98 protein-coding genes (2 of these 98 running past the window's edge) are annotated in these 113,497 nt (G+C 71.8%); 51 read left to right on the top strand and 47 right to left on the bottom strand.

Annotated features, from left to right (window positions below; genetic code table 11):
* From O1Q96_RS42060 to O1Q96_RS42045, 4 genes are all read right to left on the bottom strand, one after another.
* Positions 1-471: the 5' portion of a 1,4-dihydroxy-6-naphtoate synthase gene (locus O1Q96_RS42060; protein WP_269253105.1), read on the bottom strand. Its footprint begins 405 nt before the window's first position; 471 of the gene's 876 nt are visible here — the first part of the coding sequence; its start codon is at positions 469-471; its stop codon lies off the left edge, out of view.
* On the bottom strand, positions 455-1,258 hold the full coding sequence (locus tag O1Q96_RS42055; protein ID WP_269253104.1) for a futalosine hydrolase: 804 nt from the start codon (positions 1,256-1,258) through the stop codon (positions 455-457). The genes O1Q96_RS42060 and O1Q96_RS42055 overlap by 17 nt, the downstream gene beginning before the upstream one ends.
* A 16-nt stretch (positions 1,259-1,274) precedes the next feature.
* Positions 1,275-1,763: a hypothetical protein gene (locus tag O1Q96_RS42050; RefSeq protein ID WP_269253103.1), complete on the bottom strand. Its 489-nt coding sequence runs from the start codon at positions 1,761-1,763 to the stop codon at positions 1,275-1,277.
* Between the two features lie 99 nt (positions 1,764-1,862).
* Positions 1,863-3,284: an MFS transporter gene (locus O1Q96_RS42045; RefSeq protein WP_269253102.1), complete on the bottom strand. Its 1,422-nt coding sequence runs from the start codon at positions 3,282-3,284 to the stop codon at positions 1,863-1,865.
* A 357-nt stretch (positions 3,285-3,641) separates the two neighbouring features.
* Here O1Q96_RS42045 and O1Q96_RS42040 point away from each other — a divergent pair, with 357 nt between their 5' ends.
* The 3 genes from O1Q96_RS42040 to O1Q96_RS42030 all read left to right on the top strand — a co-directional run bounded on the left by O1Q96_RS42040 (position 3,642) and on the right by O1Q96_RS42030 (position 9,135).
* Positions 3,642-4,565 (top strand): DUF3027 domain-containing protein, encoded by a 924-nt coding sequence (locus O1Q96_RS42040; RefSeq protein WP_269253101.1) that lies wholly within the window; start codon positions 3,642-3,644, stop codon positions 4,563-4,565.
* Positions 4,566-4,855: 290 nt separating this feature from the next.
* Positions 4,856-7,978: a sacsin N-terminal ATP-binding-like domain-containing protein gene (locus tag O1Q96_RS42035; RefSeq protein ID WP_269253100.1), complete on the top strand. Its 3,123-nt coding sequence runs from the start codon at positions 4,856-4,858 to the stop codon at positions 7,976-7,978.
* Positions 7,979-8,205: 227 nt separating this feature from the next.
* Entirely contained in the window at positions 8,206-9,135 is a 930-nt protein-coding gene (locus O1Q96_RS42030; RefSeq protein ID WP_269253099.1) for a hypothetical protein, read from the top strand.
* A 208-nt stretch (positions 9,136-9,343) separates the two neighbouring features.
* On the opposite strand, the gene O1Q96_RS42025 is transcribed toward O1Q96_RS42030, so the two are convergent.
* Both O1Q96_RS42025 and O1Q96_RS42020 read right to left on the bottom strand, forming a co-directional pair.
* Positions 9,344-11,752: an HAD-IC family P-type ATPase gene (locus O1Q96_RS42025; RefSeq protein WP_269253098.1), complete on the bottom strand. Its 2,409-nt coding sequence runs from the start codon at positions 11,750-11,752 to the stop codon at positions 9,344-9,346.
* A gap of 199 nt (positions 11,753-11,951) precedes the next feature.
* A complete protein-coding gene (locus O1Q96_RS42020) occupies positions 11,952-12,266 on the bottom strand; it encodes a DUF2530 domain-containing protein (protein WP_269253097.1) in 315 nt (104 codons plus the stop codon).
* Positions 12,267-12,417: 151 nt separating this feature from the next.
* On the opposite strand from O1Q96_RS42020, the gene O1Q96_RS42015 reads away from it, so the two are divergent.
* Complete coding sequence (locus tag O1Q96_RS42015) at positions 12,418-13,869, top strand: NCS2 family permease (RefSeq protein ID WP_269253096.1); 1,452 nt, start codon at positions 12,418-12,420, stop codon at positions 13,867-13,869.
* 71 nt (positions 13,870-13,940) lie between these two features.
* Here the strand turns inward: O1Q96_RS42015 and O1Q96_RS42010 are convergent, their stop codons facing one another.
* Positions 13,941-14,123, bottom strand: coding sequence for a ribbon-helix-helix protein, CopG family (locus O1Q96_RS42010; RefSeq protein WP_269253095.1), 183 nt, complete (start codon positions 14,121-14,123; stop codon positions 13,941-13,943).
* A gap of 166 nt (positions 14,124-14,289) precedes the next feature.
* Here O1Q96_RS42010 and O1Q96_RS42005 point away from each other — a divergent pair, with 166 nt between their 5' ends.
* The 3 genes from O1Q96_RS42005 (at position 14,290) to thpR (ending at position 16,759) form a co-directional block, all read left to right on the top strand.
* A complete protein-coding gene (locus O1Q96_RS42005) occupies positions 14,290-14,727 on the top strand; it encodes a MarR family winged helix-turn-helix transcriptional regulator (protein WP_217454097.1) in 438 nt (145 codons plus the stop codon).
* A 160-nt stretch (positions 14,728-14,887) separates the two neighbouring features.
* Positions 14,888-16,156: an MFS transporter gene (locus O1Q96_RS42000; RefSeq protein WP_269253946.1), complete on the top strand. Its 1,269-nt coding sequence runs from the start codon at positions 14,888-14,890 to the stop codon at positions 16,154-16,156.
* Between the two features lie 18 nt (positions 16,157-16,174).
* Complete coding sequence (gene thpR / locus O1Q96_RS41995) at positions 16,175-16,759, top strand: RNA 2',3'-cyclic phosphodiesterase (RefSeq protein ID WP_269253094.1); 585 nt, start codon at positions 16,175-16,177, stop codon at positions 16,757-16,759.
* Between the two features lie 286 nt (positions 16,760-17,045).
* Here the strand turns inward: thpR and O1Q96_RS41990 are convergent, their stop codons facing one another.
* The 3 genes from O1Q96_RS41990 to O1Q96_RS41980 all read right to left on the bottom strand — a co-directional run bounded on the left by O1Q96_RS41990 (position 17,046) and on the right by O1Q96_RS41980 (position 19,141).
* Entirely contained in the window at positions 17,046-18,035 is a 990-nt protein-coding gene (locus O1Q96_RS41990) for an aldo/keto reductase (RefSeq protein WP_269253093.1), read from the bottom strand.
* A gap of 96 nt (positions 18,036-18,131) precedes the next feature.
* Entirely contained in the window at positions 18,132-18,332 is a 201-nt protein-coding gene (locus O1Q96_RS41985; protein WP_269253092.1) for a DUF397 domain-containing protein, read from the bottom strand.
* Positions 18,329-19,141, bottom strand: coding sequence for a helix-turn-helix domain-containing protein (locus O1Q96_RS41980; RefSeq protein ID WP_269253091.1), 813 nt, complete (start codon positions 19,139-19,141; stop codon positions 18,329-18,331). The genes O1Q96_RS41985 and O1Q96_RS41980 overlap by 4 nt, the downstream gene beginning before the upstream one ends.
* 83 nt (positions 19,142-19,224) lie before the next feature.
* Here O1Q96_RS41980 and O1Q96_RS41975 point away from each other — a divergent pair, with 83 nt between their 5' ends.
* The gene (locus O1Q96_RS41975; RefSeq protein ID WP_269253090.1) at positions 19,225-19,644 is read left to right on the top strand and encodes a hypothetical protein; all 420 of its coding nucleotides are present in this window, start codon (positions 19,225-19,227) and stop codon (positions 19,642-19,644) included.
* A gap of 105 nt (positions 19,645-19,749) precedes the next feature.
* Positions 19,750-20,748: a hypothetical protein gene (locus tag O1Q96_RS41970; RefSeq protein WP_269253089.1), complete on the top strand. Its 999-nt coding sequence runs from the start codon at positions 19,750-19,752 to the stop codon at positions 20,746-20,748.
* A 64-nt stretch (positions 20,749-20,812) separates the two neighbouring features.
* Here O1Q96_RS41970 and O1Q96_RS41965 read toward each other — a convergent pair whose 3' ends face one another.
* The 3 genes from O1Q96_RS41965 to O1Q96_RS41955 all read right to left on the bottom strand — a co-directional run bounded on the left by O1Q96_RS41965 (position 20,813) and on the right by O1Q96_RS41955 (position 22,713).
* Complete coding sequence (locus tag O1Q96_RS41965; protein WP_269253088.1) at positions 20,813-21,292, bottom strand: MarR family transcriptional regulator; 480 nt, start codon at positions 21,290-21,292, stop codon at positions 20,813-20,815.
* Positions 21,293-21,353: 61 nt separating this feature from the next.
* A complete protein-coding gene (locus O1Q96_RS41960; protein WP_269253087.1) occupies positions 21,354-21,941 on the bottom strand; it encodes a Uma2 family endonuclease in 588 nt (195 codons plus the stop codon).
* Positions 21,942-22,029: 88 nt separating this feature from the next.
* Positions 22,030-22,713 (bottom strand): SGNH/GDSL hydrolase family protein, encoded by a 684-nt coding sequence (locus O1Q96_RS41955; protein ID WP_269253086.1) that lies wholly within the window; start codon positions 22,711-22,713, stop codon positions 22,030-22,032.
* An 89-nt stretch (positions 22,714-22,802) separates the two neighbouring features.
* Here O1Q96_RS41955 and O1Q96_RS41950 point away from each other — a divergent pair, with 89 nt between their 5' ends.
* The gene (locus tag O1Q96_RS41950; RefSeq protein ID WP_269253085.1) at positions 22,803-23,795 is read left to right on the top strand and encodes a WD40 repeat domain-containing protein; all 993 of its coding nucleotides are present in this window, start codon (positions 22,803-22,805) and stop codon (positions 23,793-23,795) included.
* Between the two features lie 114 nt (positions 23,796-23,909).
* Here O1Q96_RS41950 and O1Q96_RS41945 read toward each other — a convergent pair whose 3' ends face one another.
* The gene (locus tag O1Q96_RS41945) at positions 23,910-24,689 is read right to left on the bottom strand and encodes a TetR/AcrR family transcriptional regulator (protein WP_269253084.1); all 780 of its coding nucleotides are present in this window, start codon (positions 24,687-24,689) and stop codon (positions 23,910-23,912) included.
* A gap of 90 nt (positions 24,690-24,779) precedes the next feature.
* Between O1Q96_RS41945 and O1Q96_RS41940 the strand changes: the two genes are divergently transcribed.
* The 4 genes from O1Q96_RS41940 (at position 24,780) to O1Q96_RS41925 (ending at position 28,972) form a co-directional block, all read left to right on the top strand.
* Complete coding sequence (locus O1Q96_RS41940) at positions 24,780-25,820, top strand: ATP-binding cassette domain-containing protein (protein WP_269253083.1); 1,041 nt, start codon at positions 24,780-24,782, stop codon at positions 25,818-25,820.
* Positions 25,817-26,641, top strand: coding sequence for an ABC transporter permease (locus O1Q96_RS41935; protein ID WP_269253082.1), 825 nt, complete (start codon positions 25,817-25,819; stop codon positions 26,639-26,641). Before O1Q96_RS41940 ends, O1Q96_RS41935 begins: the two co-directional genes overlap by 4 nt.
* Before the next feature lie 274 nt (positions 26,642-26,915).
* Positions 26,916-28,457, top strand: a complete 1,542-nt coding sequence (locus O1Q96_RS41930; RefSeq protein WP_269253081.1) for a cellulase family glycosylhydrolase — start codon at positions 26,916-26,918, stop codon at positions 28,455-28,457.
* A gap of 287 nt (positions 28,458-28,744) precedes the next feature.
* Positions 28,745-28,972 carry a DUF397 domain-containing protein gene (locus O1Q96_RS41925; RefSeq protein ID WP_269253080.1) on the top strand — a complete coding sequence of 76 codons (228 nt, stop codon included), beginning with the start codon at positions 28,745-28,747 and terminating at the stop codon, positions 28,970-28,972.
* 971 nt (positions 28,973-29,943) lie between these two features.
* Here the strand turns inward: O1Q96_RS41925 and O1Q96_RS41920 are convergent.
* The 6 genes from O1Q96_RS41920 to O1Q96_RS44375 all read right to left on the bottom strand — a co-directional run bounded on the left by O1Q96_RS41920 (position 29,944) and on the right by O1Q96_RS44375 (position 36,863).
* Complete coding sequence (locus O1Q96_RS41920) at positions 29,944-30,840, bottom strand: helix-turn-helix domain-containing protein (RefSeq protein ID WP_269253079.1); 897 nt, start codon at positions 30,838-30,840, stop codon at positions 29,944-29,946.
* Between the two features lie 359 nt (positions 30,841-31,199).
* Complete coding sequence (gene serC / locus O1Q96_RS41915; protein ID WP_269253078.1) at positions 31,200-32,318, bottom strand: phosphoserine transaminase; 1,119 nt, start codon at positions 32,316-32,318, stop codon at positions 31,200-31,202.
* A 116-nt stretch (positions 32,319-32,434) separates the two neighbouring features.
* Entirely contained in the window at positions 32,435-33,658 is a 1,224-nt protein-coding gene (locus O1Q96_RS41910) for a cytochrome P450 (protein WP_269253077.1), read from the bottom strand.
* A 153-nt stretch (positions 33,659-33,811) separates the two neighbouring features.
* Entirely contained in the window at positions 33,812-34,168 is a 357-nt protein-coding gene (locus O1Q96_RS41905) for a DUF742 domain-containing protein (RefSeq protein ID WP_217454116.1), read from the bottom strand.
* Positions 34,165-34,608: a roadblock/LC7 domain-containing protein gene (locus tag O1Q96_RS41900; protein WP_269253076.1), complete on the bottom strand. Its 444-nt coding sequence runs from the start codon at positions 34,606-34,608 to the stop codon at positions 34,165-34,167. Before O1Q96_RS41900 ends, O1Q96_RS41905 begins: the two co-directional genes overlap by 4 nt.
* Complete coding sequence (locus O1Q96_RS44375) at positions 34,605-36,863, bottom strand: ATP-binding protein (protein WP_419587026.1); 2,259 nt, start codon at positions 36,861-36,863, stop codon at positions 34,605-34,607. The genes O1Q96_RS41900 and O1Q96_RS44375 overlap by 4 nt, the downstream gene beginning before the upstream one ends.
* 179 nt (positions 36,864-37,042) lie before the next feature.
* On the opposite strand from O1Q96_RS44375, the gene O1Q96_RS41890 reads away from it, so the two are divergent.
* A complete protein-coding gene (locus tag O1Q96_RS41890; protein ID WP_269253075.1) occupies positions 37,043-40,081 on the top strand; it encodes an FAD-binding and (Fe-S)-binding domain-containing protein in 3,039 nt (1,012 codons plus the stop codon).
* Between the two features lie 319 nt (positions 40,082-40,400).
* A complete protein-coding gene (locus tag O1Q96_RS41885; RefSeq protein ID WP_419587025.1) occupies positions 40,401-41,387 on the top strand; it encodes an EamA family transporter in 987 nt (328 codons plus the stop codon).
* A gap of 149 nt (positions 41,388-41,536) precedes the next feature.
* Here the strand turns inward: O1Q96_RS41885 and O1Q96_RS41880 are convergent, their stop codons facing one another.
* Positions 41,537-42,280: a class I SAM-dependent DNA methyltransferase gene (locus O1Q96_RS41880; RefSeq protein ID WP_269253074.1), complete on the bottom strand. Its 744-nt coding sequence runs from the start codon at positions 42,278-42,280 to the stop codon at positions 41,537-41,539.
* 217 nt (positions 42,281-42,497) lie between these two features.
* Between O1Q96_RS41880 and O1Q96_RS41875 the strand changes: the two genes are divergently transcribed.
* The 8 genes from O1Q96_RS41875 to O1Q96_RS41840 all read left to right on the top strand — a co-directional run bounded on the left by O1Q96_RS41875 (position 42,498) and on the right by O1Q96_RS41840 (position 52,850).
* Positions 42,498-43,292: a TIGR03084 family metal-binding protein gene (locus tag O1Q96_RS41875; RefSeq protein ID WP_269253073.1), complete on the top strand. Its 795-nt coding sequence runs from the start codon at positions 42,498-42,500 to the stop codon at positions 43,290-43,292.
* The gene (locus O1Q96_RS41870; protein WP_269253072.1) at positions 43,289-45,127 is read left to right on the top strand and encodes an acyclic terpene utilization AtuA family protein; all 1,839 of its coding nucleotides are present in this window, start codon (positions 43,289-43,291) and stop codon (positions 45,125-45,127) included. The genes O1Q96_RS41875 and O1Q96_RS41870 overlap by 4 nt, the downstream gene beginning before the upstream one ends.
* Positions 45,124-46,731, top strand: a complete 1,608-nt coding sequence (locus O1Q96_RS41865) for an acyl-CoA carboxylase subunit beta (RefSeq protein ID WP_269253071.1) — start codon at positions 45,124-45,126, stop codon at positions 46,729-46,731. Before O1Q96_RS41870 ends, O1Q96_RS41865 begins: the two co-directional genes overlap by 4 nt.
* Positions 46,732-46,766: 35 nt before the next feature.
* Positions 46,767-48,629: an acetyl/propionyl/methylcrotonyl-CoA carboxylase subunit alpha gene (locus O1Q96_RS41860; RefSeq protein ID WP_269253070.1), complete on the top strand. Its 1,863-nt coding sequence runs from the start codon at positions 46,767-46,769 to the stop codon at positions 48,627-48,629.
* A gap of 79 nt (positions 48,630-48,708) precedes the next feature.
* Positions 48,709-49,875 carry an acyl-CoA dehydrogenase family protein gene (locus O1Q96_RS41855; protein WP_269253069.1) on the top strand — a complete coding sequence of 389 codons (1,167 nt, stop codon included), beginning with the start codon at positions 48,709-48,711 and terminating at the stop codon, positions 49,873-49,875.
* A gap of 82 nt (positions 49,876-49,957) precedes the next feature.
* Positions 49,958-51,523 (top strand): 4-coumarate--CoA ligase family protein, encoded by a 1,566-nt coding sequence (locus tag O1Q96_RS41850; RefSeq protein ID WP_269253944.1) that lies wholly within the window; start codon positions 49,958-49,960, stop codon positions 51,521-51,523.
* Complete coding sequence (locus tag O1Q96_RS41845; RefSeq protein WP_269253068.1) at positions 51,520-52,254, top strand: enoyl-CoA hydratase family protein; 735 nt, start codon at positions 51,520-51,522, stop codon at positions 52,252-52,254. Before O1Q96_RS41850 ends, O1Q96_RS41845 begins: the two co-directional genes overlap by 4 nt.
* A complete protein-coding gene (locus tag O1Q96_RS41840; RefSeq protein WP_269253067.1) occupies positions 52,242-52,850 on the top strand; it encodes a TetR/AcrR family transcriptional regulator in 609 nt (202 codons plus the stop codon). The genes O1Q96_RS41845 and O1Q96_RS41840 overlap by 13 nt, the downstream gene beginning before the upstream one ends.
* Before the next feature lie 30 nt (positions 52,851-52,880).
* On the opposite strand, the gene pdxH is transcribed toward O1Q96_RS41840, so the two are convergent.
* Positions 52,881-53,546, bottom strand: a complete 666-nt coding sequence (gene pdxH, locus O1Q96_RS41835; RefSeq protein WP_269253066.1) for a pyridoxamine 5'-phosphate oxidase — start codon at positions 53,544-53,546, stop codon at positions 52,881-52,883.
* Positions 53,547-53,852: 306 nt separating this feature from the next.
* On the opposite strand from pdxH, the gene O1Q96_RS41830 reads away from it, so the two are divergent.
* The gene (locus tag O1Q96_RS41830) at positions 53,853-54,953 is read left to right on the top strand and encodes a citrate synthase 2 (RefSeq protein WP_269253065.1); all 1,101 of its coding nucleotides are present in this window, start codon (positions 53,853-53,855) and stop codon (positions 54,951-54,953) included.
* A 58-nt stretch (positions 54,954-55,011) separates the two neighbouring features.
* Here the strand turns inward: O1Q96_RS41830 and O1Q96_RS41825 are convergent, their stop codons facing one another.
* Together O1Q96_RS41825 and iscB are read right to left on the bottom strand one after the other, a co-directional pair.
* Complete coding sequence (locus O1Q96_RS41825) at positions 55,012-56,040, bottom strand: isopenicillin N synthase family dioxygenase (protein WP_269253064.1); 1,029 nt, start codon at positions 56,038-56,040, stop codon at positions 55,012-55,014.
* A 459-nt stretch (positions 56,041-56,499) separates the two neighbouring features.
* On the bottom strand, positions 56,500-57,873 hold the full coding sequence (iscB, locus tag O1Q96_RS41820) for an RNA-guided endonuclease IscB (protein WP_269253943.1): 1,374 nt from the start codon (positions 57,871-57,873) through the stop codon (positions 56,500-56,502).
* 852 nt (positions 57,874-58,725) lie between these two features.
* Between iscB and O1Q96_RS41815 the strand changes: the two genes are divergently transcribed.
* Positions 58,726-60,108 carry a PAS domain-containing protein gene (locus tag O1Q96_RS41815; protein ID WP_269253063.1) on the top strand — a complete coding sequence of 461 codons (1,383 nt, stop codon included), beginning with the start codon at positions 58,726-58,728 and terminating at the stop codon, positions 60,106-60,108.
* A 106-nt stretch (positions 60,109-60,214) separates the two neighbouring features.
* On the opposite strand, the gene O1Q96_RS41810 is transcribed toward O1Q96_RS41815, so the two are convergent.
* Positions 60,215-60,973 (bottom strand): SIS domain-containing protein, encoded by a 759-nt coding sequence (locus O1Q96_RS41810; protein ID WP_269253062.1) that lies wholly within the window; start codon positions 60,971-60,973, stop codon positions 60,215-60,217.
* 272 nt (positions 60,974-61,245) lie between these two features.
* Between O1Q96_RS41810 and O1Q96_RS41805 the strand changes: the two genes are divergently transcribed.
* Positions 61,246-61,938 carry an iron-dependent transcriptional repressor DtxR gene (locus O1Q96_RS41805; RefSeq protein ID WP_107015407.1) on the top strand — a complete coding sequence of 231 codons (693 nt, stop codon included), beginning with the start codon at positions 61,246-61,248 and terminating at the stop codon, positions 61,936-61,938.
* A gap of 689 nt (positions 61,939-62,627) precedes the next feature.
* A complete protein-coding gene (locus tag O1Q96_RS41800; RefSeq protein WP_269253061.1) occupies positions 62,628-63,536 on the top strand; it encodes an alpha/beta fold hydrolase in 909 nt (302 codons plus the stop codon).
* A 109-nt stretch (positions 63,537-63,645) separates the two neighbouring features.
* Here the strand turns inward: O1Q96_RS41800 and O1Q96_RS41795 are convergent, their stop codons facing one another.
* From O1Q96_RS41795 to O1Q96_RS41785, 3 genes are all read right to left on the bottom strand, one after another.
* Entirely contained in the window at positions 63,646-65,292 is a 1,647-nt protein-coding gene (locus O1Q96_RS41795; RefSeq protein ID WP_269253060.1) for a transporter, read from the bottom strand.
* Complete coding sequence (locus O1Q96_RS41790; RefSeq protein WP_217454215.1) at positions 65,289-66,080, bottom strand: ABC transporter ATP-binding protein; 792 nt, start codon at positions 66,078-66,080, stop codon at positions 65,289-65,291. The genes O1Q96_RS41795 and O1Q96_RS41790 overlap by 4 nt, the downstream gene beginning before the upstream one ends.
* 164 nt (positions 66,081-66,244) lie before the next feature.
* The gene (locus O1Q96_RS41785; RefSeq protein ID WP_217454216.1) at positions 66,245-66,904 is read right to left on the bottom strand and encodes a bifunctional DNA primase/polymerase; all 660 of its coding nucleotides are present in this window, start codon (positions 66,902-66,904) and stop codon (positions 66,245-66,247) included.
* A 389-nt stretch (positions 66,905-67,293) separates the two neighbouring features.
* On the opposite strand from O1Q96_RS41785, the gene O1Q96_RS41780 reads away from it, so the two are divergent.
* Entirely contained in the window at positions 67,294-68,679 is a 1,386-nt protein-coding gene (locus O1Q96_RS41780) for an NsdA family TPR-like regulatory protein (protein WP_269253059.1), read from the top strand.
* A 243-nt stretch (positions 68,680-68,922) separates the two neighbouring features.
* Entirely contained in the window at positions 68,923-70,917 is a 1,995-nt protein-coding gene (locus O1Q96_RS41775; RefSeq protein WP_269253058.1) for a hypothetical protein, read from the top strand.
* Positions 70,918-71,023: 106 nt separating this feature from the next.
* Here O1Q96_RS41775 and O1Q96_RS41770 read toward each other — a convergent pair whose 3' ends face one another.
* Positions 71,024-72,319: an ABC transporter substrate-binding protein gene (locus O1Q96_RS41770; RefSeq protein WP_269253942.1), complete on the bottom strand. Its 1,296-nt coding sequence runs from the start codon at positions 72,317-72,319 to the stop codon at positions 71,024-71,026.
* 117 nt (positions 72,320-72,436) lie between these two features.
* On the opposite strand from O1Q96_RS41770, the gene O1Q96_RS41765 reads away from it, so the two are divergent.
* A complete protein-coding gene (locus tag O1Q96_RS41765; RefSeq protein ID WP_217454750.1) occupies positions 72,437-72,937 on the top strand; it encodes an SCO4402 family protein in 501 nt (166 codons plus the stop codon).
* Positions 72,938-73,057: 120 nt separating this feature from the next.
* Positions 73,058-73,924, top strand: a complete 867-nt coding sequence (gene purU / locus O1Q96_RS41760) for a formyltetrahydrofolate deformylase (protein WP_269253057.1) — start codon at positions 73,058-73,060, stop codon at positions 73,922-73,924.
* A gap of 360 nt (positions 73,925-74,284) precedes the next feature.
* Here purU and O1Q96_RS41755 read toward each other — a convergent pair whose 3' ends face one another.
* Together O1Q96_RS41755 and O1Q96_RS41750 are read right to left on the bottom strand one after the other, a co-directional pair.
* On the bottom strand, positions 74,285-75,685 hold the full coding sequence (locus O1Q96_RS41755; RefSeq protein WP_269253056.1) for a zf-HC2 domain-containing protein: 1,401 nt from the start codon (positions 75,683-75,685) through the stop codon (positions 74,285-74,287).
* A complete protein-coding gene (locus O1Q96_RS41750) occupies positions 75,682-76,299 on the bottom strand; it encodes a sigma-70 family RNA polymerase sigma factor (RefSeq protein WP_269253055.1) in 618 nt (205 codons plus the stop codon). The genes O1Q96_RS41755 and O1Q96_RS41750 overlap by 4 nt, the downstream gene beginning before the upstream one ends.
* A 413-nt stretch (positions 76,300-76,712) precedes the next feature.
* On the opposite strand from O1Q96_RS41750, the gene O1Q96_RS41745 reads away from it, so the two are divergent.
* Positions 76,713-77,087 (top strand): STAS domain-containing protein, encoded by a 375-nt coding sequence (locus tag O1Q96_RS41745; RefSeq protein ID WP_269253054.1) that lies wholly within the window; start codon positions 76,713-76,715, stop codon positions 77,085-77,087.
* 164 nt (positions 77,088-77,251) lie between these two features.
* The gene (locus O1Q96_RS41740; protein ID WP_269253053.1) at positions 77,252-77,764 is read left to right on the top strand and encodes an EF-hand domain-containing protein; all 513 of its coding nucleotides are present in this window, start codon (positions 77,252-77,254) and stop codon (positions 77,762-77,764) included.
* On the opposite strand, the gene O1Q96_RS41735 is transcribed toward O1Q96_RS41740, so the two are convergent.
* Entirely contained in the window at positions 77,743-79,254 is a 1,512-nt protein-coding gene (locus tag O1Q96_RS41735) for a class I adenylate-forming enzyme family protein (RefSeq protein ID WP_269253052.1), read from the bottom strand. The two genes, O1Q96_RS41740 and O1Q96_RS41735, sit on opposite strands and share 22 nt — an antisense overlap.
* A 135-nt stretch (positions 79,255-79,389) precedes the next feature.
* Here O1Q96_RS41735 and O1Q96_RS41730 point away from each other — a divergent pair, with 135 nt between their 5' ends.
* The 4 genes from O1Q96_RS41730 (at position 79,390) to O1Q96_RS41715 (ending at position 83,664) form a co-directional block, all read left to right on the top strand.
* Positions 79,390-80,595 carry an amidohydrolase family protein gene (locus O1Q96_RS41730; protein WP_269253051.1) on the top strand — a complete coding sequence of 402 codons (1,206 nt, stop codon included), beginning with the start codon at positions 79,390-79,392 and terminating at the stop codon, positions 80,593-80,595.
* The gene (locus O1Q96_RS41725) at positions 80,595-81,749 is read left to right on the top strand and encodes an acyl-CoA dehydrogenase (protein ID WP_269253050.1); all 1,155 of its coding nucleotides are present in this window, start codon (positions 80,595-80,597) and stop codon (positions 81,747-81,749) included. The genes O1Q96_RS41730 and O1Q96_RS41725 overlap by 1 nt, the downstream gene beginning before the upstream one ends.
* 4 nt (positions 81,750-81,753) lie before the next feature.
* On the top strand, positions 81,754-82,674 hold the full coding sequence (locus O1Q96_RS41720) for an acyl-CoA dehydrogenase family protein (protein WP_269253049.1): 921 nt from the start codon (positions 81,754-81,756) through the stop codon (positions 82,672-82,674).
* A gap of 495 nt (positions 82,675-83,169) precedes the next feature.
* Positions 83,170-83,664 carry an ATP-binding protein gene (locus O1Q96_RS41715; protein ID WP_269253941.1) on the top strand — a complete coding sequence of 165 codons (495 nt, stop codon included), beginning with the start codon at positions 83,170-83,172 and terminating at the stop codon, positions 83,662-83,664.
* Positions 83,665-84,078: 414 nt separating this feature from the next.
* Here the strand turns inward: O1Q96_RS41715 and O1Q96_RS41710 are convergent, their stop codons facing one another.
* A complete protein-coding gene (locus tag O1Q96_RS41710) occupies positions 84,079-85,005 on the bottom strand; it encodes a cyclase family protein (RefSeq protein WP_269253048.1) in 927 nt (308 codons plus the stop codon).
* A gap of 96 nt (positions 85,006-85,101) precedes the next feature.
* On the opposite strand from O1Q96_RS41710, the gene O1Q96_RS41705 reads away from it, so the two are divergent.
* From O1Q96_RS41705 to O1Q96_RS41695, 3 genes are all read left to right on the top strand, one after another.
* Positions 85,102-86,019 carry an SDR family NAD(P)-dependent oxidoreductase gene (locus tag O1Q96_RS41705; protein WP_269253047.1) on the top strand — a complete coding sequence of 306 codons (918 nt, stop codon included), beginning with the start codon at positions 85,102-85,104 and terminating at the stop codon, positions 86,017-86,019.
* Between the two features lie 102 nt (positions 86,020-86,121).
* Entirely contained in the window at positions 86,122-87,270 is a 1,149-nt protein-coding gene (locus tag O1Q96_RS41700; RefSeq protein ID WP_269253046.1) for an acyl-CoA dehydrogenase family protein, read from the top strand.
* A 24-nt stretch (positions 87,271-87,294) separates the two neighbouring features.
* Complete coding sequence (locus O1Q96_RS41695) at positions 87,295-88,344, top strand: Zn-dependent alcohol dehydrogenase (RefSeq protein ID WP_269253045.1); 1,050 nt, start codon at positions 87,295-87,297, stop codon at positions 88,342-88,344.
* 33 nt (positions 88,345-88,377) lie between these two features.
* Here O1Q96_RS41695 and O1Q96_RS41690 read toward each other — a convergent pair whose 3' ends face one another.
* Entirely contained in the window at positions 88,378-89,394 is a 1,017-nt protein-coding gene (locus O1Q96_RS41690; RefSeq protein ID WP_269253044.1) for a GlxA family transcriptional regulator, read from the bottom strand.
* 70 nt (positions 89,395-89,464) lie between these two features.
* On the opposite strand from O1Q96_RS41690, the gene O1Q96_RS41685 reads away from it, so the two are divergent.
* On the top strand, positions 89,465-90,793 hold the full coding sequence (locus O1Q96_RS41685; RefSeq protein WP_269253043.1) for an MFS transporter: 1,329 nt from the start codon (positions 89,465-89,467) through the stop codon (positions 90,791-90,793).
* Here the strand turns inward: O1Q96_RS41685 and O1Q96_RS41680 are convergent.
* The 4 genes from O1Q96_RS41680 to O1Q96_RS41665 all read right to left on the bottom strand — a co-directional run bounded on the left by O1Q96_RS41680 (position 90,783) and on the right by O1Q96_RS41665 (position 96,484).
* Positions 90,783-91,409, bottom strand: a complete 627-nt coding sequence (locus O1Q96_RS41680; RefSeq protein WP_269253042.1) for a flavin reductase family protein — start codon at positions 91,407-91,409, stop codon at positions 90,783-90,785. The two genes, O1Q96_RS41685 and O1Q96_RS41680, sit on opposite strands and share 11 nt — an antisense overlap.
* A gap of 56 nt (positions 91,410-91,465) precedes the next feature.
* A complete protein-coding gene (locus O1Q96_RS41675) occupies positions 91,466-92,185 on the bottom strand; it encodes an enoyl-CoA hydratase/isomerase family protein (protein WP_269253940.1) in 720 nt (239 codons plus the stop codon).
* A 389-nt stretch (positions 92,186-92,574) separates the two neighbouring features.
* A complete protein-coding gene (locus tag O1Q96_RS41670) occupies positions 92,575-94,800 on the bottom strand; it encodes an acetate--CoA ligase family protein (RefSeq protein ID WP_269253041.1) in 2,226 nt (741 codons plus the stop codon).
* A 466-nt stretch (positions 94,801-95,266) separates the two neighbouring features.
* On the bottom strand, positions 95,267-96,484 hold the full coding sequence (locus O1Q96_RS41665) for a flavin-containing monooxygenase (RefSeq protein WP_269253040.1): 1,218 nt from the start codon (positions 96,482-96,484) through the stop codon (positions 95,267-95,269).
* Between the two features lie 273 nt (positions 96,485-96,757).
* On the opposite strand from O1Q96_RS41665, the gene O1Q96_RS41660 reads away from it, so the two are divergent.
* From O1Q96_RS41660 to O1Q96_RS41650, 3 genes are all read left to right on the top strand, one after another.
* The gene (locus O1Q96_RS41660) at positions 96,758-97,207 is read left to right on the top strand and encodes a DoxX family protein (protein ID WP_269253039.1); all 450 of its coding nucleotides are present in this window, start codon (positions 96,758-96,760) and stop codon (positions 97,205-97,207) included.
* Positions 97,207-97,674 carry a Zn-ribbon domain-containing OB-fold protein gene (locus O1Q96_RS41655; RefSeq protein ID WP_269253038.1) on the top strand — a complete coding sequence of 156 codons (468 nt, stop codon included), beginning with the start codon at positions 97,207-97,209 and terminating at the stop codon, positions 97,672-97,674. The genes O1Q96_RS41660 and O1Q96_RS41655 overlap by 1 nt, the downstream gene beginning before the upstream one ends.
* 76 nt (positions 97,675-97,750) lie before the next feature.
* Positions 97,751-98,359 carry a GNAT family N-acetyltransferase gene (locus tag O1Q96_RS41650; RefSeq protein WP_269253037.1) on the top strand — a complete coding sequence of 203 codons (609 nt, stop codon included), beginning with the start codon at positions 97,751-97,753 and terminating at the stop codon, positions 98,357-98,359.
* Between the two features lie 22 nt (positions 98,360-98,381).
* Here O1Q96_RS41650 and O1Q96_RS41645 read toward each other — a convergent pair whose 3' ends face one another.
* On the bottom strand, positions 98,382-99,062 hold the full coding sequence (locus O1Q96_RS41645; RefSeq protein WP_269253036.1) for a pyridoxine/pyridoxamine 5'-phosphate oxidase: 681 nt from the start codon (positions 99,060-99,062) through the stop codon (positions 98,382-98,384).
* 27 nt (positions 99,063-99,089) lie between these two features.
* Entirely contained in the window at positions 99,090-99,515 is a 426-nt protein-coding gene (locus O1Q96_RS41640) for a pyridoxamine 5'-phosphate oxidase family protein (RefSeq protein WP_269253035.1), read from the bottom strand.
* Between the two features lie 327 nt (positions 99,516-99,842).
* On the opposite strand from O1Q96_RS41640, the gene O1Q96_RS41635 reads away from it, so the two are divergent.
* Complete coding sequence (locus tag O1Q96_RS41635) at positions 99,843-100,391, top strand: GtrA domain-containing protein (RefSeq protein ID WP_269253034.1); 549 nt, start codon at positions 99,843-99,845, stop codon at positions 100,389-100,391.
* Positions 100,392-100,709: 318 nt separating this feature from the next.
* Here O1Q96_RS41635 and O1Q96_RS41630 read toward each other — a convergent pair whose 3' ends face one another.
* The gene (locus O1Q96_RS41630; protein ID WP_269253033.1) at positions 100,710-101,897 is read right to left on the bottom strand and encodes a thiolase C-terminal domain-containing protein; all 1,188 of its coding nucleotides are present in this window, start codon (positions 101,895-101,897) and stop codon (positions 100,710-100,712) included.
* 140 nt (positions 101,898-102,037) lie between these two features.
* Between O1Q96_RS41630 and O1Q96_RS41625 the strand changes: the two genes are divergently transcribed.
* Both O1Q96_RS41625 and O1Q96_RS41620 read left to right on the top strand, forming a co-directional pair.
* Positions 102,038-103,318: an acyl-CoA dehydrogenase family protein gene (locus O1Q96_RS41625; protein WP_269253032.1), complete on the top strand. Its 1,281-nt coding sequence runs from the start codon at positions 102,038-102,040 to the stop codon at positions 103,316-103,318.
* Positions 103,318-103,815, top strand: coding sequence for a nitroreductase family deazaflavin-dependent oxidoreductase (locus O1Q96_RS41620; RefSeq protein WP_269253031.1), 498 nt, complete (start codon positions 103,318-103,320; stop codon positions 103,813-103,815). The genes O1Q96_RS41625 and O1Q96_RS41620 overlap by 1 nt, the downstream gene beginning before the upstream one ends.
* 247 nt (positions 103,816-104,062) lie before the next feature.
* Here O1Q96_RS41620 and O1Q96_RS41615 read toward each other — a convergent pair whose 3' ends face one another.
* Positions 104,063-104,710, bottom strand: coding sequence for a TetR family transcriptional regulator (locus tag O1Q96_RS41615; RefSeq protein ID WP_269253030.1), 648 nt, complete (start codon positions 104,708-104,710; stop codon positions 104,063-104,065).
* 123 nt (positions 104,711-104,833) lie between these two features.
* Here O1Q96_RS41615 and kbpA point away from each other — a divergent pair, with 123 nt between their 5' ends.
* Positions 104,834-105,586: an AfsK-binding protein KbpA gene (kbpA, locus tag O1Q96_RS41610; RefSeq protein WP_269253029.1), complete on the top strand. Its 753-nt coding sequence runs from the start codon at positions 104,834-104,836 to the stop codon at positions 105,584-105,586.
* 332 nt (positions 105,587-105,918) lie between these two features.
* On the top strand, positions 105,919-108,282 hold the full coding sequence (afsK, locus tag O1Q96_RS41605; protein WP_269253028.1) for a protein serine/threonine kinase AfsK: 2,364 nt from the start codon (positions 105,919-105,921) through the stop codon (positions 108,280-108,282).
* Between the two features lie 163 nt (positions 108,283-108,445).
* On the opposite strand, the gene O1Q96_RS41600 is transcribed toward afsK, so the two are convergent.
* The 4 genes from O1Q96_RS41600 to O1Q96_RS41585 form a co-directional block, all read right to left on the bottom strand.
* Positions 108,446-108,952, bottom strand: coding sequence for a hypothetical protein (locus tag O1Q96_RS41600; RefSeq protein WP_331276096.1), 507 nt, complete (start codon positions 108,950-108,952; stop codon positions 108,446-108,448).
* Between the two features lie 103 nt (positions 108,953-109,055).
* Positions 109,056-109,826, bottom strand: a complete 771-nt coding sequence (locus tag O1Q96_RS41595) for an enoyl-CoA hydratase/isomerase family protein (protein WP_269253027.1) — start codon at positions 109,824-109,826, stop codon at positions 109,056-109,058.
* Entirely contained in the window at positions 109,823-110,257 is a 435-nt protein-coding gene (locus O1Q96_RS41590; protein ID WP_269253026.1) for a Zn-ribbon domain-containing OB-fold protein, read from the bottom strand. Before O1Q96_RS41590 ends, O1Q96_RS41595 begins: the two co-directional genes overlap by 4 nt.
* Positions 110,258-110,300: 43 nt before the next feature.
* Positions 110,301-111,476: a lipid-transfer protein gene (locus tag O1Q96_RS41585; RefSeq protein WP_269253025.1), complete on the bottom strand. Its 1,176-nt coding sequence runs from the start codon at positions 111,474-111,476 to the stop codon at positions 110,301-110,303.
* Between the two features lie 92 nt (positions 111,477-111,568).
* Here O1Q96_RS41585 and O1Q96_RS41580 point away from each other — a divergent pair, with 92 nt between their 5' ends.
* Positions 111,569-113,170: a FadD3 family acyl-CoA ligase gene (locus O1Q96_RS41580; RefSeq protein ID WP_269253024.1), complete on the top strand. Its 1,602-nt coding sequence runs from the start codon at positions 111,569-111,571 to the stop codon at positions 113,168-113,170.
* Positions 113,171-113,270: 100 nt separating this feature from the next.
* Here O1Q96_RS41580 and O1Q96_RS41575 read toward each other — a convergent pair whose 3' ends face one another.
* Positions 113,271-113,497, bottom strand: the end of a protein-coding gene (locus tag O1Q96_RS41575) for an ABC transporter permease (protein WP_269253023.1). It continues 2,359 nt past the right edge of the window; only the last 227 of its 2,586 coding nucleotides appear in the window; its start codon lies beyond the right edge, outside the window — the gene reads right to left on this strand; the stop codon is at positions 113,271-113,273.

The raw sequence follows: 113,497 nt of genomic DNA, 5'->3' as shown, positions 1-113,497 counted from the left end.
CCCGGCGTCCACCTTGCCGTCCCGCACGGCGGGCATGATCTCGTGGAACGGCAGCACCACGATCTCGCCGACCCCGCCGGGCACGACGTCCGCGGCCCACAGACAAAACAGCAGGTACGCCGTCGACCGCTCGCTCGGTACCGCGACCGTGCGGCCGGTGAGGTCCGCACCGGGCTCCCGGGTGAGGACCAGCGGCCCGCAGCCCCGCCCGAGCGCGCCCCCGCAGGGCAGCAGCGCCCACTCGTCCAGGACGTACGGCAGGACGGCGTACGACACCTTCAGGACGTCGAGCTCGCCGCGTTCGGCCATGCCGTTGGTGAGGTCGATGTCCGCGAAGGTCACGTCCAGCGCGGGTGCTCCCGGGATCCGGCCGTGGGCCCAGGCGTCGAACACGAAGGTGTCGTTCGGGCAGGGCGAGTAGGCGATCCGCAGCGGCTCGGCGCCGCTGTCGGTCTCATTGAGTGCGCTCATGTCCGTTCCAACTCTCCAATACGGGCGGGAGCTTCCCGAACGCCGCGGTCAGTGCCGCGAGGGCCTCGCCGATCCGCCAGGCGGTGCGGTCCCGGGGGCCGACGGGATTGGACACGGCACGGATCTCCAGGACGGGCACGCCGTGCGCGGCGGCCGCCTCCGCGACACCGAAGCCCTCCATGGCCTCGGCGAGCGCCCCCGGGTGGCGCCGGCGCAGCTCCGCGGCCCGCTCCGCGCTTCCGGTGACGGTGTTGACCGTCAGAACTGCCCCGGAACGCGCCCCGGTGACGGCAGCGACCTCTCGTACGAGTGATTCCGGCGGCCGGTGGGTGACTGCTCCGAACCCCAGTTCGGTGACCGGGACGAATCCGTCGGCGGTCTCGGCGCCCAGGTCCGCGGCGGTGATCTCGTCGGCCAGGACGAGCGATCCGACGGGCGCGTCGGGCGGGAACCCGCCGCCGATGCCTGCCGAGACGACCAGGTCGTACGGCTCACCGGCCAGCGCGGCGGCGGTGAGCGCGGCGGCGGTCGACGCGGCGGCGGCCGCCGGACCCACGCCCGCGGCGAGGAGATCGAAGACGGCGGAACCGGCGTGGGGATCAGCGGCGGGCGGGGAACCGGCGAGAGCGGGATCGCCCACCGGGGAGCGGTCCGCCGGGACGGTCACCCTGCTCAGGGTCGCCCCCGGAAGCGTGTGCTCCCGCGCCGGGGGTGCGAACGCCGCGGCCACCGCGTCCCGTTCGACGGCGACCGCGGTGGCTACGAGGACACGCGTGAGCGGCGGCACGGGCGGACCGGGCGGCTCAGGCGTCCGCGTTCTTGAGCTTGAAGTTCCAGACACCCTTGACCTGCGTACCGGCCTTGTTCTGCTGGACGACGCTGATGTAGATCGTCTTCGGGGCTTCCTGGCCCTGCTGCTCGGCGAAGAGGTCGACGCCCTCGAAGGCGTAGTACGTCTTCTTGAACGGGGAGGTGACCTGCTGCCCGTTGAGCCACAGGGCCCAGCCCTCGTCGGCGATCTCGGGGTCGACACCGATCCGCAGCGTCTCGCCCTGCGGGACGCTGATCGTGTCGGAGGCCTTCTTGAGGACGCACTTGGTGGCTTCCGCCTTGCCGATGTCCTTGCCGTCCTTGTAGCACTCGGCCTCGGTGCTGACCGAGTGGCCGCCGACCGTGACGGTGGCCATCGGCGTCGGCTTGTCACAGGCGGACAGGACGAGAAGTCCGGCGGAAACGGCGCCGGCGGCGGCGACGGCGCGGCGACGGCGCGCAAGGGGACGCTGGGAGCTCATGGGCGAAGGTTATCGGGCGGGTCCGGTGGCCCGGCTATGTGGGTGGGGTACGCGGCGTGCCGCGGTCCGGCACATCGGCCCCGGCGGCCCCCGGACGGTTCACGCCACGCGCGCGTGCTGCCGTCCGCCGTGCCGGGCCGCGCTCAGCAGCCCGTGGACCGTGGTGAGCCAGCCGGCCGCGACGATCGCGGAGGCCACGGCCATGCCGAGCGTGCCGTTGAGCGGCAGCGCGATGCCGATCGCCCCGCCGACCACCCAGGCCATCTGCAGCAGCGTCTCCGAGCGCGCGAACGCCGACGTCCGCACCAGCTCCGGCACGTCCCGCTGGATCAGCGCGTCGAGCGACAGCTTGGACAGCGCCTGGGCGAACCCGGCGAACGCGGCGAGGACCGCCACCAGGATCACTCCGAAGAACACCGCGGCCGTGATCGCCACCGCGAGCACCACCGCGACGACCGTGACGATGATCAGCTCCGGCGCCCGGGATCTCAGCGCCGCCCCGACCGCCGTGCCCAGCGCGTTGCCCGCGCCCGCCGAGACGCCCACGATGGTCAGCGAGACGGCCGCGCTCGCGCCCGCCAGTGGGTGCTCCCGCAGCAGGAACGCCAGGAAGAAGATCAGGAACCCGGAGAGACCGCGCAGCGCGGCGTTCGCGGCGAGCGCGTGCGTGACCCCCGTACCGACCGTCCGCAGGCCCGGGCGCTTGGGCTGCTTCAGGTGCGGCCCGTGCAGGTGCTGCTCGTCCGCGGCGAGCAGGGCCTTGTCCTCGCCCTTCGCCGAGTCGACCTTGCGCGGCAGCGAGAACGACAGGAACGTACCCGCCACGAAGAGCAGGAAGGCGCCGTAGAGCGGATAGCGCGGGCCGAGGGCCTGGAGCCCCGCTCCGATCGGGGCCGCCACGCCCGTCGCCAGCAGGCCGCCCAGCGTGACCCGTGAGTTCGCCTTGACCAGGGAGAACGACGGTGGCAGCAGCCGGGGCACCACGGCGCTTCTGACCACGCCGTACGCCTTCGACGCCACCAGGACGCCGAGGGCCGCCGGATAGAGCTCGATGCTGCCCGTGACGACCGCGCCCGACAGCAGCAGGGCCATGAACGCGCGGGCCATGAACGCGCCCGCCATCGCGGCGCGGCGGCCGTGCGGGAGGCGGTCCAGGAGGGGGCCGATGACCGGGGCGAGCAGCGTGAACGGAGCCATGGTGATCGCCAGGTAGAGCGCCACGCGGCCGCGTGCCTCGTCCGTCGGGACCGAGAAGAACACCGTCGAGGCGAGCGCGACGGTGATCATCATGTCGCCGGCGCCGTTCACCCCGTGCAGTTCGATCAGCTTTCCGAGGCCCGACTCGCCCGCGCCGTGCGCGTGTGTCGCTTTTCTGATGCCCTTCGCCGTACCGGTGAACGGCAGGTGCAGGGCACGCCCGACGGAACGGAGGGCCCCGCGCACCGGGCCCGCTCCGCCTGTACTTCCCGCCCCGGCCCCACCGATCCCGGTGGCGCCTTGGGGCGACCTTGCTGCTGCCACTCCGCAATAGTGCCCCGAGAACGGCGGATGTAGCGTGGTTACCGCGCGTATAGAGGCTGAGTGGACGCTGTGGAACGGACGCCGGGCGGGCCCGGAGGACGCCCGGCCGGGGTCGCCGCGAAGCGGCGAAGGCAACGCCGGTGTAGGCCCAGGGCCGACAAGGCGGTAGCGTGCGTAGCGCGCCCGCGGCGGTTGTTCTCGGCCGCGCGCCTCTCGGTCATCCCGCAGAATGGATGGCGTAGGCGCGCCCGAGTGCGATCGGGCGCGGACGTCGACGCGGCCCACTGGTCCGCTCCGTCCGCACCCCCGTCGAGGGACGGCGCACTCGTGAGACGGCGTAGGAGAGAAGCGATACCTGTGAGCGCGACAACGCGAAGCCGAACCCCCGACCGTCTGTGTGCCGAGGCCGTGGACCTCGCCCGGGCAGCCGCCGAGGAGGCCGCCGCTCCCGGCGTCGTCGGGGAGCACGCGGGAATGGTCAGCGAAGGGGACCGCGTCGTCACGCACTTCTTCGAATGCAAGGAGATGGGCTACCGCGGGTGGCGCTGGGCCGTGACCGTGGCCCGGGCCTCACGGGCGAAGACCGTCACCCTGGACGAGACCGTGCTGCTGCCCGGCTCCGACGCCCTCCTCGCGCCCGAGTGGGTGCCGTGGAGCGAGCGGCTCCGGCCCGGCGACATGGGCCCGGGTGACCTGCTGCCCACGGACGCGGAGGATCTGCGCCTGGAGCCCGGGTACTCCGGCGAGGACGAGCCCGCTCCGAACGCGCCGATCTCCGAGGAGATGGCCGAGCTGGCCGAGGCGGAGGACGCCGAGGTCGTGCCCGGGACACCGGCCGCGCTGCCGCTGGTGCCCTCCCGCGGGTCGATCGCCTCCGTCGCCGAGGAACTCGGCATGCGGCGGGCGCGGGTGCTGTCGCGGTACGGGCTGCACGTCGCGGCCGACCGGTGGGAGGAGTCGTACGGGGCCAAGACGGCGATGGCGCAGGCGGCGCCCGCCACCTGTGTCAGCTGCGGCTTCCTGAACCCCGTCGGCGGATCCCTCGGGCAGGCGTTCGGTTTGTGTGCGAATGAGTTCTCGCCCGCGGACGGCCGCGTGGTCTCGCTGTCGTACGGCTGCGGCGGTCACTCCGAGGCCGCGGTGATGCCGAAGCCGCTGCGGCCCGCGCCGCCGGTCGTCGACGAGACCCGGGTCGACCCGTTCCCCCTGCGGCCGGCGGCCGACTCGGGGTCGGTCCCGGTGGGGCCGGACGAGTCCACGGCGGAATTCGGCCACAGTTAGGCTGCCGCTTGGCTGCCGCCGGCTGGGCTGGGATCGGCTGGGTCAGGCTGTGATGTGCGGGTTGTGTGTGGCTTGTCGCGCAGTTCCCCGCGCCCCTAGAAGAAGCCGGGGCCGCAGCGGCCGTCTTTTCAGGGGCGCGGGGAACTGCGCGCTCAGCCACCGCCGGCCCGCGCCCGTATCTCGGTGGGGCACCCCGAACCCTGGCCCCCTGCCAAGGGACACGCGCGGTACCTTCTTGCGGCGACCGGGCCACCGTGCGCGGCCGTACGACGTGAGATGGAGAGTGAACCGTGAGCAACTTCGTGGGGCCGGCTGCCGAGGGCGCGGATCCGTTCGGGACGGCACGGCTGCGACGCGGGGTGCTGGACGCCTGGGCGACGAGCCCGGCGCGGTTCCGTGAGGACGCCAACTCCGAAGAGGACCTCGTCCTCGGCGGATACCGGGACCGGCTGGTCGTCGAGCTCGCGCAGAACGCCGCCGACGCCGCGTCCCGCGCGGGCGTCCCGGGACGCCTGCGGCTCACCCTCCGCGACGGCGTCCTCGCCGCCGCCAACACCGGCGCCCCCCTGGACGCGACCGGCGTCGAGTCCCTCTCCACCCTGCGTGCCTCCGCCAAGCGGGACGACAGCGACAGCGCGGTCGGCCGCTTCGGCGTCGGCTTCGCGGCCGTCCTCGCCGTGACCGACGAACCCGCCCTGCTGGGCCGGCACGGCGGTGTCCGCTGGTCCCTCGCCGAGGCCCGCGACCTCGCCGTCGGCACCGCCCGCAACAGCCCCGGGCTCGGGGACGAGCTGCGCCGCCGCGACGGTCATGTGCCGCTGCTGCGGCTGCCGTTCGCGGCCGAGGGCGCCGCGCCGGCCCCGTACGACAGCGTCGTGGTCCTGCCGCTGAGGGACCAGGCCGCCCAGGCTCTCGCGGAGCGGCTGCTCGACGGGATCGACGACGCCCTGCTGCTCGCCCTGCCCGGCCTCGAAGAGGTCGTCGTCGAGACCGGCGACGGCGGCGTACGGACGATCAGGCGCCGCGCCGACGACGAGGGCGGCGTGGCCGTCGAGGACTCACGGGACGGCACGACGCACTGGCGCACCGTCTCCGCCCACGGCTCCCTGGAACCCGCGCTGCTCGCCGACCGGCCCGTCGAGGAGCGGCTGCGCCCCCACTGGTCGGTCACCTGGGCCGTCCCCGTCGACGACGACGGCACCCCCGGGCGCCCCCGCACCGGCCCCGTCGTGCACGCGCCCACCCCCAGCGACGAACCCCTCGGCGTGCCCGCGCTGCTGATCGCCTCGCTGCCACTCGACACCACCCGCCGCCATGCCGCTCCCGGACCGCTCACCGACTTCCTCGTGCAGCGCGCGGCGGACGCGTACGTCGAACTGCTGACCGCCTGGCGGCCCGTGACCACCGGAATCATCGGCCTGGTGCCGGGCCCGCTCGGCAAGGGCGAGCTGGACGGGGCCCTGCGCCTGGCGATCCTCGACCGGCTGCCGCGGGCCGCGTTCCTGCCGCCGGCGGTCGAGCCGGGCGACGACCCCGACCTCCCCGAGGCCCTGCGCCCCCGCGACGCCGAGGTGGTGGAGGGCGCCGGAGCCGAGACCGTACGGGTCCTCGCCGAGGTGCTGCCCAGCCTGCTGCCCGCCGGGCTCGAACGGCGTGCGGAGCTGCGCACGCTGGGCGTGGCGCGCGTGCCGCTGACCGAGGCCGTCGACCGGCTCGCGGGCCTGGAGAAGGCCCCCGAGTGGTGGCGGCGCCTGTACGACAGCCTCGCCGGCGTCGACCCGGACCGGCTGTCCGGACTGCCTGTTCCTCTCGCCGACGGACGTACGACGATCGGGCCCCGGCAGGTCCTGCTGCCCACCGCGGAGGGGGCCCAGGCCGCGCCTGACGCCCTCGCCCGGCTCGGCCTCAAGGTCGCCCACCCGGACGCCGTCCATCCGCTCCTGGAGAAGCTGGGCGCCCTGCCCGCCACCCCCCGGGCCGTCCTGACCACACCGCAGGTCCGCGCGGCCGTCGCCGCCTCCCTCGACGACGACCGCGGCGGCTGGGACGACGACATCCCCGACGCCGAGGAACTGGCCGACACCGTCCTCGCCCTGGTCCGCGACGCCGCTCTCGAACCCGGCGACGAATCCTGGCTCGGCGCCCTCGCACTCCCCGACGAGGAGGGCGAACTCGTCCCGGCCGGCGAACTCGTCCTGCCCGGCAGCCCCTTCGCCCGCGTGATGCGGGAGGACGAACTCGCTTCGGTGGACGGCGAGTTGGCCGAACGCTGGGGAGAGCAGCCGCTCGCGGCCTGTGGCGTCCTGGCGAACTTCACCCTCGTACGCGCCACGGACGTCGTCCTGGATCCCGACGAACTGGAGCCGCGGGAAGGGGACTTCGCCGAACCCGACGACGCGGGACTCCTCGACGCCGTGGACGTCTGGTGCGAGGACGTCCTCGACCGGCTGCCGGACTCACCCGTGCCGCCGGTCGCCACGGAACTCGTCGCCGTACGGGATCTCGACCTCGTGGACGACGACCGCTGGCCCGAGGCCCTGGCCCTGCTCTCCCGCCCCCCGCTGCGGGACGCCATCACCCAGCCGGTCCGGGTCCTGCTGCCGGACGGGACGCACGAGATCGTCCGGCCGTACACCGCCTGGTGGCTGCGCGGGCACCCGGTCCTCGACGGCCGCCGCCCGGCCGGTCTGCGCGCCGAGGGCGGCGACCCGCTCCTGCACGGCCTGTACGACGCCGTCGACGCCACCGGATTCGACGACGAGCAGGTCCTGCGGGCGCTGGGCGTCCGCACGTCCGTGAGCGCCCTGCTCGCCGAGCCCGGCGGCGGTGCCGAACTCCTCGACCGGCTCGCCGACCCCGACCGGGAGGTCTCGGCGACCCAGTTGCACGCCCTGTACTGCGCGTTGGCCGACCTCGACCCCGACCAGGTCACCCTGCCCGACGAGCTGCGGGCCGTCGTGGACGGGCAGGTGCGGGTCGTGGACGCGGCCGACGCCGTGGTCGTGGACTCGCCCGACCTGCTGCCCTTCACCGGCGGCACGCCCCTGCTGCCCGTACGGCCGTCGCGGGCCGCCGACCTGGCCGAGCTGTTCCAGGTCCGGCGGCTGAGCGAGTCCGTCACCGGCGAGGTGACGAGCGAGGGCTCCGAGCACGAAGTACCGGAATCCGTACGGGTCCTGCTGGGCCCGTCGACCCCCGCGACCTACGTCGAGCACGAGGAACTCTTCGTCGACGGCACCGAACTCGACTGGCGCCGCACCCGCGACGGCGTACTGCACGCCGCCACCCTGGAGGGCGTCGCCGCCGGTCTGGCCTGGGCGGCCGGCCAGTGGCCCCGCCGCTTCGAGGTCGCCGCCCTGCTGGAGGACTCGTCCAGGACGGACGAACTGGCGCGGGACCGCTGGTTCGACTGAGCTCGGCGCGATCCGGTTCGGCCGGGCCCGGTTCACCCGGGCCCGGTTCGTCCGGGTCCGGGGGTGAATGCCGATGACCTTGGTCACGCGTGTGCAAAAGATTCACCACACGTACAACCATTCACCCCTGACACGCATCTGATCATCCGAGTCAACAGACTCCCCGATCACTCGGGCCCCAACGTGAAGAACTGCCGTCGGGGTCCCTTTCTCCATCAGGGGAATGCATGCGTATACGTGCCACCGTGGCTGCCGTCTCCGGCGCCCTGGCTCTCTCCGCCTTCGCCGTTCCGGCCGCGCAGGCCGACGGTTCGGCGTCCTACCGCTCGGACGCCGCGAAGTTCCACGCCGCCGCGTCCGCGGACGCTTCCGGCAAGGCCGCGTTCCGCGCCTCCGCCGCGGCCGACGACCCGTACGCGCTGGACGTCACCTTCTCCGACGTGAAGGTGAACAACGGCAAGGCCATCCCCGTCGGCACCAGCAAGCACGTCGCCGTCCCGACGACGTTCACGCTCACGCACGGCGCGGACGTCGACATCACGGCCGACGACTTCGTCACCGGTGCCTACATCTACAAGGGCTCGTTCGACACGCCGGACAACATCCTCTTCGGTATCCTGCCGGCCACCTGCACCCCCGTCTCGGCGACGACCGCCACCTGCGCGGGTGACATCGACATCTACCCCGGTGAGGGCGAGCTGTCGAACACCGACGCCGGCGCCTGGAAGGCAGGCGCACTGGCCATCGCCTACAACGGCGAGGACCCGGCCAGCAGCGACTTCGACATCACCAAGGTGGGTCTGGCCGACCAGGGCGGCTTCGCCAGCCCCAATGTCCAGCGCTACTCCAAGCTGACGGTCAACGCCTCCCCGGAGCCCGTGAAGAAGGGCAAGACCATCACGGTCACCGGTGCCCTGACCCGCGCCAACTGGGACACGAACAAGTACGCCGGCTACACCGCCCAGTCGGTGAAGCTGCAGTTCAAGAAGAAGGGCACGACGACCTACGTGGACGTCAAGTCCGTCACCTCGGGCTCCGCCGGTGCGCTGAAGACGACCGTCAAGGCTGCCACCGACGGCTACTTCCGCTACAACTTCGCGGGTACGACGACGACTCCGGCGGTCAAGGCCGCGGGTGACTTCGTCGACGTGAACTAGTTTCTCGGTCTTCTCGGACTTCTCCGACTTCTCCGTCGACCGACGGCCCCATGCCCGGGTGGGTGTGGGGCCGTCGGCGTGTGCGGGTCGTGTGTGGCTTGTCGCGCAGTTCCCCGCGCCCCTGAAAACGGGCGCGGGGAACTGCGCGACAAGCCCCCACCGGGCCGCACCTGGCACACGGCCGTCGGCGCCCCTCCCCGGCGAAGCCCTACGCGGGGAACCTCCGGTCGACCAGCCTCCACGCGAGCTCCAGGACGGCCGCCCCGGCCACCGCGATGCCGACGGCGGTCCACGGCATCGTCGTCCCCACCAGCTTCAGCGCGAAGAACTCCTGCAGCCACGGCACCACGAGCACGATCAGGAACCCGAGCCCCATCGCGGCCACCAGACCCACCCGCCACCACGTGTACGGCCGGGCGACGATCGCCAGCACCCACATGGACACCAGGAACAGCGTCAGCGTCGCGGCACTCGTCTCCGCGTCCAACGCCCCCTCACCGGTGTAGTGGTGACGGGCGATCAGATACGTGCTGAAGGTGGCGACGGCCGCGACGACCCCGCCCGGAATCGAGTACCGCATCACCCGCCGTACGAAGTGCGGCCGTGCCCGCTCCTTGTTGGGCGCGAGCGCCAGGAAGAACGCCGGCACGCCGATCGTCAGCGTCGACAGCAGTGTCAGGTGCCGCGGCAGGAACGGGTACTCCACCTGCCAGCACACCACCAGCACGGCCAGCAGCACCGAGTACACCGTCTTCACCAGGAACAGCGTCGCGACGCGCGTGATGTTCCCGATGACCCGGCGCCCCTCCGCGACCACCGAGGGCAGCGTCGCGAAGCTGTTGTTGAGCAGCACGATCTGGGCGACCGCCCGGGTGGCCTCCGACCCCGAGCCCATCGCCACGCCGATGTCGGCGTCCTTCAGGGCGAGCACGTCGTTCACACCGTCGCCGGTCATCGCCACCGTGTGACCGTTCGACTGGAGCGCTCCCACCATGTCGCGCTTCTGCTGCGGGGTGACCCGCCCGAACACCGCGCCCTCGTCCAGGGCCTTGGCCATCTCCTCCTGCCCGGCGGGGAGCCGGCGCGCGTCGACCGTGGCGGAGGCGCCGGGCAGCCCGAGCTTGGCGGCGACGGCGCCGACCGAGACGGCGTTGTCGCCGGAGATCACCTTGGCCCGTACGTCCTGCTCCGCGAAGTACCGCAGCGTGTCCGCCGCGTCGGGACGCAGCCGCTGCTCCAGTACGACGAGCGCGGTCGGCAGCGCGCCCTCCTGCACCTGTGGGTCGTCGAGGTCCCGGTCGGCCCGGGCGAGCAACAGGACCCGCAGCCCCTGCTCGTTGAGGTGCTCGGTCTCGGCCAGCGCGGGATCCTCGGCGGGCAGCAGCACGTCCGGGGCGCCCAGCAGCCACGTACTCGATCCGTCGTCGCCCTCGTCGAAGGACGCCCCGCTGTACTTGCGCGCGGAGGAGAAGGGCAGCGCCCCGACGCAGCGCCAGCCCTCGCTGTCCGGGTAGGCGTCGATGATCGCCTGGAGCGAGGCGTTCGGCCGGGGGTCGGACGCGCCGAAGGCGCCCAGCACCTTCCGCAGGTACGACTCGTCGCCGCCGTCCAGGGGCCGCAGCGCGGTGACGTCCATGCCGCCCTCGGTGAGCGTGCCCGTCTTGTCGAGGCAGACCGTGTCGACGCGGGCGAGGCCCTCGATGGCCGGAAGTTCCTGCACGAGGCACTGTTTCCGGCCGAGTCTGATGACGCCGATCGCGAAGGCCACCGAGGTGAGCAGGACCAGGCCCTCCGGGACCATGGGCACGATGCCGCCGACGGCACGCGCGATCGAGTCCTTGAAGTCGTTGTCCTTGCTGACGAGTTGGGTGATGGCCAGGCCGACGGCGGCCGGGACCAGCATCCACGTCACGTACTTGAGGATGGTGGAGATACCGCTCCGCAGCTCGGAGTGGACGAGAGTGAAGCGGCTCGCCTCCTCGGCGAGCTGCGCCGCGTACGCCTCGCGCCCCACCTTCGTCGCGGTGAACGCACCGCCGCCCGCCACCACGAAGCTGCCCGACATGACCTGGTCGCCGGGCTGCTTGACGACCGGGTCGGCCTCACCGGTCAGCAGTGACTCGTCGATCTCCAGGCCGTCGGTCTCGGCGCACTCGCCGTCCACGACGATCTTGTCGCCCGGACCGATCTCGATCAGGTCCCCGAGCACGATCTCGGAGGTGCCGACCTCGGCGGCGGCCCCGTCCCGCCGGACGGTCGGCCGCGCCTCGCCGATCACCGCGAGCGAGTCCAGGGTCTTCTTCGCGCGCAGCTCCTGGATGATGCCGATCCCGGTGTTCGCGAGGATCACATAGCCGAACAGGCTGTCCTGGAACGGCGCGACGAACATCATGACCAGCCAGAGCACGCCGATGATCGCGTTGAACCGGGTGAAGACGTTCGCCCGGACGATGTCGGCCGTGGAACGACTGCTGCGCACGGGTACGTCGTTGACCTCGCCTCGCGCCACCCGCTCGGCGACCTCGGCCGAGCTGAGGCCCGCCGCCCTCGGCGCGGGGCCGGGTATGGGCCGGGGATGCACAGGGTCGAGTTCGGTGCCCGCGTCGATGTGCGTCATGCATCCGACGGTACGGGGGGATATACGGCTTCACCCGCCGAGTGCGGCAAAGATCCGACCAGGGGAGGACCCGGATGGTGCCGTGGTAGTACGGGGCGCTCCCGGGGCGGCATGCCTCGTCCGCGATGGGCGGTGGCGGGCACGGCCGGTCGCGCGGGTTCCCGGGCCCGGGAGGGCGTGGGCGTCCGGCGTTCCGGATCTACTGCGGGTCGGTCCGGGCCGGGTGCGTGGTCCCCTGCGCCTCTTGCGGGGTGTCCGGGGTGTCCGGGCCGGCGGCGTCCCGCTTGATCGCCGCGTCGCGTCCGCGCACGTACCAGATGCCGATCAGGCCGAGGCCGGATCCGGCCAGGCAGGTCCACAGCCACCACAGGTGTCCGTCGTCGTCGAGGCGGCCGTAGAACGGCAGCTGCGCCAGGAAGAGGACGAACCAGAGGATCGTGCCACCCGTGATGGTGGCGACCACGGGACCCTCCAGGGGTTCCGGTGCCTCATGTGTCGGTGTCCACTTCTCCATGGGGCACAGCTTACGAGGTGATCAGGTCTACGCGCGGAGATAGCGTTCTCCGTGACGTATGTTCATACTGAAACTGTTTACTTCTGGCCACTTACATTCGTATGAAACGCCAAATGGGCATCGGGATGTCCGCTGGTGATGAGGTCTTCACATGCCCACCTCGGCCCCCGCCAAGGCTCCCGCGCCCAAGGAGCCGGACCCCCGGTCCGCCCACGGCGCCCTCGACCGCTACTTCCGGATCTCCGAGCGCGGCAGCACCCTGCCGCGTGAGATCCGGGGCGGGTTCGCCACCTTCTTCGCGATGGCCTACATCATCGTGCTGAACCCGATCATCCTGGGCAGCGCGAAGGACATGTACGGGCACCAGCTCGACAACGGACAGCTGGTCACCGCGACCGCGCTGACCGCCGCCTTCACCACCCTCCTGATGGGTGTCATCGGCAACGTACCGATCGCGCTCGCCGCCGGGCTCGGTGTGAACACGGTCGTCGCGCTGCAGCTGGCGCCCCGGATGTCCTGGCCGGACGCCATGGGGATGGTCGTGCTGGCCGGCTTCGTGGTCATGCTGCTGGTCGCCACGGGTCTGCGGGAGCGCGTGATGAACGCCGTGCCGCTCGGCCTGCGCAAGGGCATCGCGATCGGCATCGGCCTGTTCATCATGCTGATCGGCCTGGTCGACTCGGGCTTCGTCTCCCGCATCCCGGACGCCGCACAGACGACCGTGCCGCTGCAGCTCGGCGGGACCGGGCACCTCGACGGCTGGCCCGTCCTGGTCTTCGTCCTCGGCACGCTCCTGACGCTGGCGCTGATCGTGCGCAAGGTGCCGGGCGCCATCCTCATCTCGATCGTCGCGATGACGGTGGTCGCCGTGGTGATCAACGCGGTCGCCAAGGTGCCCTCCTGGGGCCTGACCACGCCGAAGTGGCCCGGCAACCCGGTCGCCAGCCCCGACTTCGGGCTGGTCGGCGAGGTCAGTCTCTTCGGTGGCTTCGGCAAGGTCGGCGTACTGACCGGCGTGCTGTTCGTCTTCACGGTCCTGCTGTCGTGCTTCTTCGACGCGATGGGCACGATCATGGGCATCGGCGACGAGGCGGAGCTGACCGACAAGAACGGCAACATGCCGGGCATCAACAAGGTGCTCTTCGTCGACGGCATCGCGGTCGCCGCGGGCGGTGCGACCTCCTCGTCCGCGACCACCTGCTTCGTGGAGTCCACGGCGGGCGTCGGCGAGGGCGCCCGCACCGGCTTCGCGAACGTCGTCACCGGCGGTCTCTTCGGTGTCGCGCTCTTCCTCACCCCGGTCGCCACGATGGTCCCGTCCCAGGCCGCCACCCCGGCGCTGCTCGCGGTCGGCTTCCTGATCCTGTCCGGCTCGATCCGGCAGATCGACTGGAGCGACCACACCATCGCGATCCCGGCGTTCGTGACGATGATGATGATGCCGTTCACGTACTCGATCACGAACGGCATCGGCATGGGCTTCATCACGTTCGTCGTGCTGCGGCTGGCGGCCGGGCGCGGGCGTGACGTGCCGGTCGCGATGTACGTGGTCTCGGCGGTCTTCGCCTTCTACTACCTGATGCCGGCGCTGGGCCTGACCTGAGCCCCGGCCCGCCGCGGGCTCACGTGACCCCGCGGACCGTCCGGGTCACGTGGCCCGCGGAACGTCCTGGTTCACGTGACCCCGTAGAACTTTTCCGTCTCCTCGACCGCGGTCCGGAACCGCTCGTCGAAGTCGTCCCGGATGAGCGTCCCGGCGACGTAGTCCTGGACGCTCATTCCCCTTCTGGCCGCATGGTGCCGGAGCCGCTCGAGCAGCTCCCCGTCTATCCGCAGGCTGAGCACGCTGGTCCCCATGGAGTCGAGGGTCGCCGCACCCGGCGGGACATCGGGTCACTTTCTGGAACAGTCTCACTCGTATGAGTGATGTATGGGCGAGAGGAAGCGTCCGTGGCCCGTTTCACGCGCGCCACGCGCGCGTTGCGGTGGTCTTTAGTTAGGGTAATGAGTTACTCTAAAGAACATGCCTGACCTCACCCATGGCGACGACGTAGCCGCCGTGAACTCCCTGCGATCCGCCGTGATGCGCCTGTCACGTCGACTCAAGCACCAGCGGGTCGACGAGTCGCTGAGCCCGACAGAGATGTCGGTCCTCGGCACCCTCGCCCGCTGTGGCACCGCCACACCCGGCGAGCTCGCCCGCAAGGAGCATGTGCAGCCGCCCTCGATGACCCGCATCGTGGCGCTGCTCGAAGCCAAGGGCCTGGTCAAGCTGGAGCCGCACCCCGAGGACCGGCGTCAGAAGGTCGTCACGCAGACCGAGCGGGCCGAGGCCATGCTCGACGAGAGCCGCCGCAAGCGGAACGCGTGGCTGGCCGGACTGGTCGACAGCCTCGACGAGGACGAGTGGGCGAAGCTCCGCGAAGCCGCCCCCGTCCTGGAGAAGCTGGCCCACCTGTAGCCGAACACACGGAAGCCACCGAGCTCACCCACGCGCCCACCGGCCGAGCTCGCCGAAACACGCAAGGAGGCGAACGCCGTTGAGTACGGGATCCGGAGCCCACTCCGCCCCCGCACCAGCCGCCCACAACTCCCCGTCCGCACCCAAGACCCGTTCCACGATGTTCAGCTCGCTGAAGATCAGGAACTACCGCCTGTTCTTCACCGGCCAGGTCGTCTCCAACACCGGCACCTGGATGCAGCGCATCGCCCAGGACTGGCTGGTGCTGAGCCTCACCGGCTCCTCCGCCGCCGTCGGATTCACCACGGCCCTGCAGTTCCTGCCGATGCTGCTCTTCGGCCTCTACGGCGGCGTCCTCGTCGACCGGCTGCCGAAGCGCCCGACCCTGCTGGCCACCCAGTCAGCGATGGGCCTCACCGGCATCGCGCTCGCCTTCCTGACCCTCTCCGGCCACGTCCAGGTCTGGCACGTCTACGTCGCCGCCTTCGCCGTCGGCCTCGCCACGGTCATCGACAACCCGGCCCGGCAGTCGTTCGTCTCGGAGATGGTCGGCCCCGACCAGTTGCAGAACGCGGTCAGCCTCAACTCCGCCAACTTCCAGTCCGCCCGCCTGGTGGGCCCCGCCGTCGCGGGTCTGCTCATCACCGGCGTGGGCACGGGCTGGGCGTTCCTTCTCAACGGACTGTCGTTCGTCGCGCCCATCGCCGGGCTCCTCCTGATGCGCTCCCGCGAGCTGAACCAGGTCCAGCGCACCCCGCGCGGCAAGGGACAGCTCCGCGAGGGACTGCACTACGTCGCGGGCCGCCCCGACCTGATGTGGCCGATCATCCTCGTCGGCTTCATCGGCACCTTCGGCTTCAACTTCCCCGTCTGGCTCTCCGCCTACGCGGACGACGTCTTCCACGCCGGCGCGGGCGCGTACAGCCTCTTCAACACGCTGATGGCCGTCGGTTCGCTCGCGGGCGCGCTGCTCGCCGCCCGGCGCGGTACGGCCCGGCTGCGGGTGCTGATCGCCGCCGCCGTCGCCTTCGGTGTCCTGGAGATCGTGGCCGCACTGGCCCCCTCCTACTGGCTGTTCGCCCTGCTCATGGTCCCGATAGGAATCGCCGGCCTGACGGTCAACGTCACGGCGAACACCGCGGTCCAGATGGGCACCGACCCGGCCATGCGCGGCCGCGTCATGGCCCTGTTCATGATGGTCTTCATGGGCGGTACTCCGCTGGGGGCGCCCGTCGTCGGCTGGATCACCGACGCCTACGGCCCCCGGGTGGGCTTCGCGGCCGGCGGAGTCGTCTCGCTCCTGGCCGCCGTCACCGTCGGCCTGGTCCTGGCCCGAGTGGGCGGACTGCGTCTGTCGGTGGGCTGGCACCACGGCCACCCACAGGTCCGCTTCGTCCCGCGGGAGCGGGAACTGGCAACCGCGGCGTAGGCCGCGACCCCGGCTGCCATGAGACTCTTCGCCGCGGTGCTGCCCCCGAAGGAAGTGACCGACGAACTCGCCTCGGTGGTCGCCGGGTTGCGCAAGCTGCCTGGCGCGGACCGCGGGCTGCGCTGGACGGCCCGACCCGGCTGGCACTTCACGCTCGCGTTCTACGGAGAGGTCGACGAGGAGGCCGTGCCGGAGCTGTCGGTCCGGCTGGAGCGGGCGGCGCGGCGGACCGACCCGTTCCCCCTGTCCCTTCGGGGCGGCGGCCGTTTCGGGGGCCGCGCGCTGTGGGCGGGCGCCGCGGGAGACGTACGGACCCTGCGGCTGCTCGCCGAACGGACGGCGGCGGCCGGGCGCAAGGCGGGCGTGGACCGGGAGGAGCACCGCCGGTACCGGCCGCACCTCACGCTGGCCCGCAGCCGCGAGGAGGCGGACTTCGCTCCGTACGTGTCCGCGCTGGACGGCTTCGAGGGGCGGACCTGGACCGTCGGCGAGCTGTCCCTGATGCGGAGCCGGCTGCCCGCCTCGGGCGTGCCGGGGGAGCAGCCGCGGTACGAGTCGCTGGCCCGGTGGCCCCTGGGCGGGCCCCTCGGCGGGGATGCCTGAAGGAGCCGGTTACGCTCGACGCGTGGACCCGAAGACGCGGAACCGGATCATGGCCGGTGTGCTTGTGCTGATGTTCGTTGTGGTGGCGATGGCGGCGGCCGTCGGTAGATGACCGGCCGCCACCCCGCCGTCGTGCCCTCCGCGGTGCGCGTCCGCGGGCCCGTCGCGGCTGGTCGCGCCCTGCGGCGGAGCCGCACGATGTGACAGTCCCGCGCCCCCGGAGTGGCGTGGTCGCCGGGCCCCGCCACCGAGCGAGAACCGTCGGACACCCGGCGTAGGAACCCCGCTACCAGGCGAAGGCCTCCGGGGAGGGGCCCGGGCCCGGGAAGATCTCGTCCAGGCCGGTCAGGAGCTCCTCGCTCAGTTCGAGTTCGACGGCTCGCAGCGCCGACTCCAGCTGACCGGCGGTGCGCGGACCGACGATCGGACCGGTCACGCCGGGCCGGGTGAGGAGCCAGGCCAGGGCGGCCTCACCGGGCTCGATCCCGTGCTTGTCGAGCAGGTCCTCGTACGACTGGACCTGGGCGCGGATCGAGGTGTTCGCGAGGGAGTCGGCGGCCCGGCCGCTCGCCCTGCGCCCGCCCTCGACCTCCTTCTTGATGACGCCACCGAGCAGCCCGCCGTGCAGCGGCGACCAGGGGATCACCCCGAGCCCGTACTCCCGCGCGGCGGGAATCACCTCCATCTCGGCGCGTCGCTCGGCGAGGTTGTAGAGGCACTGCTCGCTGACGAGGCCGATCGTGCCGCCCCGGCGGGCGGCGATCTCGTTGGCCTGGGCGATCTTGTAGCCGGGGAAGTTGGAGGACCCGGCGTACAGGATCTTTCCCTGCTGGACGAGTACGTCGATGGCCTGCCAGATCTCCTCGAAGGGAGTGCGGCGGTCGACGTGGTGGAACTGGTAGACGTCGATGTAGTCGGTCCCCAGCCGCTTCAGGCTGGCGTCCACCGCCCGCCGGATGTTCAGCGCGGAGAGCTTGTCGTGGTTGGGCCAGGCGTCGCCGTCGGCCATGTTCCCGTACACCTTGGTGGCGAGGACCACCTTGTCGCGCCGCTCACCGCCCTTGGCGAACCAGCTGCCGATGATCTCCTCGGTACGGCCCTTGTTCTCGCCCCAGCCGTACACGTTGGCGGTGTCGAAGTAGTTGATGCCCGCGTCCAGCGCCGCGTCCATGATGGCGTGGCTGTCGGCCTCGTCCGTCTGCGGCCCGAAGTTCATGGTCCCGAGCACGAGTCGGCTGACCTTGAGTCCTGTGCGTCCCAGCTGCGTGTACTTCATGACTCATAGCCAACGGCGTGGAGTGCGCTCTAGGCAACACCACATGGTCGTACGGGTACGCCCCTGCCGGATCTCCGCCGCCTCGGCCAGCTTCGCTCATGCTCCAGCGGTGAGGTTGAGAAAGGCGGACCAGGTGTCCGCTGTGACCTTGAGGGTGGGAGCGGTGGGGGTTTTGGAGTCGCGGATGTGGATGGAGGTGGCGGCGGTGAGGGGGGGGTCGGCGATCGCTATCTCGACGCATTCGCCGCCCTGACCGCTGCTGTAGCTGCTCTTGAACCACTTCAGGTCTGCGCTCATAGTTCACCCGCCACTTCGTCGATCAGCTTCGCCGACTCCTCGGGGTTGAGGGCCTGCGCCCGCAGAATGCCATATCGCGCGAACGTGTTTCCCAGGTCGGGCTGTTCGCTGATGAAGTAGCCGTTGCTCGGTCCCTCGACGTAAGTGATCTGTTTGTGCGCATGCGTCTCCAGCAGGATCATCGGGCCGTCGAGTCCCGCGTGGATCTGCCGGTTGGTGGGCATCACCTGGATTGCGATGTTGCGCCGTTTCCCCACGTCGAGGATGTGGCCCAACTGCTCCTTGAGAGCCTGCTCACCTCCGAGGGGCCGTCTTAGGACGTGTTCCTCCAGCACAAAGCCGATGACCGGGGCGGGTTTGCGGTCCAAGACCCGCTGCCGGTCAAGGCGGGCAGCGAGTCGGGCCTCGATCTCGTCGTCCTCCAAGGGTGGGCAGTGGACGTCGAAGGTCGCCCGTCCATACACCTCGGTCTGGAGAAGGCCGGGGATCAGGTGGTTCGCGTACATGTAGATGGCGGTTGCCTTGGCCTCCAACCCGGCGTAGTCCTCGAACCACGAGGGGAAGCGGCTGGCCCTCAGGTGCTTGCCTGCCGCAAGAAGTGCACCTTGTGCACTCAGCGCCTCGTCCGCGATCTCGACGAGCTTCCCCTTGGGTGGACGCTCGCCCCTCTCCACCATCGCCACTTGGGACTTGGAATACCCGACCTGTCCGCCCAGCCCCTCCTGCGTCATCCCGGCCCGTTCGCGGAAGAACCGCAGCAACGAGCCGAACATCTCCAGGTTGCTCGAACCCTGATCACCGGAGTGCACAACGACCTCCCCAAGTGCACAGAGGTGCACGGACCTTGCGTAACCCTGGTCACAGTATGTGACCGCCCGTAAGCATTTGCTCCATGAACTCGGAAACCGCACCGGCCAAGGTGCACTCCTGGATCCCCGCCTCCGGACACGGCCTCCGCCATGCCGGCATCCACTTCGACGCCGTACGCATCGCGGGCGTACTCGCAGAACAAGTGGCGTACGAGCTGATGCAGTTCACGGACTTTCAGGCGGGACCGATCGTCCGTGAGGCGACCGGGTGCCGGTACATGTACTTCCTGTTGCCCCCGCAAAGCGTGGCGGGCCACCGCTGGCCCGCCGGGGTGCGTGCCCTGGGGCGGGACGCGCAGGGATGGGCGTACGTGGGGGTGCCCGCGTTGGGTGGGCTGACCTGGCCGTTGGAGTGGCGGTCGGAGCCGACGGCCGAAGTGCCGTTCGTGGAGGCGGGGTTGTTGTACGAGGTGGTGAGTCGCTTGATCGGTGCTGTACGGTGACCGCGACATCACACTCCGTGCACGTCTGTGTGCGGAGCGGTCCCCGGAGGTGCTACCAACACCCGCCGAGGACCTTCATCACTAGTGGATGGACGTCCACCAGAAATGCTTCGGCATGCTATCGCGCCGGTTCGGCGCTACACGAAAGCCTCGCACGACGTCGTACGGCACTCGCGGCTCAACAGCGACGCGAAGGTTCTGCTGCTGTACGTACAGGGGCTCCCCGAGTCCGAGGCCGCTGCCCCCAAGCCGCTCAGCGAACACGCGGCCAGGCTGGGCCTGAAGGGCCGGGCGTACCAGAAGGCCAAGCAACTCCTCACCGACTGCCGCTACTTGCACGAGTGGCGGGAGCAGGGTGCGCGGGGCCGCTGGGTCACGGAACAACTCCTCGCCAATGTCACCCTCACGCGTGACGAGGCGTCCCGGGTCCGAGAGGGAGGGGCGGACATGGGTGTGGGCGACGACGTACCGAGTGAGCGGCCACCGACGGTCGGCGGACCGAGGGAGCGGACGGTCGGTGACTCTCCCCAGAGAGAAGACCTGGGAGAGAAGAACCTTCCCCACCCACCACCCCAAGACCCGACTCCGGATGCGGATGAAGCTGCTGTCGGCGAGGAGCCCGAGCCCGGGACCGACTCCGGGACCGACTCCGAACTCGTCCAGGCAGAAGGCGTGTTGCTGTCCCTGCGCCACGCGCACCGGGATCTGCTCCTGGGCGTACGTGAGGCCCGTCTCCTGGCCGACGCGGCGGCGGAGTGGCTGCGACGGGGTGTCTCGGCGCCGGATCTCCGCCGGGCCCTGACGAGCGGCCTTCCCGCGGGCGGTGTCCGTTCGGCGGTCGGGTTCCTGCGGCACCGCCTGATCGAGAAGCTCCCGGCGGCGAGGTGCCAGGTGACTCCCACTCCACCGCCCGAGCGGGCCGTGGCCCCGGCCCGGCGGGGCCTGGTGACCTGCCCAGGGCCGGGTACCGAACACGTCTTCCGCCCCCGGAGCGAGGAGACCCACTGCCTCCGCTGTCGTACGGCCGCCGCGTTCGAGGTGACACTCCAGCCGCTATCTGACGGTTGGCGGACGCGCGTACAGGAGTGTGCCTCCGGTGCGTAGGGCGTCATACGCTGCTGCCGCAGCCCGGAAGGCGGCCTCGGGGCGCAAGGCGAGGCCGTCGCGCCTATTCCGGCAGGTCGCTGTCCCCGCCCAGGTTCGTGATCACCCGGCGCAGGACGTCGAGCGTGGCCACGTACTCCTCCTCGGTGATTCCGGCGTGCATCTGTTCGTGGGCCCGGAGGTTGCGTTCCCTGGCTCGGAGTCGGCCTGCTTCTCCCGCCTCCGTGAGGGTGAGGGTGCCGGAGGCCGTCTCGGTCAGCCAGTCGCGGCTCGCCAGGTCGTCGAAGACGTCACCGAAGTCGATGCCCTGGTCGTCGTAGCGGGTGAGCTTGGCGGTGAGTTCGGTCCGGGTCCAGTGGGCCGGGGCGGCCGCGACGTGGTTGAGGACCCACCAGTGGGGCTGGGTCAGCGACTCGGTCGCCAACTCCGTACGGATGCGGCCGACCACCTCGCGGTAGGCGGCGCCGGTCCAGTAGCCGATGGGCTGAGCGGCGAGGCGGGCCTGCGGGTACGGGGTGGGCTGGGCGGGGCTCTGTGTGGTCATGAACCGACCGTAGGAGCTCAAGTTTGGTTGAGGTCAAGAGGGCCGAGGGCGAGGTGGGGCGTCAGTCCCGGGGGAACTCGTCCGTCCTGAGCTTGAGGCCGAGGGGCGTGTTCGTCATGTCGACGTCCGCGCCGAAGGTGACGGAGAGTTCGCTGATGTACTCCCCGTCCTTGGGCTGGGTGAAGAGGTGGCACTTGCCCTGGTACGGGTCGGCGATGAGGTAGACGGGGACCTCGGCGAGGGCGTACGCGGTCTTCTTGGGGCCGTAGTCGTTGGGGGCGGTGCCCCTGGAGATCACTTCGGCGACGAACTGGACGTCCTGGCAGCGCCAGTACCCGTTGTCCGCCTTGGTGGCATCCTCGGCCACCAACGTGACATCACTCGCAAAGCCGTTGAGCTGACCCGGGTAGTCGACACGGACGTCGGACTTCACGCGCTTCCGCGGGTACTTGGTCCGGAGTTGCTCGAAGAGATCCGCGATGATCTCCCAGTGAGTGTCCCGCTGCGGCGACATGAAGATGGCCCCCTCGACGATCTCAACCTTGTATCCCTCGGGGACGGGCATCCGCTCCAGGTGCTCGAACAGCACGTCGAGCGTGAGCCCCTTGCTCTCGTCGGCCATCTCGATCCTGTCGTCAAGGACGGTCATCGTGGCGTTCCTCCCCGGCCGCTCCTCGGACGAGTGCAGCCGCGCAGTGCAACGATACGCACGGTGACCAGGGCACGTCGTGATCCGGTCAGGTGGTTTCGGCCCGGTACGGCTCGCCCACGCCCCACGCCTGATGCATCGCGTCGGTGAAGGCCGCCGCCAGTTTGTGTTCGCCGGAGGCATTGGGGTGCGTGCCGTCGTACGTGTCCAGGCTGATGTCGTACGACTCCGGGACCGAGGCCAGGAGGAGAGGGGACGCGGGCTCGTCCAGGTCCGCCACCGTCTTCGCGAGGAGCTCGTTGAAACGGGCGACCTCGGCGGCGAAGGGCGCGTCGGTCTCGGCGCGGACGTTCGGGATCACCGGCAGGAGCACCATCGACACGCGGGGATTCGCCGTGCGGGCCCGCGCCACGAACGTGCGGGCGTTCTCCGTCGTCTGTTCCGCGTTCGTGTAGAAGCCCAGGTCGATCAGGCCCAGCGACACGAGGAGCACGTCGGCGCGGGTCGTGCGGACCGCGTCGCCGATCAGCGGGGCCAGGTGCTGCCAGCCCTCGCCCCAGCCGGCGAGGTGGCCGCGGGGGAAGCCGGGGTCGGCGTACTCGTACGAGTCGGCGGCGGCCGTGGCCTTGTCGTAGAGCGTCTCCCGGGGGCCGACGATCTCGAACGGCCTCCCGTACGTCCCGCACAGGTGCTGCCACAGCCGGTAACGCCATGTGTGTTCGCCGGCGCTTCCGATGGTCATGGAGTCGCCGACCGGCATGAACCTGAGCATCCGCTCATGATGGACGATCACCGGTGGGGGCGGGGTGTGAAGCTGGACACGCCCCGCTGAACCGGCCGCGGGGATGGCAGTCTTGGGGCATGCGTCGCTCGCTCGTGCTCCTTGCCGGGGCCCTTCTCGCCGGGGTGCTCGCCGCGCCCGCCGTTGCCGCCGATGACGACGGGGCGGAGGGCGCGGACGGGTTCACTCTCAAGGACCCCCGGATCACCGAGTCCAGCGGGCTCGCCGCCTCCCGGGCCCACCCGGGCGTCTACTGGACCCACAACGACAGCGACGACGGCGCCTTCCTCTACGCCGTCGACAGCAGGACCGGCGAGACCGTCGCGACCGTCACCATGACGGGCGTCGGCCGGCCCCGCGACGTGGAGGCCATCTCCGTCGGGGCGAACGGCCATCTCTACGTCGGCGACATCGGCGACAACCTCGGCGGCAAGTGGGACCACGTGTGGATCTACGAGCTGCCCGAACCGAAGCAGCTGAAGGACCAGACCGTCCGGGCCACGCAGTACGACGTGAAGTACGCGGACGGGGCACGGGACGCGGAGGCGCTGATGGTGCATCCGAAGACCGGCCGGGCCTACATCGTCTCGAAGAACGAGAACGGGGGCGGCCTGTACGAGGGGCCCGCCAAGCTCTCCGCCTCCGGCACCAACATCTTCAAGCGCACCGCCGACATCGACCTCTGGGTCACCGACGGGGCCTTCTCGCCCGACGGCAAGCAGCTCTCCGTACGCGGCTACTTCAACGGCATCGCGTACAAGTGGAACAACGGAAAGCCCAAGCGGCAGGGGGGACTGAGCGTGCCGCTCATGGGGCAGGGCGAGTCGATGACGTACACCCGGGACGGCTCCGCCCTGCTGTACGGGAGCGAGGGCGCCGGGAGTTCCGTGGAGCCGGGGAACTTCCCCGGCGGCGGCGGAGACGGCAAGTCACCGTCGGGCGAGGGCGGTTCGGCCGGCGGAGCCGATGGCGACGACGGGTCGGGCATCGGCCTCAAGACGGGCGCGATCGCTCTGGCGGCCGCGCTCGCCGTCATCTACGGACTCAAGCGGCTGTTCCGCCGTCGCGGGTGAGCGGCTCCGCCGGAGGTTCGGCGCGCCGGCTGCGGGCCCCGTCGTGGCTGGTCGCGCGGTTTCCCGCGGCCCTTCGGGGGCGCTGACCCTGCGGCCCGCCGTACCCCGGTCCGCTCAGTCGCCGTCGCCGCCCGCGCCCCGGCGGTGGGTGACGAGGGTGTCGAGGCCGTCCAGGATGCGCTGGAGGCCGAAGCCGAAGTGGTCGAAGTCCGAGCTGAAGGAGTCCTCGGAGAGTGAGGCCATCACGGGGTAGCGGTCGCTCGTCATGATCTTCTCCAGGACCGGGGCCTGGGCGGCCCAGAACTCCGCGTCCGTCAGGCCGGTCCTGCGCTCCGCCTCCTGGGTGTAGAGCTGGGAACGGGCGGCCCCGATGACGTACGAGTCGATCATGATGACCACCGAGATCAGCTCCGGGTCGCTCAGACCCATGGGCCTGATGCAGGAGATCACCTTCTCCAGGCCGTCGATGGCGCTGGGGCCGAGGACCGGGCGGGACTGGTTGACCTTCAGCAGCCAGGGGTGGCGCCGGTAGAGGGCGAGGCTCTCGCGGCCCAGCGCCTCCAGGGCCGAACGCCAGTCGTCGCCGAAGACGGACATGTCACCCTCGGTGCGCTGGACGCGGTCCAGCATCAGGTCGAGCAGCTCGCCCTTGCCGGGCACGTACCGGTACAGGGACATCGTGCCGGTGCCGAGCTCCGTCGCGACCCGGCGCATCGAGACTGCCTCGAGGCCCTCCGTGTCCGCGACCCCGACCGCCGCTTCCACGATCCGGTCGAGCGTGAGCCCCGGCTTGGGGCCGCGGCTGGGCCGTGGGCCCATGTCCCACAGCAGGTGGAGGGTGCGGACGATGTCGCCGCTGCCGCTGGTGTCCGTGCCACCCGAACTGCTTGTCATGAGCCTCAGAGTAATCCCTTGGACCGAAACTGAGTACGGTGTACTCTCATTAGAGTACGATGTACTCAGTTTCCGGGATGGGGGAGTTCTGTGAGTGGATACGCGGTGCGGGCCGAGGGGCTCGAGAAGAGGTACGGCGAGAAGCGCGCCCTCGACGGTTTCGACCTGACCGTGCGGGAGGGCACGGTGCACGGCCTGCTCGGTCCGAACGGCGCGGGCAAGACCACCGCCGTTCGCATCCTCTCCACCCTGGTCAAGCTGGACGGGGGAAGCGCGTGGGTGGCCGGCCTGGACGTGGCCGCGCGGCCACGGGAGGTACGGGCGCGGATCGGTCTCACCGGTCAGTACGCGGCGGTGGACGAGGTGCTCACCGGCCGGCAGAACCTGGAGATGTTCGGGCGGCTCTTCCACCTGGGCGGGCGCCGCGCGCGGCTGCGGGCGACGGAGCTGCTGGAGCAGTTCGACCTGACCGACGCCGCCGGTAAGGGCGTCGGCAAGTACAGCGGCGGCATGCGGCGGCGCCTCGACCTCGCCGCGTCGATGATCCTCACCCCGAGCGTGCTGTTCCTGGACGAGCCCACGACAGGGCTCGACCCGCGCGGCCGGGGCGAGGTGTGGGACGCCGTACGGGCGTTGGTGACCGGCGGCACCACCGTGCTGCTGACCACGCAGTACCTGGAGGAGGCCGACAAGCTCGCCTCGCACATCACGGTCATCGACCAGGGGCGGGCCATCGCCGACGACACCCCGGACGGGCTGAAGAGCGCGGTGGGTGGCGACCGGATCGAGGTCGTCGTCGCCGAGCGCGCCGACGTCGCGCGGGCGGTGAAGGTCGTCGCCCGGGTCTCGGACGGCGAACCGGATTCGGACGAGACCGAGCTGCGGGTGCACGCGCCCGTGACCGACCGGGTCGCGGCGCTCACCGAGGTGGCGCGGACGCTTCAGGACGAGGGGGTGCGCGTGGAGGACATCGGGCTGCGCAGGCCCAGCCTCGACGACGTGTTCCTGCACCTGACCGGCCACCGCACGGACGTGCCCGGACAGGACGCGCAGGGTCCGGAAAGCGGCAAGGGCGCCAAGGGTACGGGGAGTCACGAGGGCGCCGAGCAGGCCAAGGAGGTCGCGGTATGAGCGGGACGCTTGAGGTGACCGCCCCGAGCGGGCGCGGCCGTACGTACTGGGTGCTGGCCGACTGCTGGAACATCGTCCGGCGCGGACTCACCCACTACCAGCGCCAACCGATCAACATCGCCTGGCAGTTGGGCTTCCCGATCCTGTCCGTGCTGCTGTACGGATACGTCTTCGGCAGCGCCATGCAGGTGCCGGGCGGCGGCGACTACCGGGACTTCCTCATGCCCGGCATGTTCGTGATGACGATGGCCTTCGGGTTCATCAACACGGCGACGCTCGTGGTGTACGACTCCACGAAGGGGGTCATCGACCGGTTCCGCTCCATGCCGATGTCGCCGTCCGCCGTCGTCGCCGGACGCGGGGTCACCGATCTCATCGTCGCCTGCGCGGAGTTGACGATCCTGATGCTCACCGCGCTGGCCATGGGCTGGCGCCCCGACGGCGGCTTCGCCTTCCTGGGGGCGTTCGGGCTGCTGCTGTGGCTGCGGTTCGCGCTGATCTGGCTCGGTGTGTGGCTCGGCCTGCTCGTGCCCAACCCGGAGGCGGCGGGCGGTCTGTTCGCGGTCGCGTTCCCGCTGACGATGATCTCCAGCATCTTCGTCGCGCCGCAGCTGATGCCCGACTGGCTCGGCCACGTGGCGGCCTGGAACCCGATCTCGTCCACGGCGGCGGCCACGCGTGAGCTCTTCGGTACGCCGGTGGGCAGTGGCGACTCGTGGGTCGAGCAGCACGCCCTGCTGATGGCGGGGGTGTGGCCGCTGGTCCTCACGCTGATCTTCGTGCCGCTGGCGGTCCGCAGGTTCCAGAAGCTCAGCAGGTGAGCAGTCGCGGCAGGCGAAGGGCTCGACGGGGGAGCGATCGCAGCGGCTGAGCAGGCTCGGCGGATGGTCCCGTCGGGATCGGGATCGGGTCGGATTCGAGGTCGGTTTCGGGGCTGGCTTCAGGGTCGTGCGGTGTCCGGGGCGTGTTCGTGTGTCCCGGATGTCGCACGACTTCTTGACGTGTTCACGCTGGCTTACTTCCATGGGGGTGCGTGGTGCGGTGGGAGCGCTCCCACCCGTTCCGGGTCCGCGCCTCCCGAGAGGAAGCAGCGACATGTTCCGCAGCTTGCGAAGAGCGCTGGGTGCTGCCGCCGCGGCGCTCCTGTTACCGCTTGCCGGTGTCCAGGCCGCACAGGCGGAGACGGCGGGCACGGCAGTCACCGCTGAGGCCGCCGTCCCCGGAGCCGGGTACTGGCACACCAACGGCCGTCAGATCCTGGATGCCGCGGGTCAGTCCGTACGGATCGCCGGCATCAACTGGTTCGGGTTCGAGACCGCCAACCACGCCGTCCACGGACTCTGGGCGCGCGACTACAAGAGCATGATCGACCAGATGAAGTCGCTCGGGTACAACACCATCCGGCTGCCGTACAGCGACGACATCCTCAAAAGCGGCTCCGTGCCCAACAGCATCGACTTCTCCGGCGGCAAGAACGCCGACCTCCAGGGCCTCTCACCCCTCCAGATCATGGACAGGATCGTGTCGTACGCCGGTCAGGACGGCCTGAAGGTCGTACTGGACCGGCACCGGCCGGACGCGGGCGGCCAGTCCGCGCTCTGGTACACGTCCGCGGTTCCCGAGTCGACGTGGATCACCAACCTCAAGGCGCTCGCCACCCGTTACAAGGGTGATCCGACGGTGATCGGCATCGACCTGCACAACGAACCGCACGATCCGGCCTGTTGGGGCTGCGGCGACACGGCGAGGGACTGGCGTCTCGCAGCCCAGCGCGCCGGGAACGCGGTCCTGTCCGTCAACCCGGAACTGCTGGTCTTCGTCGAGGGTGTGCAGACGTTCGACGGAGTGTCCGGCTGGTGGGGCGGCAACCTGATGGGGGTCGCGCGGTACCCGGTGCAACTGGACGTGCCCAACCGGGTGGTGTACTCGGCCCACGACTACGCCACGAGCGTGGCCCAGCAGAGCTGGTTCAGCGATCCGTCGTTCCCCGACAACATGCCCGGCATCTGGGACAAGTACTGGGGCTACATCTTCAAGCAGAACATCGCGCCGGTGTGGGTGGGCGAGTTCGGCACGACGCTCCAGTCGACCGTCGACCAGAAGTGGCTCGCGGCGCTGGTGAAGTACCTCCGCCCCACGAGTACGAACGGCGCCGACAGCTTCTCCTGGACCTTCTGGTCCTGGAACCCCAACTCCGGTGACACGGGCGGGATCCTGAAGGACGACTGGCAGACCGTGGACACGGTGAAGGACGGGTACCTCGCGAGCGTCAAGGCGCCCGGATTCCCGCCCGGGGGAAGCGACCCCGGCGATCCCGGGGACCCCGGTGGGGGCACGGCCGCCTGCACCGCCGCTTACACCGTCGGCAGCGACTGGGGCGGTGGGTTCAACGCCGAGGTGAAGGTGACCAACTCCGGTACGACCGCGCTCAAGTCCTGGAAGGTGACGTGGACCTGGCCCGGCGCACAGAAGGTCACGAACATGTGGAACGCGTCGTACACACAGAGCGGGGCGACCGTGACGGCCGTGAACGCCGGTCACAACGGGGCCGTCGCGGCGGGCGGTTCGGCGACGTTCGGGTTCGGGGGAGCGCCGGGGGGTGGGGGTGTGCCTTCGGTGAGCTGCACGGCTACGTGAGCTGAAGCGCACGTCCGGACGGGCTGCTGCCGACTGGCCGTGCGCACCGGCCTGCCCCCTGGGCCGGTTTCAGCCTAGGCTCCGCGAGTTTGGAGACCCTAACCTGAAGAGTGACGGAACAAGAGCGAGATTGCGTGATCGACGGCTCGGTTATGACGTGCTCTGCCCGCTCCAGCTGTCCTCCTGCGGAGACTCCCATTGATGCAATAGCGTGCGGGAGGCGGTGATAGCAGGAGATACTGGACTATCTCAAACATGCTTGCTCGACGTGTGCAGTCAACTGCCTGATGGCGGAGGAGTCGAGGGTGGCCGATGGGGACCTTCCCGAGCTCATCTGGCGCAAAAGCAGCGTCTCTGATCCGGGTGACTGTGTCGAGGTCGCCTTAGGGAGGGGGAGGGTCCGAGTCCGCGACTCCAAGCGGCCGGCCGGACCCAACTTGGCTTTCTGCGAAGCGAGTTGGAGTGGCTTCCTGTGCGATCTCCTCGGGAGGCGTCCGGACCGGACGACGGGATAAGCGATTTTCGGCCTTCGGGGTAGGGGGCCAGCGGGGCGGAAGGTGCATGTGGTTCGATTGGGGCTCTCGGCGACGCAGCATCCCGAACACCACCAGAGGCGCAAAGGAAGACTGGCTGGGGACATGATGGGGGATTCCACCGGACCATCGCATGTGACGCGGAATGGTGAAACGGACGGACCGAGGCCCTTATTGCCGCTGGCTGTCGTAGCGGTGGTTCTCTGTGTTCTGGCTGGCGGTACAGCGACCACGGCAGGGGTGCTTCTGTCGTTCACCGTTACAGCTGAGGCTCGGCCCTGGGTCTGGGCGGCTGTCGGCACGCTCACCGCCGGGGGCGCGGGGCTGCTCCTTGAACGTGGGACTACGGCTGCGGCTCGCCACTTCCCGAACCTGGTGGGCCGGGCTCCGGATGGCCGGTACCGGTCACCGGATCGGTAGGGGCGGGATCGGCAGGAGTCGGCGCGGCGGGCGGCGGGCCGGGGGGTGGTTCCTGGCGCAGTGCTCGTAGGCGCCGCCATGCGACAAAGCCGCTGAGTCCGCCCAAGCCGAGGATGCTCCCTGTCAGGTGGAGCGTGGAGGGGGCCGCGGCCGGGTCGATGGCCCTGGTGATGGCGGAAAGAACCACGGCCATCAGGTACGCGACAGCGGATCCCACTGATATGAGGCACACCAACCAGAGGCTCGCCCGCCGAAAGTTGATCTGGGCCGAGTCCTCGTACAGGACGTCACGTATCAGGTCGCGCCACGTCGGGGGGCGGCCCACCAGCGGTGGCGGACCGCGGAGAGCGGTAGGAGGAATATCGACATCATCCGTCTCCGTGTCGTCGCCATGTTGCTGAGCCGGTCCCTGCTCGGGCACGGCGAGAAGCTCGCTGAGCCGTATCCGTTGGTCCCGTATCCATGTGAAGAACCCCGTCACGGGCCTCTCCCGGTCTCTGCCCGACTGTTGCCAGTGGGGATGTCGCTTCCTACTAGGACGGACTGTCCGGCAGGCCTGCCGAGGGCTCGGCGAGGCCGTTCGGGTATTGCGTGATGATCTCGTCGACGAAGGCGGTCATCCGGTCCCCGTGGAGGGCGCGGGCGCGGGAGTTCTGGAAATCAGTCAGGTAGTCGTCGACGGCCGACTGATCGTTGCGGGTGGTCAACCCTCCGCTCGCCGTCTCCGTGAACAGCACGTCGTCGTCATCCGTGAAGGTCAGTGCGATCGATCCACTGCGCAGCACCGCGTGGGCGCCGACGCTGAACGGCACGACATCCAAGGTGACATGCGGGTGTTCCGCCGCGGACTTCAGATGCTGCAGCTGGGCGCGCATCACGGCTGGTCCGCCGATCCAGCGGCGCAGCGCGGCCTCGTCCACCAGGAAGTTCAGATCCGGCTTCTCGTCCCCGCGCAGCAGTCGGTCCTGGCGCTCGCCGCGCAGGCCGACGATGGCGTCCAGGCGCTCGGGCGAGTTGCGCTTCTCCAGCAGGGCGCGGGTGTAGTCCTCTGTCTGCAGCAGCCCCGGAATGAAAGTCGGGTGATAGGCGTACAGCGCGTCCGCGGTGCCTTCGAGTCCTAGATAGATCGCGAACTGCGGATCCACGATGTCCCGATAAGGGCTCCACCACGGGGGCCTGCGGCTGCCCCGGGTGGACTCCTCCAAGTCCTCACGGATCTTGGCGTCGTCGATGCCGTAGAGATCCAACAGGGCGCGCAGGTCGGTCACCGAGACTCCGACCGAGCCGCCTTCGATACGGATGACCTTCGACGGAGACCAGGACAGGGCTTCAGCGACATAGGGCTGGTTGAGGCCGGCCTTCTTCCGGAACGTGCGCAGGGCCAGGCGGACCTTGCGTCGTTCCAGTGCCGGGTCCTTGGGGGTGGCCATGGCCCTGTGCTCCTACCTCTCCGGGTCCTGCTCAGCTGGCGCGGCGCCGCGTCGACGAATGGGTGATGCGGAACCTGCCAGGTAGCAGATCGACCGTAGTAGATTGTCGGTGGCGATTGGGTACACGCATTCGTAACCTCGCCGACAGCTGTATGGCGCCAGCCTACCTTCGAGTGACGGCAAACGCGTAATGGCTCTTCCGGGGCCCGGTGATGACGGTGCGTCACGGTGTACGCAACCGGGGTCGTCGTTCGGCCGACTGACGGGGCGGAACCTTCCGGGGCACGGAAAAAGCCTGGTCCACCAGCCGGAACGGCTGGTGGACCAGGCCTTGAGGAGAAGTCGGCGGGCTGCGCCGACTACAGCTTCTCGATCACGTAGTCGATGCACTTGGTGAGTGCCTCGACGTCCGCCGGGTCGACCGCCGGGAACATCGCGACCCGCAGCTGGTTGCGGCCGAGCTTGCGGTAGGGCTCGGTGTCGACGATGCCGTTGGCGCGCAGGACCTTGGCGACCGCGGCCGCGTCGACGTCGTCCGTGAAGTCGATCGTGCCGATGACCTGCGAGCGCTTGGCCGGGTCGGTGACGAACGGGTTCGCGTACTTGACGTCCTCGGCCCAGCCGTAGAGCGTGCGCGAGGAGGCCGCCGTGCGGCGGACCGACCAGTCCAGGCCGCCCTGGCCGTTGATCCACTCCAGCTGGTCGTTCAGGAGGAACAGCGTGGCGAGGGCCGGGGTGTTGTACGTCTGGTTCTTGCGGGAGTTGTCGATCGCCGTCGGGAGCGAGAAGAACTCCGGGACGTGCCGCCCGCTCGCGTGGACGCGCTCGGCGCGCTCGATCGCGGCCGGGGAGAAGATCCCGATCCACAGGCCGCCGTCCGCGGCGAAGGACTTCTGCGGGGCGAAGTAGTAGACGTCCGTCTCCGCGATGTCGACCGGGAGGCCGCCCGCGCCGCTCGTCGCGTCCACGAGGACGAGGGAGCCGTCGTCGGCGCCCGCGACCCGCTTGACCGGGGCCGCCACACCGGTGGAGGTCTCGTTGTGGGTGAGGGCGTAGACGTCCACACCCGACTGGGCGACCGACTCCGGGTGGGTGCCCGGCTCGGAGGTGATGACGTCCGGGTCGGCCAGCCACGGCGCCAGCTTGGCCGCCTTCGCGAACTTCGACGAGAACTCGCCGAACGTGAGGTGCTGCGACTTGTTCTCGATCAGTCCGTGGGTCGCCACGTCCCAGAACGCGGTGGAGCCGCCATTGCCGAGGACGACCTCGTAGCCCTCCGGGAGCCGGAAGAGGTCGCTCACACCCTGGCGGACCCTGCCCACGAGGTTCTTGACCGGGGCCTGACGGTGGGACGTGCCCATCAGGGACGTGCCGGTGGCGGCGAGCGCGGTGAGCGACTCCGTACGCACCTTGGAGGGGCCCGCGCCGAAACGTCCGTCGGCGGGCTTGAGGTCTGCGGGGATCTGGATATCAGCCACGACGGGAGCGTATCCGTTTCCGGAAACCTGGGTGAAACGTCGTCCGTCGGATGAGACGCGTCGCGGGTGGCAACCGGTCCATGCGGGTGGCCCCCGGCCCGGGCGGCGCGGGACGGTCATCCGCGTGGCGCCGTCGGCGTGAAGCGGACCGGCAGGTTCGTCAGGCTGCCCAGCCACGGGGACGGGCGGCGCGTCAGGGCGGCGGCGGGCACCGCGAGATCGACGTCGGGCAGCCGGTCCAGCACCACCTCGACGGCCGTACGCGCGACGACCTCGGCGATCTCCTGCGCCGGGAACGGACACCGGTGCTCCCCGTGGCCGAAGGAGAAGTGCGCGCTGTTGCCACCGGTCAGGGCGGTCCCGTGAGTACGGACCTGCGGGTCGTGGTTGGCGGCCTGGAGGCCGAGCAGCAGCAGGTCACCGGCGCGGACGGGGCGGCCGCCGAGCCGGGTGTCGCGGGACGCCCACCGGCCGGCCACGTTCTGTGTCGGGGTGTCCTCCCACAGAACCTCGTTCATGGCCTCGGCGACACTGCGCCGGCCGCCGAACAGCGAGGCCGCGAAACGGTCGTCCGTCAGCATCAGCCGCAGCGAGTTGCCGATCCAGCCGGCGGTCGGCTGGTGGCCCGCGGCCATCATGACGATCAGGTCCTGGGTGACCTCCTCGTGGGAGAGGGCCGGACCCCGTGACGTACGTCCCGAGGCGAGCAGACGGCTGACCACGTCGTCTGCGGGCCGCGCCGCCCGGTCCGCCACCAGGTGTGCCATGGCGGCGGCCACGTGCCGCTGCCCGGCGACGGCCTCCTCACCCCCGTCGACCATGTCGTTCAGGGCGGCGACGAGGCCCGGCCCCTGCTCGTCGGCGAAGCCGTAGAGGGTGGCGAGGACGCGTACGGGGAGCAGGGCCGCGTAGTGGCCGACGAGATCCGCCTCCCCCTCGGCGCACACCGCGTCGATCAGCTCGTCGGCGAACCGCTCGGCGTGGGTGCGCAGTTCGTGGGAGCCGACCGCTTCGAGCGCGTCGCCGATCAGCGCCACGCGCTCGCGGTGGCGCTCGCCGACGGTGTGCAGGACGGAGGAGTGCCCGCCGCCGATCATCGGCAGCATCGGCCAGCCGTCGGGAACACGGGCCCACTGGTTCCAGAGCCCGGAGTCGCGGCTGAACAGCACGGGGTCACCGGTGACCTGGCGCAGCTCGCGGTAGCCGAGCACGAGCCACGCCGGGATGTCCGCGTCGAGCAGCACCGGAGCCACGGCGCCGTACTCGCGGCGCAACTCCCGGTACAGCGCGTCGGGTTCCGTCCGGAAGCGGGGCCCGCCGAGGGACACGGGGACGCTCACCGGGACAACTCCCCTGCGGGTGGGCCGGCTTGTACCGAGGCGGGACGGGCGGTGAGGCACCGGGCGGTGCCGGAACCGCCGGCGTCCACGATCCGCGGGCCGTCACCGGCCGTCGCCCGCGGCGGAGTACGGGTGCCAGGGGGGTCAGAGGCTTCAGAGGTTGCGGAGTCCAACGAGCACCTGCTCCAGGATATGAGGATCGGGACGGCCCGCGAGCATGACCCTGCGGGGATGACGGGCGCTGACGCGGCCCTCGGCGAGCAGGTCGGAGAGCATGATCTTCGTGATGCTGACCGGCAGCCGCAGCTCGGCGGCCAGCTCCGCGACGGCGGTCGGCCGTCCGGCGAGGCGCAGGATCGCCGCGTGCTCCGACTGCATGCCCGGCACCGGATCGCACTCGGCGACGATCAGTGTCACCAGGTCGAAGGGGGCTCCGGGAGTGGAACGGGTGCGCCCCTGGGTGAGGGTGTAGAGCCGGTCGGGGGCGTCGTCCCTGCCCGGCCGGCTCATGGCGTACGTGGCTGCGCGCTCAGTGACGTACGCGGCTGTGCGTTCAGGTGCCCGCCGAGCTGCTCCACGAGCTCGCCCATGTTGTGGCCGACGAGCCCGGGGTCCGCCTCCTCGGCCGTGACCACCGCCAGGTGCGCGCCCGCGCCCGCCTCGACGATGAACAGGACCCCGCCGTGGAACTCGGTCATCGTCGACCGCACGCCCCCGGTGCCGTCCCCGAACTGCAGGGAGGCCCCGTGGGACAGCGACTGGATCCCGGCGGCGATGGCGGCGAGCTGGTCGGCCTGGTCGGCGGAGAGTTCCGGCGTGCGGCACAGCTGCAGGCCGTCCCGGGAGAGCACGAGCGCGTGCCGGGCGCCCGGGGTGCGCGCCAGCAGGCCCTCGATGAGCCAGGTCAGCTTCTCGTCGGCGGTCGAGGTGGTGCCGATGGGGCCGGTCATGACGTGGGATCGCTTTCCGGGTGGGGGGTGGCAGGGCTCGTACGGGCCTGTACGGGCTCGTCCGCCGGAGTGCGGCGCACGGCTTGGCGGAAGCTGTTGAAGCGGGCGGCGCGGGTCATCACGTCATCGGGGGTGGTGGTGGGGGAGTCGGGGCTGCCGGGAGTGACGGGACTGGCGGGCATCCGGGTGCGGACGGGGTCGGACTCGACTTCGCCCGCCGCCCCGACGGAGAGCCCGGCTCCTCTCGCCGCTTCCGCCTCCGCCTCCGCCTCTGCTTCGGCCTCTGCTTCCGCGAGGGTGCCGCCGCGGTGGCGCCTGGGGAGGTTGTCGGCGGGGCCGGCCGGCCGGGACGGAAAGCCGTGCGACGGAAATCCGTGGGGCGGCACCGGCTCCGGATCCAGGTCGGAGACGGAGCGGGAGGCGCCGTACGACTCCCGGGGGCCGGACCAGGGGAAGGCCTTCGGGCTGAGCTGGACGGCGCTCTCCGGGGCGGACCCGGTCGGCTCGCTCGGGCCGGGCCGGGCGGAACCCTCCGGGGCGGGCCTGGAGGAATCGTCAGAGCTGGACCGGGCGGAGTCCTCGGGTACCGCCCAGGAGGGATGCTGCGAGCTGTACCAGGAGGTCTGTTCCGGAGCCGGCCGGGCGGGCTCCTCCGGGGCGGACCAGGGGGATTCCTGCGGGCCGGGCCGGGCGGATTTCTTCGGGCTGAGACTGAGTGGCTCTTTCGGGCCGGGCCAGGGGGTCTGTTCCGGGGCGGGCCGGGTGGACTGGTCCGGGGCGAGCCAGGTCGGTTCCTTCGGGTTCGGGCCGGACCGGGCCGTCTCCTCCGCGGCCGGCCAGGAGGGCTCCCTCCGACCGGGCCGGGCGGGCTCCTCCGGGGCGGACCAGGGGTGGTTCTCCGGGCCGGACCACGGGCCGGGCCGCGGGCCCGGGAAGGGCGACGCGGTCTCCCGCGCCGCCGCGTCCGGCTCCGGAGCCGGACGCGGAGCCTGTACCGGGTGCTCGGCGCGGGCCGAGGGAGAGGGCGGGGGCACGGGCGGGGCCTGGACCGGCGCCGGGTGGGGCGTCGGATGCGATGCCGGGTTCGCGAGGACGTCCTGGGGGACGAGGACCAGGACGCCCGTACCGCCGCGCGCGGAGGGGCGGAAGGAGATCCTCAGGCCGTACTTGCGGGCGAGGCGGCCGACGACCACGAGGCCGAGCCGGGTGCCGGCGAGGCCACCGGCCTCCACCTCCTCGCCGGAGACGGCCTGTTCGGCGCGGCGCAGCTGTGTCTCGCCCATCACCAGGCCACTGTCCTCCACGGAGACGATGACCCCCGCCGGGACCTCCTCCACGTAGACGTGGACCTCGGCCGTCGGGGGCGAGAAGTTCGCGGCGTTGTCGAGGACTTCGGCGAGCGCGTGCATCACGCCCTCGGCCGCGTGCCCGGCGACCGCCGCGCCGCTCGCCGAGTGGACGCGTACGCGCTGGTATCCGTCGATGCGGCCCATCGCGCCGCGCAGGATCGACTCCATGGGGATGGGCCGCGCCCAGCGGCGGCCCGAGCGCGCGCCCGAGAGGACGGCGACGGAGTCGGCGAGGCGACCCGCCTGCGCGGTGCGGTGGTCGAGGTGCAGGAGGTCGGCGAGCACGTCCTCGTCGGAGTACCGCTCCTCCATGGCGCGCAGGTCGGCGAGCATGCTCGTGGACAGGGCCTGCAACCGGGCGGCGGTGGCGGCGGCCGCCGAGACCACGGCGGCACGATCGGCCCTGGCCTGCCGCAACTCGTCGGCCACGCGCGCGTGCTCCGCGCCGAGCCGGGTGCGTTCCCGGTCGATCTCGGCGGCGAGGCGGACCTTCTGGTGGGCGTTCTGCTCGGTGAGCCGGGCGCGCTCCCGGGTGAACTCGTCGGTGAGTCGGGCGCGTTCCCGCGCGGACTCCTCCGTGAGGGCGTCCTTTTCCTCGAGCAGCCGGCCGGCGTCCTTGGAGACCGCTTCGAGGCGGCGGAGCAGTAATCGGGACGTCTGCACGGCACGGCCGGCCACGGCAACCACCGCGCACAGCAGAAGGACGGCCGCGCCAAGGCCCCAGGTGAGGGGCATGCGCACCGATTCGGGAGCCAGGGCGACCGCGGCGCCTGCGGCGAGCGCGGCCGGTACGGCCGTGAGGAGCGGGGCGATCGCCACAGCACGCAGGCGGGGGCGTGCGCCTACGGAGTGCGCGAGGGACGGCCGATCTTTCGTGGGACGCGCTTGCGGGGTGGGCGCGGTCATGAATCGTGTCCTCGGTCGTGTCCTGGGCGGGATGCGACACCTGGTGCTCAACTGGCGGTCACTATATGGGACTTCGTGATCGGAACGAGCAGGTTCCGGCCCACTCTCACAATTCGTCCGCGAATCGGCGGGTGCGCTTCCTCCCGTCACTGTCAGTGAGGGGAGGCATTCTTGGAGGCATGACGGAAACGGATCTCGGGGAGCTGCGGGCGGCGCTGGAGAAGACGGTGCGCGGGGAGGTCGCCCTCGACGCGACCGCGCGGGCGCTGACCACCATGGACGCGTCGAACTACCGGCGGGTACCACTGGCTGTGGTCGCCCCGAGAGACGCCGACGACGTGGCGGCGGCACTGTCCGTGTGCTCCCGGCTCGGGGTGCCGGTCGTCGCGCGTGGTGGTGGTACGTCGATCGCGGGGCAGGCGACCGGCACGGGAGTGGTACTCGACTTCACCCGGCACCTGAACCGGATCGTGTCGCTCGACCCCGAAGCGCGCACGGCGGTGGTCCAGCCGGGAGTGGTCCTGGACCGTCTCCAGGAGGCGGCAGCGCCGCACGGACTGCGCTTCGGACCCGACCCCTCGACGCACAGCCGGTGCACGCTCGGCGGCATGATCGGCAACAACTCCTGCGGATCGCACTCGGTGGCCTGGGGCACGACGGCGGACAGCGTGCGCGAGCTGTCGGTGATCACCGCGCGGGGAGCAACCGCCCGCCTGGGCGCCGACTGGTCGGGCGCCCCCGAAGGGCTGCGGGCCCTGGTGGACGGCGAGTCGGCGCTCCTGCGCACTGGCTTCCCCGACCTGCCGCGCCGCATCTCCGGGTACGCGCTGGACGCGCTGCTGCCCGAGCGCGGCGCTGACGTGGCGCGTTCCTTCTGCGGCTCGGAGGGCACGCTCGGCATCCTCACGGAGGCGGTCGTACGGCTGGTCGAGGCACCCCGCGCGCGTGCGCTCGCCGTCCTGGCGTACGCGGACGAGAGCGCGGCGGCGGAAGCGGCGGCCGGCCTGCTGCCGCACGGGCCCCTGACGGTGGAGGGGATGGCGGCGGACCTCGTGCCGGCGGACGCGGGGCTGCCGCGGGGAGGGGCCTGGCTGTTCGTGGAGACGGGCGGCGACACGGAGGCGGAAGCACACGCGCGTGCGCAGGCGATCACCCGTGTGGCGGACGTGACGGCCTCACTGGTGGTCACCGACCCGGCCGGCCGGCGCGCCCTGTGGCGCATCCGCGAGGACGCCAGCGGCACGGCGACCAGGATGCCGGACGGCACCGAGGCGTGGCCCGGCTGGGAGGACTGCGCGGTGCCGCCGGCCCGGCTCGGCGCGTATCTCCGGGACTTCAGGGGCCTGTTGGCGGCCCACGGGCTGCGCGGTTCGCCGTACGGCCACTTCGGGGACGGCTGCATCCACGTGCGCATCGACTTCGACCTGCTGACGCGGGCGGGCGTCGGCCGCTTCCGGACCTTCTCGCAGGAGCTGGCGGAGCTGGTCGTCTCGCACGGCGGTTCGCTGTCGGGGGAGCACGGGGACGGACAGGCGCGGGCCGAGCTCCTGCCGAAGATGTACGGCCCCCGGGTGGTCGCTCTGTTCGAGCGGGTGAAGGACCTCTGGGACCCGGACGGCCTGCTCAACCCGGGAATGCTCGTCAGGCCGCACGGGCTCGACGAGAACCTTCGGTTCGCGGTGCTCCCGCGCGAGCCGGTGGCCGTCGAGTTCGGCTATCCGGCGGACGGCGGGGACTTCTCGTCGGCGGTGCGCAGGTGCGTCGGAGTGGCCAAGTGCCGTACCACGCAAGCCTCCGGCTCCTCCGTGATGTGCCCGTCCTTCCGGGCCACCGGCGAGGAGGAGCACTCCACGCGAGGGCGCGCGCGGCTGCTGCACGAGATGCTGGCCGGCGAGGTCATCACGGACGGCTGGCGCTCGACGGAGGTCCGCGACGCGCTGGACCTCTGCCTGTCCTGCAAGGGCTGCCGGTCGGACTGCCCGGTGGGCGTCGACATGGCCACGTACAAGGCGGAGTTCCTGCACCACCACTACGAGGGCCGCCGCCGGCCGGCCGCGCACTACGCGATGGGGTGGCTGCCGGTGTGGCTGCGCCTGGTGGACCGCACGCGTACGGCGTGGCTGGTCAACCTCCTCGCCTCGGTACGGCCGTTGGCGACGCTCGCCAAGCGGCTGGGCGGGATCGCGCCCGAGCGGGAGATTCCGCGGGTGGCGCGGGAGACGTTCAGCCGGTGGCGGAGCCGCCGGGCCGCGGAACGGGCGGGATCGGCGGGGGAGGGTCCTGGGCGCGCGGGCCGCTCCGGCGACGGGGGTCCGCCCAAGGCGGTCGTCCTGTGGCCGGACACCTTCACGGAGTACCTCTCGCCGTCGGTCGGCAAGGCGGCTGTACGGGTGTTGGAGGCGGCGGGGCTGCGAGTGCTGCCGTTCCCTTCGGACCCGGGGCCGCTCGATGCCGGGCCGTCCGGTCCCGGCCGGCCCGAAGCCCGGTCCGGCCTCCGGCCCGGCGATCGGCCCCGCGGCCGGGTCTGCTGTGGCCTGACCTATGTCTCGACGGGCCAACTGGACCGCGCCCGCACGGTGATGCGCCGCACCCTGGATCTCACGGACCAGCTCCGGGACGGCGATGGCCCTCTCCCGGACCCGCTTCGGGGCCCGTCCCGGGACCCGGCCCCCGCCGCCCCGGAACTCCCACCCGTCGTCGTACTCGAACCGAGCTGTGCGGCTGCCCTCCGTACCGATCTGCCGGAGCTGTTGCCCGACGATCCGCGCGCGCGGCGCCTGGCCTCGGCGGTGGTGACGTTCGCGGAAGTGCTGGAGCGTCACGCGCCGCACTGGACGCCGCCTCGCCTGGACCGCCCGGTCGTGGGCCAGACCCACTGCCATCAGCACGCCGTCCTGGGCGACGCGCCGGACCGCCGTCTGCGCGAGGCGGCGGGTCTGACCGGCGCCCTGGCGGGCGGCTGCTGCGGCCTCGCGGGAAACTTCGGCTTCGAGAAGGGCCACTTCGAGGTGTCGACGGCATGCGCCGAGGAGCAGCTGCTCCCGGCGGTCCGGGCGGCGGGGGAGGACGCGGTGGTCCTGGCGGACGGCTTCTCGTGCCGCACCCAACTGCAACAGACGGCGAACGTGAAGGGGCGCCATCTGGCAGAGGTACTGGCGGAGGCGCTGCCGGAGCCCGAACCGGCTCCAGAGGTCCCCACGGACCTGCCCCACTCCTGAACCCCCGGCCTCGCGCACCCGCCGGCCTCGCGCACCCGCCGGCCTCGCGGGGCGAGATGCCCCCGGCCGCCAGGGCCGACCCGTCTCCTGACATCCGGCCCCCGCGTCCGCCCCCAGGGGCGCGGGGAACTGCGCGCTCAGTCCTCACGAACCCGCACACGGCAGAGACTCCGACCTCGAACCCCTCGGTAAGCTGCAAAATGGCTTCTCAGCCCTGACCGAGTCCATTACCATGGACCGAGAAGTCCATCATGATGTACGAAACGTGCATGCCGCGCGACCAACACCGCCCCTCGACCCGAACTTCCTGGACGGCCCCGTGAACATCCCCAGCGCTGACCGGTCCCCGACGGTCACCGACCCCACGGCCGCCGCCGCCGGTCCGGCCGCCGTGGCCGACGGCACGGCATCCGACCAGGCACCGGGCGCGGCCCCCCGCGGCCTGCGAGCCCTCGGCCCCGTAGGCCTCGTACTCGCCGGCGGGATCTCCGTCCAGTTCGGTGGCGCCCTCGCCGTGAGTCTCATGCCGCGGGCCGGGGCGCTCGGCGTGGTGACCCTCCGCCTGGCCGTCGCCGCGATCGTGCTGATGGTCATCTGCCGGCCCAGCCTGCGCGGACACTCGCGAGCGGACTGGGGCACCGTCGTCGTCTTCGGCGTCACGATGGCCGCGATGAACGGCCTCTTCTACCAGTCGGTCGCCCGTATCCCGCTCGGCCCCGCCGTCACACTCGAAGTGCTCGGCCCGCTGGCCCTCTCGGTCCTCGCCTCCCGTCGCGCCCTCAACCTCGTCTGGGCCGGTCTCGCCCTCGGCGGTGTCTTCCTGCTGGGTGGTGGCGGCGGCTTCGACGGTCTCGACCCGGTCGGCGTCGCCTTCGCCCTGTCGGCCGGTGTCATGTGGGCCGCGTACATCGTCTTCAGCGCACGTACGGGCCGTCGCTTCCCGCAGGCCGACGGCCTGGCGCTGGCGATGGTGGTCGCGGCGGTGGTCTTCTTCCCGCTGGGCATCATCGAGTCCGGCGACAAGCTTCTGAACCCGACCACGATCGCCCTGGGCGCCGCCGTGGCCGTCCTCTCCTCCGTCCTCCCGTACACGCTCGAACTCCTCGCCCTGCGTCGCCTCCCCGCCTCCACCTTCGCCGTCCTCATGAGCCTCGAACCGGCCATCGCCTCGGTCGCCGGCTTCCTGGTGCTGAGCCAGGCGCTGTCCATGACGGAGGCCATGGCGATCGCACTCGTCATCGGGGCGAGCATGGGAGCGGTACGGACGCAGATCGGACGCGGAAAGGCCAAGGGCCTGGACACCTAGCGGCGAGCGGGCGGCCGGAGACGCGATCCGGCCGCACCCACGAGCGGGCGGCCGGAGATGCGATCCGGCCCCGCCCGCGCGCGAATCCCCGCCGGGGCAGGCAGCCTCCCGAAGCAGGCGATCAGGCGATCAGGCGTTTGATCGATCGATCAAACGGCAGACTTCTCCCAGACCGAGACATGCTGCCCGCTCTCGCTCGTGAAGGGCTCCCGCGTCCAGTTGTCCCACCGGTCGCGCAGCCGCAGCCCGGCCAGGCGGGCCATCAGGTCCAGCTCCGCCGGCCACACGTACCGGAAGGGGATCGACCGGTAGGAGCCGCGGCCGTCCACGACCTCGACGTAGTTCGAGCTCATCGCCTGCGTCGCCACGTCGTACACGTCGAACGACCAGCGCGTCGGGCTCCGGTGGAACGGCACGACGGTCTGCCCGTGCGGAAGCCTGCGCAGTTCGGGCACCCCGACCTCGACGACGAACGTGCCGCCGGGCTCCAGATGCTCGGCGACATTGCGGAAGCAGGCCACCTGGGCGTCCTGCGTCGTCAGGTTGTTGATCGTGTTGAAGACCAGATACGCGACGGAGAAGGCGCCGTCCACCTTCGTCGTCGCGAAGTCGCCGATCGACACACCGACCGCGTCACCGCCCGGCTTGGCCCGCAGACGGGCGACCATCGCCCGCGACATGTCGATGCCGTGCACCGCGACACCGCGTCGCGACAGCGGCAGGGCGATGCGTCCGGTGCCGATGCCCAGTTCCAGGGCCCGGCCGTCCCCGGCCAGCTCGGCCAGGAGCCCGACCGCCGGATCCACGGCACCGGGCGCGAACATCTCCGCCGACGACTCGTCGTACCTCGCCGCGACGGGCTCTCCGAAATAGCCGTCCTCGTCATCCACCATCGGCCGACCGTACGTCGGCGACCGCGCGCGGCGCGTGCCAATTTCCGGGGCGCGTGACGGGGTGGCGCGTGACGGGGCGGCGTGACCGATCGGCCCGACGGGTCGGCGTGGCGGGTCGCTGTCACAAGCCGGAAATTCAAATGCAAGCACGCTTGCTTGTTTTCGTGCGGGCTGCCATGCTCCGGGGCACACCGTCGTGCCCCGAGGGGAGCGCATTGTGGCCGAGCCTTCATCGGTGATCGATGACCTGCGTCAGGAGAGTCAGCAACTCGACCTGATACTAGGGGAGTTGGGGGAGGAGCGCTGGGCGCTCGCCACTCCCGCCCCGGGATGGAGCATCGCGCACCAGATCGCGCATCTGGCCTGGACGGACCGGTCCGCCCTGCTTGCCCTGACCGACGCGGAGGCCTTCGCGAAGGAGGTCGAGAAGGCACTGGCCTCGCCCGACCGTTTCGTGGACGAGGCGGCCGAGGAGGGTGCCGCGCTGCCGTCGGCACGGCTGCTCGCCGAGTGGCGGGCTGGGCGCGAGGCCCTGGAGGACGCCATGCGAGCGGCACCCACAGGAGTGCGCTTCCCCTGGTACGGGCCGCCCATGTCGGTCGCCTCCATGGCCACGGGCCGGCTCATGGAGACCTGGGCCCACGGAGAGGACGTGGCCGACGCGTTGGGTGTGACGAGACCACCCACGGACCGGTTGCGGCATGTGGTGCGCATCGGGGTACGGGCCCGGAACTTCGCCTTCGGGGTGCATGGGCTCGCCGCGCCCGAGGAGGAGTTCCGCATCGAACTCACCGGGCCCTCCGGCGACCTGTGGGCGTACGGCCCCGAGGACGCCGACCAGCGCGTCACCGGACCCGCCCTCGACTTCTGCGTCCTCGTCACCCGGCGGGCCCACCGCGCCGACCTCGCCGTACGGGCGGAGGGCCCCGACGCCGACCGCTGGCTGGACGTCGCGCAGGCCTTCGCGGGCCCGCCCGGCACGGGCCGCCCGCCGAAGGGGACCACGGGATGACCACCGGCCGGACCTCCGCCGCGACCACGAGTGGCCCCACCGGAGTGCCCCCCGGCGAGACCCCCGGTGTGCCCCTCGGCGCGCCCGCCGACCGCAGCACCCGCACAGCCACCGGCACGCCGGGCCGGGCCCCCGGCCCGGCGGTCCGGCCCCTGCGGATCGGCAACGCCTCCGGCTTCTACGGCGACCGCTTCGACGCGATGCGCGAGATGCTCACCGGCGGCCCGCTGGACGTCCTGACCGGCGACTACCTCGCCGAGTTGACCATGCTCATCCTCGGCCGTGACCGGCTCAAGGACCCGGCCGGCGGCTACGCCCGCACCTTCCTGCGGCAGCTGGAGGAGTGCCTCGGTCTCGCCCACGAGCGGGGCGTGCGGATCGTGGCGAACGCGGGTGGCCTCAACCCGGCCGGACTCGCCGCCGCCGTACGGGAACTGGCCGGCCGCCTGGGCATCCCGGCCCGGGTCGCGCACGTCGAGGGCGACGACCTCAGCAGCCGCCACCCGAAGAGCCTCGCCGCGCACGCCTACCTCGGCGGCGGCGGGATCGCGGCCTGCCTGCGCGAGGGCGCCGACGTGGTCGTCACCGGGCGGGTGACCGACGCCGCGCTCGTCACAGGGCCCGCGGTCGCCCACTTCGGCTGGGCGCCGGACGCGTACGACCGCCTCGCGGGCGCCGTCGTCGCCGGGCACGTCCTGGAGTGCGGCACCCAGGCCACCGGCGGCAACTACGCCTTCTTCGCCGAGCACGACCCGGCCCGGCTGCGCCACCCGGGCTTCCCGGTCGCCGAACTCCACGAGGACGGCACGAGCGTCATCACCAAGCACGACGGCACCGGCGGTGTCGTGGACACCGGCACGGTCACCGCCCAGCTCCTGTACGAGACGTCCGGCGCCCGGTACGCCGGACCCGACGTCACCGCCCGCCTCGACTCGGTCCGGCTCACCCGGGAGGGCCCCGACCGGGTACGGATCGACGGGGTGCGCGGCGAGGCGCCGCCGCCCACGCTCAAGGTCGGGCTCAACCGGCTCGGCGGCTTCCGCAACGAGGTCGTGTTCGTGCTGACCGGGCTCGACATCGAGGCGAAGGCCGCGTTCGTCCGGGCCCAGCTGGAAAGCGTCCTCGTGGCCGCCGAGTCCCGGCCGGCTCAGGCCCGCTGGGACCTCGCGCGCACCGACCACCCCGACGCGCCCACCGAGGAGACCGCGAGCGCCCTGCTCCGGCTCGTCGTGCGCGACCCCGACCAGGACGCCGTGGGCCGCACCCTCAGCGGAGCCGCCATCGAACTGGCCCTCGGCAGCTACCCCGGGTTCCATGTGCTGGCGCCACCCGGAAAGGGTGCTCCCTATGGGGTCTTCGAGGACGAGTACGTCCCCCATGGGGACGTGGACCATGTGGCGGTCCTCCACGACGGGCGCCGGATCCCTGTGATGCCGGCCCAGGACACCCTACTCCGGCCCGTCGAGGAACCCCCGCTGCCCGCACCCCTGCCGGCCGGTGCGCCGGTGCGCCGCGCACCCCTCGGGCTCGTCGTCGGCGCCCGCAGCGGCGACAAGGGCGGGAACGCGAACGTCGGCGTCTGGGCCCGTACCGACGACGCCTGGCGCTGGCTCGCGCACACCCTCACGGCCGACCGGTTCCGCGAACTCCTCCCGGAGACGGCCGGCCTGGCTGTCGTGCGCCATGCCCTGCCCAACCTCCGCGCCCTGAACTTCGTCGTCGAGGGCATCCTCGGCGAGGGCGTCGCCGCGCAGCACCGCTTCGACCCGCAGGCCAAGGCCCTCGGCGAATGGCTGCGCTCCCGCCACCTCGACATCCCGGAGGAATTGCTGTGACGGTTCTGGCGTCCGCCCTTGACACCTCCTCCGCCGACTACGCGGCCCACCGCGAGGCGATGCTCGCCAAACTCACCGACCTCGACGCCGAGCACGCCAAAGCGCTCGCGGGCGGCGGCGAGAAGTACGTCGCCCGGCACAGGAAACGCGGCAAGCTCCTCGCCCGCGAACGCATCGAGCTGCTCCTCGATCCCGACACACCGTTCCTGGAACTCAGCCCCCTGGCGGCCTGGGGGAGCACCTCCCCCGAGTACACGGTCGGCGCCTCGCTCGTCACCGGCATCGGTGTCGTCGAGGGCGTCGAGTGCCTGATCACGGCGAACGACCCGACCGTGCGCGGCGGAGCCAGCAACCCCTGGAGTCTGAAGAAGGCCCTGCGGGCCAACGACATCGCGTACGCCAACCGGCTGCCGTGCATCAGTCTCGTCGAGTCGGGCGGCGCCGACCTCCCCTCCCAGAAGGAGATCTTCATCCCGGGCGGGGCCGTCTTCCGTGACCTGACCCGGCTCTCCGCGGCCGGAATCCCGACCGTCGCCGTCGTCTTCGGCAACTCCACCGCCGGCGGCGCGTACGTCCCCGGCATGTCCGACCACGTGATCATGGTCAAGGAGCGTGCGAAGGTCTTCCTCGGCGGTCCGCCGCTGGTCAAGATGGCCACCGGCGAGGAGAGCGACGACGAGTCCCTCGGCGGCGCCGAGATGCACGCGCGCGTGTCGGGTCTCGCGGACCACTTCGCCGTCGACGAGCGGGACGCCCTCAGGCAGGCCCGGCGCGTGGTCGCCCGCCTCAACCACCGCAAGGCGTACCCCGATCCGGCCCCGGCCGCCCCGCCCAAGTACGACGAGGACGAACTCCTCGGCATCGTCCCCGGGGACCTGCGCACCCCCTTCGACCCCCGTGAGGTCGTCGCGCGGATCGTCGACGCCTCCGACTTCGACGAGTTCAAGCCGCTCTACGGGACGAGCCTCACCACCGGCTGGGCGACCCTCCACGGCTATCCGGTGGGCATCCTCGCCAACGCGCGCGGCGTGCTCTTCAGCGAGGAGTCGCAGAAGGCCGCCCAGTTCATCCAGCTGGCCAACCAGCGCGACATCCCCCTGCTCTTCCTCCACAACACCACCGGCTACATGGTCGGCAAGGAGTACGAGCAGGGCGGCATCATCAAGCACGGCGCGATGATGATCAACGCGGTGAGCAACTCGAAGGTCCCGCACCTGTCCCTGCTCATGGGCGCCTCCTACGGAGCCGGTCACTACGGCATGTGCGGGCGCGCCTACGACCCGCGCTTCCTGTTCGCCTGGCCCAGCGCCAAGTCCGCCGTCATGGGCCCGCAGCAGCTCGCCGGCGTCCTGTCGATCGTCGCCCGGCAGTCCGCGACCGCGAAGGGGCAGCCGTACGACGAGGACGCCGACGCCGCCCTGCGCGCCATGGTCGAGCAGCAGATCGAGTCCGAGTCCCTGCCGATGTTCCTGTCCGGGCGGCTGTACGACGACGGCGTCATCGACCCGCGCGACACCCGAACCGTCCTCGGCCTGTGCCTGTCCGCCCTCCACACGGCGCCCTACGAGGGCGCGCGCGGCGGCTTCGGCGTCTTCCGGATGTGAGAGGCGGGACGGGAGTGACTGATGTGAGAGGTCCCATGATTGCGAGTCTGCTGGTCGCGGGCCGCGGCGAGATCGCCTGCCGTGTTTTCCGCACCTGCCACGAACTGGGCATCCGTACCGTCGCCGTGTACTCGGACGCCGACGAGAACGCCCTCCACGCGCGTGTGGCCGACACCGCCGTACGCCTCCCGGGCGCGTCGCCCGCCGAGACGTATCTGCGCGGCGAGCTGATCGTGAAGGCCGCCGTCGCGGCCGGTGCCGACGCCGTCCATCCCGGGTACGGCTTCCTCTCCGAGAACGCCGACTTCGCGCGGGCCGTCATCGACGCGGGCCTCGTCTGGATCGGACCGCCCCCCGAGGCGATCGAGGCGATGGCCTCCAAGACCCGCGCCAAGGACCTGATGTCGGCCGCCGGTGTACCGCTGCTCGCGCCCCTGGACCCGGACGCGGTGACCGCAGCCGACCTGCCGGTCCTGGTGAAAGCGGCGGCGGGCGGCGGCGGCCGCGGCATGCGGATCGTCCGCGAACTCACCGACCTGCCGAGCGAGTTGAGGGCGGCGTCGGCCGAGGCCGAGAGTGCCTTCGGGGACGGCTCGGTCTTCGTGGAGCCGTACGTCGAGCGGGCGCGGCACGTCGAGGTGCAGATCGTCGCCGACGGCCACGGCACCGTCTGGGCCCTCGGCACCCGCGACTGCTCCCTCCAGCGCCGCCACCAGAAGGTGATCGAGGAGGCCCCCGCGCCGGGCCTCGGCCCCGACACGGAACAGCGGCTGCGCTCCGCGGCGACGGCCGCCGCCCGCACGATCGCCTACACGGGCGCCGGCACCGTCGAGTTCCTGGTCTCCGGGGACCGCGTCCACTTCCTGGAGATGAACACCCGCCTCCAGGTCGAACACCCCGTGACCGAGGCCGTGTTCGGCATCGACCTGGTCGCCCTGCAACTGCGCGTCGCCGAGGGCGCCGCCCTGGAAGGAGACCCGCCGTCGCCGTCCGGGCACGCGGTCGAGGCCCGCCTCTACGCCGAGGACCCCGCCGAGGACTGGGCCCCGCAGACCGGCACCCTCCACCGCCTGTCCGTGCCCGGCGTCCGCCTCGACACGGGCTACGGGGACGGCGACACGATCGGCGTCCACTACGACGCCATGCTCGCCAAGGCCGTCGCCCACGCCCCCACCCGCGCCGAGGCCCTCCGCAAACTCGCCGGAGCCCTGGAGAGGGCGACCGTCCACGGCCCCACCACCAACCGCGACCTGCTCGTACGCTCCCTGCGCCACGAGGAGTTCACGACGGCCCGCATGGACACCGCCTTCTACGAACGCCACCTGGGCGAGCTCACCACACCCACCCCGGACCCGTACGCACCCCTGGCCGCCGCACTCGCCGACGCCCACGGCCGCTCCCGGTTCGGCGGCTGGCGCAACCTGCCCTCCCAGCCGCAGAGCAGGCGCTACCTCGTGGCGGGCGAGGAGCACGAGGTCCACTACCGGCACACCCGCCGGGGCCCGGCCGCCGACGGGGTCCACGTGGTGCAGGTCGGGCCCGGCCTCGTCGTCCTCGAAATCGGCGGCGTACGGCGGAAGTTCGAGGTGGCCCGGCACGGCGACCGCGTCCACGTGAACGGCACCACGCTCACGGCCCTGCCCCGCTTCCCCGCCCCGGAGGCCGACCACGCCCCCGGCTCCCTCCTGGCCCCCATGCCCGGCACGGTCGTCCGCCTCGCGGAAGGCCTGACCACCGGATCCGCGGTGGAGGCCGGCACCCCCCTCATCTGGCTGGAGGCGATGAAGATGGAACACCGGATCACCGCCCCGGCCGCCGGCACCCTCACGGCCCTGCACGCGGCCCCGGGCCAACAGGTGGAGATGGGCGCGCTGCTGGCGGTCGTCGAGCCCCTTTAGGGGCGTGAGGAACTGCGCGACAAGCCGCAACGAACCCGCACCCCCAGACGGACTTTCGCCCCTCCCCCTTAGGAGCCTCATGACACCCGTCCTGGAATCAGACGAGCACAAGGCCCTCCGCGCAGCGGTGTCGGCCCTCGGCAAGCGGTACGGACGCGCATACCTCGCCAAGGTCATCGCGGAGAAGGGCCACCCCGACGAACTCTGGGCGGAAGCCGCCAAGCTCGGCTACCTGGGCGTCAACCTGCCGGAGGCACACGGCGGCGGAGGCGGCGGAATCGCCGAACTGTCCATCGTCCTGGAGGAGTTGGGCGCCGCCGGCTGTCCCCTTCTCATGATGGTCGTCTCCCCGGCGATCTGCGGCACGGTGATCGCCCGCTTCGGCACGGAACAGCAGAAACAGGAGTGGCTCCCGGCCCTGGCCGACGGCACCCGCACCATGGCCTTCGGCATCACCGAACCCGACGCGGGCTCCAACAGCCACCGCATCACCACCACCGCCCGCCGCGCGGACGACGGCACCGACTGGATCCTCACCGGCCGCAAGGTCTTCATCTCGGGTGTCGACATCGCCGACGCCACGCTCGTCGTGGGCCGCACGGCCGACGCCCGCACCGGCAAGCTCAAGCCCTGCCTGTTCATCGTCCCCCGTGACGCACCCGGCTTCGGACGACGGCAGATCGACATGGAACTGCACGGCGCGGAGAAGCAGTTCGAGCTGACCCTGGACGACGTACGCCTGCCCGCCGACGCCCTCGTCGGGGACGAGGACGCGGGCCTGCTCCAGCTCTTCGCGGGCCTCAACCCCGAACGCATCATGACCGCCGCCTTCGCGATCGGCATGGGCCGTTACGCACTGTCCAGGGCCGTCGCCTACGCACGCGAGCGCACTGTCTGGCGGGAACCCATCGGCGCCCACCAGGCCATCGCGCACCCCCTGGCGCAGGCGCACATCGAACTCGAACTCGCCCGGCTGATGATGCAGAAAGCGGCCCTCCTGTACGACGCGGGGGACGACGCCGGCGCCGGAGAGGCCGCGAACATGGCCAAGTACGCGGCCGCCGAAGCCTGCGTGAAAGCGGTCGACCAGTCCGTGCACACCCTCGGCGGCAACGGCCTGACCGGCGAGTTCGGTCTCGCCTCGCTCATCACCGCGTCCCGCGTGGCCCGTATCGCACCCGTCAGCCGGGAAATGATCCTCAACTACGTGTCGCACCAGACCCTGGGCCTGCCGAAGTCCTACTAGCACTATCTCCCGTACGGCCACCGGCTTTCGTACAGCCACCGGCCTCCGTGCAACTCCCGGCTCCTGGAAAGGGCCCGCCATGGTGTTCCGCAGCGAGTACGAAGACGTTCCCGCCGTAGAAGAACCCATCCACGAAGCAGTACTGGGCCGTGCCGCCTCCCGGGGCGACACCCCCGCCCTGATCGACGGCGTGAACGGGATGACCCTCACCTACGCCCAACTCGACACGTTCCACCGGCGGATCGCCGCCGCGCTCGCCGAACTCGGCGTCCGCAAGGGTGACGTGCTGGCCCTGCACAGCCCCAACACGGTCGCCTTCCCCACGGCGTTCTTCGCCGCCACACGCGCGGGAGCCGCGGTCACCACCGTGCACCCGCTCGCCACGGCCGAGGAGTTCGCGAAACAACTGAGGGACTGCGCCGCCGAGTGGATCGTCACCGTGTCCCCGCTCCTGGACACGGCCCGGGCGGCGGCCGAACTCGCGGGCGGGGTACGGGAGATCCTCGTCTGCGACCAGGCCCCCGGGCACCGCTCGCTGCTCGACATGCTGGGCTCCACCGCCCCCGAACCCCAGGTCGACATCGACCCCGTGACGGACGTGGCGGCCCTCCCGTACTCCTCCGGGACGACCGGCAGCCCCAAGGGGGTGATGCTCACCCACCGGAACATCGCCACCAACCTGGCACAGCTGTCGCCCACCATGCCGATGGGCCCCGGCGACCGCATTCTCGCCGTCCTGCCGTTCTTCCACATCTACGGCCTGACGGCCCTCATGAACGCACCCCTCAGGCAGGGCGCCACCGTGGTCGTGCTGCCGCGCTTCGACCTCGAATCGTTCCTCGCGGCCATCGAGAAACACCGCATCACCGGCCTGTACGTGGCCCCGCCGATCGTGCTCGCCCTCGCCAAGCACCCGGCCGTCGAGGGCTACGACCTGTCGTCCCTGCAGTACGTCATCAGCGCGGCCGCACCCCTGGACGCCGAACTGGCGGAGGCCTGTTCACGCAGGCTGTCCCTGCCACCCGTCGGCCAGGCCTACGGCATGACCGAACTGTCACCCGGCACCCACGTCGTCCCCCTGAACGCCGAGAACCCGCCCCCCGGAAGCGTCGGCAAGCTCATCCCGGGCACCGAGATGCGCATCGTGTCCCTGGACGACCCCGCGAAGGACGTCGGCGCCGACGAGCGCGGCGAGATCGTCATCCGCGGCCCCCAGGTCATGAAGGGCTACCTGGGGCGCCCCGAGGAGACCGCCGCCATGATCGACCACGACGGCTGGCTGCACACCGGCGACGTCGGACACGTCGACGCGGACGGCTGGCTGTACGTCGTCGACCGCGTCAAGGAACTCATCAAGTACAAGGGCTTCCAGGTGGCCCCCGCCGAACTCGAAGCACTCCTGCTCACCCATCCCGGCATCGCCGACGCCGCCGTCATCGGGGTCTACGACACCGACCACAACGAGAGGCCCCACGCCTACGTGGTGCGCCAGCCGGCCGCGCCCGGCCTCACCGCGAGCGACGTCATGGAGTACGTCGCCGCACGCGTCGCCCCGTACAAGAAGATCCGGCACGTCGACTTCATCGCCGGAGTGCCCAGGGCGGCCTCCGGGAAGATCCTGCGGCGGGAACTGAGGGAGCACGCATGACCGAGGTGCGGCGGTCGTACGAGCGCGGGATCACCACCCTCGCGCTCGACGCGCCCGAGCGGCGCAACGCCCTCTCCGCCCGACTGGTGGGGGAACTGGCGGACGCGCTCACGGAGTGCGGCAAGGACGGCGACGTACGAGCCGTCGTTCTCACCCACACCGGCAACACCTTCAGCGCGGGCGCGGACCTGCGCGACCCGCCGCACCCCGACACGCTCGTCGCCCTGCTGCGGCAGATCGTCGAACTGCCCAAACCCGTCGTCGCCCGCGTCACCGGCCATGTGCGCGCGGGCGGCCTCGGGCTCCTCGGCGCCTGCGACATCGCGGGCGCCTCGGCCGCGGCCACGTTCGCCTTCACCGAGGTACGCATCGGGGTCGCGCCCGCCGTGATCTCACTGCCCCTCCTGCCGCGCCTCGACCCGCGCGCGGTGGCCCGCTACTACCTCACCGGAGAGAGGTTCGACGCGGCCGAGGCCGCCAGGATCGGCCTCGTCACGATGGCCGGCGACGACGTCGACGACGTACTCGCACCGGTGCTCGACGGGCTGCGCCGATCCTCACCCCAGGGGCTGGCCGAGACGAAACGGCTGCTCACGGCTAAGGTGCTGGACACCTTCGACCGGGACGCGGCCGACCTGACCGCGCTCTCGGCCCGGCTGTTCTCCTCCGAGCAGGCCCGCGAGGGAATGACGGCCTTCCTCGAACGACGGGACCCCTCATGGATGTGGTGAACGGCACGCCGCCGGCGGAGCGCGTCCCCAAACAGGACCGCAGCCGTGCCACCCGGCAGCGCCTCCTCGAAGCCGCCGTCGCCTGCCTCGCCGAACGCGGCTGGGCAGGCTCCACGGTCTCCGTCGTCGCCGAACGCGCCGGGGTGTCGCGGGGCGCCGCACAGCACCACTTCCCGACCCGCGAGGACCTCTTCACGGCAGCCGTCGAGTACGTCGCCGAGGAACGCTCCACGGCCCTGCGCGCCCTCTTCCCCGAGGGCGCCACGGACCGCCGAGCCGTCGTCGCCGCCCTCGTCGACCTCTACACGGGCCCCCTGTTCCGCGCCGCCCTCCACCTGTGGGTCGCCGCCTCGAACGAGGACCAGCTGCGCTCCCGCGTGACCGAGCTGGAGGGCCGGGTCGGCCGCGAGACCCACCACATAGCCGTGGAACTGCTCAGGGCCGACGAGTCCCGCCCCGGCGTCCGCGAGACCGTCCAGGGACTGCTCGACATGTCCCGGGGCCTGGGCCTGGCCAACCTCCTCACGGACGACAAGGCCCGCCGGGACAGGGTGGTCGCCCAGTGGGCACGGATCCTGGACGGGGCCCTGGACTGAGTCGCAGGCGCCCGGCGGCGGCGAAGACCGTCAGGGGCTGAGCCGCTCCACCCGCCACGACCCGTCCTCCCGCACCACGTACCGCAGCCGGTCGTGCAGCCGGTTCTCCCGGCCCTGCCAGAACTCGACCGCCTGCGGAGCGATTCGGAAACCGCCCCAGTTCGGCGGCACCGGCACCTGCTCGCCCTCCGGATACCGGCCGGCCAGCTCGGCGTACGAGGCGTCGAGCTCGGCCCGCGAGAAGACCACCGCGGACTGGGTACTGGCCCACGCCCCGAGCTGGGACCCGTGCGGCCGCGTACGGAAGTACGCGGCCGTCTCGTCACGCCCCGTGCGCCGCGCGATGCCGGTGACGACGACCTGCCGGGCCACCGGATGCCACGGGAAGAGCAGCGAGACGTACGGGTTCTCGGACAGGTCGCGCGCCTTGCGGGACCCGTAGTTCGTGTAGAAGACGAACCCCTGGTCGTCGTACTGCTTGAGCAGCACCGTGCGGGAACTGGGCCGCCCCTCGGCGTCCGCCGTGGAGACGACCATGGCGTTCGGCTCGTACATCACGCCCTGCGCCGCGGCCTGCGTGAACCAGCGCCCGAACTGCTCCATGGGATGGTCGGCCAGCTCGGTCTCGTCGATCCCCTCGGCCCGGTACTGCTTGCGCATCAACGCCGGGTCGAGGGCGGGGTCACGGTCGGTCACGCCGTCATCCTGCCGTATCCCGACGGGAAGCAGAGGGCGTCGGGCGGCACTCGGCGGGCGTGGGCTTCATCACTGCGTGGCACTGAGTGCCGCGTACTCTCCACAAAGGTGGCACCAACGGATATCGTCCTGGTTTCCGAAACGGTTGGGTGACCGCCGACCGCACGGGGCATCACCGGGACGACGCACGGACCGCGAGTCCACGAGGCGACCGCGGAACCGGACGATCGCAACCCATCACAGACACAAGGTCACGAGAACCCCGGCACCAAGCCGTCTGTCGCACACATCATGAGGAGCCGCCTGATGTCCGACTTCGTACCCGGACTCGAGGGAGTCGTCGCTTTCGAGACGGAGATCGCCGAACCGGACAAGGAGGGCGGCGCCCTGCGGTACCGGGGCGTCGACATCGAGGACCTGGTCGGCCATGTCTCCTTCGGCAACGTCTGGGGGCTGCTCGTCGACGGAGCCTTCAACCCCGGCCTGCCGCCCGCCGAGCCGTTCCCGATCCCCGTCCACTCCGGCGACATCCGCGTGGACGTCCAGTCCGCGCTCGCCATGCTCGCCCCCGTCTGGGGCCTCAAACCGCTCCTCGACATCGACGAGCAGGAGGCCCGCGCGGACCTCGCCCGCGCCGCGGTCATGGCCCTCTCGTACGTCGCCCAGTCCGCCCGCGGCCAGGGCCTGCCCATGGTCCCGCAGCGCGAGATCGACAAGGCGCAGTCCGTCGTCGAACGCTTCATGATCCGCTGGCGCGGCGAGCCCGACCCCAAGCACGTCGCGGCCGTCGACGCCTACTGGACCTCTGCCGCCGAGCACGGCATGAACGCGTCCACGTTCACCGCCCGCGTCATCGCCTCCACCGGCGCCGACGTGGCGGCGGCCCTCTCCGGAGCCGTCGGCGCCATGTCCGGCCCGCTGCACGGCGGCGCCCCCTCCCGCGTCCTCGGCATGATCGAGGAGATCGAGCGCACCGGCGACGCCGACGCCTACGTCCGGCAGGCCCTCGACAAGGGCGAGCGGCTGATGGGCTTCGGCCACCGGGTGTACCGCGCCGAGGACCCCCGCGCACGCGTGCTCCGCCGCACCGCCCGTGAACTGGGTGCCCCCCGCTTCGAGGTTGCCGAAGCCCTGGAGAAGGCGGCCCTCGCCGAACTCCACGCCCGGCGCCCCGACCGCGTCCTCGCGACGAACGTCGAGTTCTGGGCCGCCATCGTCCTCGACTTCGCCGAGGTCCCGGCCCACATGTTCACCTCGATGTTCACGTGCGCCCGCACCGCCGGCTGGTCCGCGCACATCCTGGAGCAGAAGCGCACCGGACGCCTCGTACGTCCCTCCGCGCGCTACGTCGGCCCCGGCACGCGGAACCCACGCGACATCGAGGGCTACGGAGACATCTCCCACTGAGATCGAGTGTGTGTACGGCACGTGTGGCGGCACTCCACGGAGTGCCGCCACACGTGTGTCACGCGGGGGTCAGCAGCTCCGCGTGATGACGGGCCGCGACCAGCGGATGCGCGCGCACCTTGCCCTTCAGCTCGTTGCGCCCGTACTCCGCGAAGAGCGGGTTGGCCGGATCGCTCGTCACCCCGGGTGCCGTCGAGGCGTACGGGAAGGGCAGCGGCTCGATCCGGGCGTCCAGCCGCGGGTTGTAGAAGAACGGCACGGAGAACCGCTCGGTGGCACCGGGCGGACTGACCACCCGGTGGTTGGTGGCCAGGAGGTACCCGTCGGTCGCCACTTCGAGCAGCTCACCGAGGTTGACGACGAACGCACCCGGGATCGGCGGCACGTCGTGGAACAGCCCGTCCTCCCGCTGCACCTGAAGCCCGCCCACCTGGTCCTGCATCAGCAGCGTCAGGAACCCGTAGTCCTTGTGCGCCCCGACCCCCTGGGCGGCCCCGTCCCCGGAGCTCCCCGGATACCGGACCAGCTTCAGATGCGGATGGGCCCGCTCCCCGAAGACCGGGTCGTAGAAACCAGCGGGCGCGCCGATGGCGACGAGCAGCTCGCGCAGGAGTCGCGCCGCGACCGAGCTGAGCCGGTCGATCCACGCCAGGGCGGCGCTCCGCAGCTCCGGCAGTGCGGCCGGCCACTGGTTGGGGCCCTCCAGCCACCAGTACGGGGGCTCACCGGGAGCGGGCGCGCGTGCGGGCCGCTCGGCGCCTATGTCGAGCTGGTCGCGCCAGTCGCGGCTGCCGCCCGTGCGCTCGTCGCCGGTCCGCGTGTAGCCGCGGAAGTGGGGCGAGTGGACGTTGTCGATCGCGAGCCGGTCGGCCTCGGGAAGCGCGAAGAAGCGGTGCATGGCGTCGAGCAGGGCGGAGGTCTCGGCCGCACCCACCCCGTGCCCGACGAGCTGGAAGAACCCCACGTCGTGGGCGGCGCTGTGCAACTGCGCGTGCAGCAGGGCACGCGCCTGAGGGCCGCGGTCGGCCGCGGCGAGATCGATGATGGGGAGCTGCTGGTACGACGGGTTCGTCGACAGGTTCGTCATGGTGTGCGTCCGCAGGGGTTACGGGCCCGGGCCGGCCGCCGGTAACGGGGTGGCGGGGCCGCAGGTGCCAGGTGAAGTGCAAAGGGGGCCGAGGTCAGGCGGAAGGCCGACAGCCCATGCTCGTGACGCGCACGTAGTCCACGTGACGGCGTCGGACGAGCATCGGAAGCATGGCGCAAGCGTACTGCGAACCGGCCGAAACGCCAGTGCCCCACCTCACACACCTGCGAAACGCAGACGACCCGCGCGCTCGGGTCCCCTCCGAGGAGGGAGCCGGCCGGACTTACCGGCGAGCACGCGGGTCGGGTGACTGCTTGAGATTGGGCCGGCTGCACGCTCGTCTCACGCGCTGGTCCGGCACCGCACTGAACGTGGTGACGGGCCGCTAGCCCGCAGCCACCTCTCCTGTCCGGTTTTCATACATATGCCGAACCACCTCCCTTCCGGATTAGCCACACTTTAGGAACTGCTCGCACTTCGCTCAACCGGTTTTCGAGATGGGGACGGCACGAGCTCATGCCTGGTGGAGTACCCGTATCCATCGCCACGCTGTACAAGCCGGAGGTTCCGGTGACGGACGTTGAAACGGCCTGTAGGTGTTGTGAGGCTGTGCTGTCCCATTGCTCGCACTGAGATACGCCCTGTCCATGTGCCCGCCCACTTGCCGGTCGGCACGACGGCTCGTACGAGATCCCCGGTGACGTATCCGAAGTGCTGCTTCGCCCGGGCCCGCCGGAGGCGAGGAAACCCGAACCGGTCCGGAGTAGTGCGGGAGTACGAGCCGCGTCCGGTGGCCTTGACGACGAGGACCTGCTTCGGCAATCGGACGATCGCGTCGCCGTCTTCGTGATCCAGACGCCCGACGCACAGGGCGTCCAAGGTGTGGGTCTTGCTGAGCCCCATGGCTGTGCGGTTCCACATGGTACGGCCGCCCGACTGCGCGTGGACCGGTCTCCCGAGGGGTTCCAAGGCCTCCGTGAGTCGCCAGCGGGTCGCGTTCATGGTGGCGGCGTCACGGAGTGGAGTCCTGACCTGTCGAAGGATCTTCGCCAGACGGTCTGGTCGGTTGGCAAGGAAGACGTCGACGGACGTGCTGCCTTTGGCCTGGTTGCACGGGGCGCAGGCGAGGACGAGGTTGGAGATGCGGTCGGAGCCTCCACGGCTTCGGGCCCGGAGATGGTCGATGTTCAGGGGTGGCCCGGTGGCGTCGCAGTAGGCGCAGGCGCGGTCCCACTTGACGTGAAGGTAGGCGCGGGCTTCGGTTCCGGCGAGCGTGCCCTGCTGGTACTCGGTTTCCGTGAGGGACCGGCCTGCGCTCATGGAGTGCGTGTCGAAGGCGACGCGTTCTACGTGGATCTCGGTGATGGGCGCGTATCGACACATGCGTCTTGCCAGGGAGACGGTGGTGTCGACGCGGTGGCGTAGTGAGGGAGGCAGCCAGCCTTCAGGTCGGGTGCGATTGTCCGAACGGGGTGCCCGATAGCGGCGATTGGCCGATCGGCGTCTGTGGCGGTAACCGGCGCGCTGTTGCATGCACCTGTGGATCTGGTCGCCACGGTGCTGGAGTTCGACGGAGACCAGGCCGCGCCTGACGGTGACAGCGGCCCCGTCTTCGCCAGTCTCCTTCTTCGCGTCGGTGAGGGTGAGGCCTGTGCCCTTGGAGCCGGGGTCGATGCGTAGCTGTACACCGTCCACCTCTGATTCGGCGAGCGTGCGGTCCTTCAAGCGGATGGTGAAGGGAACAAGCCGGGCGACCACGGCCCGTCCTTTGCCGAGGAGTTCGCGGGCGCGGGCAGGGTGGCAGGGCATGAGGGGCTGTCCGGCCTTGGCCAGGACGAAGACCCTGCTGGCGCCAATGCCACCCGCGTACTCCTGGTTGTGCGTGGGAGCGTCACCGCTCCCGTTCTCTGCCGTTTTCGTCGCCGAAGCGCCGGTTCCGGCGTGACGCCGACGGGGCCCGGTGCCGCGCCCGTCGGTCTCCCCTCGCCCATGTTCCCTGCCGGTGCCCCACGCGGTGGCGGGGTGTCCGTGAGCCGTTTCGTCCCTGCTCCCAGGGGTGTCTGCTCCCACGGATTCCAGAGCAGGCTGCTGAGGAAGCACAGCCTGGTGGGTCGGCTCGCCCACGGGAAACGTAGTCATCGAGGGCACCTCCCTGATGTTGCGGATCGCGATGACTTGGGCTGGTCACTCGGCCTGTCCGACACGCGGAACAGGATCCGACCTACTGCCGAGGAGCGAGTGACCTCCCTTCGGCGTGTGCAGCCGACGCTAGCGATCAAGCGCCGCAGGGGAGGGCGGTCTCCCTCAAAAGAGCCCATCTGTGCGAATAATCGCCATTGCCCGAACGCGCAACCGATCTTGCTGCTAGCGCCGCATAGCGCAAGCTGGGCAGAGGGGCCGTGGTAGGCGGCTCAGAGATCCGTACGTTCCCGCCAGGGGTGTCCGGCCATCCGATCGCGCCGTCGTGGTCGCGGACCTGGCCACCGCCACAGGTGAGGACGTATCCGATGATCGATCCGGAGGATGAAGCGACCGCGCACAACGATTTCCTCAATCTTGTGGGAACCAGATGTGGGCTGCGTCACGTTCGAGTTGAATGATTGCTAGTGAGTGATGCGTAGTGAGTGAACGGACGCGCGGGCGCACCGCGCAGGACACGCCGACACGGCCTGCAGGGGGTGCCAGGTGAGTGCTTCGCGGCGTAGCGGGACCACGGACGAGCTCGGGCCGCACGAGCCTGAGCGCGACGGGGCCGATCTGCTCGCCGCTCTGCTCGACGGGATGGACGCGGCGCTGTGCGCGTTCGACGCCGACGGAGTGGTGACGCACTGGAACCGGGAGGCGGAGCGGATCCTCGGCTGGACCGCGGCCGAGGCGGTCGGACGGCACGGGTTCGCCGGCTGGGCCGTACGGACCGCGGACGCCGAGGAGGTCGAGGGCCGGCTCCTGTCCGCGATGCGGGCCCCCGGACGCCAGGTCAACGAGTTCGCGCTGCTCACCAAGGAGGGCGGCCGGGTGCTCGTACGGACCCAGTCGGCCGCCGTGCCGGGTCCCGACGGCAAGCCGGCCGGGGTGTACTGCGCCTTCAGCGAGGTGCACGCGCAGATCGATCTGGAGCGGTCGATCGCCCTGAGCGAGGCACTCTTCGACGACGCCTCCTGGGGTGTCGTGCTCGTCGACGCCGATCTGCGGCCCGCCGTGGTCAACGCGCACGCGGCGCGGGCGCTCGGTACGGGACGGACGGCCGTCCTGGGGCGCCCGCTGGGTGAGCTGCTCGCCCAGGGCGTGGAGGAGCTGGAGAGCGCGCTGACGCACGTCCTGTCGGAGGGTGCACCGCCGGCGCCCGCCGAGATGTGGGTGACCGTGCGGACCGCGGACGGCGAGCAGCGCCGCTGCTGGCGCAGCGGTTTCCTGCGGCTCGCCTCGCCGCTCACGGAAGAACCGGTTCCGCTCGGTGTGGGCTGGCTCTTCCAGGACGTGACCGAGAGCAAGCAGACCGAGCAGGAAGCGGCGCTGCTGCGGTTCAGGACCAACCAGCTGCACCGGGCCGCGCGGGCCGCCGCCGAGTGCGAGGACCCTGCCGAGGCGGCGTCGGTCCACCTCGACTTCGCGCTGGCCGGATTCGCGGACCACGCGTTGATCGACCGGGTGGCGGGAGGCTCCGTGCCGGACGGTGAGGGGCCGGTGCGGCTCGTCCGGGCCGCCGCCACGCCTTCCGGCGCGCCGGGCCCGAGTCTGCCCGCGGGCCGCGCCGGTCTGCCAGTCCGGTACCGGGAGGGGCATCCGGCCCTCCAGTGCGTCGAGCGGATCGGTTCCGTACGAGCCAGTGCGGCGGCGGCCGAGCCCGACCGCGTCCGGGAGTGGGCCGTCGCCCGTCAGTGGCCCGCGGACTCGGTGCACGCCCTGTGCGTGGTCCTGCGCAGCCGCGGCCGGACCCTGGGCGTCGTCACGTTCCTGCGCGGCGCCAGTCGTACGCAGTTCGAGAAGTTCGACGCGACCTACGCGGAGGACGTCGCCGTCCGGATCGCGGCGGCCCTGGACCTGGCGGCGGTGCTGGAGCGCCCGTGATCCTGCCTGCCCTCGGCCCCGGCCACGGCCCCGTCGGTCCCGGCCGCGTCCCCTGCACTGACGGCACTGCCGGCGGGAAGCGGCGGCGGGACGAAGCCGGGACGAGTCAGCGCTGCCAGTAGAAGATCCTGTCCGAGTACTCCTCGAACACCCGGTCGTTCCACTCCAGGCCGCCGTCCACGTTCCCGGAGCGCAGCAGCGGGGGCTCGATCCCGCGGTCCGCGAGGGTGCCCGCCGCCGTGGCCATGACGGCCTGGAGGAGGGCCGACGTGACGACCGTGGAGGCGGAGGCGAAGGGGGCCGGGATGGTGTCCAGGGTGAGTTCCGCGTCGCCGATCGCGATCTTCGAGTCGAGGACGACGTCGCAGTGGTCCTTCAGGTAAGTGCCCGAGGTGTGCCGGGACCGCGTCTCGGAGGCGTACGCGACCGACGTGACCCCGACGACCTTGAGGCCGAGGGCGCGGGCGCTCATCGCCATCTCGACGGGGAGGGCGTTGCGCCCGGAGAGGGAGATGACCACCAGGAGGTCGCCGGAGCGGGCCGGACTGGCGTCGAGGACGGCGGTCGCGAGGCCGTCGACCCGTTCCAGCGCGGAGCCCAGCGTCGCGGGCATGACGTCGACGCCGACCGCGCCGGGCACGGCGAGCAGGTTCATCAGCGCGAGGCTGCCCGCACGGTAGACGAGGTCCTGCGCGGCCAGCGACGAGTGTCCGGCGCCGAAGGCGAACAGCCGCCCCCCGTCGGCGACCGTGTCGGCGATCATGGTGCCGGCGGCCTCGACGGTCCCGGCCTCCTCGTCGCGCACCCGCTGCAGCAGGCCGATCGCGGCGTCGAAGAACTGCCCGGCCAGCTTGCTGTCGCTCATCGGCGAAGCCCCTTCTCCCCGTCGTGTCGCGGATCACGTTGCGGTCTGGACCACTGCCGTGTCAATACGGTCCGCAGGGGCGACACTGGGTTCCGAGGGCGCCCTTGTCGCCCGGCCGGGAGCCGGGCCCGGCCGTTCGCGCAGGCACTCGTCACCACGTGGTTCCGACGGCGCGGCACGGTTGTCAGTGGGATGAGTCAGAATTGGTGCCAGGGCCAGCGCACACGCCGGTGAGCCACCCAGCCTCCGGCAGAGCTAATCGAGGGGCACGTATGTCCGGACTGATCGACACCACGGAGATGTATCTCCGCACCATCCTCGAGCTGGAGGAGGAAGGTGTGGTCCCCATGCGCGCCCGGATCGCCGAGCGGCTCGACCAGAGCGGACCGACCGTCAGCCAGACCGTGGCGCGCATGGAGCGCGACGGTCTCGTGGCGGTCGCCAGCGACCGGCACCTCGAGCTCACGGAGGAGGGCCGCCGGCTGGCCACGCGCGTGATGCGCAAGCACCGCCTCGCCGAGTGTCTGCTCGTCGACGTGATCGGTCTCGAGTGGGAGCAGGTGCACGCGGAGGCGTGCCGCTGGGAGCACGTGATGAGCGAGGCGGTCGAGCGGCGGGTGCTGGAGCTGCTGCGCCACCCGACCGAGTCGCCGTACGGGAACCCGATCCCGGGCCTGGAGGAGCTGGGCGAGAAGGACGGGGCGGATCCGTTCCTGGACGCGGGCATGGTCTCGCTGGCCGACCTCGACCCCGGGCTCGACGGCAAGACGGTCGTCGTCCGCCGCATCGGCGAGCCGATCCAGACGGACGCGCAGTTGATGTACACGCTGCGGCGGGCGGGCGTGCAGCCCGGGTCCGTGGTCAGTGTGACGGAGTCCGCGGGTGGGGTGCTGGTCGGCAGTGGCGGCGAGGCCGCGGAGCTGGAGTCGGACGTCGCGTCGCACGTCTTCGTCGCGAAGCGGTAGCGCGCCGCGCGGGAGCAGTCGCCTGGTCCGCGGGCGGTGGGGGCGATCGTGCCCACGCGGCGAAGCCGCGCACGTACACGCGCCGCGGCCCTGTCGGGGCCGCTCCCGTGTGCCCTGTTCGCAGAGGGCCTCTGGGGTCAACTCCCGTAACGCAAGACCCAGTTGCCCCACCTCGGTGTTCCCTCGGTAACGAAGATTCAGTGCGCGGAATCGCAGCGGTGGGGCCGTTCGCATGCGAGGCTGTCGCGAGAGGCATATGACCTGAGGGCTCTTGACCGTGCCGGCAGCGGCGCCGACGCGCGGTCGGGGAGGGGGCGCAAGGATGTGCCGCAGACATGAGGAGGGCCCCGGCGCCCTGAGGCGCCGGGGCCTGTCCTCCCCTGTGCTGACCCGGAGCCCCGAGCTCTCAGGGTCATCCCCTTCGGACCGTTTTCCCCGAGCGGCCCGCCCCCCGTTGAAGATCTCCCCTCGGCTGCGGCGGCCAACCCTTGAGCGGTGTCACTCGAAGGAGGGGTGTTACCGCCAAGGACCCCATTCTCGAATGTGCATTCGATAGCGTGTGGGTGACGGAACGACCACGGATCACGCAGTAACAAACAGCAGGAGTATCGGTACGACCAGCGGTACGAGTGGGCCGGCCGGCTCGTGCGGGACGACCCGGCCGCGCGGATCAAGGGGGGTGCCAACGTATGGTGCGGCGCATCGACGTGACCGGGGCGGGCGGGGTACGCCTGGCCGCCTGGGAGTTCGCCGATCCTCCCAAGTCCGATCCGGGCAGGGCCGGCCCGGCCGCGACGAGGGCGGGCGGGGCGAGGGCGGGCGGCATCGAGCGCACCCCCGGCGTGCTGTTACTGCACGGGCTCATGGGCCGTGCCTCGCACTGGGCGCCCACCGCCCGCTGGCTCTCCGAGCGGCACCGGGCCGTCGCGCTCGACCAGCGGGGCCACGGACAGAGCGAGAAGCCGCCGGAGACGGAGTACACCCGCGGGGCGTACGTCGAGGACGCGGAGGCCGCCCTCGAAGAGCTGGGCCTCGCCCCGGCCGTCCTCATCGGCCACGCCATGGGCGCCCTGACGGCCTGGCAGCTCGCGGCCCGGCGCCCCGACCTCGTGTGCGGTCTGGTCATCTGCGACATGCGGGCCTCGGCGCTCGGGGCCGCCTCGCAGCGCGAGTGGGAGGAATGGTTCAAGTCCTGGCCGGTTCCGTTCGCCACGCTCGCGGACGTACGGAAGTGGTTCGGCGAGGACGACCCCTGGGTGGAGCGGCCGAACCCGTCGCGCGGGGAGTTCTACGCGGAGGTCATGGCCGAGTCCGAGGACGGCTGGCGTCCCGTCTTCGAGGCCGAGCAGATGCTCAAGTCCCGCGAGACCTGGGTGTACGACGCGCACTGGGAGGAGCTGACACAGGTCCAGTGCCCCGCCCTCGTCGTCCGCGGTCTCGACGGCGAGCTGGGCCGGGCCGAGTCCCAGGAGATGGTCCGCGTCCTGCCCAACGGCCAGTACGCGGAGGTGGCCGAGGCCGGTCATCTCGTCCACTACGACCAGCCGGACGCGTGGCGGGCGGCGGTGGAGCCGTTCCTGGACGAGACGCTCCGCTAGGGCGCGCGGTCGGCGCCGTCGAGCCGCGGGTCGTTCTCGCCCGCGGCGGGGGCTGGTCGCGCGGTTCCCCGCGCCCCTTTCGGGGCGCGGGTCTTCGCGTTTCCGGTCCTCAGCCCTTGCTGACCGCCGCGAGGATCTCCGGTAGCCGCTTCGCCGTCCGCGGGGCGGCGAGACGCAGGCCCACCAGGGTGATCAGCGCGCCGTAACCGGTGCCCAGCGGCAGCAGCAGCCACGTCCAGTTCTCCCCGCCCGCCGAGACGTTCAGCCAGATGGTGAGGGCGATGACGGGTGCGCACAGCAGTGCGGCCGCGACCATGCCGCCGAAGATGGAGATCCAGGCCAGCCCCGCCTGCCCGGGAGCCACGCTCTTGTAGCCCTCCTGCGGGATCGAGTACGGGAAGCGGGCGGAGGACCAGGCCCCGGTCGCCAGCATCGCGCCGAGCAGCGCGAAGGAGAGACCGAGCACCTCGGGCAGGGCGGGCCAGTCGCCGAGCAGCGCCGTCGTCAGGACCGTCACGAGCGCCGCGTACGGAAGCGTGATCACCAGGAGGGCCAGGGCCCGCCCGCGCAGCTCGACGTACGCGTCCCGGGGCGAGGAGATCGTCATCGCGACCATCCAGAACGCGGACGTGTCCTGCCCGAACTGGTTGTACATCTGGATGCCGAGCATTCCCGCCGCGAAGCACGCGAAGTAGATCGAGCCGGTGCCCTGCAACGCGTTGAACAGCGGCACGATCAGGCCGATCGCCAGTGACGTCACCCACGCGGCCTTCGTCTTCGGGTCCCGCCACACGTACCGCAGGCTGCGCTCCATGACCGTGCCCGTGCGCCCCGCGGGCAGCAGCCGGCCGAGCCCGGAGGAGCGCCCCGCCCTGTCCCGTACCGGCTCGGCGGCCTGCAGTGTCGAGCCGTCGGGCGAGGTCATCAGTTGGGTGAGACTCCGCTGCCAGTAGCCGAGCAACGCCGCCAGCAGCACACCGCTCAGCGCGAGCTGGGCGACACCGACGGCGTACGAGCCCTCGCTGACGGAGTCCACCGCGCCGAGCGCGGACGCCGGAGGCAGCCACCGCAGGACGTCCGCCGCCGGATCCAGCGTGGACAGGCCCGACGCGCCGAGCTTCTGCGCCCCGAAGTTGACGACCTGGGCGCCCACGGCGATCACCAGACCGCTCAGCACAGCCAGGTCGCGCCCCTTGCGGCTGGTCAGCAGCCGGAGGTTGGCGGTCGCGACGGCCCGCGCGAGGGCCACGCAGACGAGGAGCGCCAGGGGGACGGCCACGACGCCGGTGACGTACGCCGCCACTCCGTGCGCCGTCGCGACGACCGAGCCGACGAGCATGCACAGCGTGAACAGCGGCCCTATACCGACCAGCGAGGCGACCAGCAGCGCCCGGACGAGAGGGCGTGGACGCAGTGGCAGCATCACCAGGCGCGTGGGGTCGAGGGTCTCGTCGCCGCCGGGGAAGAACAGCGGCATCACGGCCCAGCCGAGCGCCAGCACGGCCGTGAGCAGCACCGTGACGTTCATCGCGTGCGCGTTGCCGCGCAGGATGATCAGGCCGATCAGCTGGAGAGCGGCGAAGAGCAGGACGAGGACGAGCGACGCCACGTACGCCGCCCGCCGACCGGCCGACTGCCGCAGGCCGTTGCGCAGCAGGGACACCTTCAGCCGCACGACGACGGAGGTGACGGAGGCAGCGGAAGCCGTGGAAACGGTGGAAGCCGCGGAGGTCACGGACGGGGCACCGGTGGTCATCGTGCCCCGCCGCCCAGCCAGTCGAGGTCGGACCCGGTGTCGCGGCCGTTCGCGCCGACGAGTTCGAGGAAGGCCTGCTGGAGGGAGGGCGCCTCGCCCCGCACCTCGGCGAGCGGGCCGTGGGCGCGGATGCGGCCCGCGACCATCACGGCGACCCAGTCGCAGAGCGACTCGACGAGCTCCATCACGTGGGAGGAGAAGACGACGGTCGCCCCGGACGCGGTGTAGCGCTCCAGCACTCCGCGGATCGTCTGCGCGGAGACCGGGTCGACGCCCTCGAAAGGCTCGTCGAGGAACAGCACTTCGGGGTTGTGGAGCAGTGCGGCGGCCAGGCCGATCTTCTTGCGCATGCCCGTCGAGTAGTCGACGACCAGCTTGTGCTGGGCCCCGGCGAGGTCGAGCACGTCGAGCAGCTGCGTGGCCCGCTTGTCGACCTCCGTGCCGGGCAGCCCGCGCAGGCGGCCCGTGTACGCGAGCAGTTCACGCCCCGAGAGCCGCTCGAAGAGCCGCAGCCCCTCGGGCAGCACCCCGATGCGGGCCTTGACCTCGGTGGGGTCGCGCCACACGTCGTGCCCGACGACCTCCACGGTCCCCTGGTCGGGCCGCAGCAGCCCGGTCACCATCGACAGCGTGGTGGTCTTCCCGGCACCGTTCGGCCCGACGAGACCGATGAACTGCCCCGCGGGCAACTCCAGATCGATCCCGGCGACGGCCACCTGCTCCCCGAACCGCTTCCAGAGCCCCTGCACCCGCACGGCAACCGCACCCACCCGCACTCCCTCGGTCATGCGAGGCACGATACGGGGGACAGGGCCCGTTCAGGGGCGCGGGGCCGCGCGATCAGCCGTCGCGGACCCGCGGCCGAGGAACCGCGGTCGCCGGCCCGCAGCAGCTGACGCGCGGTCGAGGAACCGCAGTCGAGGAACCGCCCCCTCGGCGGAGCGCCGTCGCGCTACCGGCGGGCGTCCCGCCCGCAGGCGTAGGCGAGGGGCGAGATCAGCTCCTCCGCGTCCGGCAGCCACCGGTTCGCGGGGGTCGGCCGGCAGGCCCACTGCACGGCACCCCGTGCCCCGAACCGGGTGGGCGGCGCGGCCACGTACGTGCCCTCCCCGAAGACCTCCAGATCGAGGGAGGCGAGCGGCCACCCGAGCTTGCGCACGAGATCCGGCACCTTCGCGGCGGCACCCGGCAGCACGAAGAACTGCATCCGCCGGTCCGGAGTACAGGTGACGGGCCCGAGCGTCAGCTCCATCCGCCGCATCCGCGCGAGCGCCAGAAAACCCGAGGTCTCGGGGACGTCGATCGCGTCGAACGTGCGACCCGTCGGCAGGAGGATCGACGCCACGGGCTGCTTCGCCCACAGCCGCCGGGCGACGGTCGCACTGCCGGTGGCCAGGGTCGCCCAGTCCTCACGCGCCGGGTGCGCGCCGGGTACGGCGCACGAGGGCTCACCGCACGAGCAGCGCTGTACCCCGTCGACGGCTTCCAGCCACGTGCCGGGGAACACGTCCCAATGGCGCTCCTCGGCATAGCGCACGGCTGTGTCCTGCAGCGACTCGCCGCGCTGCTGGGGGATCTGGGCGGTCTCGGTGCCTGCGATCGTCTCTTCCACGCTGAACTCAACTCCCGCACCCACCAGGGGTTACGCCCACCCGTCTCCCACCGCGGCCCTTCTTGGGAAAGCGCTGCGGGCTCGCACCCCTTTTCCCTGCTTTTCCTGCGCGCGCGGGGGAGGAGCACCGAATCCACACGTGGGGCGCATGGATGCATGTGTGGGGGCGCGCACGGGAGGCGGCAGCGGGTGGTGGGTAGCCATGTGAGGGGCGGGCAACAGCCTTTACCCCGGCAATCCTCGCATGTCTCGCATCTTCGGTATGTCCGCGGGGCATTGATCTTCGAGGCCGGATCTTCTCGCCGCTCTCACGGGCGTGGAAGAGCCCGGCCACTGAGGACTCGTCAACTCGGTGCGTGGGCAGGCACCGCAGCCACAGGGGGTACGCCATGGCCGCAAGGCCTCTCGTCGCGCGACAGCCGAACGAACGACTGCAGGCGCTCATCCAGGAAGCGGGCTGCTCCAACGCCGGTCTGGCCCGCCGGGTCAACATGTGCGGCGCGGAGCACGGGCTCGATCTGCGGTACGACAAGACGTCCGTGGCGCGCTGGCTGCGCGGTCAGCAGCCGCGTGGGCGGGCGCCCGCGATCATCGCCGAGGCGCTCGGCCGCAAGCTGGGCCGGACCGTCACGATCGACGAGATCGGCATGGCGAACGGCAAGAACCTCGCCTCCGGCGTGGGCCTGCAGTTCTCGCCGACCGTTCTCGGGGCGATCGAGCAGGTCTGCGAGCTGTGGCGCAGCGACGTGGGGCGCCGGGACTTCCTGTCCGGCTCGTCCGTCGCGGCCTCCGCGCTCGTCGAGCCGAGCCGGGACTGGCTGATCTCCTCGCCGGACGCGCAGGTGTCGCGCTCGGCCGGACCGCGGGTCGGGCAGTCCGACGTGGCGGCCGTGAGCGCGATGACCCAGGCGCTGGTCGACCTCGACCACCAGTACGGCAGCGGACATGTGCGTCCGGTCGTCGTGCACTACCTGAACAGTGTCGTGTCGGGCCTGCTGGCGGGTTCGTACCGGGAAGCGGTCGGGCGTGAACTCTTCGCGGCGGTCGCGCGGTTGACGGAGCTCGCGGGCTACATGGCCGTCGACACCGGGCAGCCGGGGCTCGCGCAGCGGTACTACATCCAGGCGCTGCGGCTCGCGCAGGCGGCCGGTGACCGCGGATACGGCGGGTACGTGCTCGCCGCGTCCATGAGCCACCTGGCCGCGCAGCTCGGGAACCCGCGGGAGATCGCGCAGTTGGCGCGTGCGGCGCAGGAGGGGGCGCGCGGGCGGGTCACACCGCGCGCGGAGTCGATGTTCCACGCCGCGGAGGCCCGGGGCCACGCGTTGATGGGCGACGCGCGCTCCGCGCAGGCGGCGTCCGGGCGGGCCGTGTCGGCGCTGGAGCAGGCCGATCCGGAGGCCGGGGACGACCCGCGGTGGATCGCGCACTTCGACGAGGCCTACCTGGCCGACGAGTTGGCGCACTGCCACCGGGACCTGGGGCAGGCGGAGGCCGCCGCGCGGTGCGCGGAGGAGTCCCTCGCCGGGCACCCCGAGTCGCGCGCGAGGCGCCGCGCCATCGGGTACGTGCTGCTGGCGACCGCGCAGGTACAGAAGCGCGAGGTCGAGCAGGCCTGCCACACGGGCCTGCGCGCGGTCGAACTGCTCGGCACGCTGCGGTCGAACCGCGGCGCGGAGTACCTGGACGACCTCCAGCAGCGGCTGGATCCGTACCGGGACGAGCCCGTGGTGCGGGAGTTCGGGGCGCGCATGGACCTGCAGGCGGCGGCTTAGGGCGAGCCTGTCGCGGCACCGGCTCCGACGCGGCACCTGTCCGGGGAGTGAACGTTCGGGAAACGGGGCGTTCGTTGCGGAAGAAGGCGTGAAAAAGAAGGCACCGAGCGGCGTTCCGGGGGCGGTTTGTCACCGGCTGTCCCCGGCCGTGGGGGTCGCGTCCTGTGCTGCGTGGCACCGGCTCGTGAGGACCCGGTAGCGTGAACCGACGATTCCGAAGGTCCCCCATTCGTAGGAGTCCCGGTGACGCACAACGGACAGGGCGACGAGCCCTCGGCGCGACCTGCGCGCGAAGGCATCGTGCTGCCGTCCGACGGCGGCGAGCCCCTCCTGCCGGGCCAGACGGGCGACCGCGCGACTCCGGCGGACGGGCAGGCCTGGGACCAGCCGTGGGGCCCCCGGCCCGCTCCGCAGGCTCCTCAGGAGCCCGGACAGGACTGGACGCCCGAGGGCGAACGGTATGGAGCGGATCAGAGCCAGGGCGCACAGGGCCCCGGCCGGTCCCAGGGGCAGGAACCACAGATCTCGAGCTGGAGCGCCCCGCCCGCGGGCCCCGGCACGCCCGGGCCGGGAGCGCAGGCTCCGGGCTGGGACGGCTCCGCGCAGAGCCAGGGCGGACAGGCGCCGGACTCCGGGGCGCCGGCCTCGGGCTGGGGTGCGCCCAGCGGGCAGCCCTCGCCGTACGCCGAGCCCACGGCCCAGTACGGCCCGCAGGACCCGGGCGCCCAGTGGGACACCCCGCAGACACCCGGCGGCATGCCCCTCCCGCAGGAGAACGGGCCCGGCAACGGATACGGCGCCCCGCAGCCACCGGCCGCGTACGGCACCCCGCAGCCGCCCACCGGCCACACCGCGCAGCCACAGGGTCCCGCCGGTTCACAGGGCCAGGGCGCCTACGGCTATCCGCAGGGCCCGGGCGGTCAGGGGGCCCCTTCGCCCTCCGCGGGCCAGGGTGTGCCGCAGTCGCAGGGCGGCTACGGCTACCCGCAGGCCTCCGCAGCCGGGGCGGGTGGGCTGCCGCCCGCCGCTCCCGTGCACGAGGACGCGACCCAGTTCCTGCCGCCCGTCCCCGCGGCCGCGCCCATGGACGAGGGCGCCACGCAGTTCCTCCCGCCCGTGGCTCCGGGAGCGCTGCCGCCGGAGATGCCCGCCCCGGGCACGGCACCCGACCCGACGTCCGCCGAGTCGACGCGCTTCCTCGGCCGCGTACGGCAGGACGGCCCCGGGCCGATGCCCGGCGCGAGCGGCGCCGGACCGCTGCCCCCGGCCGCGGACCCCGACGCCCAGCCCACGCAGTTCATCGCCCCGGTGCCCGCGGAGCCCGCAGGCGCGTACGGGGTGCGGCCGGGCGCGCCGCAGGACCGGCAGCAGCAGCCGCCCGCCGAGTTCGACAACCTCTTCCGGGCGGACGCCGCAGGCTCCACCCAGCAGTTGCCCAGGTTCGAGCAGTCGCGGGCGAGACAGGCGGCCGCCTCACCCGCGTTCGGCTCCCCGGCCGGATTCGGTGTCCCGGGCGGTTCCGGCGTGCCGGCGGCCGGCCCCGAGGCCCCGGCCGGGCGCGGCGCGCGCCGCGCCGCGGCGGACGACGACCACGGCCGCGGCGGCCGGACCCGGTCCCGCGTTCCCGTCATCGCCGCCGTCGGTGTGGGCATAGCCGTGCTCGGCATCGGCGCCGGAGCCCTGCTCAGCGGCGGTGGCGGAGGCGACGGCAAGGGCGACGAGAACACGACGGTGGCGGCGACCGCGCCCGCCACGGACAGCTCCGCCTCCGCGTCGGCCGGCCCGGCCGAGAAGCAGGCCGCGGCCCTGGACAAGCTCCTGGCGGACAGCGGCAACAGCCGCGACTCCGTGGTCAAGGCCGTCGACAACGTACGCAGGTGCACCAACCTCGGCCAGGCGGCCACCGACCTGCGCAACGCCGCCGAGCAGCGCAACGGCCTGGTCACGCGTCTCGCGGGCCTCTCCGTCGACAAGCTCAAGAACCACACGCAGCTCACCGCCGCGCTCAACAGCGCCTGGAAGGCCTCCGCGTCGGCCGACACCCACTACGCGGCGTGGGCCGACCAGGTCGCGGGCAAGAAGGGCTGCCGCAAGGGCCAGGCCCGCTCCACGGCCCAGACCGCCGCGGGCAACCGCGAGAGCGGCACCGCGACCACCCAGAAGGCCAAGGCCGCCCAGCTGTGGAACTCCATCGCCCAGACGTACGGACTGACGGAGCGCCAGCCCGGCCAGCTGTGATCACGGGACGACCGTGATCGCGGGCCGACTGTGACAGGGACCCCCGCCCGTGATCGCGGGCGGGTTCCGCACACCGGTCGGCCGTGATCGCCAGGGGCGTCCGCGATCAGGACGCCTCGGTGTTCTCCAGTACCTTCGACACGTTCACGAAGCCCTTGCGCTCCGTGACCAGCTGGCCTTCGCGCACCACCTGGAACGTCACGTCCGAGTTCACCAGCCGCGGGAAGCCGCTCGCCCCGATCAGGTCCTGGAAGCTCCAGCTCAGGGTCGGCGTCAGACCGCCCGTGTCGATCCTCAGCCCCTCGTCGAGCGTGCGCCGCAGCGTCCGTGAGGACACCTCGCCGTCGCCGAGCGACTCGACGGCCTTCCGCAGCGCGGTGTACGCGACCCACGTCGTCTGCACGCCGGGGTCGGCCACGTCGATCCGGTTGTCGCCGAAGGCCTCCTCCCGGATGACCTCGCGCATCGGCTTCCACCGCTTGTCGCTCGACGCCGGATACCAGCCGGTGACGTACGAGCCCTCGTACATACGGCCTGTCGCGTCGATCATCGACTGGTCGACGCTGCCCAGCACCGAAGCGGTGTGCACCGTCGGATAGTCCTCGCGGGCCCGCCGGAACGAGTCCATGAAGGTGTCGGTGCGGTCGCCGAGCGCGGGCACCACACACCCCTCCTCCAGCGGATTCGCCGACACCCGCCGCAGGGCCCGCTGGGCGTGCCCCGCGTACTCGGAGGCGTCCTCGGCGGCCCGCTGGTCGACGGAGGCCGCGTGACCGCCCGAGGTCAGCCCGGAGTCGAGCAGCACGGGCAGCTCGTCGCCGGCGACGGTGTCGGGGCGTACGAGCGTGACCGGGCCGCAGGTCCTCGCGAGCTGCTGGCCGAGGCCGGCCAGCAGGGAGGGCTGGCCGCCGTTGACGGGGTAGGAGAGCGGGCTGGTGAACTCGTCGTCCGTGACGCCGTACCCACCCAGATACGGGATGCCGGCCGCCTCCAGCGGGGAGAAGAAGGAGCGGGCGTGCTGGCTGTAGGAACCGACGACCGCGACGACGTCCTCCTCGACCGCGCGGCGGGCACAGCTCGCGGCGGCCACCGTGTCGTTGTGGTCGTTGCAGGTGAGGACCTCGAGCCGGCGGCCGTTGATGCCGCCGTGGGAGTTGACCCAGCGCGCGTAGGCACGTGCCATGGCGGGCATTCCGGGCTTGTTGGTCGTCTTGGTCTTCTCCGGCGCCCACGTCATGACGGTCAGGGTGTCGCCCCCGGAGCCCCCCGTGGTTCCGGGGACGACACCGCACCCGACGGCTATCGACGCACACGCCGCCAGCGCGACCGCGGACAGCACTCTGGCCTTCGCGGGACGTGGGCGGGCGGGGAGGAAGGTGCGGGTGCGTCGCCGACCGGTCATGGACACGCACGATTCCGTCACACCGCGACGGCCGGTGTGACCCTTGGTCAACGCCCGGTGACAGGCAGGTGAACAGCGGGGTGCCGGGCAGGCTGTCCGGGCAGGAACGTACGATCGGTGACCGTGCAAGGTTCGGAGAACTCTTCCCGTCGCGGGCGTCGCTCATCCACCATGGGCGGCATGCCACTGAACGACATGCCGTGGTGGCGCTGGCGCAGCAATGTGCGCTCCGCGCTGCACATGCTCTCCGACACCGACTTCCAGCGGGGTATATGGCTCGCGGGGGCCGACGGGTACGGGGATGTGACCGACGCCGTCTACCGCCTCGTCGAGGACACCTGGCTGGACAACTGGTCCGCCGAGAAATACGTCGGGACGATCTTCCGGGACTCGCAGGAGGCGGCGCTCGTCGACTCCGCCGTGCTGCGGGTGCTGCGGATCATGCACCAGGTCGGTCCCGACGCCGCCGTCTCCGTCTATCTCGATCACCAGGGCTGGCCGGAGGCCGTGCGGGCCGCCCGGGACGCGCACGTGCGGATGGCCGTGAGCGACGGGGAGGACCCCGACGCCCCGCCGCGCACTCTCGAGGTGCTGCGGATCATGACGCGGTCGGCCTGAGGCCGTTCGGCGGGTGAGGTGCCGCGGGGCCGGGCGCGCGGCACGCGCGCCTGATGGGCGGCCGTCCGGCACGCGGGACGCGTGCTCGCCGGCGTTCCCGGATATGGGACCCTGGCGGGCATGAACGAGCAGTCCGCGCCCGAGCAGTACGTCCTCACGCTTTCCTGCCCCGACAAGCAGGGCATCGTGCACGCCGTGTCGAGTTATCTCTTCATGACCGGGTGCAACATCGAGGACAGTCAGCAGTTCGGTGACCACGACACGGGCCTGTTCTTCATGCGGGTCCACTTCTCGGCGGAGCCGCCGGTGACGGTGGACAAGCTGCGCGCGAGCTTCGCGGCGATCGGTGACTCCTTCCAGATGGACTGGCAGATCAACCGGGCCGAGGACAAGATGCGGGTCGTGCTGATGGTCAGCAGGTTCGGGCACTGCCTGAACGATCTGCTGTTCCGGGCGCGCAGCGGGGCGTTGCCGGTCGAGATCGCGGCCGTGGTGTCCAATCACACGGACTTCGCCGAACTCGTGGCTTCGTACCACGTGCCGTTCCACCACATTCCGGTCACCAAGGACAACAAGCCGCAGGCCGAGGCGCGGGTGCTGGAGCTGGTGCGGGAGCTGGACGTCGAACTGGTGGTGCTGGCGCGGTACATGCAGGTGCTCTCCGACGACCTCTGCAAGCAGCTGAGCGGACGGATCATCAACATCCACCACTCGTTCCTGCCCAGCTTCAAGGGCGCGAAGCCGTACCACCAGGCACACGCGCGTGGCGTGAAGCTGATCGGTGCCACCGCGCACTACGTGACGGCCGACCTCGACGAGGGGCCGATCATCGAGCAGGAGGTCGAGCGGGTGAAGCACCAGGTCACCCCGGAGCAGCTGGTCGCCGTGGGGCGTGACGTGGAGTGCCAGGCGCTGGCCCGGGCCGTGAAGTGGCACGCGGAGCGGCGGATCATGCTCAACGGCCGGCGGACCGTCGTCTTCGACTGAGGTCGCGCGTCGCGCCGTTTCGCGGGTGGTGCCGTTTCGTGTGCGGCGCCGTTTCGCGTGTGGTGACGCGCGGTCCTGTGGGGCGGGGCCGTGCCGGTACGCCGGGTCCGCCGCCGCCGGGTGTACGGCCGCAGACCTACACGGAACCGTTTCCTGGAGGAGCCCTACGCGGCGGACCTTCGGCGTACCGGCACGGCCCCTCCCGTTGTTTCGCGGGTGCGGGTCGTGTACCGGCTCGGGTGCTCCCGCCGTTTCGCGGGTGCGGGTCGTGTGGGGGCTCGGGTGCTCCCGTTGTTCGGTGGCCGGTGGCCGGTGGCCGGTGGCCGGTGGCTGCGGGGCTGGGGTGGGTTTCGGTCGTGGCTACATGCGGCTCAGTGACGCCGCGGCGAAGAGGACGTCGCTGATCGCGTCCCGGTCCCCCACCTGGCCCGCCGCCGCCTCCCGAGGAGATACGTGGCCCGCTGCCAGCTGGCAGAACTCGACGCCGTCCAGGGCCACGTGGGCCACCTCGTGGTCGGGGGAGGCCGACGCGCCGGGCGAGTCGAGGGGGATGAACCACTCGCCGCCGCCCAGTCCCTCGATCTCCAGGCGCAGACAGCGGCCGGGGGTGCCGGCCGGGACGAGGTGACGGGCCGGGCCGGGGGCCGCGAGACCTGCCTGGCGGCGGGCGGCCAGGGTCATGGGGAGCATCCGGGCACCCAGGTCGATCATCGCGTGCAGATTGCGGGGCGAGGGCGGCTCGTAGGGGTAGTCGACCGCGTCCGCGATGTCTCCCGCGTGGACCCAGGTCTCGAAGGCGCGGTCCAGCATCGAGTCCCGCAGGGGGAGTTCGAAGTCGCCGTACGGGACGGGCAGCCCGCCGGAGCCGCCCCGCCCGTCCTCGCCCGGGCGGGAGGCACCCCCGGCCGTGAAGGCCACCGTACGGACGAGGTTGTGGGCCTGCTCGCGCCACGGGCCGCGTACGGAACGGGTGGGCGGGAAGTGGGCGGCACGCCAGAAGGCCTCGGTGCGGGCCGAGGGCGTGGGCGTGTCCGCGGTGGTTTCCAGGGGGTCGTCCAGGCCGAGGGCGAGGGCGACGAGGCCGTCCACGGTCAGCAGGTGGGCGATCACTCCGGCGACGGTGGTGCGCCGGCTCGTCGGTTCGTCGCCCTCGAACCAGCGCAGCCGCACCGGGGCGTGCCACTCCGCGTCGCCGATGTCCTGGAGCAGGGCGTCCAGCCGGGCCGTTTCCGCGTCGTACGGAGTCGCCCAGGAGGGGACCGGAATCCGGGGCGGGCGGCGGCCCAGGCAGCCCTCCAGCACCCGGGTGCGCAGGGTCGGGTCGAGGTCGAGGCTCTCCGGCGGGTGCAGGAGGCCCACCGCCTCGCGCAGGCGCAGGGCCTCGTCCGCGCAGGCACCGCAGTCGCCGAGGTGTTCCTCGACGGCGGCCGTCTCCTCCGGGGAGCAGGCCGCCAGTGCCCAGGCGCCGAGCAGGGCCTTCAGGACCCGGTGTTCGAGGACGAGGGGCGTGGGGGAGTGGGCCGGCAGGGGCAGGCCCGTGTCCTCGACGGAGGCGCGCGGCATGGGTATGCGCGGCGGTTCGTCGGGGTTGCCGTCGCTCCCGCCCCGCGGGTTCGCGGGGTCTCGCGGGCCGCCGGGGGTGCGGTCCGGCCCCGGCGGTGTGTCGTCGCGGGGGCCCGCCCGGCCGTCGTCCTCCCGCGGGTCCGGCCGGTCGCCGAAGCCGTCCCGGTCGTACGCCCCGAAGGGGTCGGCGCTGTTCACCGGGCACCCCCGTGACCGGCGGGTGTCCCCGGGGGACCGGTGTCGTGGGCCGTGGACAGCAGTTGGAGGCCCAGGCGCAGGCGGCGGCGGGCCTCGTCCTCGGTGACACCCAGGTCGGCGGCGGTCTGGCGGTAGTCGCGGCGCTGGAAGTAGGCGAGGTCCAGGGCGGCCCGCAGCGGCGTGGGCATGGACGTGACGATGTAGTCGGCGCGGGCGGCCACCGAGGCGCGGCGGACCTTGCGCTCCAGCTCCTCCGTGCCGTCCGTGCCGTCCGTGCCGTCCGTGCTGCCCGGGCCGTCCGTTCCGCCGCGGGCGAGTGCGGCCGTCTCGGTGGTGCGCAGGAGTTGCACGGCGAGGCGGTGGGTCAGCGTGGCGACCCAGGAACGCAGGGGGCCCTGCTTGGGGTCGTACGACTCGGGGTTCTCCCAGACGTGGGCGAAGACCTCGCGCGTGATGCCGTCGGCCGCGCGCTCGTCCCCGAGCACGCGATGGGCGAGACCGTGCACGAGCGAAGCGAAACGGTCGTAGAGCTCGCCGAGCGCGGCGGCCTCCCCACGTGCGAGCCGCTGCTGCATCTTGCGGTCCCAGCGGGGCGGCGCGTCCTTCCTGGCCATGCGGCCCCCTCACCCCTTGCTCGTCCCCTGCGCCTGTCCCTGTGCCCACCGGATTCTCCTCTCCGGCCTCCTCCCGAATGTAGTCGGCACCTCGGGCGACGCACGCCCCTTTGTGGCAATGCGCGCCCCTGGAGAGGGCATGGATGGTAGTGCCCTGATCACACTGTGCGCGCACGTCCTCACGCTGTGCGTACGTCTATCCGGACTTGTCCTGATCAGGCCCGATCGGGCGGGAGCGGTCCCGACCGAAACTGGCCTTCCGGAGGACGCTTCGGTTCGGCATTCCGTGTTTCATGGAGTGAGGGTGGGGCAGCCACGCTCCAGGGAAGCGAAGGAAGGCCCTCCGCTTCCGTCTCCGGGTCCGGCCGTGTCGGGCCGTCCGGGTCCGACATCGTCGAGCGAGGGACAGACGCGTGACGCTCAGGGTGACCGAAGGCGACGAGCGCGGCTGGGCCGTGGTGCGGGTCTCGGGCGAGATGGATCTCGTGACGTCGCCGGTGCTGCGGCAACGGATGCACGAGGCGGTGGCCGACGGACGGCGGGACGTCGTCCTCGATCTGTCCGAGGTCCTGTTCTGCGACTCCAGCGGCGTCGGGGTTTTGATCGCCACCCGCCGCCTGATCCGCTCCTGTCAGGGACGCCTGCGTCTGATCCTGCCCGCGCAGGGCGCGGTGGACGGCTCCCACGTCAACCGGGTTCTCGGCGCCCTCGGTGTGCGCCGCCTCTTCGACGTGTACCCCGACGTCGATGCCGCCGTCGGGGACGAGTCGAGCTCGCTGTCCGCGTGATTCCCGCCGCACAGGGGGAAGATCATCCTGTGACGCCGCGACGCCGTTGTCGCGGATTTCCCCCGGTCTTGGCACAAGCGTCGTTTTCCCGCTCCCCGAGGGGGCCGGGCGTCGTACGCTCCCTGCCAGACGTACCCACGTGATGTAAGGCGGCCCGAAAAGACATGGTCAGCACCGAGTACGAGCGAAAGATCGCCGCCCGGTTCGCCACCTTCGACCAGGACGGCAACGGCTATATCGACCGTGAGGACTTCAACGCGGCGACGAAGGCGCTGCTCGCCGAGTTCGGCACGACGGCCCGGTCCGACAAGGGCCAGGCCCTCTACATCGGCGCGGAGGCCTTCTGGCAGGGCATGGCGGGCATAGCGGACCGTGACGGCGACCAGCGGATCACCCGCGAGGAGTTCGTGGGCGGCGCGGTGAAGCGGCTGCGGGACAACCCCGACCGGTTCGCCGAGATCGCCCGCCCCTTCCTGGACGCGACGCTCGCCGTGGCGGACGGCGACGGGGACGGTGCCGTGACGGTCGACGAGACCGCGCGGATCCTCAAGGCGCTGGGTGTGCCCGGGGAGACGGCCGCCGACGCGGCCGGCGCGCTCGACGCCGACACTGACGGCCTCGTCACGGAGCCGGAGATCGTGAGCGCCTTCGCCCGCTACTTCACGGTGCCCGAGTAGCGCTCCCTGAGCCGGTACTTGAGCACTTTGCGCAGGGTCTCGTTGCGCGGAAGGGCTTCCACCACCTCCAGTTGCTCCGGCAGCTTGTGCACGGACAGCCCTTCCGCGCGCAGATAGGACGACAGGTCCTCCAGGGTCGGCGCCGGGACTCCGGCGGGCTGTTCGACCACCGCGCACACCCGCTCCCCGCGCTCGGGGTCCGGCAGGCCGATCACCGCGACGTCACCGACGGCGGGGTGACGGTGCAGCAGGTCCTCGATCTCCTTGGCGGAGATGTTCTCGCCCTTGCGGATGATGACGTCCTTCAGGCGGCCCGTCAGGACGAGATGCCCGCTCCCGGTGAGATGCCCGAGGTCTCCCGTGATCAGGAACCCGTCGTCGTCGAAGGCCTCCGCGGTCTGCGCCGGGTCCAGGTATCCCCGGCAGACGGCCTCCCCGCGCAGCCGGACCTCCCCCTCCACGATCCGGATCTCCATGCCCTCCGGGGGCTTCCCCTCGGTCGTCGCGAGGTTCTCCTCGGAGTCGTCCGGAGACCCCATGGTGATCATCGGCACCTCGGTCATGCCGTACCCGTGGGTCAGCCGCACCCCCATCTCGCGTACGACGGCGTGGTGGACCTCGGGAGGCTTGGGCGCCCCGCCGCCCGCCAGCAGCCGCAGTGTCGGTACGAGCCTGGTGCCCGGCTGCTTGCGCTGCTCGGCGAGGAACATCGAGTAGAACGCCGTGGAACCGCCCGCCACCGTCACCCCGTGCTTGCGGAAGCCCTCCAGGGACTCCGGCAGCGCGAACTTCTCGAAGAGGACGGCCGGGAACCCGTACAGCAGCAGCATCACCAGGTAGTCGGGCCCGCCGATGTGCGCGAAGGGGAACGCGATCGAGCCGACGTCGTCGGACCTCAGGTGCAGGGCGTGGGCGAGGCAGGAGCCCCCGGCGATCAGTGAGCGGTCCGTGTGCAGCACGCCCTTGGGGTCGGACGTCGTCCCGGAGGTCCAGTAGATCCAGCGCACGTCGGTGCCGCTCGCCGGGGGCGGCGGCAGCACGGACGGGTCCCCCTCGGGCAGGGAGTCGTACGCCTCGAAGACGCCCCGTGCGCCGACGCGTTCCGCCATCGCGATGTGGTCGAAGCCGCGCCACCGGCCCGGTACGGCGAAGTGGGCGGCCCCGGACTCCCGCACCGCGAAGGCGACCTCGCGGTCGCGGTAGAAGGGGATCACCGGTGACTGGACGGCTCCGAGCCGGGCCAGGGCCATCGCGAGCACGACCGTCTCGATGCGTGTGGGCAACTGCCAGGCGACCACGCTTTTGGGGCGCACGCCCCTGTCGTGGAGGCCCGCCGCGGTCCGCTCCGCGCCGGAGCGCAGCTCGCCGAAGGTGAGGGTGCGGTCGTCCTGGAGGAGGACGGGGCGGTCGGGGGTGAGCGCGGCGCGGCGCTCGACGAGTTCCCAGAACGTGCGGGAGGCGCCCAGCGTGTGTGCGGTGTCCGTAGGCATGCCCGTACTCCTCATGGCTGACGGGTAGTCAGATTGGCTGGAGAGCGTAGGCCTCGGCGCCTTGTCGGTCCAGGGGTGCGGAGCTAGCCTGCCTTCTGACGGGTCATCAGATTTGCCGCGGAGAGGGCTGGACTCATGACCGAACTGCCTCGGATCATCAGCGTCGACGACCACGTGATCGAGCCCGCGCACCTCTTCGAGACCTGGCTGCCGAAGAAGTACCGGGACCGTGGCCCCAAGCCGCTGACGGCCGGCATCGGCGAGCTGGCCTACGTGGCCGGCAAGTACCGGATCACGATGGACCCGGACGGCCCGCCGACCGACTGGTGGATCTACGAGGACCTGAAGTTCCCGTACAAGCGCAACATCGCCGCCGTCGGCTTCGACCGGGACGAGATGACCCTGGAGGGCATCACCCGCGAGGAGATGCGGCCAGGATGCTGGGACCCGGCCGAGCGGCTGAAGGACATGGACGCGAACCACGTCGAGGGCTCGCTCTGCTTCCCGACCTTCCCGCGGTTCTGCGGACAGACCTTCGCCGAGGCGCACGACAAAGAGGTCGCCCTCGCCTGCGTGCGCGCCTACAACGACTGGATGGTCGAGGAATGGTGCGGCGACAGCGGCGGCCGGCTCATCCCGCTGTGCATCATCCCGCTCTGGGACATCGACCTCGCGGTCGCCGAGATCAGGCACAACGCCGCCCGGGGCGTGCGGGCCGTCACCTTCTCGGAGATCCCCACCCACCTCGGGCTGCCGTCCATCCACTCCGGCTACTGGGATCCGTTCTTCGCCGTCTGCCAGGAGACCGGCACGGTCGTGAACATGCACATCGGGTCGTCCTCACAGATGCCCGCCGCGTCCCCCGACGCGCCGCCCGCCGTCCAGGCGTCCCTGAGCTTCAACAACGCCATGGCCTCGATGATGGACTTCCTCTTCTCCGGCGTCCTGGTCAAGTTCCCCCGGCTCAAACTGGCGTACTCCGAAGGGCAGATGGGCTGGATCCCGTACGCCCTGGAGCGAGCCGACGACGTGTGGGAGGAGCACCGGGCCTGGGGCGGCGTCAAGGACCTCGTCCCCGAGCCGCCGTCCACCTACTACTACCGGCAGATCTTCTGCTGCTTCTTCCGCGACAAGCACGGCATCGCCTCACTGGACGTCGTGGGCCGGGACAACGCCACCTTCGAGACCGACTACCCGCACGTCGACTCGACCTTCCCGCACACCAAGGAGGTCGCCCTCGACCACGTGAAGGGCCTCGACGACGAGACGGTCTACAAGCTGATGCGCGGCAACGCCATCCGCATGCTCGGCCTCGACCTCGACCTCGACCGCGCCCGGTAATGGACCTCTCGTACACGGCCGAGGAGGAGGAGTTCCGCGCACGGCTGCGGCAGTGGCTGGCGAAGACACTCCCCGGCCTGCCGCCGAAGCCCTCACCCGACGACTGGCCCGGCAGACGCGCCTACGACCTCGGATGGCAGCGGACGCTGTACGACGCCGGGTACGCGGGACTCCACTGGCCCGCCGACGCCGGGGGGCGGGGTGCCACGCCGACGCAGCACCTGATCTTCCTGGAGGAGACGGAGAAGGCGGGTGCGCCCTACGTCGGGGCCAACTTCGTCGGGCTGCTGCACGCCGGGCCCACCATCGCGGCCGAGGGAAGCGCCGAACAACGGGCGCGCTGGCTGCCGCCCGTGCTGCGCGGCCAGGAGGTGTGGTGCCAGGGGTTCAGCGAGCCGGACGCCGGCTCCGACCTCGCGGCGCTGCGCACGCGCGCCCGCCGGGACGGCGACGACTACGTGGTGAACGGCTCCAAGATCTGGACCTCGCACGCCGAAGTCGCCGACTGGTGCGAGCTGTTGGTGCGCACCGATCCCGAGGCGCCCAAGCACCGTGGGATCTCGTGGCTCGCGATGCCGATGGACGCCCCGGGCATCACGGTCCGCCCGCTGCGGACCCTCGCGGGCTCCACCGAGTTCGCGGAGGTCTTCCTCGACGACGTGCGGGTGCCCGTCGCCAACCGGGTCGGCCAGGAGAACGACGGCTGGCGCGTGACCATGGTGACCCTGTCGTTCGAGCGCGGCACCGCCTTCGTCGGCGAGGTGGTGGCCTGCCGGCGCGTCCTGGACGAACTCGCCCGTGAGGCACGGAAGAACGGCCGCTGGGACGACACACCGCTGCGCCGCCGGCTCGGCAGGCTCAACGCCGAGTTCCGGGCGCTGTGGCGGCTCACCCAGTGGAACGTGAGCGAGTCGCAGCGGACCGGCGGCGTGCCGGGCGTCGGCGGCTCGGTCTTCAAGCTGCGGTACTCGCAGGCGCGTCAGGAGCTGTACGACGCGGCGGCGGAGGTGCTCGGACCCGAGGCGCTCGATCTCGGCAGGGAGTGGACGACGGACCGGCTGTCGTCGCTCTCGTACACCATCGCGGCCGGCACCTCGCAGATCCAGCGGAACATCGTGGCCGAACGGATTCTGGGCCTCCCGAAGGGACGGTGACCGGGTGGACTTCCAACTCACGGACGACCAGCGGGCCTTGCGGGCGGGCGTGCGCGAGCTGCTGGAGCGGCGGTTCGGACGGGAGCGGCTCCGGGCCGCCGTGGACCCTCCCCGGGACGCGGGTGCCGAGAGCGGGGAGGGCTCCTGCGTCCTCGACCGCGCGCTGTGGCGCGAGTTGGGCGAGGCGGGCTTCTTCGCGCTGCGGCTGCCCGAGGCGCGGGGAGGGGTCGGGCTGGGACTCCCCGAGGCGGTGCTGGCCTTCGAGGAGGCGGGCCGGGTGCTGCTGCCCGGACCGCTGGTGGCCACCCACCTCGCGGCCGGCGAAGTACCGGGAGCGGCCACCGGGGAATGCGTCGTCGCGGCCGTCGACGGCGCACTCGTCGAATGGCTGGACACGGCGGACGTCGTACGCGGAGACGTGACGGGCGCGGTCGCCCTGCGCTCGGCCGACCCGCTGACGCCACTGCACCGGGTGCCCCGGGCCGCGCCCCCCGATCCGGTGGCCGCACTGCTGACCGCCGCCGAGCAACTCGGCTCGGCCGCGCGCACCTGCGAGCTGGCCGTGCAACACGCCCGGACCCGTGAGCAGTTCGGGCAGCCGATCGGGGCCTTCCAGGCGGTGAAGCACCTGTGCTCGGAGATGCTGGTGCGCGTGGAGTTGACGCGCGCGGCGGTCTACGGGGCGTCCGTGACGGGCGATCCGCTCGACATCGCGGCGGCCGGGCTGCTGGCGGACGAGGCCGCCGAGCGCGGCGCCCGCGACTGCCTCCAGGTGCACGGCGGCATGGGATTCACCTGGGAGTCCGACGTGCACCTTCACCTCAAACGGGCCTGGTCGCGGGCCCGTCGGGGGCAGGGGGCCGCAGCGGCCGAGGAAGCGCTCGCGGAGGAGCTGGCGGCTGCCGCGGCGGAGCCCGGTAGATGAACTCCCGGAGGTGATTGCCGCCGATCGTGGCACACCGGAACGGGGCCGAAGGGGCGGATGGCGCGGAACGTGGCATACCGGAATTACCGAGCGTTGATATCGGGTTGTGTCCTATGCGTGACTCGTCACGGCCTGGAGTCGGCGCCCTGCTCCGGTACCTTGTGTGGGATGCGAGTGGTTCTGAGGCCGGGCCATCACGGTGTTGCCCCTGAGGCAGCCCCGGATCCGGCGATGCGCGCCACTCGCGAGGCAGGGAGCAGGACCGTTCCTGCCTGTTCGACTCCCCGTGGCGAGCGTCGCACAGTATGCCGCACGCGTACTCCTTCGCGCTGGAATATGCCCGAAGCGCTTGTTGGGGTGACTGTACGTCAACCATGCTGTCTCCTGAGGGAATCACGTTCCGTGAACCCTTTTCTGACCACGATCGTGGCCCTTGCGAGGCGCGAGGCGATGTGTCCGCCGGTTCGGATGGTGTGAGCGGTGCAGGTGCTTCAAGTGCAGCTGGAGATCCGGCCCGACCCCGCGGAGGTGGGGCGAGCCCGGAGGTGGGCCCGTTCGCGGCTCACGAGGTCCGGGATAGAGGTCGATGAGCCGCTGGCCGAGACGTTGATCCTGCTCGTCTCGGAACTCGTCACCAACGCCGTGGTGCACACCGGCCGTCCCGCGGTCCTGCGGCTGTCGCTGCAGGGTGCGGCGACGGTGCCGGCGGTCGGCGAGCGGGTGGTGGGCGAGGCGGTCGCGACCGTGCGGCTGGAAGTGGTCGACGGCAGTGCCCGGCCGCCGCGCCCGCGATGCGCGGACGGCGACGAGACCAACGGCCGCGGCCTCGCGCTGGTCGACGGCCTCGCCGACCGCTGGGGCTGGACCACCGAGGGCGCGGGCAAGCGCATCTGGTGCGAGGTGGACCGCTGTTCGTCGGTGGCAGCGGTCGCCACGACCTGTGACGCGGCTCCGGCGGCGTACGGCGATCTGGCCTTCGAGGCCGTGTAGCGCGCGGGAGCGGGCGCTCGGGCACGGGTGCGCCCGCTGGCGCAGGGGTCGCACGGACCCCGGGCCGGACGTCCGGGGCTGTCGAGTGCGCCGGGCCGTGCTTCCTCCCGTGGCGGCACAAAGGGTGCGTAAGGCGTGAATCCCCGAGCAGGTGTTGACGAGGCGTGTCCGTTTGATCACGCTTGTGTTCAGCGATTCGCCGCGAGGGGACGCCGAGGACTTCGGTGACGGGAGCCCTCGGCGAGTGCGGGTCGCGATTCGGCGTCGGCTCCTGCGGGGCCAGGGGCAGGGCGGGCGCGCCGGAGAGTCGGATGGCGGCGCGCGGTGCCGCGCCCGGGGCGAGGTGGGGGGATCCTCCCGTCCGGGCGGGGCGGAACATGGGGGAGACGCGCCGCCAACCGGCCCCCGGACCTCTCAGAGGATCGCCACCGGTGCCACGGGGGTTCCCGTGCCGCCGACGAACGGTTCGGGCATCGCCGACAGCAGGAACGCATGGCGTCCGACTTCTCCACAGGCTGTGGACAACTCTTCGAGATTCCAGTTCTGGCCCTGGAGCATGCCCATCTCGACCAGGTCGAGCGCGTGGACAGGCAGCCAAAGGTCCTCTATTTCGGGCGGAAATATCTCAAAGGTGAGGGTGTCGTTCGCGACCGCCGCGACATCGCGGGCGTGGAACCACTCCGGGGTGCGGACGGACAGGCCGGGGGAGGGGAAGGCGTACCCGTGGTTGTCCCCCGCGAGACAGAGCTGCATCTGGCCGGTGCGCACGAGGACGATGTCGCCCGGGCGGACCTTCGTCCCGCTCAGCTCCTCGGCCGCCTCCAGGTCCTCCGGGGTCACCGCGTGCCCGCCGTCGAGGCGCTCCTTGCCGAGCGCGCGGGCCACGTCCAGCAGGACGCCGCGCGAGACGATGTGCCGGGGCTTGTCGATGCCGCTGAACCGGGCACCCTCGTGGGCCGTGATGGTGGCGGCCGGGCGGCCGTTGTAGATCTTCCCCGAGTGCGAGACGTGGGTGATCGCGTCCCAGTGGGTGGCCGCCTGAAGGCCCATCGTCACGGCGTCGTCGCTGCACGCGACCGTGCCGGGGCCGAACAGCTCCTGGTTGATCTGCACCATCGTGTGCAGCGGATTGACCCGGCCAGGGATCATCCCGGTCTGCACGCCGTCCTGCCGCAGCGGGAGCGCGAGCGGCACACGGCGGCCCGAGCGGACGGTCGCGGCGGCCTCGCGGACCACCTCGTCGGTGATCAGGTTCAGGGTGCCGATCTCGTCTTCGGCGCCCCAACGCCCCCAGTTGTTCACGCGCTTGGCGATCTCGTGGAACTCGTCCGGCAGTGACATGAGTCCTCCCCGGGGCTTGTCTCCAGGTATCTGACGGGTCGTAGAATCCAGGGAGAATCTAACGGACCGTCAGAAACTGCGGGAAGGGGCCGGGGCGTGGGGAACTTCTTGGCAGGCAAGGTCGTCGCCGTGACCGGGGCGGGCCGGGGCATCGGACGCGCGGTGGCGCTGATGGCCGCGGCCGAGGGCGCGAAGGTCGTCGTCAACGACTACGGGGTGTCGATCGAGGGTGCGGAGCCGACGAGTTCGGTCGCCGACGCCGTGGTCAAGGAGATCGAGGCGGCCGGCGGCGACGCGATCGCGGTGGGCGACGACATCTCCACCATGGCGGGCGGACAGCGGATCGTCGACACGGCCGTGGAGGCGTACGGGCGGCTCGACGGAGTCGTCTGCGTCGCCGGGATCCTGCGCGAGCGGATGCTGTTCAACATGTCCGAGGAGGAGTGGGACCCCGTGGTCGCCACGCACCTGAAGGGCACGTTCACCGTGTTCCGCGCCGCCTCGGCGCTGATGCGCAGGCAGGGGTCGGGCACGCTGATCGGGTTCACCAGCGGCAACCACCAGGGGTCCGTCTCGCAGGCCAACTACAGCGCGGCGAAGGGCGGGATCATCTCACTCGTCCGCAGCGCCGCGCTCGGGCTCCACAAGTACGGGGTCACCGCGAACGCGGTCGCGCCGGTCGCCCGTACGCGCATGTCGGCGAACGTGCCCATGGAGCTGAAGGAGATCGGCGAGCCCGAGGACGTGGCCGCGCTCGTCGTCTACCTGCTGTCCGAACGGGCCCGCGAGGAGGGGATCACCGGGCAGGTCTACACGATCGCCGGACCGAAGATCGCGGTGTGGGCACAGCCGAGGGAACTCCGTGCCGGATACGCCGAGGGCGGCTGGACGCCGGAGCGGATCGCGGACTTCCTGCCGGGGACGGTCGGGGTGGATCCCATGCCGCTGCTCGCGCAGGTGGAGGAGATGGCGCGGGCCGCCAAGCGAGCGGCGCGCGCAGCGGAGGGCGGGTGAGGACGCGGCAGGGGCTGGGCCGGTCGGTGGGCGCGTACCGGCTGAAGCCGGTCGCGCAGTTCCCCGCGCCCCTGTGGGGGCGCTGTTGTGGGCGGAGGGGACATGGAGTTCGGGGTCACCGCGGAGGACGTGGCGTTTCGGGGCGAGGTGCGGTCGTGGCTCGCGGAGAACGTCTCGGACGGCCTGGACCGCCGGGCGTGGGAACGTACGCTCGGTGCGGCCGGGTGGATCGGGATCGGCTGGTCCGAGGAGGGGTACGGGAACCGGCGGGCCGGCCTCGGACAACAGGTCGCCTGGGCCGAGGAGTACGCCCGCTCCCGGGCCCCCGCCCGGACCGGGCACATCGGTGAGAACCTCCTCGCGCCCACCCTCCTGGCGCACGGCAGCGAGGAGCAGAAGTCCCGCTTCCTGCCGCCGATCGCCGCAGGTGACGAACTCTGGTGCCAGGGCTACAGCGAACCCGGCGCCGGCTCGGACCTCGCGGGGATCCGTACGGCGGCCGTGCGGGACGACGAGGCGGGCATGTACCGCATCACCGGGCAGAAGATCTGGACCTCCCTCGCCCACGAGGCCGACTGGTGCTTCGTGCTGGCGCGGACGGAGGCCGGCTCCCGACGGCATCACGGGCTGAGCTTCCTGCTCGTGCCGATGGACCAGCCGGGACGGATCGACGTCCGCCCGATCCGGCAGATGACCAGCACCAGCGAGTTCAACGAGGTCTTCTTCGACGGGGCCCACGCACGCGTGGAACACGTCGTCGGCGGAGAGGGGAACGGCTGGCAGGTCGCCATGAGCCTGCTCGGCTTCGAGCGGGGCGTCTCCACGCTCGCCCAGCAGATCGGCTTCGCCCAGGAGTTGGGTCAGGTGCTGGAAGCGGCCGTCGCCACCGGCGCGGCGGACGACCCGGTCGTCCGTGACCTGCTCGTGCGCCAGTGGGCCGAACTGCGCACCATGCGGTGGAACGCCCTGCGGACACTGGGGAGTTCGGCGGACCGGGGCGCCCCCAGTGTGGCCAAGCTGCTGTGGGGCCGGTGGCACCAGCGGCTCGGCGAACTGGCCGTGCGGGTGCGGGGCGCGGGGGCGGCGGTGGGACCGGCGGACTGGACGGCCGCGGCGCCGTACGAACTGGACCCGCTCCAGCACCTGTTCCTCTTCAGCCGTGCCGACACCGTCTACGGCGGCTCGGACGAGATCCAGCGCACGATCATCGCCGAGCGCGTGCTCGGCCTTCCCAGGGAACCGAAAGGCTGAGGTGGGCGCGATGCGGGGTGTGACATGCGGGGCGTGATCTTCGACGGCAGGCAGACCCAGGTGGTGGACGACCTGGAGGTACGGGACCCGGGGCCGGGGGAGGTGCTGGTCGCGGTCTCGGCGGCGGGGCTGTGCCACAGCGACCTCTCCGTGGTGGACGGGACCATCCCCTTCCCCGTACCCGTGGTGCTCGGCCACGAGGGCGCGGGAGTCGTGGAGGCGGTCGGCGCGGGCGTCACCCACGTCCGGCCCGGCGACCACGTCTCCCTGTCCACGCTCGCCAACTGCGGTACGTGCGCGGAGTGCGACCGGGGGCGGCCCACCATGTGCCGCAAGGCGATCGGGATGCCGCAGCGGCCGTTCGTACGGGCCGGGCAGCCGCTGTACCAGTTCGCGTCCAACTCCGCCTTCGCGGAACGGACGTTGGTGAAGGCCGTGCAGGCGGTGCGGATCCCGCAGGACATCCCGATGGCGTCGGCGGCCCTGATCGGGTGCGGGGTGCTGACGGGGGTCGGGGCCGTGCTGAACCGGGCGCGGGTGGACCGCGGGGACAGCGTGGTCGTCATCGGCACGGGCGGCATCGGGCTCAACGTCATCCAGGGCGCGCGGATCGCCGGGGCCCTCACCGTCGTGGCGGTGGACTCGAACCCGGCGAAGGAGGAGGTGGCCCGGCGGTTCGGCGCGACGCACTTCCTGACCTCGACGGAAGGAGTGAGGGACGTCCTTCCCACCGGCGCGGACCACGCCTTCGAATGCGTCGGCCGGGTCGAACTCGTCCGCCAGGCCGTCGACCTGCTGGACCGCCACGGACAGGCGGTCCTCCTCGGCGTGCCGCCCGCCACGGCCGAGGCGTCCTTCCTCGTCTCGTCGATGTACCTGGACAAGTCGATCCTCGGCTGCCGGTACGGGTCCTCGCGGCCGCAGCGGGACATCGCGCTGTACGCGGAGATGTACCGGGAAGGCCGGTTGCTGCTGGACGAGTTGGTGACCGGCACGTATCCCGTGGAGGACTTCGAGAAGGCGGCCGCCGACGCGCGGGCCGGACGGGTCGCCAGGGCCGTTCTCACCTTCTGAGCAGCGCCGCGCAGGGGCCCGTCCTCCTGGCCCCTACCCTTCCCGCCGCTGCGCGCCGGAGGGGCCGGAGGCGCGGAACGTGCGGCGGTACGCGGTCGGGGTCACGCCGAGCGCCGACTGCAGGTGCTGGCGCATCGACTGGGCCGTGCCGAAGCCGGAGTCCCGGGCGATCCGGTCGACGGAGAGGCCGGTGGACTCGAGGAGGTGACGGGCGCGCTCGACGCGCTGCTGGGTGAGCCACTGGCCTGGGCTGACACCGGCCTCCTCGCGGAACCGGCGCGTGAACGTGCGGACCGACATGGCCTCCTGCCCGGCCATGTCACGCAGCTGGATCGGCTCGTGCAGCCGGCCCAGCGCCCAGGCCCGGGCGGCGGTCGTGCTCGCCGACCGGGCCTCGGGGACGGGCCGTTGCACGTACTGGGCCTGGCCGCCGTCACGGTGCGGGGGCACGACCGTGCGGCGGGCCACGTCGTTGGCGACCGCCGTGCCGTGGTCGCGGCGCACGATGTGGACGCACAGGTCGATGCCGGCCGCGACACCGGCTGACGTCAGCACGTCACCGTCGTCGATGAACAGCACGTCCGCGTCCACCCGCACCTTCGGGAACACCCGCTGGAAGTGCTCGGCGGACGCCCAGTGCGTGGTGGCCGGGCGGCCGTCGAGATGTCCGGCGGCGGCGAGCACGTACCCGCCCGTGCAGATGGACACGAGCCGGGTGCCCGGCCGGATGTACGCGAGGGCCGCGGCCAGCTCGTCCGTGAGCACGCCCTCGTCGTACACCGGACCCAGCTCGTACGAGGCCGGGACGACGACGGTGTCGGCGGTGGCGAGGGCCTCCGGGCCGTTCTCGACGAGGATGGAGAAGTCCGCCTCCGCCTCGACCGGGCCGGGCGGCCGGATCGAGCAGGTCACCACCTCGTACAGACTGCGGCCCTTCGTGTCCTTGGCGCGGCCGAAGATCCGCTGGGGGATGCCCAGCTCGAAGGGAAGGACGCCGTCCAGGGCGAGGACGACCACCCGGTGGCGGCGTACGGAGGCGTGTGAACCCATGGCCCGATTCTAGCGAACACTGACCTTCCGGCCACTCGCTCGGAGAGAGCGCAGGCCGGAAGCTCGTGACGTGACACAGACAACCGATGCCGCGGCCGAGACGGCATCCGAGCAGAGCGCCCGAACCGGCCGGCGGCGCACCCGCGTGCACCGGGCGTGGTTCGTCGCCGCCGTGACGTTCGTGACGATCATCGGGGCCGCGGCCTTCCGCTCCCTGCCCGGCCTGCTGATCGATCCGTTGCACCAGGAGTTCCACTGGTCCCGAGGGACGATCGGGCTCGCGGTCTCCGTGAACCTCGCGCTGTACGGGCTGACGGCGCCCTTCGCGGCCGCGCTCATGGACCGGTTCGGCATCAGGCGGGTCGTCGCGCTCGCCCTGATCGTCATCGCGGTCGGCTCCGGCGCCACGGTGTGGATGACCGAGGCCTGGCAGCTGCTGCTCTGCTGGGGGCTGCTCGTGGGCCTGGGGTCCGGCTCGATGGCCCTCGCCTTCGCCGCGACCGTCACGAACCGCTGGTTCACCGAGCGGCGCGGCCTGGTCACCGGCATCCTCACCGCCGCCTCGGCCTCCGGCCAGCTGATCTTCCTGCCGCTCCTGTCCTGGATCATCTCGGAGCACGACTGGCGCCCGGCCGCCGTGACCGTGGCCCTGGCGGCCCTCGCGGTCGTCCCCTTCGTCTGGCTGCTGCTGCGCGACCACCCGGCGGACGTGGGCCTCAAGCCGTACGGGGCGACGGAGTTCGTCGAGAAGCCCCAACCCGTACCGGGAGCGGCCCGCCGGGCGGTGAGCGTCCTGCTCTCCGCCGCGCGCACCGGCCCCTTCTGGCTCCTGGCCGGTACCTTCGCGATCTGCGGTGCCTCGACCAACGGCCTGATCCAGACCCACTTCGTGCCCGCCGCCCACGACCACGGCATGCCCATCACGGCGGCCGCCTCGCTCCTCGCCGTCATCGGCGTCTTCGACGTCGTCGGCACGATCGCCTCGGGCTGGTTCACGGACCGCTTCGAACCGCGCCGGCTGCTGGCCGTCTACTACGCCCTGCGCGGCATCTCCCTGCTCTTCCTCCCCCTCCTGCTGGCCCCCTCGGTCCACCCGCCGATGCTCTTCTTCATCGTCTTCTACGGCCTCGACTGGGTCGCCACCGTCCCGCCGACCCTCGCCCTGTGCCGCGAGCAGTACGGCGACGACAGCGCCATCGTCTTCGGCTGGGTCCTCGCCTCGCACCAGGTCGGAGCCGCCCTCGTCGCCTTCCTCGGCGGTGTCGCCCGCGACACCTTCGGCTCGTACGACGTGATGTGGTACGCCTCCGGGGCGCTGTGCGCGGTGGCGGCGCTGATGGCGCTGGTGATCCGGCGCCGGCCGGTGCGGGCCGCCCTCGCCCGAGGGGTCAGCCCGTGAAGCGGCCGAACCGCCCCCGGTGGAACAGCAGGGGCTCCTGATCGCCGTCCGAGGCACCCAGGGCACTCACCCGGCCCACCACGATCAGGTGGTCGCCACCCGTGTGCACGGCGTGGATCGCGCAGTCGATCCACGCCGTGGCTCCCGCCAGGCGTGGTGAACCGGACACCGGGGCCGGGTCGTGCGCGACTCCGGCGAACTTGTCCGAGCCGCTCACCGCGAAGCCGCGGCACAGGTCCCCCTGGTGCGCGCCCAGGACGTTCACACAGAAGACGCCCGCGCGGGCGATGCGCGGCCAGGTCGTGGACGTACGCGCGACCATGAACGCGATCAGGGGCGGGTCGAGGGAGAGAGCGGCGAACGACTGACAGGCGAAGCCGGCGGGCCGGGAAGGCTCGCCCCCCACCCCGACGGCCGGAGCGGTGACGACGGTGACACCGGTCGCGAAGTTCCCCAGTACACGGCGGAATTCGGCCGGGTCGAGCGGCACGCGCTCGTCGTCGCCGACCGCGCGCAGGTCCGGGCGCGGGAGTGGTTCGACCGGTCCCGCGGCCTGCGGGTCCCCGGCCGACCTCAGGTAGCGGACTGCCGCCGCGGCCATTCCTGCGTGTCCCATCACACCGCCCATTGAAGCTGACGGGGTGTCAGATTGGAAGGGGTCCGGCGACCGGTTCAACGGCCCTTGAACTCCGCTCCGCGCCGCTCCACGAACGCCGTCACCCCTTCACCGGCGTCCGCCGTCGTCATGTTGATCTCCTGGGCGGTGGCCTCGGCGGAGAACGCGGTGGCGCGGTCGGAGTCCAGGGAGGCGTTCACCAGCTGCTTCGTGAGGGCGAGGGAGCGGGTGGGGCCGGCGGCCAGGCGCTCGGCCCAGGCGCGGACCGTCTTCTCCAACTCGCCGTCCGGTACGACCCGGTTGACGAGCCCGAGCCGGTGCGCGTCCGCGGCGCTCAGGGCGTCGCCGAAGAACATCAGCTCCTTCGCCCGTTGCGGGCCGACGAGCCGGGCCAGGAGGTAGGCGCCACCGCCGTCGGGGACCAGCCCCCGGCGCGCGAACACCTCGATGAACCTGGCCGACTCCGCGGCGATGACGAGGTCGCAGGCATAGGCGAGGTGGGCGCCGAGGCCGGCCGCCGTGCCGTTCACGGCGGCGATCACCGGCTTCTCGCAGTCGAGGACCGCGGCGATGAGGCGTTGGGCGCCGTGGCGGATGACGCGGGCCACGTCGCCGGGGACGCGGTCGCCCGGGGGCGGGCCGCCGCGCAGGTCCGCGCCCGCGCAGAAGCCGCGGCCCGTGGCGGTGAGGACGACCGCGCGGGTGCCGGGGTCGGCCGACGCGGCCTCGAACAGGCCGATGAGCCGGTCCCGTTGGTCGGGGGTGACGGCGTTCATGGCTTCGGGCCGGTTCAGGGTGATCCAGGAGACCTGGTTGTCGAGGGTGTGAAGCAGCACGGGGGACTCCGTTCCGCCCGGAGGCGAGGGGGCGTTCACGGTCGAAGGGGCCGCCTTGCGGCCGGTAGGTACGGGGGCAGGTGCGCCCGACGGGGGCGCCCCTTTCCAGGAGGTCGTCATCGTCCTGCGGCAGTCGCCGTGCGGCGTGAGGGGGCGGGGCGGGGCGTCCGATCGCAGCACGACCTCCCCTGGGCAACCGATCGGCCCGGGACGACACAGCTGCGATCGGATGTCCCGACGCGCCCCCGACCCGACGCCCACCGGCAGGCGCGTCCTTCAGGGGCGCGGGGAACTGCGCGACCAGCCACACACACCCCGCACCCGGCCACTCAGCGGCACACCGCCAGCGCGTCCAACGCCACAGCCCCCTGCCCCCGGGGCAGCACCATCAACGGGTTGATGTCCAGCTCGGACAGCTCACCGTCCAGTTCGAGCGCCATCCGCTGCACCCGCAGCACCACCTCGACCAGTGCGTCCAGATCGGCCGGAGGCCGCCCGCGGACGCCGTCCAGCAGCGCCCGCCCCCGAAGCTCGTCGAGCATCGTCCGGGCCTGGTCCTCACCGAACGGCGGCACCCGCACGGCGGTGTCCCGCAGGACCTCCACGAGCACTCCGCCCAGCCCGACCGTCACCGTGGGACCGAACAGCTCGTCGTGCGTCACACCGACGACCATCTCGACACCGGGCTCGACCATCTGGCACACCAGCACCCCGTCCAGCGACACGTCCTCGTAGCGGGCGATGTCGGTCAACTCCCGGTAGGCGTCCCTGACCTGACTCGCCGAGGTCAGGCCGATCTTCACCAGACCCAGCTCGGTCTTGTGGGCGAGCCGCGCACCGGACGCCTTCATCACCACGGGATACCCCACGAGCCCGGCCGCCCGCACCGCCGCGGCCGCGCTGGTCACCAACTGCTCCCGCGGCACACGGATCCCGTACGCGCGCAGCAACTGCTTCGCCGCGTGCTCACTGAGCCTGCTGCCCGGCCGCATCAGCGCCTGGGCCTTGCGGTAGGAGGGGGACGGACTGCGCGGCGCCTCGTCGAAGGGCGAGCGGTACGAGGCGACGAACCGGGCGTGGTCCAGGTGGGCACGGACCGCGGTGATGCAGTTCGCGAACGTACGGAAGGTGGCCACCCGCGACGACCCGAGCAGCGTCTCCCGGTACGCGGCCTCCGTACCCACGGGTGAGCCCCACACCACGCACACCAGTTTGTCCGTCTGCTCCGCCGCGTCCACCAGGTCCTGCGCGAGCTTGTCGCTCATGGGCGGGAAGGGGCCGGTGATCGGGCAGACCAGCACTCCGACGGCCGGATCGGCGAGGATCGCGTCGATGATCCTGCGTCCGCGCCAGTCGCCGACCGGATGGCCGCCGTTGTCGATCGGGTTGGAGACGTCCAGGTACTCGGGTATCCACTGGTGCAGTTCGGCCTGCTTGGTGTCCGAGAGCCGGGGCAGTGTCAGCCCGGCCTCCGTCGCCAGGTCCGAGAAGTGCGCGCCCGTACCGCCGGAGATGGAGTAGACGACGACCCCGTCGGAGGACGGCGGGCGGGCGCGCGCCAACAGGGCGGCGGTGTCCTGGAGTTCGTCGAGCCCGTCGACTCGCACGACGCCGTACTGGCGCATCGCGGCGTCCACGACCGCGTCGGCGCCGGTCAGTTTGCCGGTGTGGGAGGCGGCCGTCCGGGCGCCCGTCTCGGTGCGGCCGACCTTGACCGCGACGACGGGGACACCGCGCCGGGCGGCCCGGTCGGCGGCCAGGAGGAAGGAACGGCCGTCCTTGAGGCCCTCGACGTAGCAGGCGATGGCGCCCACCTCGGGCTGCTCGGCGAAGTACGAGATGAAGTCGGCGCTCTCCAGGTCGGCCTCGTTGCCGGTGGGCGCCCAGTGCGAGAGCCGTACGCCGAGCTCCTGCATCGTGAAGACGGGACGCCCCTGGTGCCCGGACTGGGTGATCAGCGCGATCGCCGGCCCGTCCAGGTCCTCGCGGAACCTCTCGAAGGCGTTGAGGTTGGTGTTCGGGCCGAGCAGCCGCAGCCCGGAGCGCTGCACGGCGGCGGCAAGGCGGGCCTGCGCGGCGGCGCCCTCCGCTCCGGTCTCGGCGAATCCGGAGGCGAAGGCGACCGCGAACCGCACCTTCGTCTCGCCGAGTTGCTCGATCACGGGCAGGGGGTCGGCGACCAGGAGCACGGCCAGGTCGACCTGTTCGGGCAGGTCCGTGACAGCGGCGACGCACGGGATCCCGAAGACGGACTCGCGCGTCGGATGCACCGGGTGCAGCCGGGCGCCGACCCGTTCGGCCCAGGCGAGCAGTTGGCGGGTGATGCCGGTGTTCGGGCGCCCCTCGGTGTCCGAGGCGCCGACCACGGCCACCGACTCGGGGCGGAAGAAGCGGTCCAGATCGGGTACGCCGGCGTACAGCGGCCGGCCGCTGACGTCCAGGTCGTCGGTGGCGGCGGGCCTGCCGTGCACGGCAGGGGCCGGTTGCTCGCCGCAGGCGATGACCCTGGCCCGGCGGGAGTCGGTGGTGAGGGTGCCGTGGGTTGATCCAAGCATCGGTCCGCCCGCTCCTGAGTGGCTGCCAATAACTGACGCAGTGTCAGATTACTGAACTGACGCCACGTCAGGAACGGGTCTGCATGCAAAGAACTTGTGGCCGCCACAGGGTTCGTACCCTCCGGGACCCGCTCAGGAACGTGCCTGGCCCGGCGCTCCGGGGTGTGAACCGGCGGTCGCTGCCGGACGCGGGACCGGCCAGGAGCCGCGGGGCCACGGCGCCGGACCCCAGGGGCGGGCAGGTCCATGACGCCGACGGACCCCGGCCCGGACAGGTCGAGGCACCTCCGAAGACAACGCAACAAGACCACGCCGCAAGGCCGCACCCCAAGGCCGCATCCCCAGGTCACGGGCGTGGCAGGACCTCAGCGCCGGGACGCCGTGCCCCAGGGGCCGGGCGGACGAGCCCCCGGGGCTGGACCGGCACCCCCGCCCCCGCCCGGTCCCGGCTGGATCGCCGGACGCGTCAGCGGGTGATGCGGGACGGGTGCCTGCGCTCCGCGTCCCGCGCGATCGACTTCGCGATCTTCTCGGCGTCGAGGGCCAGCTCGCGGAGCATCCCGCTGATCGGGTTGGTGAAACCGGTGAAGTAGAGGCCTGGCGCGTTCTTCGGCGCACGGGCGCCGTGGACGACCGGGCGTCCACGCGCGTCGAGTACGTCGAGATGGCCGACGACATCCTCCAGGGCGCGCCGGTAGCCGGTCGCGGCGATCACGGCGTCCGGACCGACGCGGTCGCCGTTCGCGAGGACGACCTTGCCGTCCTCGAAGGCCTCGACCGCGGCCACGATCTCGACCCGGCCCTTGCGGACGGCGTCGATGAGGCCGACGTCCTGTACGGGGATGGACCCCTCGTTGACCCGCGAGTACAGCCCGGTGTCGGGCCGCGGCAGCCCCTTCGAGGAGAGGTCCGGAACACTGATCCTGGCCAGCGGCCCGGCCATCCGGTCCACCAGGGCGACCGGCAGCCGCCGGCAGAGCACTCCGGTGTACTGGGCCGCCCAGCCGGCCGTCGACCGGCGCACGATGTGCGGCGCGGTCCGCACCGACAGGCGTACGCGCGAGGCGCCGCCCTCGACGAGGTCGACGGCGATCTCGGCGCCGGTGTTGCCCACGCCGACCACGAGGACGTCCCGGCCGGCGTAGGGGGCCGGGTTGCGGTACTCGCCGGCGTGCAGGAGCTCGCCCGTGTACGCGTCGCGGCCCGGCCAGTCGGGCACGTGCGGCGTGTGGTTGTAGCCGGTGGCGACGACCACGGCGCTGCCGGTCAGCTCACGCCCGCCCGTGGCGCGCAGCAGCCAGCCGGTGCCGTCGGCGGTGGGCTCCACGCGGGAGACCTCGACACCCGTGACGATCTCCAGCTCGTGGTGCTCGGCGTACTTCTCCAGGTAGCGCACCACGTTGTCGCGCGACACCCAGCGGCCGAACGAGCGCGGCATCGCGAGGCCGGGCAGCCCGGAGAGACGGCGGGTGGTGTGCAGCCGCAGCCGGTCGTAGTGCCGCCGCCAGGACGCTCCGACGTGGTCGGACTTTTCGAGCACGACGGCCCGGACTCCCTGTGCGCGCAGCGCGTGCGCCGCCGCGAGGCCGCCCGGGCCGCCCCCGATGACGTACACGGGTCGGTCCTGCTGCGGCGCGGGTTGCGGCGCGGACGCCTGGGATGTCGGGTCGGGAGAGTCGGCCATGTGCCAGAGCGTATTCAAGTCATCACTTGATGGGTCTCGGTCAAGCCCGGAATCGGTTGCGAATTGATCACGGCTGTAGGAGGCCCGTGTGGGGCCGGTGTCGTAGGTTCCCCGGTCTGTGTGCGGGAGGTGGAGCGGGCGGCGAGGCGGTGGGCGCGGGCGCTGCGGCGGGCCGGGCGGTCGTCCGGGGACTTTCGCCGTGCGTCTTGCGCGAGTGCCGCCGCATCGGCTGAACTGACGTACCGTCAGATGCCGTCGACGGCAGGGGGCTTCATGGACACGATCTGGCTCACCGGTGCGGAATGGGTCGCCGTGCTCCGTATCGGCCTGGGGCTGTGGTGGCTGGAGAGCTGGCGGCACAAGGACAAGAAGGGCTGGTTCGAGCGGGGGACCGGCATCGCCTGGGCGACGGACGTCGCGGCGAAGCACCGGTGGAACGCGGTGCGCAGCGGCTTCGACGTGGTGGTCGCGCCCCGGCCGCGCACGATGGCGTACGTCGTCGTGTACGCCGAACTCGCCCTGGGCCTCGGCCTCGTCATGGGGTTCCTGACGCCGATCGCCCTGGTCGGAGGACTGCTGCTCAACCTCCTCTACCTCGTGCTGATGATCCACGACTGGGCCGAGCAGGGGCAGAACGCGATGATGGCGCTGATCTCCCTGGTGGCCCTGTTCGCGATGTCCTGGCAGACGTGGTCGCTGGACAACGCCCTGGGAATCTTCTGATGGCGGCCCGTTTCGACCTGCCGGAGGCCGACGCCCTCACCCGGCCGTACTGGGACGCGGCCGCCGAGGGGAACCTGCTGCTGCGCCGGTGCGGCGCGTGCGGGCGCGCCCACCACTACCCCCGTGAGTTCTGCCCGCACTGCTGGAGCGAGGCCGTGACCTGGGAGCGGGCCGGCGGGCGCGCCACGCTCTACACCTGGTCCGTCGTCCACCGGAACGACCTGCCGCCCTTCGGGGCCCGCACGCCGTACGTGGCCGCCGTCGTCGATCTCGAAGAGGGGCCGCGCATGATGACCGAGGTGGTGGACTGCGCGGAGGAGGCACTGCGGGCGGGGATGGCGCTGGAGGTGACGTTCCGCGTGGAGGGCGTGGACGTGGAGGGCGTCGAGGGGATGGAAGGCCGGGAGAGGGCGGGGGAAACGGTCGCGGTCCCCGTGTTCCGGCCGGCGGCCGCGGCCTCCGGCTAGGCCGTCCGTCCCTGGCGGACGCCCCCTCGGGCCACCCCGCGACCGGTCGCCCGGGCGGCCGTTGTTGAATGGCTCGATGACCGACTTGTACGAGTCCTCCGCCTCCCTCCCCCTCCCCGAGATCCACGGCTACGGACTGTGGCTGCGCCCCTGGGACGCGGATGCCGAGGAGGACGTCCAGGCCTGGCTGCGGGGCTGCACGGACCCGGAGTTCCAGCGGTGGAACACGCCGATCAGGCCGATCGGGAGCAGGACCGACGCGCAGGAGTCGCTGCGGGCGCGGGCCAAGGCGGTCCAGGAGGGGTCAGGGGCCTCCTTCTGCGTCACCGACGCGACGAGCGGCACCCGGCTCGGACATATCGGCGTCAACGACATCGACCACGTCATACGGGTCGCCCGCGTCGGCTACTGGGTGCTCCCCGACGCCCGTGGCCGCCAGGTGGCCTCACGCGCACTCGCCCTGGCCTCGCGCTGGGCCTTCGAGGAACTCGGTCTGCACCGCCTGGAGTTGGGGCACGCACTCGGACATGAGGCGTCGTGCCGGGTCGCCGAGAGGTGCGGCTACCCGTACGAGGGAACCCTGCGCGGGGCGATGTTCGAGGCGGGCCGCCAGGACGCCTTCCGGGACGTGCATCTGCACGCACGGCTCGCCACCGACCCGGAAGCCGCACCCGTGACGTCGTGACACCCCGGCCCGGGGCGGCCGGCTAGGGCCACAGCAGTTCCCTGCGCCATGCGGCGCCGTCCGTGCGGCGGTAGGTGAGACGGACGTGCCGTCGCCGCGCGTCGCCCTGGAAGAACTCCACCTCGTCCGGGTCCAGGACATACACCGTCCACGACGGCGCGGACGCGTCCGGTTCGCGGTGGGCGCGGTCCCAGGCGGCGGCCGAGGCGCGCACCAACTCCTCGTGACTGTCCAGGACTTCGCTCTGGCGCCCCACCAGAGCGGAGGCGAGCGCGCCGGTCGAGCGGGCGTGCAGGTCGGCCCGCGCGACCTCGGGCGGGGCGACGGTCACCGGGCCGCGCACCCGGACCTGCCGGCCCTGCACGGGCCAGTAGAAGCCGAGTGCCGCGTACGGGCGGGACGCCAGGTGCCGCCCCTTCCGGCTGCCCGCGTGCGAGGCGAAGTGCCAGCCCTCCTCGTCGGCGCCGTGCAGCATCACGGTCCGCACGTCGGGCCGGCCCTCGGAGTCCGCCGTGGCCAGCGACATCGTGTGCGGCTCCGGCTGCCCGGCGGCGACCGCCCCCGCGAACCACTCCTCGAAGAGCGGCAGGGGCTCGGCGGGGGCCGTGGCGGGGGCGAAGTCCGGCAGCTCGGTGTCCCAGACCCGCTGGGACCTCAGCAGCCGTACGAACTCGGAGGACGGGGAGGACGCGTCGGCACTCATGCCTCGATTGTCACGCGGGACCGGGCCTCACACCGAACCGAGGTCGGCCGACACCCACCGTTCGGGGCGCATCCGGACGACCACGAGGTCGCCGTGCTCCTTCCAGGAGAAGTCGACGTACGCGTCGACCCTGTCGGCCGGGAGGTACCGGGCCGAGATCTCGTGGAGCTGTTCACGGGTGCCGGGGGTCGACTCGACGACCGGCCCCTCGAGGGACACGTACCTGATGGTCGGTTCGAGCCGGTCCACCATCAGGGAGAACCTGCCCGCCGCGCCGATCAGCTCGTTCTTGCGGGAGGTGCGCTCGGTCAGGATCCATACGTCGCCGCCGGGCTCGTACTGGTACCAGATCGGCACGGTGAGCGGAGCGCGGCCCGCCCCTGCGTCGACGGCGAGTGCGGCGATGTGCGGCTCGGCGAGAAACTGCTCGCGCTCTTCACGGGTCAGGGCCATGGAAGTTCCTCCGGAGTGCGGGCGGGCGCGGACGGCGGGTGTCTCCCTCGGTCTTCACAGCGTGTTCCGTCCCCTCGCGTATTCCGGGATCGCCGGGGGGAAACGCGTCACCGACCTGCCCGCCCGGAGGCCTGCACCGGCCAAGTTGCCCTGCTCGTCGGCGTGTTCGTCGTGGCCGGTCAGGGGGTGTGGTGCAGGGCGATGGTAGAGCTGGCACCACCATGGATCGGGGGGCGTGCTCTCTCGTGGGCGCGGGCGGGCGACGGCATTGTTGAACCCAGTTGATCGCAGGGGTTCACGGCCCCGCCCCCCCGGAAGGAAACCCCCATGAAGCCGCAGCTCACGTCGGAGCCGGAGCCGGAGACGGCGGGCGAGGCCGCTCCCGGGCCGTTCGCCTCCTTCGTCCGGTTCGTGGTGTGCGGCGGCGGCATCGGGGTCCTCGCCAGCGGTGCCGTGGCGTTGCTGGCCGGGGCGATGCCCTGGGTTGTCGCGAACGCGGTGATCACGGTCGTGTCGACCGTCCTCTGCACCGAGCTGCACGCGCTCTTCACCTTCGGGACGGGGAAGCGGGCCGGGTGGCGGCGGCACTGGCAGTCCGCCGGGTCGGCGTCCGCGGCGTACGGGGTGACGTCGCTTGCCGTGTTCGTCCTGCACCTGGTGCAGGCGTCACCCGGGGTGCTCACCGAGCAGGTCGTCTACCTCAGCGCTTCCGGGCTGGCCGGGGTGGGGCGGTTCCTGGTGCTGCGGTTGTTCGTCTTCGGCGGGGTGGGTGCCGGTCGAGGGGTGCCGGTTGGTCCGGTTGCCCTGGTGGTCCCGGTTGCGCCGGTGGCTCTGCGGCCGGTGGGTTCCGCGCCGCTGGCCCTCGCCGGGCCCTGACCGACGAGGCCCAGGGGGCCGCCTGCTCGGCACCGGCCGTCCCCGGCCGCGGGCTGCGTCCCGCTTGTGACTCCGCCCTGCTTGTGGCTCCGCCCCGCTTGAGGCTCCGCCCTGCGTGGGTCCGTTCGTCGGCTGCGGGCCGTCGTGGGCTGGTCGCGCAGTTCCCCGCGCCCCTGGGGGATGAGGGTTCGGCTGGTTCGTTGGCTGCGGGTGGCCTTGGGTTGCTCGCGCAGTTCCCCGCGCCCCTGAGGGGGTGGGGGCTTCGGCCGGTTCGTGGGTGCGAGCGACCCAGAACCACCCGCAGTCGAGAATCGGCCCCTACCGCCCCAGCACCACCGTCCCCGACGAGCAGAACCAGCCCCCCGTCCCCGACGCCACCGCCAGTTCGGGCAGGTGGCCGTCCGGTCTGCGGACCTGTCGGTCACCGGCCTCCCCCCGCAACTGCCGCACGGCCTCGACCAGCAGGAACAGCCCTCGCATCCCCGGATGCTGGGCCGACAGCCCGCCCCCGTCCGTGTTGACCGGCAGCTCCCCGCCCGCCACCCGCAGCCGTCCCTTCTCCACGAACGCCCCGCCCTCGCCCTTTCCGCAGAAGCCGAGATCCTCCAGCGTCACCAGCGTCATGTACGTGAAGGCGTCGTAGATCTCTGCCAGGTCCACGTCCTGCGGCCCGACCCCCGCCCGCTCGAACGCGAGCCGCCCGCTCACCGCGGCGGGCGAGACCGTGAAGTCCGCCCACTCGGACATCGTCGTGTGAGAGACGTGCTCGCCGGTTCCGAGGACCCAGACGGGAGGGACACGGCAGTCCTGGACGTACTCCTCCGCCACCAGCAGCACCGCCGCCCCGCCGTCCGACCGTATGCAGCAGTGCAGCTTGGTGAACGGGTCGGCGATCACCGGCCCCGACAGCACGTCGTCGACCGTGATCGGGTCGCGGAACATCGCGTCCGGGTTCAGCGCGGCGTTGTCCCGCGCCTGCACCGCCACCGCCGCCAACTGCTCCGGCGTCGTGCCGTATTCGTGCATGTGCCGGCGCGCGGCCATCGCGTACTTGGCGACGAGCGTGTGTCCGTACGGGACCTCGAACTGCAACGGCCCGCGCGCCCCGAACGAAAGGTTGCCCGTACGGCGGCCCGCCCGGATGTCCGCGCGGGCGGTGGACCCATACACCAGCAGGACCGCGTTCGCGTGCCCGGCGGCGATGGCGTCCGCCGCGTGCGCCGCCATGACCTCCCACGTCGATCCGCCGACGGACGTGGAGTCGACCCAGGTCGGGCGCAGGCCCAGGTACTCCGCCACCTCGACCGGCGCCAGCGTGCCGAGGCCCGCCGACGCGAAGCCGTCGATCACCGACCGGTCCAGGCCCGAGTCGGCCAGGGCCCTGCGGGCGGCCTGGGCGTGCAGCGCGTACGGCGTCGCCTCGTCCAGGCGCCCGCAGTCGGAGAGGGCCACGCCGACGACGGCGACCCTGCGGTTCCCTGACGTCACGATCCGGGGCGGAGTCATGGAATCTGACGGTACATCAGATACCGCGCGACGCGGGAGGTGTCGCGACCCTGTGCATCTGCTGATCGCCGCTCTAACATGACGGCCCGTCAGATCTGGGAACCGGACGCCGGTCACCCGGCCCGGGGAGGAGCCCGCCGATGGACGCCACCTTCACCGCGGAACAGGACGAGATCCGCCGCACCCTCCGTGAGCTGCTCCTCAAACGCTGCGGTCCGGAGGAGGTCAGGGCCGCCGTGCGGACCGCGGACGGCCACGACCCCGGACTCTGGGAGTCGTTGGCGCAGCAGCTCGGCCTGCCCGGCCTCGCGCTTCCCGAGGCGTACGGGGGAGTGGGCTGCTCCGTAACCGAACTGGCCCTTGCCGCAGAGGAGTTGGGGCGGGCGCTCGCTCCCTCCCCGCTGCTCGCGACGGCCGTCCTGAGCGCGCCCGTCGTGCTCGCCCTGGGCAGCGAGAGCCAGCGGGCCGCGCTGCTGCCCCGCATAGCCTCCGGTGAACTCACCGCCGCGCTCGCCGTGTCGGGCGCCGCGCTGACCACCGCCCTCGGGCTGACCGGCGACAACCGCGGTGACTGGGCGGGCGGCGGCCGGGCGGGAGGCGTTCAGGCGCGGCGGGCCGACGGCGTGTGGCGGCTGTACGGAGAGGCCGACCAGGTCCTCGACGGGCACAGCGCGGACCTGCTGATCGTGCCCGCGCACACCGGTGGATTCGCCCGCTCGCGCACCCTCTTCTTTCTCGTGAGGGAGGGCGCCACCCGCGTACGGCAGACCTCTCTCGACGAGACCCGCTCCCAGTGCCGCGTCCAACTCCGCGATGTGGAAGCCGAACTGCTGGGCGCCGACGGTGAAGTCCGCGGTGAAGTACGCACTGAAGTCCGCGGCGATATCGACGGCGCAGACGCGGGCGAACGGGGGAGGGCGGGTGCGGGTGCGAGTGCCGGGGGGTCCGCCGACGCGGCCGCGGTGCTCAGCGCCGTCGGCGACTCGGCCGCAGCCGTCCTCGCCGCGGAGGCCGTCGGCGCCGCCGACCGGGTACTGGAGCGAACGGTGGAATACGTGAGGCAGCGCGAGCAGTTCGGGCGGCCCATCGGGTCGTTCCAGGCGGTGAAGCACCGGCTGGCCGACCTGTACGTGGGGGTCCAGGCCGCGCGCTCCGCCGCCTACTACGCGGCCTGGGCCACCGCCGAGGGCCAGGAGCGGGTCGGCGGGCTGGCGCTCGCGCAGGCCCTGGAGGCGCTACGCGTCACTGCCTCCGAGGCCGTGCAGCTGCACGGCGGGATCGGGTTCACCTGGGAACACGAGGCGCACCTGTACTTCAAGCGGGCGGCCGGCGACGAACTGCTCTTCGGGCCGGCGCACCGGCTGCGCGCGTACGCGGCCGAGGAAGCGCGGCTGTTCGGCGGCGGGGAGGTGGCGGTCTGATGGGCGCCGGAGTCCGGATCGTGCAGAAGGTGTCCTCGGCACCCGCGTTCGCGAAGATCGCACCCCATCTCATTCCCGCCCTGGACCGCGCCGTCCACCGGCTCACCCGCGGAAAGGTCCTGCTCAGCGCCCAGATGCTGCCCGGTGTCATCCTCACCGCGCGGGGTGCGAAGAGCGGCCTGCCCAGGCGTACGCCGCTGGCCTGCATGCCGGAAGGGGAGCCGGGGGGAGGGAAGGGCGCGGCGACCACGAGCTGGATCCTGATCGGGTCCAACTTCGGGCGCACCGATCATCCGGCGTGGACCGCCAACCTCCTCGCCCACCCGGACGTGGAGATCAGCTGGAAGGGCAGGGACATCCCGGTCACCGCCCATCTCCTGCGGGGCCGGGAGCGGGAGACGGCCTGGAAGGCGCTGCTGGAGTTCTGGCCGCCGTACGCGACGTACCAGGCGCGGGTGGAGCGGGAGATCCGGCTGTTCCGGATAGTCCGGCGGTGAAGGACGGACCCCAGAACACCGTGCCGCCGCCGAGGCACCTGTGACGCCCGAAGAACCCATGGCGCCCAAAGAACCCATGGCATCCATGGCATCCATGGCGCCCACCACGACACCCATGGCGGCGCCCGCCCACGGCACCCCCGACTCCCACGACACCGGGAACGCGACAGGCGGCAGCCCACCGGAGTGAACTGCCGCCCGTGTGACAGGACGTGTGCCTGGAAACCCTGACGTACGACGCGCCGGGCTACTTGGTGGGCTTCTTGCCGGTCACACCCAGATGCACCAACAGGGCGAGGTTCGGCTTCAGTTCAGCCTGCTTCACGCCCCACGTCTGGAAGCCCTTCTGGTGCGAGGCCACTGCCGCGAGCATCGCCACGAGGGAGCCGGCCATGGCCGCCGGGCTGACGTCCTTGTCGACCTTGCCCTTCGCCTGGAGCTCCTTGACGGTGTCCGTGAGGGAGTTGTTCACGGAGTTCAGGATCTTCATGCGGATCTTGTAGAAGCGTTTGTCGCCCTCGGCGGCGCCCAGGTCGACGACGCGGAGGATGGCGTCGTTTTTGCGCCAGAACTCGAGGAATCCGTCGACCAGTTCCTGCGCGGTCTGCCAGCCGGCCTTGCCGACCCAGGAGCGTCCCGCGAGGAGCTCGGTCAACCCGGCTCCCTCCGCCGCCATTTGCTCGGCGACCTCCAGGACGGCGCCCTCGACGTCCGGGAAGTACTGGTAGAAGGTCGCCGGTGAAGTGCCCGCCTTCCGCGCGACGTCGATGACTTTGACGTCGCGGTAGGGCGAGGAGCTGAGCATCTCGCTGAGGCAGTCGAGCAGCTTCTGCCGCGTCGCCTGCCCGCGCCGACCGGCCACACGGCCGTCGACGGTACGCACTTGTCCTGTCATGCCGTCAGCTTACCGAGGGGTGATCGGAGCGCGATTCGGCCGACTGCAAATGGGGTGCACGGGCCTGCGGGGAGGGGTTCCGCCCGTCCTGCGGGATGAGTGAAACGCCGTTAGCTTGGCCGCATGGCTGGATCTGAGGCATCTGCCGCTTTCGCCGAGGGCGTCCCCTGCTGGATCGACGCCCAGCTTCCGGACGTCGAGGCGGGCAAGCGCTTCTACGGCGGACTCTTCGGGTGGACCTTCGAGCCCTTCGAGGGCGTGCGGGAGGCCGACAGCCCGTACGCGGCCGCCGTACGGGCGGATCTCGACGGTGACGCCGTCGCGGCCCTCGTGCCGAAGCGCGACGGCCGTATGCCCACCGTGTGGACGGTCTACTTCGCCACTCCGGACGCCCCGGACCTGGCCGACCGCATCCGGAAGGCGGGCGGCCAGATCATCACGGCACCCGTGCCGGTGGGCCCGTACGGCACCGCCGGTCTCGCCGCCGACTCCGAGGGCGCCGTGTTCGGGCTCTGGGAGGGCGGCACGCATCCTGGCTTCGGCAGGGGGCACCGGACGGGCGCCTTCGGCTGGACCGAGCTGTACGCACGGGACACGGCCACCGCCGACGCCTTCTACCCCGGCCTCTTCCGCGACGCGCTCTTCGGGCCCGGCACCATTCGCTCCTTCGGCCGCGCCCACATCTCCGACGTCTTCCCCGCGGAGATGCCGCCCCACTTCCTCGTGCACTTCGACGTGGCGGACTGCGAGGCCGAGCTCGGCACGGTGACCCGGCTCGGCGGCCGGGTCCAGGTGCCGCCCTTCGGTACGTCGTACGGTCGCGTGGCCGTCGTCAGCGACAATCAGGGGGCGTCCTTCGCGCTGCTCCAGCGCTGAGACACGGGTCGTGGCGTCCTCCGGTGCGGGAATTCTGGTTTCTCCGCTGCCGAAATGGGCGAGGCTCCAGGGCTGAAATGTGGGCGCGAAGCTCTGAAAGGCGCCAAAATCCACCGGCCGACGTTGAAAAGCAAGGCAGACCTGGGTTGTTTGCCCGTGAATAGTGGGAGACATCCCGATTCGGTCCCGGGTTCGCAACCGGAGCCCCGGCCAGGAAGAATCGGGGGTGCGTGCCGCCGGAGCGGCTCGGTGGTGAGACGCTGCGCAGTGGCTGCGACTGCGGCTGGAGCGGTGGCTGGAAGCGCGGCCGCGTACGGGGAGGTGGCAGGCAAGTGGTGGATCAGCTGACACAGCACGATCCGCGGCGGATCGGGCCGTTCGAGGTGCTGGGACGGCTGGGAGCCGGCGGCATGGGGCTGGTCTATCTCGCGCGCTCGGCCTCGGGCCGGCGGGTGGCGATCAAGACGGTCAGGACGGAGCTCGCCGAGGACCAGCTGTTCCGGGTCCGCTTCTCCCGCGAGGTCGAGGCGGCCCGGGCCGTGTCCGGCTTCTACACGGCCGCCGTGGTCGACGCCGACGCGCGCGCGGCCGTGCCCTGGCTGGCCACCGCGTACGTGCCCGCGCCCTCCCTCGAGGAGATAGTGACCGAGTGCGGGCCGATGCCGGCCCAGGCCGTCCGCTGGCTCGCCGCGGGCGTCGCCGAGGCGCTGCAGTCCATCCACGGAGCCGGCCTCGTCCACCGCGATCTCAAGCCCTCGAACGTCCTCGTCGTCGAGGACGGGCCGCGCGTCATCGACTTCGGTATCGCCTCCGGAGTGTCGAACACGCGTCTGACGATGACGAACGTCGCCGTGGGCACGCCCGCGTACATGTCGCCCGAGCAGGCGAAGGACTCCCGCAGTGTGACCGGCGCGAGCGACGTCTTCTCGCTCGGCTCGATGCTCGTCTTCGCCGCCACCGGCCACGCGCCCTTCCACGGCGCGAACCCGGTCGAGACCGTCTTCATGCTGCTCAGGGAGGGTCCCGACCTCGAAGGCCTCCCGGACGAGCTGCGCCCCCTCATCGAGTCCTGCATGCAGATGGAGGCGACGGCCCGCCCCAACCCGGCCGACCTCCAGGCCCAGCTGGCCCCGCACCTCTTCGGCTCGGGCTCCGACGACAGCGGTACGGCCTCCGCGTGGCTGCCCGAGCGGGCGGTGACCCTGATCGAGACGCGCCGCGGCGGCCGCCCGGCCCCGAAGCCGTCGTCCGGCCGCAGCGGCGGACGGGGCGCCCCCGTGGTGCCGCCCCCGCCGCCCCACGACCCGCCCATGCCCCCCGTGCCCGTCGGCGCGGGCCGGCACGGCTCCCCGCCCGACACCGGTCCCGTACGCCTGGCCGGCGGCCAGGTGCCGATCGGGCCCGGCCCGCGGGTCGCCGACGCCCGCGCGGCCGCTGTGAAGGCGCCTCCCCCGGAGGCCGGACTGGCGGCCTCCTGGTCCCGGCCGCGCCCCGGCGTGAACGGCGCCGACCTCGCGGCGGCCGGACCCGTCCCCGTACCCGCGCCCGGTCCCGGGCCGGACGGCGGCTCGTCCTGGCGGCCGTGGCGCTTCCGCATGTCGAACGACGTGTGGGGAACACCCGCCGTCGCCGGAGACCTCGTCTACGTCACCTCGTTCGAGGTGCACGCGCTGGACGTGGCCACCGGCCGGCGCCGCTTCAAGACCCGGGACGTCGCCTGGTCGATGGCGGTCGCCGACGGCCGCGTCCACGCCTCCGACGGCCCCACGCTCTTCGCCCTGGACGCCCGGGAGGGCACCGACCTGTGGCGGCTGCCGACGGACGCCTGGGTGTACTCCCTCCGGGCCGACCGCGGCACCGTCGTCACCGGCACCCGCGGTGGCGGAGTACAGGCCTGGGAGGCCGCCAACGGCCAGAAGCTCTGGGAGATCACCGGAGCCCAGACCGACTTCGAGTCGCCCGAGGCCGGTCCGTTCGTCCTCGACGGCACGGTCTACGTCTGGAAGGACGCCCGGCTGCGCGCCCTGGAGGCCCGCACGGGCGAGGAACGCTGGTCGTATCCCATCGGTGACGCGGCCTCCTGCGGGGGAGTCCCCGTCCGCGTCACCCAGGCCGACGACGGATACGTGTACGTGTCGGCCGGCACCCGGGTCCTCGCCATCGACATCGCCGGCGGGCACGTCCGCTGGCACTTCGAGGCGCCCGCCGTCTTCCTCAGCCCGCCCACCTTCGCGCCGGGCCCGGCCGTCACGGGCGGCGGGGTGTACCTCGCCGACTACCTCGGCACGGTGTACGCGCTCGACGCCACCGACGGCCGCGACCGCTGGCGCATCGCCACCGAGGCCCGCTCCTCCATCGAACCGGTCCTCGTCTCGGCCGGACACGTCCACGTGGGCAGCGGCAAGGGCCTCTACACCCTGGACGCCGTCACCGGTACGCCCAAGTGGCGCTTCCAGGCGGGCGGCGACCTCGTGGGCGCGCCCGCCGTGGCCGACGGACGCATCCACTTCGGCTCCACGGACCATCTCCTCTACACCCTGAAGGCCGACGACGGCCGGCTCCGGTGGAAGCTGGCCACGGGTGGCGAGATCACCGGGGCGCCCGTCGTCAAGGACGGCGTGGTGTACGCGTGCAGCAAGGACCGGTGCGTGTACGCGCTGGACGCGGAGAAGGGGACGGGCACGGCCCGTTCCTGAGCGGCGGGGTCACCGGGCTCCTGACGACGAGGGACAGGGACGCGGCGCCGTCTTTCGGCCCCGTTCCTCGGCCTCGTCTTTCGAGGGCGGCTGACAGGCGCGCGGCGAGCCGCGCGACCGGACGCGACGAACCCGCAGGTCACAAGGCGTCCGGCGGAAGCGGTCAGCGGTAGTCCTGCGACTGCGTCGGTTGGTCGAGCGTCGGCACCGTCGGATCCCACGGAGCTACGTAGTGGGAGTCCTCCCGGTTGCCGCGTCCCCGCAGGACCACGGAGGCCACCAGCAGCAGCGCTCCGCCGCCGAAGGCGAGCCCGGCCCCCACTCCCAACCCGTCGCCCGCGTCGCCGAAGACGACGAGGGTGCCCTCGGCCTGGCCCACCCGGACCATCCAGAGCACGGTGAAGCCGAGGACGACCACGCCGGCCAGGCCCACCAGCAGCCGGGACCTGAACAGCAGGCCGACCAGCGTGATCAGCGCGGCCACCGCGAACGGCAGGAAGAGCGAGGCGAAGAGCTCCGCGGACACGTTCGTTACGCCGCCTCCGGAGAACAGGTCCCCCAGGCGGTAGTGCCGTCCGAGACGGCCGTCGTACCAGGCGCGGAAGGGGCTCCATACGGCGGCCGTCGCTCCGGCGAGAGCGAGGAGGGAGCCGATCACGTTACGGACCATGCGCGGGCCTCCGTTCCCTGCCCCCGACGCAGACGCTACGCCGGGTGGGCGAGCCCCGCCATGCGACGACGGCGCTCCGGGACGGCCCCCGGAGCGGCCGTGGTCAGCGGGTCCGGAAGCCCGGGCGGCGGGCGCCGAACAGCTCGGCCTGCCCCTCGGCCGGCAGGTTCCCGAGGGAGACGAGGTGCGGCGCGTGCGACAGGGCCGCCGCCCGGGTCGCCTCCTGCGCGGCCCACACGGCCCGTACCGTCCCCTGGACGGCCGCGGTCGGGTAGGACGCGATGACGTCCGCGCACCGCACGGCGGCCGGCAGGGCCTCGCCCGGCGGGGTGATCTCGGAGACCAGGCCCACCTCGTACGCGCGCCGGGCCGAGATCCGCTCGGCCGTCCCCATGAGCGCCATCCGGGCCACCTCCCCGAACGGCATCCGCTGCGCCAGGTAGACCGACTCGTAGGCGCTGACCATGCCGTACGTGGTGTGCGGATCGAAGAAGGTGGCCGTCTCGTCGGCGACCACGAACTCCGCCTCGCCGATCAGGTAGAAGGCCCCGCCGCACGCCATGCCGTTCACGGCGGCGATCACCGGCTTCCACAGGCCGGCCGCCTTCGGCCCGATCGCGACGAGCGGATCGTCCAGCATGTAGGGCGAGCCGGGCTGCGGCACCTCGGCGTCCCGGTCGAGGCCGGTGGAGAAGGCCCGCCCGCCCGCGCCGGTGAGGACGACCGCCCGTACGGAGTCGTCGAACCTGAACTCCTTCCACGCGGCCGTCAGTTCGGTGGCGGTGTCGAGGTCGATGGCGTTGAGCCGCTCGGGCCGGTCGAGGGTGACGACGGCGACGCCGGTGTCCTTGTCGGCGGTGACGCGCAGGGTCATGGCCGCTCCAGTACCCATCGGGGCAGCCGGGTGCCGTCCCCGCCGTCCGAGAAGACCACCTGCACCTTCGCCCCGATCCGGATCCGTTCCCGGGCGACGGAGTTGAGTGGTGCGTCCGGCCCGCTGACGAGGTTCCCCACGAGCCGGATGCGGGGCGCGTCCGCCAGTTCGACGACGATCACGTTGTACGGGGCCTGCGCCGCGTAGTCCGGCAGGAGGGGCGGATGCGGGACGACGTACGACCAGACGCGTCCCCGGCCGCTCATCGGGCGCCACTCGCTGTCGAAGGAGTGGCAGTGCGGGCAGCAGGGCCGGGGCGGGAAGCGGAGCTCGCCGCAGTCGGGCCCCGCGCAGGCCTGGACACGCAGCTCTCCCCGGGCGGCGTACTCCCAGAAGGGGGCGCCGTCGTCGTCCACGACCGGTGTCAGCATGTCGGCTCCTCGGTTCGGTGGGGCTGGTGCGCTGTCAGGTCGGTCAGTTCCTCAGGAGGAGGGCGGACGTGGGCACCCCTTCGCCCGCCGTGACCAGGCAGGTGGCGGCGTCCGGGACCTGCGCGGTGCTGGTGCCGCGGAGCTGCTTCACGCCCTCGTTGATGAGGTTGAAGCCGTGGACGTACGCCTCCGAGAGTCCGCCGCCGCTCGTGTTCACCGGCAGGCGTCCGCCGATTTCCAGGGCGCCCCCTTCCGTGAACGCGCCGCCCTCGCCCCGGCCGCAGAAGCCGTAGCCCTCCAGGGAGAGCGGTATGAGGGGGGTGAACGCGTCGTAGATCTGGGCGACGTCCACGTCCTGCGGGGTGAAGTCGGCGTGTTTCCACAGGTGTCGGGCGGCGGTCCAGGCGGGTCCGGTCAGCGGGTCGTCGTTCCAGTAGTTGACCATCCCGTGGTGCTGGGCGGGCAGTCCCTGGGCGGCGGAGTGCACGTACACGGGCCGGTGCCGGCAGTCGCGGGCCCGCTCGGCGGAGACGATCACGCAGGCCAACGCCCCGTCCGTCTCGAGGCAGTTGTCGAAGAGGCAGAGCGGTTCGCTGATCCAGCGGGAGGTCATATACATGTCCCGGGTCAGCGGCCGCTCGTACATCATCGCCGCGGGGTTCTGGTTGGCCCGGTTCCGGCAGGCGAGGGCGACGTTGAAGAGGTGGTCGCGGGTGGCCCCGTACTCGTGCAGGTAGCGGCGGGTGAGCATGGCTATCTCGTCGGCGGGCCGCAGGAGACCGAAGGGGCGGGTCCACTGGGCGGGGGTGGGGAGCTGGACTGCCGTGTTCTTCCAGGGGCGGGGCCCGCTGCCCCGCTTCCGTGACCGCCAGGCCACGCCGACCGTCGCCTGCCCGGTGGCCACTGCGGAGGCGAGATGCGCGACCGTGGCACAGGAACCGCCGCCGCCGAAGCCGACCTTGCTGAAGAAGGTGAGGTCGCCGAAGCCCGCGGCCTTGGCGACCTCGACCTCGTCGGTCTCCTCCATCGTGTAGGAGGCGAGCCCGTCGACCTCGGCCGGGTCGATACCGGCGTCGTCGAGGGCGGCGAGGATCGCCCGGCACGCCAACGCCTTCTCACTTTCCGGGAGTTGCTTGGCGAAGGCGGTCTGTCCGATCCCGACGACGGCGGTGGCGTCCTTGAGTCCGGCCGCCCCCGTGCCTGCCCCTGTCCGTGCCATGGGCACACCTCCACCCCGGTCCGCTGATGCTGACAGGGCGTCAGGCTACAGCTAATCTGACGGGTAGTCAGCTAGTGGTGGGGAGGCCTGCTGTGCGCGGTGACTTGGAGTGGGGCACGATCCCGGGGCTCGTACGGGCGGCGGCCGAGCGGTACGCCGGCGTGGAGGCGGTCGTCGAGGGCCGTACGCGCGTCACGTACGCGGAGCTGGGCGCCCGGGTGGAACGCGCGGCGGCGGCCTGCGTCGCGAACGGCGTGACCCCCGGCGACCGGGTGGCGATCTGGGCGCCCAACACCCTGGACTGGATCGTCTCCTCGCTGGGAGCGGTGTCGGCGGGCGCGGTCCTCGTCCCGCTGAACACCCGCTTCAAGGGGACGGAGGCGGCGTACATCCTGTCCCGCAGCCGCACGAAACTGCTCTTCGTGACGGGCACGTTCCTCGGGACGTCGTACGTGGCGTCCCTGCGGCGGGCCTGCGCCGAGGGGGAGGGGAGCGAGGGGCCCCTCCCGGGCCTCCCGCACCTGGAGCAGGTGGTGGTCCTGTCGGACGACGCCCCCGCCGACTTCCGTACCTGGAAGGACTTCCTGGCCGGCGGGGACGGGGTGGCGGAGGCGACGGTACGGGAACGGGCCTCGGCGCTGGACCCGTCCGCCCCCTCGGACATCATCTTCACCTCGGGCACGACGGGCCGCCCCAAGGGCGCCGTGATCACCCACGCGCAGACACTGCGGGCGTACGACGTGTGGTGCGAACTGGCGGGCCTGCGCGAGGGCGACCGCTACCTGATCGTGAACCCCTTCTTCCACACCTTCGGCTACAAGGCGGGGGTGATCGCCTGCCTGATGCGGGGCGCGACGATGATCCCGCAGCCGGTGTTCAACGTGGACACGGTCCTCGCGAACGTGGCCTCGGAACGCATCTCGGTGCTCCCCGGCCCGCCCACCCTCCACCAGTCCCTCCTGGACCACCCGAAGCGCGACGCGTACGACCTCTCGGCCCTGAGGCTGGTGGTGACGGGCGCGGCGGTCGTCCCGCTGCGCCTGGTGCAGCGGTTGCGGGAGGAGCTCGGAGTGGGCACGGTCCTCACCGCCTACGGCCTCTCCGAGGCGAGCGGAATCGTCACCATGTGCCGCCGGGGCGACGCGCCGGGAGTGATCGCGTCCACGTCGGGCCGGGCCATCCCCGGCACGGAGGTCAAGGTGGTGGACACCCGGGGCGGCACGGTCGCCCCGGGCGATCCGGGGGAGGTCCTGGTCCGCGGCTTCAACATCATGCGCGGCTACTACGAGGACGCGACGGCCACCTCGGAGGCGGTCACGCCCGACGGCTGGCTCCGCACCGGCGACATCGGCGTCCTGGACGAGGCCGGCAACCTCCGGATCACCGACCGCATCAAGGACATGTTCATCGTCGGCGGCTTCAACGCTTACCCGGCGGAGATAGAGCAACTCCTGGGCCTCCACCCGGACGTCGCGGACGTGGCGGTGATCGGCGTCCCGGACGACCGGCTCGGCGAGGTCGGCAGGGCGTACGTCGTACGGCGGCCGGGGGCCGTGGCGACCGCGGACGACCTCATCGCCTGGGCCCGACGGGAGATGGCGAACTACAAGGTGCCCAGGACGGTGGAGTTCGTGGGCGAACTGCCGCGCAACGCGAGCGGCAAGGTCGTCAAGGGCGAGCTGCGGAGGCGCTGAGGGGCTGGTTCGGAAGCGGGAGTACGGGCGGACGCCCGGCCGGATCGTCCTGGCCGCGCGTCCGCCCGTACTCCCGCTTCCGTCGTCGTGGCGCTCCGCGCTATTCGCGGGCGGACAGCGCATGGGCGGGTGCCGTGCGCAGTGCCTGGCGGGTGGGGAGTTCGACCGTGACGAAGGCCGTGCAGATCACGGTCAGGGCGACCGCGGGGAGCAGCCACACCGGGCCCGCGGGCCACGGCCGGTCCAGGAAGCCGATGCCGAGCAGCGCGAGGGGGATCGCGGACAGCAGCAGGCCGGTGGTGACGGCGGCGACCCCGATCACCGCGG

The organism is Streptomyces aurantiacus (assembly GCF_027107535.1).
In the GTDB taxonomy this organism is placed as follows: Bacteria; Actinomycetota; Actinomycetes; order Streptomycetales; family Streptomycetaceae; genus Streptomyces.
Note: the sequence above shows the minus strand (reverse complement) of the source record. Positions and strands in the feature narration are given on the sequence as shown.

Bases quoted from the DNA above. Each gene is read 5' to 3' on its own strand.
- O1Q96_RS41625 (WP_269253032.1), top strand. From the start codon at position 102,038: ATGGACGCCACCTTCACCGCGGAACAGGACGAGATCCGCCGCACCCTC.
- O1Q96_RS41600 (WP_331276096.1), bottom strand. From the start codon at position 108,952: ATGGTCCGTAACGTGATCGGCTCCCTCCTCGCTCTCGCCGGAGCGACG.
- O1Q96_RS41930 (WP_269253081.1), top strand. From the start codon at position 26,916: ATGTTCCGCAGCTTGCGAAGAGCGCTGGGTGCTGCCGCCGCGGCGCTC.
- O1Q96_RS41905 (WP_217454116.1), bottom strand. From the start codon at position 34,168: ATGAGCCGGCCGGGCAGGGACGACGCCCCCGACCGGCTCTACACCCTC.
- O1Q96_RS42010 (WP_269253095.1), bottom strand. From the start codon at position 14,123: ATGGGGACCAGCGTGCTCAGCCTGCGGATAGACGGGGAGCTGCTCGAG.
- O1Q96_RS41700 (WP_269253046.1), top strand. From the start codon at position 86,122: ATGGAGTTCGGGGTCACCGCGGAGGACGTGGCGTTTCGGGGCGAGGTG.
- O1Q96_RS41740 (WP_269253053.1), top strand. From the start codon at position 77,252: ATGGTCAGCACCGAGTACGAGCGAAAGATCGCCGCCCGGTTCGCCACC.
- O1Q96_RS41890 (WP_269253075.1), top strand. From the start codon at position 37,043: ATGACGGAAACGGATCTCGGGGAGCTGCGGGCGGCGCTGGAGAAGACG.
- O1Q96_RS41985 (WP_269253092.1), bottom strand. From the start codon at position 18,332: ATGAGCGCAGACCTGAAGTGGTTCAAGAGCAGCTACAGCAGCGGTCAG.
- O1Q96_RS41640 (WP_269253035.1), bottom strand. From the start codon at position 99,515: ATGGCCCTGACCCGTGAAGAGCGCGAGCAGTTTCTCGCCGAGCCGCAC.
- O1Q96_RS41590 (WP_269253026.1), bottom strand. From the start codon at position 110,257: ATGCTGACACCGGTCGTGGACGACGACGGCGCCCCCTTCTGGGAGTAC.
- O1Q96_RS41860 (WP_269253070.1), top strand. From the start codon at position 46,767: ATGATTGCGAGTCTGCTGGTCGCGGGCCGCGGCGAGATCGCCTGCCGT.
- O1Q96_RS41630 (WP_269253033.1), bottom strand. From the start codon at position 101,897: ATGACTCCGCCCCGGATCGTGACGTCAGGGAACCGCAGGGTCGCCGTC.
- O1Q96_RS41615 (WP_269253030.1), bottom strand. From the start codon at position 104,710: ATGACAGGACAAGTGCGTACCGTCGACGGCCGTGTGGCCGGTCGGCGC.
- O1Q96_RS41870 (WP_269253072.1), top strand. From the start codon at position 43,289: ATGACCACCGGCCGGACCTCCGCCGCGACCACGAGTGGCCCCACCGGA.
- O1Q96_RS41695 (WP_269253045.1), top strand. From the start codon at position 87,295: ATGCGGGGCGTGATCTTCGACGGCAGGCAGACCCAGGTGGTGGACGAC.
- O1Q96_RS41750 (WP_269253055.1), bottom strand. From the start codon at position 76,299: ATGGCCAGGAAGGACGCGCCGCCCCGCTGGGACCGCAAGATGCAGCAG.
- O1Q96_RS41670 (WP_269253041.1), bottom strand. From the start codon at position 94,800: ATGCTTGGATCAACCCACGGCACCCTCACCACCGACTCCCGCCGGGCC.
- O1Q96_RS41880 (WP_269253074.1), bottom strand. From the start codon at position 42,280: ATGGTGGATGACGAGGACGGCTATTTCGGAGAGCCCGTCGCGGCGAGG.
- O1Q96_RS41770 (WP_269253942.1), bottom strand. From the start codon at position 72,319: ATGACCGGTCGGCGACGCACCCGCACCTTCCTCCCCGCCCGCCCACGT.
- kbpA (WP_269253029.1), top strand. From the start codon at position 104,834: ATGGCTGGATCTGAGGCATCTGCCGCTTTCGCCGAGGGCGTCCCCTGC.
- O1Q96_RS41690 (WP_269253044.1), bottom strand. From the start codon at position 89,394: ATGGGTTCACACGCCTCCGTACGCCGCCACCGGGTGGTCGTCCTCGCC.
- O1Q96_RS41975 (WP_269253090.1), top strand. From the start codon at position 19,225: ATGAACTCGGAAACCGCACCGGCCAAGGTGCACTCCTGGATCCCCGCC.
- O1Q96_RS41920 (WP_269253079.1), bottom strand. From the start codon at position 30,840: ATGGCCACCCCCAAGGACCCGGCACTGGAACGACGCAAGGTCCGCCTG.
- O1Q96_RS41675 (WP_269253940.1), bottom strand. From the start codon at position 92,185: ATGAACGCCGTCACCCCCGACCAACGGGACCGGCTCATCGGCCTGTTC.
- O1Q96_RS42020 (WP_269253097.1), bottom strand. From the start codon at position 12,266: ATGGAGAAGTGGACACCGACACATGAGGCACCGGAACCCCTGGAGGGT.
- O1Q96_RS41595 (WP_269253027.1), bottom strand. From the start codon at position 109,826: ATGACCCTGCGCGTCACCGCCGACAAGGACACCGGCGTCGCCGTCGTC.
- O1Q96_RS41830 (WP_269253065.1), top strand. From the start codon at position 53,853: ATGTCCGACTTCGTACCCGGACTCGAGGGAGTCGTCGCTTTCGAGACG.
- thpR (WP_269253094.1), top strand. From the start codon at position 16,175: ATGAGACTCTTCGCCGCGGTGCTGCCCCCGAAGGAAGTGACCGACGAA.
- O1Q96_RS41620 (WP_269253031.1), top strand. From the start codon at position 103,318: ATGGGCGCCGGAGTCCGGATCGTGCAGAAGGTGTCCTCGGCACCCGCG.
- O1Q96_RS41960 (WP_269253087.1), bottom strand. From the start codon at position 21,941: ATGACCGTCCTTGACGACAGGATCGAGATGGCCGACGAGAGCAAGGGG.
- O1Q96_RS41990 (WP_269253093.1), bottom strand. From the start codon at position 18,035: ATGAAGTACACGCAGCTGGGACGCACAGGACTCAAGGTCAGCCGACTC.
- O1Q96_RS41845 (WP_269253068.1), top strand. From the start codon at position 51,520: ATGACCGAGGTGCGGCGGTCGTACGAGCGCGGGATCACCACCCTCGCG.
- O1Q96_RS41660 (WP_269253039.1), top strand. From the start codon at position 96,758: ATGGACACGATCTGGCTCACCGGTGCGGAATGGGTCGCCGTGCTCCGT.
- O1Q96_RS41735 (WP_269253052.1), bottom strand. From the start codon at position 79,254: ATGCCTACGGACACCGCACACACGCTGGGCGCCTCCCGCACGTTCTGG.
- O1Q96_RS41935 (WP_269253082.1), top strand. From the start codon at position 25,817: ATGAGCGGGACGCTTGAGGTGACCGCCCCGAGCGGGCGCGGCCGTACG.
- O1Q96_RS41585 (WP_269253025.1), bottom strand. From the start codon at position 111,476: ATGGCACGGACAGGGGCAGGCACGGGGGCGGCCGGACTCAAGGACGCC.
- O1Q96_RS41665 (WP_269253040.1), bottom strand. From the start codon at position 96,484: ATGGCCGACTCTCCCGACCCGACATCCCAGGCGTCCGCGCCGCAACCC.
- O1Q96_RS41730 (WP_269253051.1), top strand. From the start codon at position 79,390: ATGACCGAACTGCCTCGGATCATCAGCGTCGACGACCACGTGATCGAG.
- O1Q96_RS41900 (WP_269253076.1), bottom strand. From the start codon at position 34,608: ATGACCGGCCCCATCGGCACCACCTCGACCGCCGACGAGAAGCTGACC.
- O1Q96_RS41645 (WP_269253036.1), bottom strand. From the start codon at position 99,062: ATGAGTGCCGACGCGTCCTCCCCGTCCTCCGAGTTCGTACGGCTGCTG.
- O1Q96_RS41800 (WP_269253061.1), top strand. From the start codon at position 62,628: ATGGTGCGGCGCATCGACGTGACCGGGGCGGGCGGGGTACGCCTGGCC.
- O1Q96_RS41790 (WP_217454215.1), bottom strand. From the start codon at position 66,080: ATGACCGAGGGAGTGCGGGTGGGTGCGGTTGCCGTGCGGGTGCAGGGG.
- O1Q96_RS41795 (WP_269253060.1), bottom strand. From the start codon at position 65,292: ATGACCACCGGTGCCCCGTCCGTGACCTCCGCGGCTTCCACCGTTTCC.
- O1Q96_RS41725 (WP_269253050.1), top strand. From the start codon at position 80,595: ATGGACCTCTCGTACACGGCCGAGGAGGAGGAGTTCCGCGCACGGCTG.
- O1Q96_RS41635 (WP_269253034.1), top strand. From the start codon at position 99,843: ATGAAGCCGCAGCTCACGTCGGAGCCGGAGCCGGAGACGGCGGGCGAG.
- O1Q96_RS42025 (WP_269253098.1), bottom strand. From the start codon at position 11,752: ATGACGCACATCGACGCGGGCACCGAACTCGACCCTGTGCATCCCCGG.
- O1Q96_RS41840 (WP_269253067.1), top strand. From the start codon at position 52,242: ATGGATGTGGTGAACGGCACGCCGCCGGCGGAGCGCGTCCCCAAACAG.
- O1Q96_RS41965 (WP_269253088.1), bottom strand. From the start codon at position 21,292: ATGACCACACAGAGCCCCGCCCAGCCCACCCCGTACCCGCAGGCCCGC.
- O1Q96_RS41855 (WP_269253069.1), top strand. From the start codon at position 48,709: ATGACACCCGTCCTGGAATCAGACGAGCACAAGGCCCTCCGCGCAGCG.
- O1Q96_RS41650 (WP_269253037.1), top strand. From the start codon at position 97,751: ATGACCGACTTGTACGAGTCCTCCGCCTCCCTCCCCCTCCCCGAGATC.
- O1Q96_RS41780 (WP_269253059.1), top strand. From the start codon at position 67,294: ATGGCCGCAAGGCCTCTCGTCGCGCGACAGCCGAACGAACGACTGCAG.
- O1Q96_RS42005 (WP_217454097.1), top strand. From the start codon at position 14,290: ATGCCTGACCTCACCCATGGCGACGACGTAGCCGCCGTGAACTCCCTG.
- O1Q96_RS42015 (WP_269253096.1), top strand. From the start codon at position 12,418: ATGCCCACCTCGGCCCCCGCCAAGGCTCCCGCGCCCAAGGAGCCGGAC.
- O1Q96_RS41810 (WP_269253062.1), bottom strand. From the start codon at position 60,973: ATGAGCGACAGCAAGCTGGCCGGGCAGTTCTTCGACGCCGCGATCGGC.
- O1Q96_RS42000 (WP_269253946.1), top strand. From the start codon at position 14,888: ATGTTCAGCTCGCTGAAGATCAGGAACTACCGCCTGTTCTTCACCGGC.
- O1Q96_RS41680 (WP_269253042.1), bottom strand. From the start codon at position 91,409: ATGGGACACGCAGGAATGGCCGCGGCGGCAGTCCGCTACCTGAGGTCG.
- O1Q96_RS41970 (WP_269253089.1), top strand. From the start codon at position 19,750: ATGCTTCGGCATGCTATCGCGCCGGTTCGGCGCTACACGAAAGCCTCG.
- O1Q96_RS41655 (WP_269253038.1), top strand. From the start codon at position 97,207: ATGGCGGCCCGTTTCGACCTGCCGGAGGCCGACGCCCTCACCCGGCCG.
- purU (WP_269253057.1), top strand. From the start codon at position 73,058: ATGAACGAGCAGTCCGCGCCCGAGCAGTACGTCCTCACGCTTTCCTGC.
- O1Q96_RS41950 (WP_269253085.1), top strand. From the start codon at position 22,803: ATGCGTCGCTCGCTCGTGCTCCTTGCCGGGGCCCTTCTCGCCGGGGTG.
- O1Q96_RS41945 (WP_269253084.1), bottom strand. From the start codon at position 24,689: ATGACAAGCAGTTCGGGTGGCACGGACACCAGCGGCAGCGGCGACATC.
- O1Q96_RS41805 (WP_107015407.1), top strand. From the start codon at position 61,246: ATGTCCGGACTGATCGACACCACGGAGATGTATCTCCGCACCATCCTC.
- O1Q96_RS42050 (WP_269253103.1), bottom strand. From the start codon at position 1,763: ATGAGCTCCCAGCGTCCCCTTGCGCGCCGTCGCCGCGCCGTCGCCGCC.
- O1Q96_RS44375 (WP_419587026.1), bottom strand. From the start codon at position 36,863: ATGACCGCGCCCACCCCGCAAGCGCGTCCCACGAAAGATCGGCCGTCC.
- O1Q96_RS41955 (WP_269253086.1), bottom strand. From the start codon at position 22,713: ATGCTCAGGTTCATGCCGGTCGGCGACTCCATGACCATCGGAAGCGCC.
- O1Q96_RS41825 (WP_269253064.1), bottom strand. From the start codon at position 56,040: ATGACGAACCTGTCGACGAACCCGTCGTACCAGCAGCTCCCCATCATC.
- O1Q96_RS41925 (WP_269253080.1), top strand. From the start codon at position 28,745: ATGGCGGAGGAGTCGAGGGTGGCCGATGGGGACCTTCCCGAGCTCATC.
- O1Q96_RS41710 (WP_269253048.1), bottom strand. From the start codon at position 85,005: ATGTCACTGCCGGACGAGTTCCACGAGATCGCCAAGCGCGTGAACAAC.
- O1Q96_RS42030 (WP_269253099.1), top strand. From the start codon at position 8,206: ATGCGTATACGTGCCACCGTGGCTGCCGTCTCCGGCGCCCTGGCTCTC.